The organism is Burkholderia stagnalis (genome assembly GCF_039848545.1).
Taxonomy (GTDB): Bacteria; Pseudomonadota; Gammaproteobacteria; order Burkholderiales; family Burkholderiaceae; genus Burkholderia; species Burkholderia stagnalis.
This window is the reverse complement of the sequence record NZ_CP156685.1, coordinates 1573602-1688944: the sequence shown is the minus strand read 5'-3', so window position 1 is coordinate 1688944 and position 115343 is coordinate 1573602. Positions and strand designations below refer to the sequence as shown.

Below are 115343 nucleotides of genomic sequence, written 5' to 3'. Positions count from 1 at the left end.
CGATCGCGGCGGCATGCGCGGGGGCCCGCGCATGCCGCGCTGCGCGCCTACGGCTCCAGATGCAGTTCCTGGATCTTGCGCGTGATCGTGTTGCGGCCGATGCCGAGCCGCTCGGCCGCCTCGACCTTGCGGCCGCGCGTGAAGTCGAGCGCCTCGCGGATCACCGCGGCCTCGAAGCGGCGCGCGAGCTCGTCCATCACGTCGGCCGAGTTCTCGCGCAGCAGGCGCGCGACTTCGGTGCGCAGCCCGTGCTCCCACATCGGATAGCCGGCTGGCGCGCTGTTCGGCGCAGCGACGACAGGCGCGCCCGTCAGGCCGGCGGCCGGCGACAACGCGGGGGCGTCGCCGCCCGCCGCGTGCGCCTCGGCGCCGTCGGCCGCCACGGCGACGGCCGCGCCGGACGGCACGAGATCGGGCGGCAGATCCTTGATCTCGACCGTCTGCGCGGGCGCCATCACGGTCAGCCAGTTCGCGAGGTTCTCGAGCTGCCGCACGTTGCCGGGGAACGGCAGCGACGTCAGGTACGCGAGCGCCTCGTCGGACACGCGCTTCGGCTCGACGCCGAGATCGCGCGCGCTCTTCTGCAGGAAGTGGCGCGTGAGCAGCGGGATGTCTTCGCTGCGTTCGCGCAGCGGCGGCAGGCGCAGCCGGATCACGTTGAGGCGGTGATACAAGTCCTCGCGGAACAGCCCCTGGCGCACGCGCGACTCGAGGTTCTGGTGCGTCGCCGCGATCACGCGCACGTTCGCGCGCAGCGGGCTGTGGCCGCCGACGCGGTAGAACTGGCCGTCCGACAGCACGCGCAGCAGGCGCGTCTGCAGGTCGAACGGCATGTCGCCGATTTCGTCGAGGAACAGCGTGCCGTTCTCGGCCTGCTCGAAGCGGCCCTGGCGCGTGGTCTGCGCGCCGGTGAACGCGCCGCGCTCGTGGCCGAACAGCTCGGATTCGAGCAGGTCCTTCGGGATCGCCGCGGTGTTCAGCGCGATGAACGGCCCGTTCGCGCGCGGGCTGTGACGGTGCAGCGCGCGGGCGACGAGCTCCTTGCCGGTGCCCGACTCGCCGGTGATCAGCACGGTCGCGGCCGAATGCGACAGGCGGCCGATCGCGCGGAACATGTCCTGCATCGCCGGCGCCTGGCCGAGCATCTCGGGCGCCTCGGCCACGCGATCGTCCTCGGGCACGCCGCCGCGCAGGCTCTCCTCCACCGCGCGACGGATCAGCTCGACGGCCTTGTCGACGTCGAACGGCTTCGCGAGATATTCGAACGCGCCGCCCTGGAACGCCGCGACGGCGCTGTCCAGATCCGAGAACGCGGTCATGATGATCACGGGCAGGCCCGGCATCCGGTCGTGCATCGCCTGCAGCAGCTCGAGGCCCGAGCCGCCCGGCATCCGGATGTCGGACACCAGCACCTGCGGCGTCTCGTGATCGAGCGCGCCGAGCGCGTCGCGCACGTTGGCGAAACTCTTCGTCGCGAAGCTGTCGCGGGCGAGCGCCTTTTCGAGCACCCAGCGGATCGATTGGTCGTCGTCTACTATCCAGATCGGCTTCATAGGTCGGTCAGATATCTCGGTGAATCGCGGTGTCGCCGCTCAATGATCGAGCGGCAGCAAAATCTGAAATTCGGTACGACCGGGCCGGCTTTCGACCTCGATCATCCCGTCGTGCTGCTGCACGAACGTCTGCGCGAGCGTGAGGCCGAGGCCGCTGCCGTCCTCGCGCCCCGATACGAGCGGATAGAAGATCCGGTCGCGGATCTCGTCCGGAATGCCGGGCCCGTTGTCGATCACATGCAAGTCCAGTGCCAGCTTGCACAGGCGCTTCGCGATCGTGATCTTGCGCGCGACCCGCGTGCGCAATTCGATGCGCGCGTCGCCCTGCGCGATCCGCTCGCGCAGCGCCTGCGCCGCATTGCGCACGATGTTCAGCAGCGCCTGGATCAGTTGCTCCTTGTCGCCGCGCAGGTCCGGCACGCTGACGTCGTAGTCGCGCTCGATCGACAGCCCGCGCGGGAATTCGGCCAGCATCACGGCGCGCACGCGCTCGCACACTTCGTGGATGTTCACGTCGCCGACGATGTGCGGATGCCGGTGCGGCTCGAGCAATCGATCGACGAGCGTCTGCAGGCGGTCGGATTCCTTGATGATCACCTGCGTGTATTCGCGCAGCTCGCCGCGCTCGCGCTCGCCCAGCTCGAATTCGAGCAGTTGCGCGGCGCCGCGGATCCCGCCGAGCGGGTTCTTGATCTCGTGCGCGAGGTTGCGGATCAGCTGCTTGTTGACCGCGGTGAGGTCGTGGATGCGCTCCTCGCGGTCGGTGCGCGACTGGCGCTCGTTCTCGAACAGCTCGACGAGCACGAAATCCTGCGCGCTCTCGAGAAAGCCGACGATCGCGTGCACGTGCAGCGGCTCGCGGCCGGGCCGGTCGAGCACGGTGTCGAGGTGCGTCGCGTGAAAGCGCTCCTCGCCGATCGCGGTGATCGTCGACGCGAGCTCGTTCGCGTTCGGGAAGATCTCGCCCCACGGCCGCTGCGCGAGCTGCCGGCGCGAGATGTCGAGCATCGCCTCCGCGGACGGATTCGCGAACGCGATCTTCAGCGTCTTGCGGTCGAGCACCAGCACGACCGTCGGCAACGCCTCGAGGCCGGCGAGCAGCCCCGAGCGCGCGAGCCGCTCGTCATCCGTCAGACGCTCAGGCTGCCCCGTCTTCGCCTTGATCAGATTCTTCAGAACCATCGTGCGTGGGTGTCGTGCAGAAAGTGTGAAATGCGCGGAACAAAAAGGGGACGGCTGGGCGCCGTCCCCTTTTCAGAATCCGCTGCCTGCGCCGGGAGTTGCGCGGCGCAGGCAAACCGGTGTGCGGCGCTTCGCCCGCTGAAGCGTCGAAGCGCCATCGCCGCTTACAGCGAGTAGTACATCTCGAACTCGATCGGATGCGTCGTCATGCGGAACTTCGCCAGTTCCTGTTCCTTCAGCGCGAGGTACGCATCGATCATGCCGTCCGTGAACACGCCGCCGCGCGTCAGGAACTCGCGATCCTTGTCGAGCGCTTCGAGCGCCTGGTCGAGGCCCGCGCAGACGGTCGGGATCTTTGCATCCTCTTCCGGCGGCAGGTCGTACAGGTTCTTGTCGGCGGCTTCGCCCGGATGGATCTTGTTCTGGATCCCGTCGAGGCCGGCCATCATCAGCGCCGTGAAGCACAGGTACGGGTTCGCCATCGGGTCCGGGAAGCGCGTTTCGATGCGGCGGCCCTTCGGGTTCGACACGTGCGGAATGCGGATCGATGCCGAACGGTTGCGTGCCGAGTAGGCGAGCTTGACCGGTGCCTCGAAGTGCGGAACCAGGCGCTTGTACGAGTTCGTCGTGGGGTTCGTGATCGCGTTCAGCGCGCGAGCGTGCTTGATGATGCCGCCGATGTAGAACAGCGCCAGTTCCGACAGGCCGGCATAGCCGTTGCCCGCGAACAGGTTCTGGCCGTCCTTCCAGATCGACTGGTGAACGTGCATGCCCGAACCGTTGTCGCCGACGACCGGCTTCGGCATGAACGTCGCCGTCTTGCCGTACGAGTGCGCGACGTTGTGGATGATGTACTTCGACCACTGCGTCCAGTCGGCGCGCTGCACGAGCGTCGAGAACTTCGTGCCGATTTCGTTCTGGCCCTGGCCCGCCACTTCGTGGTGGTGCACTTCGACCGGGATGCCGAGCTGTTCGAGCAGCAGGCACATTTCCGAACGCATGTCCTGGAACGTGTCGACCGGCGCGACCGGGAAGTAGCCGCCCTTCGTGCCCGGACGGTGGCCCGTGTTGCCGCCTTCGAATTCCTTGCCGGCCGACCACGGCGCTTCTTCCGAGTTGATCTTCACGAAGCAGCCCGACATGTCCGTGTTCCACTGGACCGAGTCGAAAATGAAGAATTCCGGCTCCGGACCGAAGTACGCGGTGTCGCCGATGCCCGTGCTCTTCAGGTACGCTTCGCCGCGCTTCGCGAGCGAACGCGGATCGCGCTCGTAGCCCTTGCCGTCGGCCGGCTCGACCACGTCGCAGGTCAGCACCAGCGTCGATTCTTCGTAGAACGGGTCGACGAACGCAGCGCTCGGATCCGGCATGAGCAGCATGTCCGACGCCTCGATGCCCTTCCAGCCCGCGATCGACGAACCGTCGAATGCATGGCCGCTTTCGAACTTGTCTTCGTCAAACGCCGAAACCGGCACCGACACGTGCTGTTCCTTGCCGCGCGTATCCGTGAAGCGGAAATCGACAAACTTGACGTCCTCGTCCTTCACGAGCTGCATGACGTCGGCGACGGTTTTACTCATAACCTCTTCTCCTGATTGAACAATTCCGGCGGACTGGGAACCGCCTCGTTTATCGAGCTGCTCGGGGTCAGGCTTTGGCGCAGCGCGCCCCGATTCGACCGAATTCTATATAGCAGCTTCCGTGCCATGTTCGCGCAAGACGGGCGCAATTCGCGCCGGGCTCGCCACGACGGGGCTTCGCCGCGCGATTTCGGGGCTTCGCGCGGCGCGGCCGATTCGCCGAAAGCACCTCGATGGTGCAATTCCCGTCGTCAGGCATTTGGAAGGAACCACACTGGTGCATCTGCGTCATTCTGCACCTTTTTGGTGAGCGCGTGCGCGGTGCATGCACGGCACGGCGCCCGGCCGTCGCGCGGCACACGGCGCGCTAGAATGTTCGTTTGATCGATACGGAGACCTCCTGCCATGAGTACGCTCGAACAGCTTCACGCGAAGGCCGACGAACGCCGCGCGCAAGGCTCGCTGACCTACGCCGGCGCGCTGCTGCCGGCCGAAGCATTCGAACTGCTGCAGCTCGACCCGTCGGCGCGTCTCGTGGACGTGCGCACCCGCGCCGAACTGGACTGGGTCGGCCGCCCGCTGGTCGGCGACGGCCAGTACCTGCATCTCGAATGGACTCGCTACCCCGGCGGCGTGCCGAACGCCGAATTCGTCAGCGAGCTGAAAGCGGCGATCGAACCCGGCGCGCCGGTGCTGTTCCTCTGCCGCAGCGCTGCACGCTCGAAGCTCGCCGCGGTCGCCGCCGCGCAGGCCGGTTTCACGAAGGCGTTCGACCTGCTCGAAGGCTTCGAGGGCGCGAAGGACGCCGAGGGCCACCGCAAGACGGTCGACGGCTGGTGCTTCCGCAAGCTGCCGTGGATCGGCGCGTAACGGCGCCCATGCGCCGCCGCCCGCCCCGCCTGCGTCATCGTCGAGCCGGGCGATGACACCCCGATGACGGGCCGCCTTGCGCGGCCCGTTGCTTTTCCGGCGGCCGGCGCTCAGGCGCGCGACGCGTCGGGCTCGACGATGTCGCCGCCGAGCAGATGCACGCCTTCGCGCAGCTTCACGAACGCGGCCGCGACCGCCTCCGGCTCGCCCTTCACGCCGAGGTCGATGTGGCGGCGCGCGTAGATCCCGCCCCGCTCCGCATCGCCGACGCTCGGCAGGCTGAACACCCGCACGCCCGGGAAGTCGCGCTCGATCTTCTCCATCAGCGGCGTGAGCGTCGATTCCGGCAGCTCGAACACGTACAGCGAGCGCTCCGCGTGCGGCGTCGCGTGGTGCAGGTGCGCGTAGCGCGTGTCGAGCACCCATTCGATCATCGGCCACGCCATCACCGGAAAGCCCGGCACGAAGTGGAGGTCGCCGACGGAGAAGCCCGGAATCCGGTTGTAGCCGTTCGGAATGATCGTCGCGCCGCGCGGGAACACGCCCATGTTGAGCCGGTGCTGGTTCTCGGGCGAATCGAAGTCGACCGGCCGGTCGGGGTCGGTGTGCGTCTCGCGGATCCGCTCCTGGATCAGCAGCTTCGCGTCCGGATGCAGCTCGAGCGGCACGCCGAGCGCCGCGGCCGCGCATTGCCGCGTATGGTCGTCAGGCGTCGCGCCGATGCCGCCCGTCGAGAACACGATGTCGCCCGACGCGTGCGCGCGCGCGAGCGTCGCGGTGATCCGCGCGGGATCGTCGCCGACGTACTCGGCCCAGTCGAGCGCGAGGCCGCGCGCGCCGAGCAGCGCGATGACCTTCGTCAGATGCTTGTCCTGCCGGCGGCCCGAAAGGATTTCGTCGCCGATGATGATGATGCCGATACTCATGCCTGCCCCATGTCGATTGTGGTGGCGCGCGGCGTCGCGCGCAGGGTTTCGAGCGCGCGCAGGCAGTAATGGCCGAACCACAGCGCCGAAAACACCAGAATGAATGCATAAACCCAGATCATCGCCGCCGCGACGAACGGAAACAGCACCATCATCCAGACCGACGACACCCAGATGAAGGTGGGCACCGTGCCGAGCAGCCCGGTGGCGATGCCGATGCCGATCAGCGGCCAGCGATGCTGCCGCACGAGCGCCCGGCGTTCGTCGCGGCTCGCATGCAGCGCGAGCGCGTCGTAGGTCATCATCCGGTACGTGAGCCAGCCGAAGATCACCGGCGGCAGCAGCCCGAAGAACGGCGGGATCAGCCACAGCGGCAGCGTGACGACGAGCACCACGATACTGGCGAACGACGCCCACAGCGAATTGAGCATGCTGCCGACGAACGTACCGCCCCGCTTCATCTCGAGCGCGGCGAACTGGCGGTTCGACAGGTGCTTGACCACGACCGGCATCGAAATCGTCGCGATCAGCAGCAGCACGGTCAGCACGATCAGCGGAATCGCCAGCGCCACGACGACGAACGGCGCGACGACCGCGTGCAGCTGCGACATGCCGATCACGTCGAACACCCGGTACAGCGCCGACGTCAGCGCGAAGCCGTCGAGCGCGCCGCGCGCGGCGTCGATCAGCGTCTGCCACGAGAACCACAGCAGGATGCCCCAGAACGCGGCGGAGACGACGAACGGCATCAGGGTGAGCCAGAGCATGCGCGGGTGCAGCGCGCCCGCGAATGCCCGGACGAAGGAACGCAGCAAGTCGTTCATGCGGGCCTGTGTCGACGGAGAAAAACGGGGAAAGGATAAACCACGCGGCCCGCATGCGCCAAAGCGCATGCGGGCCGCGGATCGGATCGGTTCAAGCCGGGGTCGGTCAGGCGGACGCCGCCGTGCCGCGCTTGGCCGGGAACAGGCGGCGGAAGATCCGCACGAACGCGAGGCCGTGCTGCGCCCAGAAGCCTTCGCCGTAGTTCACGCCCTCCACCTGCTCGCGGATGCCGGTCGGCTCGACCGTGCGGTTCCACGACGCGGTGCCGAACATCATGTCCCACCACGGGAACAGCACGCCGAAGTTGCAGCCGTACTTCGTGCCTTCGTGGCCGTAGCCGACCGCGTGGTGGCGCCGGTGGAAGATCGGGCTGACGAGCAGGCGCTCGCCGAGCCAGCCGTACGACAGCCGCGCATTCGTATGCTGGATGCTCTGCAAGAAGTTCGTGACCGCGGTCAGCACGACGAACTGCGACGGCGTCACGCCGATCACGAGCGCGATCGCCGCGAAGAAGCACGACTGGATCACGTCGTCGAGCAGGTGGTTGCGGTCGTCGCACCACAGCGACATCTGCCGCTGGCTGTGATGCACCGCGTGCAGTTCCCACCAGATGCCGAACTTGTGCTGCCAGCGGTGATACCAGTAGCCGGCGAAGTCGAGCACGACGAGGTAGATCGCGAACGCGACGATCGGCTGCGAGCTCACGCCCGGCCACAGATAGTCGAGGTTGACGTTCGCAACGCCGTGCAGGCGCAGCCACGCCTGGAAGTTGTCGAACACCGGCTGCAGCGCGAAGAAGAAGAACAGCGTGTAGATGCCGAGCTTCGAGATCGCCGTATAGATCACGTCGACCCGCACCGCGCGGCGGTTCTTCCAGCGCTCGACGGGCGCAAGCGCCTCGAGCGGGCGCAGCAGCGCGAACATCAACACCATCTGCAGCGCGCCGACGATCACCCAGTAGAGCGCGTCGTAGGTGTCCTCGTCATAGTCCATCATGTTGAACTTGAAGAGGAGCGGCTGCACGACGTCGACGTACAGCCAGGTCTGGATGTCCGACACGAACGCGTCGATCAGGTGCAGCATCGTTCGCCCCCGCCCGTCACGCGCCGTTCGCCGCCTTCCACGGCGCACGGTCGTAGAAATAGATCCCGTGCGGCGAGCGGCCGACGGCGATCGTCTGCACCAGCTTGCGCGATGCAAGATCGATGATCCCGACCTTCTTCGCGAAGCGGAACGTCACCCACAGCGTCTTCTTGTCGGCCGACAGCTCCATGTCGTCCGGGCCCGGCAGCAGGCCCGTGATGTCGCCGACGTTGGTGAGCGTGTTCTCGTCGATGATGCTGATCGTGTTCGCGACCCGGTTCGTGATCGCGACGTGCGTGCCGTCCGCGAGCGAGCGGAAGTTGTGCGCGCCCTTGCCGGTCTGGATCGTCTTCACGACCTTCTGGTTGCGCCAGTCGACGACCGCGACGTAGTCGGCGCCCGTCATGCCGACGAGCAGGTACTTGTCGTCCGGCGTGAGCCACAGGCCCGCCGGCACCTTGCCGACCGGCATCTTCCACTTGACCGTCTGCGTCGCGAGGTCGATCGCCGCGATTTCGCCGGACACCTGCAGCGACACGAGCACCGTCTTGCTGTCCTTGGTGAACGCGAGGTGGCTCGGCATCACCGCGAGCGGCACGCGCTTCGCGATCTTCACGTCGCGGCCGTCGTAGCTGTAGATGTCGAGGCGATCGAGGCGCAGCCCGGTCGACACGAACCACTTGTGATCGGGCGAGAAGCCGAGCTGGTAAGGATCCTCGATTCCTTCGACCGTGCGTTGCAGCTTGCCCGTCTTGGGATCGACGAACATCAGGCTGTTCGAGACCGAATTCGCGACGATCAGCGACCCGTTGTCGGGCGTCGCCATCAGGTGATGCGGCTCCTTGCCCGTCGGCATCGTGCCGACGACCTGGCGGCTCTGCTGGTCGATCAGGGACAGGGTGGCTTCCGCGGAATTGAGAACGATGACGTTATTCGCGTGGGCGGCGGGCGCCAGCACGGCTGCGGCCAGCGCGAGCGTGCGGCCGAGGGAAAGGAAAGTGCGCATGAAGACTCACGTCGTAGAACAACCGTCATTGTAGAACGGACGAACCGCCCCGCCGGTTGACGGGAACGCGGATTGCGCCACTTCGACGCATGGCCGGCACGATCCGTTCCCGGCGTTTGTCTCAAAATTTGCGCACCGCCTAGCGCTGCATCGACTCCCAGACCTTATACAGCCGCTTGACCGACACCGGCATCGGCGTGCGCAACTCCTGCGCGAACAGCGAGATCCGCAATTCCTCGAGCAGCCAGCGGAATTCGGCGAGGCGCGCATCGGCGACGCCGCCGCGCTGCGACACCGCACGCTGGTACTGCTGCACGAGCGGCAGCAGCTCGGCCTGCTGCTTCGCATCGCGGGCCGGGTCGGCCTTGAGCTTGTCGATGCGCAGCGCGATGCCCTTCAGGTAGCGCGGGAAATGCGCAAGCTGAACGTAAGGCGTGTCGATCACGAAGCGCTTGCCCACCAGCGCCGACAGCTGCTGCTGCAGGTCGGCGTGCACGGCCGCGAACGGCTTCGCCTGCGCGAGCTTCTTCGCGAGCCCCGCGTATTCGGCGAGGATCTGCCCGACGAGCCGCGCGATCTCCTGCGCGAGCAGGTTCAGGCGGCTCCTGCCCTCGTCGCGGCGCGCGTGGAAGCTCGCGTCGTCGTCGGGCAGCGGCTCCTGCAGGCACGCGCGGTCGAGCGCCGTGTCGATCAGCTGGTCGCGCAGCTCGTCCTGCGTGCCGAGCGACATGTATTGCATCGCCATCTCGCGCAGGCCCGGCAGGTTCTTCTCCAGGAACTTGATCGGCTCCTTCAGCTGCAGCGCGAACAGACGGCGCAGCCCCGCGCGATGGATGCGCGCGGCCTCCTCCGGCGAATCGAACACCTCGACGTCGCAATGCGTGGCGCGGTCGACGAGCGCCGGGTAGCCGTACAGCGTCTGCCCGCGCCGGCGGATCTCCAGCAGCTCGGGCAGCTTGCCGAAGTTCCACGTCGTCAGGTTCTCGTACAGCGCGGTCGCGCCCGTATCCGCCGGCGTGGCGGTATGCGGCGGCGCGCCCTTCGCGCCCTTGCCGGCGCCCTGCGCCTGCGCAACGGAAAGTGCGCCGGACGTGGCCGCCTCGGCGTCGCCGCCGGCCGCGATCGTCGACGCCGCGGCGATCTTCTGGAACTGCTGCTGCGCCTGCGCGCCGAGCTCCTGGCGAAGCTGGGCGAGATTGCGCCCCATCGCGAGCTGGCGGCCGTGCTCGTCGATCACCTTGAAGTTCATGAAAAGGTGTGCAGCCAGCGTCTCGAGCTTGAAGTCGCTCGTCTTCATCATCACCTGCGTCTGCGCGCGCACGTCGGCGATCAGCGCCTCGACGAGCCCGCCCGCACCGAAGCGTTCGCGCCCCATGCGTTCGACGAAGCCCGCCGCATACTCGGGCAGCGGCACGCAATGGCGGCGCAGCTTCTGCGGCAGCGATTTCAACAGCAGCTGCACCTTCTCCTTCAGCATCCCCGGCACGAGCCACTCGCAGCGGCGCGCGTCGACCTGGTTCAGCGCATAGAGCGGCACCGCGAGCGTCACGCCGTCGCGCGGCGCGCCGGGCTCGAAGTGGTACGTGAGCGCCATCTCGACGCCCGCCATCGTCGCGCGCTTCGGGAACAGCTCGGTCGTCACGCCCGCCGCCTCGTGGCGCATCAGGTCGTCGCGCGACAGGTACAGCAGGCGCAGCTTGTCCTCCGGCTGGCCGCTCTTTTTCACCTCGTCGCGATACCAGCGCTCGAACGCGGCGCCCGTGTGGATCCCGTCCGGAATCGCCTGGTCGTAGAACGCGTGGATCAGCTCGTCGTCGACCAGCACGTCCTGCCGGCGCGACTTGTGCTCGAGCTGCTCGATGTCGGCGAGCAGCTTGCGGTTGTGCGCGAAGAACGCGAGCTTCGTGTCGAACTCGCCGTCCACCAGCGCGCCGCGGATGAACAGCTCGCGCGCGCGCGCCGGATCCTGTTTGCCGAACGCGACGCGCCGCCGGTGGTACACCGGCAGCCCGTACAGCGTCGCGCGCTCGAACGCGCTCACCTGCGCCGGGCGCTTCTCCCAGTGCGGCTCGGACAGCGATTTCTTCAGCAGGTGCGCGCCGACCTTCTCGATCCACTCGGGTTCGATCTTCGCGAGGCAGCGCGCATACAGCCGGCTCGTCTCGACCAGCTCGGCCGCCATTACCCAGCGCCCCGCCTTCTTCGCGAGCACCGAGCCCGGCCACAGGAAGAACTTGATCCCGCGCGCGCCGAGGTAATGCGGCTCGTCGTCGGCCTTCAGCCCGAGGTTGCCGAGCAGGCCCGTCATCAGGGCCAGATGCACCTGTTCGTAGGTCGCCTCGACCTCGTTCAGCCGCCAGCCGTGCTCGCGCACGACGGTCAGCAGCTGCGAATGGACGTCGCGCCATTCGCGCAGGCGCAGGTGCGACAGGAAGTTCTGCCGGCATGCGTCGATGAGTTGGCGGTTCGACTTCTTGTGCGCGACCGCTTCCTCGAACCACGCCCAGATCTTCAGCCACTGCAGGAATTCCGAGCGCTCGTCGGCGAACCGGCGATGCGCCTGGTCGGCCTGCTCCTGCGCTTCGCTCGGCCGGTCGCGCGGGTCCTGCACGGACAGCGCGCTCGCGATGATCAGCACCTCGCGCAGCGACTGCTGGTCGCGCGCGCCGAGGATCATCCGGCCGACCCGCGGATCGAGCGGCAGGCGCGCGAGCTCGCGGCCGAGCGGCGTCAGCGCGTTGTCGTCGTCGACCGCGCCGAGCTCGTTCAGCAGTTGATAGCCGTCCGCGATCGCGCGGCCCGGCGGCGGCTCGAGGAACGGAAACGATTCGATCGCCGTCAGGTGCAGCGACTTCATCCGCAGGATCACCGACGCAAGCGACGCGCGCAGGATCTCCGGATCGGTGAAGCGCGCCCGCGCCTGATAGTCGGTTTCCTCGTACAGGCGGATGCAGATGCCGTCCGCGACCCGGCCGCAGCGGCCCGCGCGCTGGTTCGCGGCGGCCTGCGAGATCGACTCGACCTGCAGCTGCTCGACCTTGTTCCGGTACGAATAGCGCTTCACGCGCGCGAGGCCCGTGTCGACCACGTAGCGGATGCCGGGCACCGTCAGCGAGGTTTCGGCGACGTTCGTCGCGAGCACGATGCGGCGCGCGTTCGACGCCTTGAACACCTTGTCCTGCTCGGCCGCGGACAGGCGCGCGAACAGCGGCAGGATCTCCGTGTGCGGCGGGTGATGCTTGCGCAGCGCCTCGGCCGCGTCGCGAATCTCGCGCTCGCCGGGCAGGAACACCAGCACGTCGCCGGGGCCTTCGCGGCACAGCTCGTCGACCGCGTCGACGATCGCGTCCATCAGGTCGCGCTCGGCCTCGCGCGCGGTCTTCACGCGGTCGCGGCTCGCCGTGCCCTCGGCGTTCTTCACGGCCGGGCGGTCCTCGGCCACCGGGCGGTAGCGCATCTCGACCGGATACAGGCGGCCGCTCACCTCGATCACCGGCGCGGGCCGTTCGTCGCTGCCGAAATGGCGCGCGAAGCGGTCGGCGTCGATCGTCGCGGACGTGACGATCAGCTTCAGGTCCGGCCGCTTCGGCAGGATCTGCTTCAGGTAGCCGAGCAGGAAGTCGATGTTCAGGCTGCGCTCGTGCGCCTCGTCGATGATCAGCGTGTCGTACGCCTTCAGCAGCGGGTCGGTCTGCGTCTCGGCGAGCAGGATGCCGTCCGTCATCAGCTTGACGGACGCGCCCGGCGCGAGATTGTCGGTGAAGCGCACCTTGTAGCCGACCACTTCGCCGAACGGCGTGCCGAGCTCCTCGGCGATGCGGCGGCCGGTGGACGACGCGGCGAGCCGGCGCGGCTGCGTGTGGCCGATCAGGCCCGTGCCGCCCGCGCCGAGGCCGCGGCCGAGTTCGAGGCAGATTTTCGGCAGCTGGGTGGTCTTGCCCGAGCCCGTCTCGCCGCAGACGATGACAACCTGGTGACCGGCGATCGCGCGCGCGATTTCGTCGCGCTTGCCCGACACCGGCAGGCTTTCCGGGAACGTGATCGGCGGGACGGGATTCGGCGGGACGGCCGCGCGCGGCCCGCGCTCGCGGCGCGGTGCGCGCGCGTCCGGCGCGGCATTCTGCGCGGCGTGCTGGCGCGGCTCGTTGCGCCGTTCGTCGCCGCGCGGCGCGCGCGGCGGCTTGCCCTGCTGCTGGCGCGGCGGTTGGTCCGCTTGCTGGCCCGGTCGCTCGCCCGCTTGCTGGCCGGCTTGCTTGCCCGCTTGCTGGCCGGGTCGCTCGCCCGCTCGCTCGCCCGATTGCTGGCCGGGCTGCCGGCCCGCTTGCTGGCGCGCGCCGGCCGCCCCATCCGGGTGCGGGCCCGACGGCGCGTTGGCCCGCGTCGGCGCGGGACTTTTAGGTACATTCGACATGGGGGCGCATTATAATCCCGCCCATGAATTCCCAAACCGACCTCCCCCCCGCCCAGTCCGGCGCCGTGGCCCCCGCGGCATCCGACGATACGGCCGCCAGCCACGCCCAGTTCGTCGACTGGATGCGGTCCGTCGCGCCCTATATTCACAAGTTCCGCAACAGCACGTTCGTCGTCGGTTTCGGCGGCGAGGTCGTGCATCAGGGGCTCCTCAGCGCGCTCGTGTCAGACATCGCACTGCTGCAGGCGATGGGCATCCAGATCGTGCTGGTGCACGGCTCGCGGCCGCAGGTCGAGGAGCAGCTCAGCCTGCATGGTGTCGAATCCGAGTTTTCGCACGGGCTGCGCATCACCGATGCGCGCGCGCTCGAATCCGCGAAGGAAGCGGCCGGCGAAGTGCGCCTCGACATCGAGGCCGCGATCAGCCAGGGCCTGCCGAACTCGCCGATGGCGCACGCGCACATCAGCGTGGTGTCGGGCAACTTCGTGACGGCGCGGCCGGTCGGGATTCTCGACGGGGTCGATTTCGCGCACACGGGCGTCGTGCGCAAGATCGACGCCGAGTCGATCCGCCATTCGCTCGCGAGCCGCAAGCTCGTGCTGTTGTCGCCGCTCGGCTTCTCGCCCACCGGCGAGGCGTTCAACCTGTCGATGGAGGATGTCGCGTCCGCGGCCGCGATCGCGCTGCGCGCCGACAAGATCATCTTCCTGACCGAAGCGCCCGGCATCGTCGACGACGAAGGCGAGCTGATCCGCGAAATGTCGCTCGACGCGGCCGCCGAGCTGCTCGATTCGGGCAACGTCCAGGGCGACGACGCGTTCTTCCTGAAGCACTCGATCCGCGCGTGCCGCGGCGGCGTGACCCGTGCGCACCTGATCCCGCAGACGCTCGACGGCAGCGTGCTGCTCGAGCTGTTCCTGCACGACGGCGTCGGCACGATGATCTCGTACGAGAACCTCGAGAGCCTGCGCGAGGCGACGCCGGACGACGTCGGCGGCATCCTGTCGCTGATCGAGCCGCTCGAGACGGACGGCACGCTGGTGCGGCGCGGGCGCCACCAGATCGAACGCGACATCGACCACTTCTCGGTGATCGAGCACGATGGCGTGCTGTTCGGCTGCGCGGCGCTGTATCCGTACCAGCAGGAAAAGATCGGCGAGATGGCGTGCCTCACCGTCGCGCCCGAGGCGCAAGGCTCCGGCGACGGCGAACGCCTGCTCAAGCGCATCGAACAGCGCGCGCGGGCGCGCGGCCTCACGCACATCTTCGTGCTGACGACGCGCACCGAGCACTGGTTCCTCAAGCGCGGCTTCGTGAAGGTGAGCGTCGACGACCTGCCGGAAGACCGCCGCAAACTCTATAACTGGCAGCGCAAGTCGCTCGTGCTGATGAAGCAGCTCTGAGCGAGCGCCGCCCTCCCCCAGTCCGCTTACAGGAAGGAGAAGTACACGATGGCTCGAATGGTTCAATGCGCGAAGCTCGGCAAGGAAGCCGAAGGGCTCGATTTCCCGCCGCTGCCGGGCGAACTCGGCAAGCGCATCTACGAAAGCGTCTCGAAAGAGGCGTGGCAAGGCTGGCTCAAGCAGCAGACGATGCTGATCAACGAAAACCGCCTGAACATGGCCGACCCGCGTGCGCGCCAGTACCTGATGAAGCAGACCGAAAAGTACTTCTTCGGCGAAGGCGCGGACCAGGCGTCCGGCTACGTGCCGCCGACGCAAGGCTGACGCGGTTTCCGCCGCCGGCCGGCTGGCCGGAAAATCGCGGCAAGGAAGAAACGGCATCGTGCGGCGCACGATGCCGTTTTCGTTTGTGCGACCCCGGGCTGCATGCCGCTCACACCGGTTTCAGCGTGCCGCCCTCGCCCTCATCGCTCTCCTGCTTCGGTTCGCGCGCCGCATCGTCGGCGCTCCACTGTGCCGCGTCGCTGCGTTCGGCCGTCGACAGCTCGTCCGCGCGGCTGCCGGTTCGCGTCAGCAGCGCCAGCATGCAGACGAGCGACACGCACGCATAGAGCCCCGACGCGATCGCGACGCCGACGATGCTGCCCGTCGCATTGAGGATCGCCTGCGCGAGCACCGGCGTGCCGCCGCCGACGACGAGCGCGCTCAGCTGGTACGCGAGCGACAGCCCCGTATAGCGGACGTTCGCCGGAAACACGCGCGCGAGCATGCCGCCCACCGCGCCGTAGAACATCGCCGACGGAATCGTCGACACGCACATGCCGGCGACGGCGATCCAGTACGAGCGGGTCGCGAGCGCATGGAACATCACCGGCATCAGCACGATCTCCGGGATCAGGATCCAGCACATCGCGCGCCGCATGTCGATCTTCGACACGAACCATGCGCCGACCGGCTGCATGATGAACTGCACGACGAGCGAGATCGACAGGATCCCGAGGAAGGTGCCCTGCGCATAGCCGAGTTCCTTGGTCGCCCACGACAGCGCGAACGTGCTGCGGAAATACGTGACGTTGATCACCGGCAGCGTGCCGGCCGCGAGCAGCACGATCAGCCAGTGGTCGCGCACGACGTCGCGCAGCGGCAGCTTCACCGTGCGCTTGCGCTGCAGCACGCGCTGCATGTCGGCGGATTCCTCGAGCTTCAGGCGAATCACCATCCCGACGACCACCAGCACCGCCGACAGCAGGAACGGGATGCGCCAGCCCCACATCAGGAAGTCGGGCGTCGGCAGCGCGCTCAACGCGAAGAACGCGCCGGTGGCGAGCAGGTTGCCGGTGGGCGAGCCCTGCTGCGCGAACGCCGCGTACAGGATGCTCTTGTGCTTCGGCGCGTTCTCGCTCGCGATCAGCACCGCGCCGCCCCACTCGCCGCCGACCGCGATGCCCTGCAGCACGCGCAGCACGACGAGCCCGGCCGGCGCCCAGACGCCGATCTGCGCGTAGGTCGGCAGCAGGCCGATGCCGGTCGTTGCGAGCCCCATCATCACGAGCGTGATCACGAGCGCGGTCTTGCGGCCGACGCGGTCGCCGAGATGGCCGAACACGATGCCGCCGAGCGGCCGCGCGGCGAAGCCGGCCCAGAACGTGACGAACGCGAGCAGCGTCGCGACGCCGGGGTCCATCTGCGCGGAAAAGAACACCTTGCCGAACACGAGCGCGGCGGCCGTGCCGTAGAGGTAGAAGTCGTACCACTCGATCGTCGTGCCGACGAACGCGGCAAGCGCGGCGCGGCCCGGCCGCGGGTTCGCGGCGGGTTGGGAATGCGGACGGGTCATCGATGTCTCCATGTCGGTGGTCGGTGGCGCGACTGCGCGCGCCTTGTCCGGTTGGCCGGCCTCGCGCCGCCGGCCGGCGGCGTCGCGTCAGCCGGGCGCCTTCAGCACGCCCGCGTCGAGCAGTTGCTGCTGCAGCGCCGGATCGACGCCGAGGCGGTCGAGCACCGCGCGCGTGTCGCCGCCCAGCGCGGGCGGCGGCGTGCGGTAGGTCGCCGGCGTGCGCGACAGCCTGATCGGCGACGCGGTGCCGCGATACCGGCCGAGCTCGACGAGCAGGTTCCGGTGCAGCGTATGCGGGTCGCGCGCGACGTCGGCGACCGTCTGCACCGGGCCGCACGGCACGCCGGCCGCCATCAGCTCGCGCGCGAGCGGTTCGCACGCATGCTGCGCGAGCCGTGCCTCCAGCGCGGCCTTCAGTTCCGCGCGGTGCGCGCAGCGGCTGCGGTTGTCGACGAAGCGCGGGTCGCTCGCCAGCTCCGGCGCGCCGAGATGCGCGGTGAGCCGGGCGAACTGCCGGTCGTTGCCGACCGCGAGAAAGATCGGCGCGGTGGCCGTGCGGTAGCTGTCGTACGGCGCGATGTTCGGGTGCGCGTTGCCGCTGCGCTCCGGCACGCGGCCCGAGCCGAAGAAGTTCGGCAGGTGCGGATGCAGCAGCGACACGCCGCAGTCGAACAGCGCGATGTCGATCGACTGGCCGAGCCCGCTCTTTTCCCGCTCGGCCAGCGCGAGCAGGATCCCCGCGAGCGCGTTGAGCCCCGTCACCATGTCGACGACCGGCAGGCCGATGCGGGTCGCGTCGCCGTCGCGCTCGCCGTTGACGCTCATCAGCCCGGCCATCGCCTGGATCACCGCGTCGTAGCCCGGCAGGCCGCCGAGCGGGCCGTCGGCGCCGAAGCCCGTCACCGCGCAGTGGATCAGCCACGGGAAACGCGGCCGCAGGTCGCGTTCGTAATCCATGCCCCAGCGCGCGAGCGTGCCCGGCTTGAAGTTCTCGACCAGCACGTCCGCGTCGTCGAGCAGGCGCCACAGGATCGCGCGCCCTTCGTCGCGCGACAGGTCGAGCGCGAGCCCTTCCTTGTTGCGGTTCACGCCGAGGAAATACCACGCGGTGTCGTCGACGAACGGCGGCCCCCAGCCGCGCGTTTCGTCGCCCGCCGGCGGCTCGACCTTGATCACCTGCGCGCCGTGGTCGGCCAGCGCCTGCGTGCAATACGGGCCGCCGAGCACGCGGCTCAGGTCGACGACCTTCACGCCATCGAGGGCGCCACGCGGTGCGTTCATCGCGCGACCTCCGGCAGCAGGTCGAGCGCGGCGTCGAGCGACACCGGCGCGCCGCGCAGCAGCGCATCGCAGATCTCCGCATCGTCGCCGTGCGGCGACGGCAGCGCGAGCGGATCGGCCGGCATCAGTTTGTAGCGCACGATCAGGTGCGCGAGCGCGAGGCGGCGATGGTCCGGCGCGGTGCGCACGCCCTCGCACGCCATCAGGATCGCTGCAGTCGCGTAGTACAGCGTCGACGCCGCCTGGCGCACGTTCGCATCGTCGCCGCTCGCGGCGACCTGCGCGAGCGCGTCGCATGCGCGCGCAAGCACGCGCCGCAATGCGGTGCGGCTCGCGTCCGGCAGCGGCGCCTGGCCGAGCCGGTCGGACAGGAACGTGCGCAGCGCGTCGAGCGCCTGCTCGCGCTGCGCGGCGCGCGCGACGTCGAGCGCGACGATGTTGCTCGTGCCTTCCCAGATCGAGCCGAGATGCGCGTCGCGCACGAGCCGCGCGTCGCTCCATTCCTCGATGTAGCCGACGCCGCCGCGCACTTCCATCGCGTCGCCCGTCACGCGCCGCGCATCGCGGCACGCGCGGAATTTGATCAGCGGCGTCAGGATGCGCACGCAGCGCGCGGCCGCATCGTCGCCCGCGTCGGCCTGTTGCAGCAACAGCGCGATCCGAATGAACATCGTGCGCGCCGCCTCGGTCGGCAGCAGCATCTTCATCAACTGGCGTTGCATCAGCGGCATGTCGATCAGCTTGCGGCCGAACGCCTCGCGATGCGCGGCGACATGCAGCGCCTCGTTCATCGCGCGCCGCATCAGCCCGGCCGCGCGCACGCCGTTCGACAGCCGCGACATGTTGATCATGTCCGCCATCTGGTGGAAACCGCGGCCGAGCTCGCCGATCAGGTAAGCCCGCGCACCGTCGAGCGTGATCTCGCCGCTCGCCATCGAGCGGCTGCCGAGCTTGTCCTTCAGCCGCACGATCCGGTAGCGGTTGCGCGTGCCGTCCGGCAGCGTCTTCGGCAGCAGGAACAGCGCGAGCCCCTTGATGCCGTCCGGCGCGCCGTCGGGCCGCGCGAGCACCATCGCGAGATCGGCGTCGGCGTTCGAGCAGAACCACTTGTCGCCGTGCAGGCGCCACCGGGTCTTGCCCTGCGCGTCCGTCTCGCGCGCCGCGCGCGTCGCGATGCGGCCGACGTCGGAACCCGCGGCCTGCTCGGTCATGAACATCGCGCCCTGGTACAGCGTGTCGAAATCGCGCGACGCAAGCATCGGCAGGTAATGCGCGACGAGGTCGGGCTCGCCGAAGCGGCGCAGCGTGCGCGTCAGCGAGTCGGTCATGCTGACCGGGCAGCACAGCCCGAATTCCGCCTGCACGAACAGGAAGGTCAGCGCGTACTTGACGAGCGGCACCTCCGGCACGCGCTGGTGGCTGAGCGACGCGAGCCCGAGTTCGGCATATGCGACGCGCTCGAGCGCGACATACGCGGGATGTTTGTCGATGTGCTGCAGCGGCTCGCCGCGCCGGTTGCGGTGCTGGAGCTCGGGCGGATGCTTGTCCGCGCACGACGCCCACTCGTCGAGCTCGCCGCTGACGCGCGCGCCGAGTGCGTGCAGCCGCGGTTCGAGCTCGGCGTAGCTCGCCTCCCCGAGGTGCAGCCGCAGCAGCACGCCCAGGTCCGGATCGGCGGTGAAGAAATTGATGCCGCGGGTGTCGGGGATCGGGTTGGACGCGCCGGCATCCGGCGCGCGATCGGTGTCGTTCATGTGTGCGTCTCCTTGACCGGTCCGATCAGCGTAGGCGTGGGATCGATAAGCGTCCAATACAGGATTTATTCGGTACGATAGACGGCACTTATCGATGCCGAAGCCGGGAGGAGACCCGATGGAACTGAAGCAGCTTCGCTATTTCGTCGCGGTTGCCGAGGAGCTGCATTTCGGGCGCGCGGCCAAGCGGCTGTTCATCTCGCAGCCGGCGCTGAGCTTCGACATCCGCAAGTTCGAAGAGGCGCTCGGCGTGCAGCTGTTCGCCCGTACCAGCAAGTCGGTCGCGCTGACCAACGCGGGCGAGGTGCTGCTCGGCGAGGCGCGCCGTCTGCTGCTGCAGGCGGCCGAGGCCGAGCGCCTGACGATCCGCTCGGCGTCCGGCTTCGCGGGCCGGCTGCGGATCGGCTTCGTCCATTCGATGCTGTATCGCGGGCTGCCCGATGCGGTGCGGCGCTTCGAGGCCGACCATCCGGGCGTGGAGATCGTGCTGTCGGAGATGAACACGCAGGCGCAGGTGCAGGCGGTGCAGCGCGGCCAGATCGACCTCGGCTACGCGCACTGGGGCCGCTTCCCGCCCGAAGTCGACTCGGCGCCGATCTACGCGGAGCCGTTCGTCTGCTGCATGCCGGCCGCGCACCCGCTCGCGCGGCGCAAGCAGATCGCGCTCGCCGCGCTGGCCGACGAACCGTTCATCCTGTTTCCGCGCGACGCGGCCCCGCACTATCACGACCTGATCATCGCGCAGTGCGTGAACGCGGGCTTCAGCCCGCTGATCCGCCACGAGGCGCGGCTGTGGCAGACCATCCTGTCGATGATCGAGTTCGGGATGGGCGTCGCGCTCGTGCCGCGCGTGCTGCAGCAGGCGAAGAGCGACCGGCTCGCGTTCCGGCCGCTGAAGGATGCGTCGCTCGAATCGCGCACGCTCGAGCTGAAGCGCAGCGGCACGGCCGAGCCGGTCGCGCTGCGCTTCGCCGAGTATCTGCGCGCGTCGCTCGACGCGCTGCCCGCGCTCGCGGGCTGAGCGCGCGCGGGCGCCGCGCCGGTTACTCGGCGCCCGGCTGCAGCGCCGGCTGCGCGCGCCGGTACCACACGCCGTACACGACGGACAGCACGGCGAGGAACGGGATGCCGAAGATCAGCGTCATGTGGAATTCCGGCGTGAAGTACGTGGTCGCCATCACCGCGAGCATCAGCCCGGCGCCGAGCAGCGTCAGCAGCGGAAAGCCGCGCATCCGGAACGCGGCCGGCGGCAGCCCGCTTGCCGCGCGGCGGCGCCGGAAGCAGTAGTGCGTGACGAAGATCATCATCCACGTGAACAGCGCGCCGAACATCGACACCGACATCATGATCGTGAACGACGCGTCCGGATACAGCACGCTCAGCACCGTCGCGAGCGCGATACCGAGCGTCGACAGCAGCAGCGCGCCGAGCGGCACGCCGCGCGCGTTCACTTCGCCCAGCGCCTTCGGCGCATGCCCCGCGCGCGACAGGCTGAACAGCATCCGCGTCGTGATGTAGAGCTGGCTGTTCATCGCGGACAACGCGGCGACCAGCACGACGAAGTTGATCAGCCCCGCCGCGCCCGGCAGGCGGATCGCCTCCATCACCTTGACGAACGGGCTTTCGTCGCGGCCGGCGGCCGTCCACGGCACGATCGCGAGCATCAGTGCGAGCGTGACGAGATAGAACAGCACGAGCCGCACGATCGTCGAGCGGAACGCGCGCGTCACCGCGCGCTCGGGGTCCTGCGCCTCGCCGGCGGCCACCGCGATCATCTCGATGCTCAGGTAGCTGAAGATCGACACGATCACGGCCACCCACGTCCCCCACGCGCCTTTCGGGAAGAAGCCGCCGTGCGCGACGTAATGATGGAAGCCCGCGCGCGCCGCGCCGCCGCCGACCAGCGCCGGATCGCCGAACACGACGTACGCGCCGAGCACGATGAAGCCGACGATCGCCGCGATCTTCACGACCGAGAATGCGTATTCGACCGAGCCGAACACGTCGACGCTGCGCGCGTTGACGAACACCAGCAGCGCGGAGAAGCCGACGATCCACAGCCAGCCCGGCACGCCCGGGAACCAGTACTTCATGTACAGCGCGATCGCGGTGACTTCGGTGCCGACCGCGAGCACGATGCACGCCCAGTACGCGTAGCGCACGAGAAAGCCGGCCCACGGGCTCACGTAATGCTCGGCGTACGCGCCGAACGAACCGGACGTCGGGTGCGCGACCGTCATTTCCGCGAGACAGCCCATCAGCAGCAGCGAGATGAATGCACCGATCGCGTAGCTGACGAGCACGCTCGGGCCGGCGAAGCCGATCGCGAAACCGCTGCCGAGAAAGAGCCCGGTGCCGATCGCGCCGCCGATCGCGATCATCGCCATCTGCCGCGCGGAAAGGGTGCGGCGCAGGCCCTGCTCGCGCGCCGCGATGTGCTGGAATTGCCCTTGGGATTCTGATTGCATCGAGTGACCTCGTTCGATATCGATTGTCGTGGCGAAACCGCGAACGGCGCGCGGCGGCGTTGCGGCCGCCGCGCGCCGTTCACCCGGCTCAGAACATGTGGCGCAGCCCCGCCGCGACGCCGGTCTGGTTGCCGCGGCCCGGCAGTTCGGTGAACGCGCCGCCCGATACCTTGTTGTAGTCGACCGTCGCGTAGAGCTGCGTCGCCTTCGACAACGCATACTCGGCTTCCAGCACACCCGTGTAGCGCTTGCCGCGATTGCCGGCCACGCCGTTCACGTTCCGGATGTCGTCGTAGTAGGCCACGCCCGTCACCGACACGGCCGGCGTGAAGCGGTAGCTCGCGCCCGCGTAGAAGATCGCATCCCGGCGCGGATTGTCGGCGAACGCGCCATAGGTCACCGTGCGGCCCGGCGCGTTCAGCAGCGCCTGATCGAGCACGCCCGAGCGGTCGATGCCGCCGAGATAGCCCGCGTACAGCGTCGCCGCGCCGAACGCGTAGCGCGCCCCCGCGCCCCACGCCTGCTGCGCGCGGCCGTTCAGGTCGCGCACCTGCTGGTAGGTCGCGCCGGCCATCAGCCCGCCTTGCGTATATGCGGCGCGCACGCCCCAATAGGCGTTCGCGCTCATGCTGCCGGCCACGCCGCCGAAGCCGTAGCTCGCGCCGACGTTCAGCCCGCCGAACGTGCCGTCGTAGCTGACGGCGTTGCTCGCGCGGCCCTGCGTGAGGAAATACGGCCACATGTTCGCCGTGTAGTTGCCGACGGTCAGCGGATCGAGATCGCCGAACAGGTTGAACGCCTCGGTCGCCTGCCGGCCGAGCCTGACCGTGCCCCAGTCGCCCGCCAGGCCGACGTACGCATAGCGGCCGAACAGCGCGCCGTCGAGCTGGCCGTTCTGCGGCTCGAACCCGCTTTCGAGCCGGAAGATCGCCTTCAGCCCGCCGCCGAGCGCTTCGTCGCCCTTCATCCCCCAGCGGCTGTTCGTGATCGCGCCGTTGGTCAGTTGCACGCTCGCGCCGTTCGCCGCGTCCGCGTGCGTCGTGTAGCGGATGCTCTGGTCGACGATGCCGTACAGCGTGACGCTGCTTTGCGCCATCGCGCCGCCCGATACGAGCAGCCCCGCCATCATTCGCAGTACCAATCGATGATGCTTCTCCATCTTCTCCTCCAAACCTCGTTGTGGTGGTGTGTGTTGCTGTGTTGCTGTGTTGAGGTGCGCGCTAAGCGCCAGAAGCCGGCGGCAATGCGACGTACGCGACGAGTTCGACGCGCATTGCCGGATGCGCGAAGCCCTGCACGCCGACGCAGGTCCGGTTCGGATACGGCGCGCGGAAGTGCCGCCGGTACTCGGCGTCGAATTCGGGCATGTCCTTCACGTCGGACAGGTAGACGAGCACCTGCGCGACGTCGTCGAGCGTGGCCCCCGCGGCGGCCACGGCCTTCGCGAGATTCGACAGCGTGAGGCACGCCTGTTCGGTCATCGTGTCGCCGGCGATCGCGCCGGCCGCGTCGACCGGCCCGTGCCCGGTAAACATCAGCCCGCCCGCGCGGGTCGCCCACGAGAACGGCTGGCCGAGTTGCGGCAGGTCGACCGGGATCTGTTCTGGCATCGTCTGCTCCTTTGCCGGTTGGGTGCGGGCCGTCAGGCCGCTTGGCGCGCGGCGCCGAGCACGTCGGCGATCGCGGCCGCGACGTGATCGACGTTCGCATCGTTCAGGCCCGCGATGCACATGCGGCCCGAGCGCAGCAGATAGACACCGTGCAATGCGCGCAGGCGATCGACGTCGGCCGCGCCGATGCCCGTGTAGCCGAACATCCCGCGCTGCGCGACGAGCGCATCGAACGACCGCTCCGGCAGCCGTGCATCGAGCCGCTCCTTCAGCGCGCCGCGCATGCGCTTGATGCGCGTGCGCACGCCCGCGACCTCGTCTTCCCAGCGCGCGCGCAGCAGGTCGTCGTTCAGCACCGTCGCGACGAGCTGCGCGCCGAACAGCGGCGGGCTCGAATAGGTGCGGCGCACGCCGGCCTGCAGCTGGCTCAGCACGGTCGCGGCTTCGCCCGCGTTCGCGCAGACGATCGACAGGCCGCCGACACGCTCGCCGTACAGCGAGAAGTTCTTCGAGAACGAATTGCCGACGATCACCGGCAGGCCGGCATCGGTCATCGCGCGCACGGCCCACGCGTCGTCCGCGAGGCCGTCGCCGAAGCCCTGGTATGCCATGTCGAGGAACGGAACCAGCCCGCGCCGCGCGAGCACGTCGATCACTGCGCGCCACGCGTCGCGGCTCGGATCGAGGCCCGTCGGATTGTGGCAGCACGGCTGCAGCAGCACGACGCTGCGCGGCTGCAGCGCGTCGAGCGCCGCGAGCATCGCGTCGATGCGCAAGCCGTTGCGCTGCGCGTCGTAGTACGGATAAGTCTGCACGTCGAGGCCCGCCGCCGCGAAGATCACGCGGTGGTTGTCCCAGGTCGGATCGCTGATCCAGATCGCGCTGTCCGGGAAGTAGCGCTTGATGAACTCCGCACCGAGCCGGATCGCGCCCGAGCCGCCGAGCGTCTGCAACGTCGCGACGCGCCCTTCCGCGATCGCCGCGCACTCGGCGCCGAACACGAGCCGCTGCACGGCCTGCCGGTAGCCGGCCAGCCCTTCCATCGGCAGATACGTATGCGGTGCGTGCGCTTCGCGCAGCCGCTCGGCCGCGATCCGCGTGCTCTCGAGCACGGGAATCCGGCCCGCGTCGTCGTAATAGAGACCGATGCTGAGATTGGCCTTGCGCGGATGCGCATCCTGCTGGAATGCCTGGAACAGCGACAGGATCGGGTCGCCCGGATAGGCGGGAATGTGATCGAACATGACGAAGTGACGGTTGGGATTGAACGGCGGCGCCGCACGGATCGACGCGTGCGGCCGGTGCGGGCGGCAGTGCGGTGGCGCCCGCCGGCCCGGTCAACGTATGGCTCGCATGTTATCGAGGACGAAATAGAATGAGCTTCAAACTTCGCTGACGATTCGCATGATTTGCAGTAGAGTCTGCGACATCTTCCCCAAGATTCAGTGGAACCTGCGAAATGAACCTCGACCGAACCGACATGCGGATCCTCCGGCACCTCGAGCGCGACGGCCGGATCAGCAACCAGGACCTCGCGAACGCGGTCGCGCTGTCGCCGTCCGCGTGTTTGCGGCGCGTGAAGCTGCTCGAGGAGCGCGGCGTGATTGCCGGCTATCGCTGCGCGATCGAGCCGAAGCAGGTCGGCGTCGCGTTCGAGGCCCTCGTGCACGTGACGATGCGGCCCGACGAGCCCGAGTGGCACGACCGCTTCGTCGAAGCGCTCCGGCAGTGGCCGGAAGTCGTGTCGGCGCAGATCGTTACCGGTGGGGCTAATTACGTGCTGACGGTGCGCGCACGCGACCTCGACCACTACTCCGACTTCGTGATCAACACGCTGTACCGCGCGACGGGCGTGATGTCGATCAACTCGAGCATCGTGCTCGCGACGCTCAAGCGCGACGGCTCGATCCTCGATCTGGTCGAGCCGTCGGCGGCCGGCTGACCGACTTGTGCGAGAGTCCGCGAAAAAATTTGCAGAAAGTGCTTTACGAAGCCGAAAAGCTCTGACATAATTTCATCTTCTTTGGGCGGTTAGCTCAGCGGTAGAGCACTGCCTTCACACGGCAGGGGTCACTGGTTCGATCCCAGTACCGCCCACCAAAGAATTCGCCGCTTGTGGCGACGCGTCAAACGCTGGATCGAGCAGTTCTCTCCGGCGCCAGCGCAAAGCCACTAGGCAAAGAAAAAGCCCTGCATTCGCAGGGCTTTTTTTTGACCTTTCCCCGAACAGTATCAAACCCCAAAAGCTCTACACTACCAAGGCTACTCACGGCTGGATCCGGGTGCACGGAAAGAAATAAATTCTATTCGTCACACGACAATACTCTCCAGCGAGTGTTCGGCTAGGCATGCCGGATCCATTTCACATCCGTCAGCAACCCCTCTCACTTGCATACGGCGGACTTCCGTGCCGCGCCCCAAGAGGCTACCTCCCGACTCTCTTTGCAAGAGAGTTAAGACGTTTGACCAATAAATGCACACTCGTAGATGGCCTAGCATCCGCAGGATGCGTGCCATCTCCCGTGAGGTTTTTATACAATTTCTCAGAATTTTTTATTGCATAGTCCTGAAAAGGTAACAATGCCTCATAAATACCAGGATCGTTCTTTTTATACTCCCTCTTCAACAACTCACCCAACCTCCTGCAATAATCTTTTCTCGTTATCTGGGTATCCAAATAACAAAAATGCAAAACGAACCAAAGCTCAAATGATTCGTTAGAAAATGCACACTTGAACCCAAGCGCATTTGCCCTCTTGAAGGCAGCGACAATATTTTTCCTAGGGAACGAATCGTGGTCAAAAACACACCAAACCTCCCCATAATTCCCGCTTTCCTTAATTTTTTTCGCCTCATTAATTAGCGACAGCGTGTTAGCCCCTATCCCCTTTATCTCACAAACTTCCTTATCGACGCGAAAACTATTAAAGTACCCAGGCTCCGTCTTCTCACCTTCGCATACGATCAAAATTTTTTGACGAGTGCTACGCCGCCCTTCATTGCGCCCCTTAATATTCAACGCCATGATTTAAGCCTCACAGCCATCTTTTTTGGTAGACGAGCGCGCGACACCGAAAATGCGTCGAATATCACCCACTATCGGAATAGCACCATACTTTCCAACAATGTAGTCTTTTTCATACGAAGCATCATTTCTCACCTTATACTCCACAAGCGAAGTCAAATGAGACGCCCCACAATAGTCACGCTCAACAAACCAAATTTGATCTCGTCGCAACAGATCTCGATCTAACAAATTCGTATCATGCGTCGCTACCAACAATTGAGCATTCTTTGAATTTACAGAGCTAGAATTGAATAAACGAACGATGTTTCTACTGATTATCGGATGAAGACGCGCATCAAATTCATCGATCATCAACACGTAAGACGAATCAAGCGTATCGATCAGCGGGCCGGAAAGCGCAACCAGTTTTTTCGTACCCTCAGATTCATCCCTACTCAAATCAAATGATACTTCTTTTATCAACTTACCCCGATCGTCCAGCATCTTGTGAATGCTATTGATCTTGTTCATTGGAGCCACCTTCACCTTCTTCATAGCCGCCGCAAGCTCGCGCAATTCTTCTGGAGCATCTGCATCAAGCTTGATTTCAGGGAATTCCTCGGCAGCACCGAATTCAAGCCCATCAATTCCCAGATCAAAGTCCTTGATCAGCGCCTGAATTTTCGATTTCCACGTTGAATCCTTCAACTTCTCCGTCGTGAATTCAAGGTAACCCACATCTGTAAGCCCACTAATTATACGAAGACGCCTAAACCAACCAATTACGCTTTTCGATATTTCCCCATTAAAGTTTGCGCAGACGGAAAGGAATAGCGCATTTTTTCTGGTTTTCCTTTGGAGCCCCTCCCCCTCAGCAAACTTCTTCGCATCCAAATCTATCTCATTGCCCGACCTAGAGAAAAGAACGATTTCCCGAGAAGACTTAAACCCCTTCCGAGTCAATTTCTCCTCTTTAATCTCCACTGCATCTGCAGAAAACTCATACTGATAGATATAAGAATCCGCGACAAATATCACCTCAAATCGAGACGGCTGAGCCTCACTCTCAAGATCAAGCCTAAATGGCTCTACTTTAATTGCGTCTTCCGCCTGAGATTCCTTAGATGAGTCATTTACAAAGCGCTTCATAAATTTGAGCGCAGTGAAAAGATTGCTTTTCCCGCTACCATTGGCCCCGTAGACGGCCGCGCACTTTAGCAACTTCAAATCTGGGGTCGCATCAAAAACAGCCCCCTCGTCCAAGCCCTTATCTTTGGAGCGACGCTTCGAAGCCAACATCGACAATGTCGCCGGCTCCTTGAAGGACAGGAAGTTCTCGACCGTGAACTGAACAAGCATGGTGCTCTCACTTAGACAAAACACTAGGAGGATACACCGCAAACGATCAAAATTTGTGATTTTTCCACAAATTCTTGAAAATTCACCGTCCCTCAAGAGGATCCGACGTCCTCGTCACACAACCGTGACACAATTTGGGGACGATACGTTGGGAAAGCTATCGGCGTGCAGTCGTTGCACCGCTGCACGCCCTAGATGTGGTGCCAGGTGAGCGTACCGCTCCGTCACAGTGATAGACGAGTGTCCGAGCAAGTCCTTAACGACATATAGAGATACGCCCGCCATGACAAGCCAAGACGCAAACGTGTGACGTAAGTCATGCACCCTGAAGTCCTCAATCCCCGCGCGAGCACACGCGGCGCGAAACCCCTTCTGGATCGTGGTCATGCGATCGCCTGATGCCACCGCGAACACCCACGGCGAACGAGGCACCGTCACCCGCACCCATTCGCGCTGATCCCTCAAAGCCGCCATCGCCTCATCGTTCAGCGGCACAACGCGGCGCTTGCCGTTCTTCGTATCGCCCGGTTCCAGCGACAAAACCGCTCGCTCGAAATCCACTCGCGACCATTCGAGCTTCAACAGTTCGTTTTTGCGGCAACCGGTATGCAACGCGAGTCGAATAAAGTTTGGCAAATGCGGCCGACGTGCGAAGCGTGAAGCACATAACACCAGCGCATCGGCGTCTTGCCGACTAATCCAACGAACCCGAGCCGCCCCGGACGACATAGCAAGCCTAACGACGGGATTCGGCAAATCCGGCCGGTCGTACTCCAATCGCACAAAATTGATAGCCGTAGAAAAGACACGCAATTCGCGCTGTATTGTCGATTCAAGAACACCGTCCGCCTGCCTAACAGCAATGTACCGCCTCACGTCGATCCGCTTCAGCGCGCACAAATCTCTGTCTGCAAAGTACGGCCGGAGCCGCTTCAACGCGTACAGATCGCGTTGCCTGCTCCGATTATTTTTCGACGCGAGGTATACGTCTATTACTTCCTCGAATGTCATTCACCAGCCCTCTCACGCCGTTGAACTCCAATAATATCGACGTTTAACCTTGCAACGCGAATCAATAATTACTTGACAATATTGATTCTAATTTTCTCGCGTCGATAACCAGAACACCCCTAACTCTTGCCGTCAAAATGCCTGACAACGGTCTAATGTCGCACCTGCGCGCAATGCCGCGTTAAATGCGACCTTCAATGCCTCGGCGGGATCATTCGCCGTAATGTGGTCAATCGGCATGACTTCCGGGACGACGACGCCGCGGCTCGTCCAGTACCGCTTTTCGTTCAACGCGTGCTCCGCGAAATCCTTCGTGATGTACTTCGCCAGGTAGGCCGCGAGCTTGTGTCGCAGCCCCTTTTCCTTGAACGGGTTCCGAACGTTGATCTGGCCATTCCCGACGCCCACGATGCTTTACCAGATCGACCGCAGCACTCGATAGTTCTGACGGCCCTTGACCGCCACGTGGAGGTGCCACGCGCCCCGCTTCTGGCGCTCAGGCGTAGCGACATACAGGAAGGTCGACAGCTTCGCGAGACGGCGGCGCAGCGCATCGAAGTCGCGCTTCAGGCGGGCTTTGTCCTGCATGTTCTCCCGGTACGTCAACGTGATCATTCGGTCCGCCCCAATCGCCTTGCACCGTAGCCGCACCTGCTGCTTTGCGCGTTTCGCTGCATCGAGCAGGTTCGATTCGCTATTCTCAGACTCGCCGCGCTTCGCCTTCGGCTTCGCATTCAACGACAACGCGCCCATGTATCGTGAACCGCACCGGGAATCGTGGAGGCTGGTTGGTTTAAGTTAATGCGGACACGTCAGCGGCATTTCTGAGTTGCCTGTAGTAGTTTGCCTCAGCTTCAGCAGGCGGGATATAGCCGAGCGGTTCCATCAGCCGATGATGGTTGTACCAGGCGACCCATTCCAGCGTTGCCAGTTCGACGGATTCCCTCGTTTTCCAAGGGGCGCGCCGATGAATCAGTTCCGTCTTGTACAGGCCGTTGATCGTTTCGGCCAGCGCATTGTCGTAGCTGTCGCCCCGGTTGCCGACCGACGGCTCGATGCCGGCCTCAGCCAGCCGTTCGCTGTAGCGGATGCTGACGTATTGAGACCCTCTGTCGGAATGATGAATCAAAGTCCCGTCCTCACCCGGTTGGCGGGCGTACAGCGCTTGTTCAAGTGCATCCAGAACGAAGTCCGTGGTCATCGACGAGCTGACGCGCCAGCCAACAATACGGCGGGCAAACACGTCGATCACGAATGCCACGTACAGCCAGCCTTGCCATGTCGAGACATACGTAAAATCCGACACCCAGAGCTGATTCGGTCGGTCAGCCTTGAACTGCCGGTTGACTCGGTCCAGCGGGCGCGGCGCGGTCACCTCGGGAATCGTCGTGCGAACACGCTTACCGCGAACTGCGCCACGCAAGCCCTGCAGCTTCATCAACCGTCCGACCGTGCAGCGTGCCACTGCAATGCCTTCCCGGTTCATCTGCTTCCAGACCTTCGGCACGCCGTAGACCTGCATGTTGGCCTGCCAGACACGCTTGATCTCCGGTTGCAAAAGCTCATCGCGTTTCGCGCGGGCGCAGCGTTTCGACGGATCGCGAAGTTGTGCTGCATGGCGTCGGTAGCCCGACGGGGCAATCCGCAAGACCTTGCAGATCGGCTCGACCCCGAAGGTGTCGCGATGCTGATCGACGAAGGCCTTCAGGACTTGAAACGGCGGTCGAGCTCCGCCTGGGCGAAAAACGCGCTCGCCAGTTTGAGAATCTCATTGGTCCGGCGCAGTTCCTTGACCTCGCGCTCCAAGGCCTTGATGCGTTCAGGCTCGGCCGTACTCACGCCATCGCGCTCTCCACGGTCGACCTCGTCGCGCTTAACCCAATCCAACAGCGTCTGCGGCGTGCAGCCGATCATCGGCGCAATCGATTCGACTGCCGCCCACATCGACGGGTGCTCGCTACGCTGCTCGCGTACCAGGCGCACTGCGCGCTCTCGGACTTCCGGGGAAAACTTGCTTGGCTTCTTGTTCATGGCTCCATTCTCTCAAGAGTTGGAGCCTCCACAAAACTCGGGGCGGTTCACAATGTAGTTGTGATGCACCACCATCTCTCTCGTTCCGGATACGCGCCCCGCTCGGTACAGTCTCGGGCGAACCCTCAGCCCCTCGACCTTTTCACGAATCATTTGCACCAGGGCTAATGCGGCGTCCGGATCGTCTTCCCCGATAAACTCCAAGATACACAAAAGGTCTTCCTCGGCCAACGGCCGCCATTTAAGTCTTAGCACGCTTCCCCTTTCGCATCGCTTCGACGCGGGCCAAAGCCTTATTCATTACGTCCTCATGCTCGATACTCGGGCGCGGGTCGTCGATCGACTCCCGCACCTGCTCGCGCAACCATTTGTCATAGGCCGCCGCATTCGCGTGTGTCTGCTTCATCGCCGCCGCACGATCCGGACGGCTTGAGCGCTCGATCTCAACTTCATCGGGTCGCCATGCTTCGAGCGAGAAACGCCCCGACTGCAGCCCAAGCTCGCGAATCACCTCTAGCGCCTTGACGGGGTTCCGAAACGCACGCGGCCGGCGATTGTTCGACGTGACCAGCACGGCCGTTCCAGCCGTCCGCGTTTCCAGCTCGACGTAAAATGAACCGCCCTCAGCCTTGAGAACAGCCGATAGGACACCACCCGCATGCGCGGCGGCAGCAGCCTGAGACACATCTAACGTTTTCATGGCACAACCTTCAGTAGATAACGGCACGATCTATAATACATCGTGCCACAGGCAATAGCATTCCGCCCCCTTTATTTGACGTAAAACCCCTCCAGTTGCCAGCGTCTCGTGCCCAAGCACCCAGAGTCTGCGACGCCACACGCCCCGTACGGATACCGCTCTGTCACAAAGGCACTGGTTCACTCCAGTACCGCCCACCAAAGAATTCAAGGCCCTGCGTCTCACGACGCAGGGCCTTTTCGTTTTTCCCGCGCGAATTCGCGATCCGACCGTCTGTCGACGATCGCCACTGCCCCGCTATCCGCCCGCCGTCCGCAGCGCGAGCACCGCATCGACGGCCTGCCGCTCGTCGGCCGCGGCCTCGATGACGGCGATCGCGTCCTCGCATCCCGCCTGCCGGAGATGCGCCCGCCAGTCTCCCGGCCAGCCGTCGAGGTCGCACATGCGCAATGCGATCGAGCCACCCAGCTCCGCGTGCCCGCCGCCGATCGATTCCTCGAAGATGAACGACCGGACGCTGGATGCGTCGACGGCAAACACGTAGACGTGGTGAGTCGGATGCTGCGCGCTGGGCGCGACGTTTTTCATGCCTATCGTGATCATCGGTTCCTCGAGCGGGGCGCGCGGCTGGCGCTATCTGAACATGACGCCGACATGCAAGCATTCATTGCACACGGCGTCACATTTCACCAACACGAAATGCCGGCTTGTTTTGTAACGTTAGGTAACTGTTATGTAACATTTCGTCGAAAGCGGCTGACTAGAATCGGCTGACAATAACGGCGATTAACTGCGCCGAGTTCCCAATCAATACACTTGGACGAAGCCGGGTCACGATCCGCCGTGACCTGCCCGAGTCCGGTCAGACGCACTCATGACATTGTCCTCTACCCATACGTTGTGGCTCACCGGCCTGAGCGGCGCCGGCAAGTCCACGCTGGCACAGGAAATCGCTTCACGCCTGCGCGCACGAGGCCTCCCGGTCTGCATCCTCGACGGCGACGAACTGCGCGCCGGCGTGTCGCCGGATCTCGGCTTCAAGCGTGAAGACCGTGCCGAAAACTGCCGCCGCACGGCCGAAATCGCGAAGCTGCTCAACAGCCAGGGCATCTCGGTCGTCGTCGCGCTGATCTCGCCTTACGAAGCCGACCGGCAACGCGCGCGGCAGATCATCGGAGACGAACGCTTCGTCGAGATCTACCTGAAGACCGACATCGCGACCTGCTCGGCGCGCGACCCCAAACGCCTCTACGCAAAAGCGATCACCGGGCAGACGCGCCAATTCACCGGCATCTCCGACCCATACGAGCCGCCCGAGCATCCCGACCTCGTCATCGAAACCGGACAGATGGACATCGCGACCTCGGTCGAACGCATCATGGCATTCGATCGGCAGCGCTTCGCGCCGGCATGACCCCGGCGCGCGCGGCACGTCGCCGCGCGCGTCATCCCCTCACCCGCTCCGCCGTCGCATCGAACGCCCGCTTCGCCTTGTCGACGATCTCGTCGACCTCGGCCTCGCCGATCACGAGCGGCGGCGACAGCAGCATCCGGTCGCCGGTCGCGCGCATGATCAGGTTGCCGCCGAAGCAGAAGTCGCGGCAGATCGTGCCGACCTCCCCGCCATTGTCGAAGCGCACGCGCCGCGCCGGATCGCGCGCGAGCTGCACGCCCGCGACGAGCCCCGCGCCGGCAATCTCACCGACGAGCGGATGGCCGCCGAGCGCGTCGCGCAACCGGCGCTGGAAATACGGCCCGATGTCGCGCTTCACGCGCGCGACGATGCCGCCGTCGCGCAGCAGCGTCAGGTTCGCGATCGCGACCGCCGCCGCGACCGGATGCCCCGAATACGTCATCCCGTGGTTGAATTCGCCGTGCTCGATCAGCGCCTGCGCGACGCGGTCGTGCAGCGCCACCGCGCCCATCGGCACATAACCGCTCGTCAGGCCCTTCGCGAGCGTCATCAGGTCCGGCGCGAAGCCGAAGTGCTGGTGCGCGAACCACTCGCCGGTGCGGCCAAAGCCGCCGATCACTTCGTCCGCGACGAGCAGGATGTCGTACTTGCGGCAGATCCGCTGGATTTCCGGCCAGTACGTCGATGGCGGGAAGATCACACCGCCCGCGCCCTGGAACGGCTCGCCGATGAATGCGGCGACGTTCTCCGCGCCGAGCTCGAGGATCTTCGCTTCGAGCTGCTGCGCGCGCGCGAGGCCGAATGCCTCGGGCGTTTCGCCGGCGGCCGCTTCGCCGAAGAAATACGGCTGGTCGATATGCACGACATGCTCGACCTTCGACGCCATCTGCTCGTGCATGTAGCCCATCCCGCCGAGCGTCGCGCCCGCGATCGTCGAGCCGTGATAGCCGTTCCAGCGCGAGATCACGTATTTCCTGCGCGGCCGGCCCTGCACGCGCCAGTATTGATGCACGACGCGCAGCACGGTGTCGTTGCCTTCCGAGCCGCTGTTGCAATAGAAGAAGTGGTTGAAGCCCGGCGGCGTGACTTCGGCGAGCAGTGCCGACAGTTCGATCACCGGCGGATGCGTGGTCTTGAAGAACGTGTTGTAGAACGGCAGTTCGCGCATCTGCCGCTGCGCGGCGTCGATCAGTTCCGCGCGCCCGTAGCCGACGTTCACGCACCACAGCCCCGCCATCCCGTCGATGATCTTGTTGCCGTCGGAATCCCACAGATAGACGCCGTCGGCCTTCACGATCACGCGGCTGCCCGCGCGATTGAGCGCACCCATGTCGGAGAACGGGTGGATGTGATGCGCGGCGTCGAGCGCACGATACTGCGCGGTCGTGCGCGGCATGGCGGGCGGCGCTGCACCGCGGTCGGAACGGTCGGTCATGCTGCCCTCCTGAACGATGCCGGACGCGCGGCGGGTCACACGTGCAGCAGCAGGTGCCGGCGTTCCCACGAGCTGATCACGCGGAAGTACGCCTCGTACTCGGTTTCCTTCAGCGCGAGATACGCCTTCACGAACTTCTCGCCGAGGATGTCGGCCAGCGGCGCGCACGCCGCCATCAGCGTAATGCCCTCTTCGAGATTGCGCGGCAGCTGGTACGGCAGGTCGTAGCCGTCGGACGCGAGCGGCTCGCTCGGCTCGAGGCGCTGCGTGATGCCGAGATAGCCGGCCGCAAGCGTCGCCGCGATCACGAGGTACGGGTTGCAGTCGACGCCCGGGATGCGGTTCTCGATGCGCCGCGCGACCGGGCTCGACTGCGGAATGCGGAAGCCGACCGTGCGGTTGTCGTAGCCCCACTGCACGTTGATCGGCGCGGCCATGAAGCGCGACAGCCGCCGATACGAGTTGATGTACGGCGCGAAGATCGGCATCAGCGCGGGCGTGTATTTCTGCAGCCCGGCAAGATAGCCGCGGAACAGCGGCGTCACGTCGCCGTTCGCGTCGGTGAACAGGTTGCGGCCGGTCTGCGGATCGGCGAGGCTCTGGTGGATATGCATCGCCGAGCCCGGTTCGTTTTCCATCGGCTTGGCCATGAAGGTCGCGTACATGTTGTGGCGCAGCGCGGCCTCGCGCACCGTGCGCTTGAACAGGAACACCTGGTCGGCGAGCGACAGCGCGTCGCCGTGCATGAAGTTGATCTCCATCTGCGCGGCGCCGACCTCGTGGATCAGCGTCTCGATGTCGAGCCCCTGCATGTCGCAGTACTCGTAGATGTCCTCGAACAGCGGATCGAACTCGTTGACGGCCTCGATCGAATACGACTGCCGCCCCGTCTCCGCGCGCCCGGTGCGGCCGACCGGCGGACGCAGCGGCAGGTCCGGGTCCTTGTTCATGTCGACCAGGTAGAACTCGAGCTCGGGCGCGACCACCGGCTTCCAGCCCTTCTCGCGATACAGCTCGAGCACGCGCCGCAGCACGTAGCGCGGCGAGATCTCGACCGGCGAGCCGTCGAAATGCACGCAGTCGTGGATCACCTGTGCGGTCGGGTCGACCGCCCACGGAATCAGGCAGATCGTCGACGGGTCGGGCACGCACACCATGTCGGGGTCGGTGACGCCGGTCAGCGAGCCGTCTTCCGGATAGTCGCCGGTGACGGTCTGCACCATCACGGCCTGCGGCAGGCGCATCGATTCGCCGGACTCGAACTTGTTGCGCGGAATGATCTTGCCGCGCGCGATGCCGGCCATGTCGGGAATGATCGCCTCGACTTCGGTGATGCGATGCTGCCTGAGGAATTCGTCCAGTGCGGGTTGCATGATCGGCCTCGTTCAGTCGACGTCATGTGCGGCCGGCGGCGCCACTTCGCCGTCGGCGGCCGCACGGATGCGATGCGTCATGCGCGCGCGGCACGCCGCGCCGAATGCCGCGAAGATGTCGCGCGACAGCGGCTGCTCCGCGAAGCGCCATTCGGGATGCCACTGCACGCCGAGCGCGAACGCGCGCGCGCCGCGCACGCTGACGGCCTCGACCAGCCCGTCGGGCGCGCTCGCCTCGACGGCCAGGCCCGCGCCGAGCCGCGCGATGCCCTGGTCGTGCAGCGAATTGACCGTCGCTTCGCACGCGCCGCGCGCGATCCGCTGCAGCAGGCCGCCCGGCGTGAAGCGCACGACGTGCGCGGGCCCGTATTGCGATTCGAGCGGCTCGGACGGCGTCTCGCGATGGTCGGCGAAGCCCGCAGTCGCATGCAGCCGCTGGTGCAGCGTGCCGCCGTACACGACGTTCATTTCCTGCATGCCGCGGCAGATCGCGAGCACCGGCACGCCCGCGTCGATCGCCGCGCGCATCAGCGGCAGCGCGGTCGCGTCGCGCGCGGGATCGTGCAGCGTGCCGGGCGCGCTCGCGGGTCCGCCGTAATGGTGCGGCTCGACGTTCGAGTAGCTGCCGGTAAACAGCAGGCCGTCGATCGCGGCAAGCAGCGCGTCGACCGGCTGGCGCACGCCGAGCGCGGGCAGCACGAGCGCGAGCACGCCCGCGCCGTCGACCAGCGCGGCGAGGTACTTCTCGCCCGCCGCGTGCGACGGATGCGCGCCGCGCATCGTGCGATCGGCGGTCACGGCTACGAGCGGGCGCGGTCGCATGGCGGCACCTCCGATGAAATCCGCGCGGACAGGCATGCGCATCGTCGCGCTCGCGCGCGGCATGCATGGGTGCGCGCGCTCGTGTGTCCATGCGGCGCGGCACGCACGACGCGGCCGGCTCGCAATGCGCGAACACGCAGCGGCCCGCCGCAGGCAACACACTGCGGAACACGGCACGCCCCGGGGCGGATGACGCAATCGACGCTAGGGCAACAGCGACGCGCTGCCGTCGCACTGCACCGCGCTGAAGATGCGCGCGGTCACGAGATTGAAGCGGCGCAGGCCGCGATGGGACAAGGCGATGAGGCGAGGTTCGCGGGATGAGGCGGAACGCTTGCCGCGATCAGCATGCCGGTGCGGACCGGCACGTTGCGGCGCGCCCGCCGACGGACTTCGCGTCCGGCGGATCGAAGGGCTTGCAGCTTTCACGATCGTACTCGACTGACGGTTTGACGTAGGGCGCGTGATGGCTCCCTGTCATTCAGCTTATATCACCGAAAAATTGCGTCAAATTTCAGCCGCTACGGTCGGTATTAACCCTGACAAAAACACGGGCGGCATCGATTGCCGGAATCGATGCCGCCCGTTGCGACGCCGCGCCCTTCTCCGCCGCGGCGTCGTTTTCCCCGCCATCGCGTTCAGCGATACGCGAGCGCCGTCTCGACGAGCGTCTGCAGCAGCGGCGAAACCCGCGCGGCGCGCGTCTCGTCGTAGGCATACGGACGCGTTTCATCCATGTAGGTGATCTGCGCGAGTTCAAGCTGCACGGCCTGCACGCCCGTATCGGGCACGCCGTACTGACGCGTGATGTAGCCGCCCTTGAAGCGGCCGTTCGCAACCGCCGTGAAGCCGCCGTGCGCGGTCACGCAGGCGGCCAGCGCTTCCGCGAGACCCGGTGCGGCGCTCGCGCCGTTCGCGGTGCCGAAGTTGAAATCCGGCAGCCGCCCGTCGAAAAAGCGCGGCACGTGCGAGCGGATCGAATGCGCTTCCCACACCAGCGCGCGGCCGTGCTCGCGCTTCAGGCGCGCGATCTCGCCCTGCAGCGCGTCGTGATACGGCCGCCAGTAGCGGTCGCGGCGACGCAGGATCTCGTCGTTGTCCGGCAATGCGCCCGCCGGATACAGCGGCGCCTTGTCGAAGGTATCGACCGGCACGAGGCCGGTCGTGTCCTGCCCCGGATACAGGTTCTCGTTGTCGGGCGGCCGGTTCAGGTCGACGACGTAGCGCGCATGCGACGGCACCAGCACCGATGCGCCGAGCGCGACGGCGAAGCCGTACAGGCGTTCGAGATGCCAGTCGCAATCGTCGACGAAGCGCGCGTCGGGCGTCATCGTCGCTGCCAGGTCGTCGGGAATGTAGGTGCCCGCGTGCGGAATCGAGATCAGCAGCGGCAGCGTGCCCTGCTTCAGCGTGAATACAGCCGGTTGTTGGCTCATGTCGGTCTCACCGTGGTCGGTCGGACGGCGCGTGCGTTGCCGCACGCGCCGAAGCGCTGCAGCGATCAGCGCAGCAGTTGCGCCAGCGCGGCGCGGTAATCGGCATACGCGGCGTCTTCGTCGCGATGGCGGCGCGCGCGCACGACGCATGCGCCGCCCGTGTAGACGTCGCGCACCGGCGTGTCGCCGTGCTCGGCGAACACCGCGCCGGACAGCCACGCCGCGCTGTCGTGCTCGGCGATCGCCGGATGGTCGGGGTCGAGCACCAGCCAGTCGGCGCGGCAGCCTGCGCGCAGCGCGCCGATCGGCCGCCCGCTCGCCTGCGCGCCGCCCGCAAGCGATGCGTCGAACAGGCGATCCGCGACCACCGGCTGCGTATCGCTTGCCAGCACGTTGCGCGCGCGATGCACGAGCCGCTGCCCGTATTCGAGCAGGCGCAGCTCGGCGCGCCAGTCGACCGACGCATGGCTGTCCGAGCCGATGCCGATCACGCCGCCGTGCGCGAGATAGTCGACGGCCGGGAACACGCCGTCGCCGAGGTTCGCTTCCGTCGTCAGGCACAGGCCGGCCACCGCGCGGCGCTTCGCGAGCGCCTCGGTCTCGGCCGCGTCGAGATGCGTCGCGTGCACGAGGCACCAGCGCGGGCCGACGTCGAAGCGGTCGAGCAGCCACTGCACGGGCCGCGCGCCGTAGGTGCGCACGCAGTCGTCGACCTCGGCCGTCTGTTCGGCGATGTGGATGTGCACGGGCGCATCGTCGGGCAGGCCGTCAAGCAGCGTGCGCAGCCCGGCTTCCGACACCGCGCGCAGCGAGTGCGGCGCGACGCCGTAGCGCAGCGTGCCGTCCTCCGGCGCGACGCCGCGCATCGCGTCGAGCAGTTCGAGCAGGCCGTCCGGGGTATTGATGAAGCGGCGCTGGTCGTCGCGCGGCGGCTTGTCGCCGAAGCCTGCGAACTGGTACGACACGGGCAGCATCGTGATGCCGATGCCGGCCGCGCGCGCCGCGCCGATCACGCGCGCGCCGAGCTCGGCGAGCTGCGGATAGCGCGTGCCGTCCTGCGCGTGATGCACGTAATGGAATTCGCACACCGACGTATAGCCGCACTTCAGCATCTCGACGTACAGCCAGCGCGCGATCGCCGCGAGCGCGTCGGGCGTGATCTTCAGCGCGAAGCGGTACATCAGGTCGCGCCAGCTCCAGAAGCTGTCGGACGGGTTCGCGCGGTATTCGGTGAGCCCCGCCATCGCGCGCTGGAACGCGTGCGAGTGCAGGTTCGGCATGCCGGGCACCACCGGGCCCGCCGCGCGCGCGACGCCCGCCGGCGCATCGGTGTCGGGCGTCACCTCGGTCAGCGTGCCGGCCGCATCCCAGCGCAGCAGCACGTTGCGGCGCCAGCCGTCCGGCAGGTACGCGTGTGCGGCGAACAACGTCGTGTCGGTCATCGTGAGTCCCATCATCCGTTCGTGCGGCGAAACACGGTCGTCCCGCCGCGCACGACCTGCTCGCACAGCGGGCGGCCGATCCAGTAAGCGAGTTCCGCGAGCGAGCCGACCGACCATACCGCGAAATCGGCCTGGCGGCCGACCTCGAGCGCGCCGTGGCGATCCGCGCGGCCGAGCGCCGCGGCCGCGTGGCGCGTGACGCCCTGCAGCACTTCGGGCACCGTCATGCGGAACAGCGTGCAGCCGAGGTTCAGCGTCAGCAGCAGCGATTCGAGCGGCGACGTGCCCGGGTTGTGATCGGTTGCGAGCGCGATCGGCACCTGGTGCTTGCGCAGCAGGTCGAGCGGCGGCAATTGCGTCTCGCGAATGAAGTAGTACGCGCCGGGCAGCAGCACGGCGACCGTGCCGGCCGCCTTCATCGCCTCGATGCCGGCTTCGTCGAGAAACTCGAGGTGATCGGCGGACAGCGCGCGATAGCGCGCGGCGAGCGCGGTGCCGCCCGCGTTCGACAGCTGTTCCGCGTGCAGCTTGACCGGCAGCCCGCGCCGCGTCGCGGCCTCGAACACGCGCTCGGTCTGCGCGAGCGAAAAGCCGATCCGCTCGCAGAACACGTCGACCGCGTCGACGAGCCCTTCGTCGGCGAGCGCCGGCAGCATCCGTTCGCACACCTCGTCGATGTACGCATCCGCGCGGCCCGCGTATTCGGGCGGCAGCGCATGCGCGCCGAGGAAGGTCGTATAGACCGACACCGGGAAGCGCTCGCCGAGCTGCCGCGCGACGCGCAGCATCTTGCGCTCGCTCGCGAGGTCGAGCCCGTAGCCCGACTTGATCTCGATCGCGGTCACGCCTTCGGCGAGCAGCGGCTGCAGGCGTGCTGCGGCCTGCACGAACAGCGTCGCCTCGTCGGCGTCGCGCGTCGCGCGCACCGTCGACACGATCCCGCCGCCCCGCCGCGCGATTTCCTCGTAGCTGACGCCGGCCAGGCGCTGCGCGAATTCGTCCGCGCGCGTGCCGCCGTACACGAGGTGCGTGTGGCAGTCGACGAGGCCCGGCGTCACCCACGCGCCGTGCAGGTCTTCACGCGCCCAGTGCGCGTAGTCGTGCGGCAGCGCGGAGCACGCGCCGAGCCAGACGATCGCGCCGGTTTCGTCGACGGCGATCGCCGCATCGTCGATCGTCTCGTCGGGGTGGCCGTGCGGACACAGCCTCAGGTGATGCCAGACAGTCGGTTTCATGCGTTCAGTTCGTATCGGTGGCGTCGAGCGACACGGCGAGCAGCGCGCCGTCGCCGCTCACCGCGACGTCAAACGCACGCTGTGGCCCATCGAGCCGCAGCGTGTCCAGTTCTTCCAGCGTGCAGGCCGTGCCGTCGAGCTCGACGTGCACCGGGCCCGCCGCGCAGAACAGCAGCACGGTATCCGCGCGCGCGACGCGATGCGTGCCGGCGCGCCAGGCGGCGACCGTCCCGCGCGTGGTCGCGCGGCGCGTCATCAGGTTGAAGTCGCGCGTCGGGCCGTCGTGCAGCGTCGCGTCGATCGCCGTCTCGCCCGCGAAATCCGCGCGCGCGAGCGGCGCATCGAGCACGTGGCACGCGCCGTCATCGGCCGCGAGCGTCATGCCCGCGCCGGACAGCAGCACCAGCGTGCGGTCGATTCCTTCGAAGCGCGAGAACGGCCCGGCCGCGCCGACGTCCGCGACGCTCACGCGCCACGCAAACGTGTCGAGCGCGGCGCCGGGCGGATGCGCGGCGATCTCGCGCGTCACGCCGCCGCCGTTCTTCCACGGCGACGCGACGAGATCCGCCGCGCGGATCAGCGCGGCGGCCAGCACGTCATGTCGTGCCGTCATCGCTCAGCGGCCGAGCATCGGCAGCTTCAGGCCGGCTTCGCGGGCCGTCTGCTGCGCGAGTTCGTAGCCGGCATCCGCATGGCGCATCACGCCCGTCGCCGGGTCGTTCAGCAGCACGCGGCCGAGGCGCTCGTGCGCTTCAGCGGTGCCGTCGGCGACGATCACGACGCCCGAGTGCTGCGAGAAGCCCATGCCCACGCCGCCGCCGTGGTGCAGCGACACCCACGATGCGCCGCCTGCCGTGTTCAGCAGCGCGTTCAGCAGCGGCCAGTCGCTCACGGCGTCCGAACCGTCCTTCATCGATTCCGTCTCGCGGTTCGGGCTCGCGACCGAACCCGTGTCGAGGTGATCGCGGCCGATCACGATCGGCGCCTTCAGCTCGCCGTTCTTCACCATCTCGTTGAACGCCTGGCCGAGGCGATAGCGATCCTTCACGCCCACCCAGCAGATCCGCGCCGGCAGGCCCTGGAACGCGATGCGTTCGCGCGCCATGTCGAGCCAGTTGTGCAGGTGCGGATCGTCGGGGATCAGCTCCTTCACCTTCTGGTCGGTCTTGTAGATGTCCTCCGGATCGCCGGACAGCGCGACCCAGCGGAACGGGCCCTTGCCTTCGCAGAACAGCGGGCGGATGTACGCCGGCACGAAGCCCGGGAAGTCGAACGCGTTCTCGACGCCCATTTCCAGCGCCATCTGGCGGATGTTGTTGCCGTAGTCGAGCGTCGCCGCGCCGCGCTGCTGCAGCGCCAGCATCGCGCGCACCTGCACCGCCATCGACTGCTTCGCGACCTTCACGATGCTCTGCGGATCGACCTTCTGCGCCTCGCGCCATTGCGCGACGGTCCAGCCCTGCGGCAGGTAGCCGTTGATCGGGTCGTGCGCGCTCGTCTGGTCGGTCACGCAGTCCGGCGTGATGCCGCGCGTGACGAGTTCCGCGAACACGTCGGCCGCGTTGCCGAGCAGGCCGACCGACACCGGCTTGCCGGTGCGCTTCGCTTCCTCGATCATGCCGAGCGCTTCGTCGAGCGTCGTCGCCTTCTTGTCGACGTAGCGTGTCTTCAGGCGGAAGTCGATGCGCGTCTCGTCGCATTCGACCGCGATCATCGAGAAGCCGGCCATCGTCGCCGCGAGCGGCTGCGCGCCGCCCATCCCGCCCAGGCCGCCCGTCAGGATCCAGCGGCCCGACGGATCGCCGTTGAAGTGCTGGTTCGCGACCGAGAAGAAGGTTTCGTAGGTGCCCTGCACGATGCCCTGGCTGCCGATGTAGATCCAGCTGCCGGCCGTCATCTGGCCGTACATCATCAGGCCCTTGCGATCGAGCTCGTGGAAGTGGTCCCAGGTTGCCCAGTGCGGCACCAGGTTCGAGTTCGCGAGCAGCACGCGCGGCGCGTCCTTGTGCGTGCGGAACACGCCGACCGGCTTGCCCGACTGCACGAGCAGCGTCTCATCCTCGTTCAGATCCTTCAGCGACGCGAGAATCTGGTCGTAGCACGCCCAGTTGCGCGCCGCGCGGCCGATGCCGCCGTACACGACGAGCGCATGCGGGTGCTCGGCGACTTCCGGATCCAGGTTGTTCTGGATCATCCGGTAGGCCGCTTCCGCGAGCCAGGTCTTGCAGGTCTTTTCGCTGCCGCGCGGTGCGCGGATCGTGCGCGTCGGGTCGAGGCGGGGATCGATGTGATTCGGATGGTTCATGACGACTGCTCCCGAAGGAAATGAAAAATCAACAGATTCAGAAATGCCCGGTGAAGCGATAACGGCTGCCGGGATGCCAAAGATTCGCCACCGAGGCGACGACGCCCTGCGACCAGGTGCGCCGATGTAAAACCAGACACGGTTCGACGTCGTCCATCCGAAGCTGCGCGCGCCTTTCCGGCGCGGGTGCGGCCGCTTCGATCCGGTACTCGACGCGCTGCAGCGGGGCCGCGCGCATCAGGTACTGGTTCGGCGTCGTGTTCGTGAAATCCTGCCCGGCGTAATCCGGCGCGACCGCCGGATTCACCCATCGTTCCTCGAGCTGCACCGGCTCGTCGTTCTCGAAATGCAGCACCAGCGAGTGGAACAGCTTTGCGCGCACCGCCACCTGCATCTCGTCCGCCAGCGCGTCGTCGGCCTTGACCGTCGCGAGGCCGAGCACGCTCGCGTGATACGCATGCCCGCGCGCCGCGACTTCCTCCGAGATGCTGCGGATCGCCACCAGGGTCGACTCGTACTTCGGCCGCGCGACGAAGGTGCCCGCACCCTGCACGCGCGTGATCACCTGCTCGGCCGTCAACTCGCGCAGCGCGCGGTTGACGGTCATGCGCGCGACCTTGAAGTCGCGGGCCAGCTCGTTCTCGGACGGCACCTGATGGCCCTCCGCCCACTCGCCGGCATGAATGCGAGCCAGGATGAAATCCTTGATCTCCTGGTAGACCGGTGCGCTCATCGCGTTACTGTTCCGAGGCGAACGAGAACGGGCTGACCTTCGCGAACGCACGCTCGCCGACCAGCTTCGCGATCACCGCGATGTCCGGCGCGAAGTAGTGGTCGAGCTCGTAGTGCGCGACCTTGCCGCGAATCGTTTCCATCACGGGCGCGAGCTTCGGGCTCGTGTGATACGGCGCGCGCAGGTCGACACCCTGGGCGGCGGCCAGCAGTTCGATCGCGAGGATGTGCTTCGTGTTGTCGGCGATGTCGGCGAGCTTGCGCGCGGCGAACGTCGCCATCGACACGTGGTCTTCCTGGTTCGCGGAAGTCGGCAGCGAGTCGACCGACGCCGGGTGCGCAAGCGTCTTGTTTTCCGATGCCAGTGCGGCAGCCGTCACGTGCGCGATCATGAAGCCCGAATTCACGCCGCCGTCCCGCACGAGGAACGGGGGCAGGCCCGACAGCGTCGCGTCGATCAGCAGCGCGATGCGGCGCTCGGCCAGCGCGCCGATTTCCGATGCGGCCAGCGCGAGGTTGTCGGCTGCGAACGCGACCGGCTCGGCGTGGAAGTTGCCGCCCGACAGCACTTCGCCGGTATCCGGGAAGATCAGCGGGTTGTCCGACACGGCGTTCGCTTCGACGAGCAGCACGTCGGCCGCGTGGCGCATCTGGTCGAGACACGCGCCCATCACCTGCGGCTGGCAGCGCAGGCTGTACGGATCCTGCACCTTGTCGCAGTCGCGGTGCGACTGGTTGATCGGCGAGCCTTCGAGCAGGTCGCGGTAAGCCGCGGCCGCGTCGATCTGGCCTTGATGGCCGCGCAGCTCATGGATGCGCGCGTCGAACGGCTTCACCGAGCCGGCCGCCGCGTCCACCGACAGCGCGCCCGCGACGAGCGCGGTGCGGTACAGGTCTTCGATCGCGAACATGTTGTCGAGCGCCAGCGCGGTCGACGCCTGCGTGCCGTTCAGCAGCGCGAGGCCTTCCTTCGCCTGCAGCGTGAGCGGCGCGAGGCCCGCGACGCGCAGGCCGTCGAGCGCGCTCGCGCGCTCGCCGCGGATGAACACTTCACCGACGCCGAGCAGCACCGCCGACATGTGCGCGAGCGGCGCGAGGTCGCCCGATGCGCCGACCGAGCCCTTCACCGGGATCAGCGGCAGAACGTCGGCGTTGTACAGCTTGATCAGCGCATCCATCACTTCGCGGCGGATGCCCGAGTGGCCGCGGCCGAGGCTCGACAGCTTCAGCGCCATCAGCAAGCGCACCGACGAGCGCGCCATCGGCTCGCCGACGCCGACCGCGTGCGACAGCACCAGGTTCTTCTGCAGCAGTTCGAGCTGGTCGTGCGGGATGTGCGTGCTGGCCAGGCGGCCGAAGCCCGTGTTGATGCCGTAGGCCGGCTCGCCCTTCGCGGCGATGTCGGCAACGGCCTTCGCGCCCGCGTCGATCTTCGCGAAGCTGGCCGGGTCCAGCGCGAGCGGCACGGATTCGCGCGCGATCTGGCGCAGTTGCGGGAGAGTCAGGTGGCCGGGGGTGAGCGTAATCATGTGAGCAATCCTGTCTAGACAAGTTCGGGATGGATTGCAGTGTAGTGATCCAAACTTGTATAGACAAGTGGTTTTTCGCCCATTTCGACTCGGGAGTTTCCCTGATGCCCGGCGCCCCCCGCCGGCCCGTCCGGTGGGGGCCGCTAGTTATCGTATGTTGTCGTTATTATGAATTTTGCAACATGCGGATCATTGCAGTCGCCACGCGCCGGCCGTCGTGTCTGCCCCGTCATGATTCCCCGCCCTGCTTGCCCGCGGCACGCTCGCGAAGATCCGGAAAGGCAAGGTGATGGGTTTTGGGCAGGACTGGTGTGCCTGCTTGATCGCTACGGTCAAGGCGCGCTAAGCGGTGCCGAACGATGCGCCGCTCGAATGAGCGGGCCGGCGCCCGCATGAACGGAGACTACGCGCGCGTCCACGCGACGCACGCCGCGTAGCCGGGCGCCGCGTCGAGCCACGCGGCGTCGAACGCGGCCACGCCGGCCGCGGGCGCGGCAGGCGCGACGACCTCCACCGCGGGCGTCGCCGCGTCGCGCGGCGGCACCACCGCGAACGCCTTCAGCCCGCCGGCGATGCCGGTGCCGAGCGCCTTCAGCAGCGCCTCCTTCGCGGCCCAGACGCGCATGAACGCGTCCGCGCGCGCCGCGTCCGGCTGATCGTCCAGATAGGTAGCCTCGCCGGGCGCGCAGACCTCGCGCGACAGCCCGCGCCAGTCGATCGCACGGTCGGCGCGCTCGATGTCGATGCCGACCCGGCAGGCAGCCGACCATGCGATCAGCGCATGGTCGCCGGCATGCGACACGTTGAAGTCGAGCGATGCCCGGTGCACGGGATCGAGCGCGGGACGGCCGGCCTCGCCGACCGCGATCACGACGTCCCGCGGCGCGATGCCGAGCCGCGCGCCGAGCACGTCGCGCAGCGCGATGCGCGTGCCGGCGCTGCGCACCGCGTCTTCCCGGCGCAGGAAGCGCGCCGCACGCGCCTGTTCTGCGTCGCTCAGCCCCGCATAGGCGGGCGACGCGAGCGGCACATGCCAGTCGAAATCGACGCGCACGACCTGCACGCCCGCGCGGCGCGCGGCCGGCGGCACGTCGATCGGATGCGCGCGATAGGCGCGAGGTGCGTCGGTGGACGAGCCGGTAACGGGAGAGCTGGACATCGATGCGTGGCCTGCGGGGCGAAACGTCCGATGTTAATCGATCGTCGCGCGTTCGGGCGGGCCGCCCGGCCGTTCAGCAGTTCAGCCGTTCAGCCGTTCAGCCGTTCAGCCGTTCAGCCGTTCAGCCATTCAGTCGTTCAGCCCGTTCAACAGTTCAGCCGTTCGCCGCGACGCCGGCCGGCGCATGCCGCGCACGCGCGGCCGCGTGGCGCGCATGGACCGTGCCCGGCGCATCGGCCGGCAGTGCGCCGTGCCGCAGCCAGTGCAGCGCGAGCGGCCACAGCGTATCGGCGAACCGGCTGTGGAAGAACGCGAAGTGCCCGATCGCGTCGACGCCGATGTCGCGCGGCGCGATCCGCAGGTGCGTGACGTCGCTGCCCGTGTAGTAGCCGAGCAGCCGCTCGATCGCGGCGACGGTGCCGAACGCGTCGTCGTCGAACCCGATCGCGAGCATCGGCGCGGTGAGCGCCGCGAAGCGCGCGGGCAGCGCGGCGCGGCACGCGACGCTTTGCGCATGCCGGCCGCGCGCGTAGACGTCCTCGAAGCGCGGCCGCGAGCGCGCCCACGACAGCGCGACGCCGCGCGGCGTATCCTCCATCCAGCCGAGGCGCCTGGCCGGCACGTAGCCGCACAGCGCTGCGAGCGCCGGCATCGCGACGTGCCACTTCCACCACATGCGCCGCCGCTCGGCCGGCAGGTAGTCGCGCCAGTACGCATACTGCGCACCGACCGTCAGCACGCGCCGCACCTGCGCGTTCGACGGCGCGAGCCCGAGCACGAAACCGCCGATGCTGTGCGCGACGACGTCGAGCGGCTGGCCGGGGAACGCGTCGAGCGCGTGGCGCAGCGCGGCCTCGCAGTCGAGCCGCCCCCAGTCGAGCCAGTTCGCGCGCAGGCTCGCGAGTCGCGCCGGGCGCGAGCCGCCGATGCCGCGATAGTCGTAGACCAGCACGTCGCGCCCGTGCGCGAACAGCCATGCGGCAAAGCGGAAGTAATAGTCGCAGCGCACCGACGTCGCGCAGTTCACCACCGTGACCGGCCGGCCGGGCGCGCCGCCGTGGTGCCGCCACACCTGGCCGTGCAGCACGTAGCCGTCCGCCGTGCGCAGCGTCACCGGTTCCGGCGGCAGCGCATCGGGCGCCGCGTTCGCATTCGTCATCGTGTCTCCTCGCATCGGCCGCGCTCGGGCCGGCCACCCTCGAACTTGACGCATTGCACAAACTCGACCACGCTGGCGGCTTCGTTCGCATGAGCTCAACGCATGTCAACGCCTCTCGCCCGTCTCCCGTCGCTGGACCTCGTGCGCGGCTTCGTCGCCGTCGGCCGCCGCATGAGCATCACGCTCGCCGCGCAGGATCTGTACGTCACCCAATCGGCAGTCAGCCGCCAGGTGCACGCGCTCGAGGCGCATCTCGGCGTCGCGCTGCTGCAGCGCGGCTACCGCAGGATCGCGTTCACGCCGGAAGGGGAACGCCTGTTCCACGTTGCCGACGCCGCGCTGCGCAGCCTGCAGGACACCATCGGCACGCTCACCGCCGTGCGCGAGCGGCAGCCGGTCACGATCACTGCGAGCATCGGCGTGACCGCGCTGTGGCTGCTGCCGCGGCTCGGCCAGCTGCAGGCGCGGCATCCGGAGATCGACCTGCGCGTCGCCGCGAACGACAAGGTACTCGATTTGCGCGCGGAAGGCATCGACCTCGGAATCCGCTACAGCCCCCGCGACCGCGCGCCGGCCGGCGCGCTGCACCTGTTCGACGAGACGGTGGTGCCGGTCGCGCACCCGGCGCTTGCCGCGCGGCCGATCGCGGACGCCGACGCGCTCGCGGGCCATGTGCTGCTCGAATTCGACGGGCCGCCGCAGACGCAGCTGCAATGGCGCGAGCACCTGCACGCGGCCGGCCTCGGCGACGCGCGCCCGAAGGGCGTGCTGCGCTTCAACCAGTACGATCAGGTGATCCAGGCCGCGCTCGCGGGCCAGGGCATCGCGCTCGGCCGTCTCGCGCTCGTCGCGCCGATGCTCGCGGACGGCCGGCTGATGGTGCTCGGGCCGCACGGGCGCGCGCCGCAGAACGGCTACGGCTACTGGCTGTTCCAGCGCGACCCGGCGCCGCGGCGCGAAGTCGCCGAGGTGCGCGACTGGATCCGCGCGGAAGCCGACGCATGTGCGGCCGAGATGCGCGCGCTCGCTGCCGTGCGCGACTAGATCACCTGCCCTTCGGCAACGTCCCCAGCGCATCGAGCGCGCGACGCCGCGCCGCGTCGTGATCGACGAGCGGCGCCGGATAGTCGGTGCCGAGCCGAACCCCGGCCGCCGCGAGCTGCACCGGCGACGCGGCCCACGGCGCATGGATCGCCGCGTCGTCGAGCCCCGCGAGTTCCGGCACCCAGCGCCGCACGTACGCACCGCGCGGATCGAACTTGCGGCCCTGCAGCACCGGATTGAAGATGCGGAAATACGGCGCGGCGTCCGCGCCGCAGCCGGCCACCCACTGCCAGTTCGCGGCGTTGTTCGCCGGATCGGCATCGACGAGCGTGTCCCAGAACCACGCCTCGCCCGCGCGCCAGTCGATCAGCAGGTGCTTGACGAGGAACGACGCGACGACCATCCGCACGCGGTTGTGCATCCAGCCGGTCGCCCACAGCTCGCGCATCCCGGCGTCGACGAGCGGATAGCCGGTCAGGCCGCGCTGCCACGCGCGCAGCGCGCCGGGATCGCTGCGCCACGGCATCGCGTCGAACTGCGCGCGGTGGTTCGCGCTCGCGAGCGCCGGAAAGTGATACAGCAACTGATGATTGAATTCGCGCCAGCCGAGTTCGCCGAGGAACTTGTCGGCGCCGGCCGCACATGCGGCGCCGCCCGCCTGCGCGTGCAGCCGGGCCGCATGCCAGACCTGTCGCGGCGACACGTTGCCGAAGCGCAGGTACGGCGACAGGCGGCTCGTCGCGGGCAGGTCGGGACGATCGCGCGCGTCCGCATACGCGGCCAGCGACGACGACACGAAGGCGTCGAGCTGCCGGTGCGCGCCCGCTTCGTCCGGCGCGGGCCACGCGGCGCGCAGGCCGCCGGCCCAGTCCGGCGCGTGCGGCAGCAGCGCCAGCGCATCGAGCGCGAGCGCGCGCTCGCGCACCACGTCCGGCCACGGCCGGAACGCGATCCGCTCCGGCTCGGGCAGCGGCGCGGCCACCTCGCGATCGCGGCGCGCCGCGCGCCAGTAGGCCGTGTACACCTGGAACGGCGTGCCTGATGCAGTCAGCACGTCCCACGGTTCGTTCAGCAGGCTGCCGTTGCTGCTGTCGACCGTGAGCCCGCGCGCCTTCAGCGCCGCCTTGAGCGCGGCATCGGCATCGCGCTGCGGCTGCCCGTAACGGCGATTCCAGTAGACGGCCGCCGCGCCCGTGTCGTGCACGACGCGCGCGATCTCGCGTTGCGCATCGCCGCTCAGCAGCAGCAGGCGGCCGCCGTGCCGCGCGAGCGCGGCGTCGAGCGCGCGCAGCGACCCGTGCAGCCACCAGTTCGCCGCGCCGCCGGGCGGCCTGCCCGCATCGGCGCCCGTGTCGTGCACGTACACGCATACGAGCGGGCGGCCCGACTGCACCGCGCGCGTCAGCGCGGGATGATCGGTGAGACGCAGATCGTCGCGAAACCAGACGATCGCGGGCGCAACGGACGGCACGGCGGACACGCACACCTCGACTCGGAAACCGGAACGTGACGCGTATTGTCGCGGGTGCGGCGCGCGGTGTCGATGGAGGTCCCCGGTGAAACGCCTTAGCCCGTTCCGACGATTTGTCGGCGCGCGCGAACGCCTGCGCTCGACGTCGGGTGGTGCGCGTCCATGTCGGCGCATACGGTCCCCGCCGCTTCCATCACGCCCATGACCAAAGCCGCCAACCTCGTCACCTCGATCACCGTCGCCATCGACGCGCCCGCGTCGGTCGTCCGGTGCGTGGGCACCGCGCGGCTCCAACCAGTGCGCGCGCGACGTGAAGCGCGTCAATCGAGCCGGAACGCCGCCTCGAAGCGTGCAGCGAACGCGTCGAATTCCGCTTCCGGCAGGTGATTGATGCCGCCCGCGCGTTTGCGCCCGCCGCCCGTCGCAAAGCCGCGGCAGAAATCGTCCGCGCCGAGCGGCCGGCCGTCGGGCACGCGCACGCTGACGACGAGCCCGCCGCCCGTGCGCGGCGACAGCACCGCGAGCGCGGCGCCGGGCGCGTTGCGCATCCGCTCGTTGGCGAGCATGCCGGTCGCGCGCCGCGCCCATGCGTGGTCGGGCATCCGGACCAGCGTCGCGCCCGGCACTTCGCGCAGCGGCGCGAGCGCGCATGCGCGCGCCATGTCGTCGCGATAGCCGTCGCGCAGCGCCGCGAACACCGGCGTGCCGCGCACGAAATCGCGCGGGTCGACGCACGGCAGCATCGCGTCGGCGAGCGCGGCCGGATCGAAATGCAGATCGTCGACGCAATCGCCGTACGCGTTGTAGTTCAGGTAGAGGCCGAGTTCCGCGAGCATCCCGCGCTCGGCCGCGTCGATTCCATGTTCGCGCGCCAGCGCATCGCCGAGCGCCGGCAGCTCGTCGCCGAACGCCGCGGCGATCGCCCAGCGCACGTGCAGGCCGCCGAGATAGCGGTTCACGAGCGCGCTCGTGCACACGTCCGCCGCCGTGTCGATATGCGCGTCGAAACGCGCATCGTCGGGCAGCGCGCCCGCGAAGTGGTGGTCGAAATAGCGGACCGCCGCACCGTCGCGCAGCAGCCGCGCGCACGCGTCGCGGTTCTGGTCGTGCGATACGTCGAGCACGGTGACGCGGTCGCCCGCGCGCGCGTCGATCCGCTCGAGCAGCCGGATGTCGCGCTTCACGCCCGTCACGAGCGTGCCGCGCGCGCCCTCCGCGAGCCGCAATTGCTGAAGCGCGCACAGGCCGTCCGCGTCGCCGTTGAACGCGAACACGTGCTGCCCGCTGTCGTTGTCCCGCATGTTCCGTTGCTCCATCTTCAAGGCGTGAAATCGCCGCCGTTCGCGTCGAGCGTCGCGCCCGTCACCGCGTTCGCGTAATCGGACGCGAGAAACAGCGCGGCGCGCGCGCAGTCGTCGTCGGTCGGCAGCCGCACGAGCACGAGGTTCGACGCGATCGACGCGATGATCTGCGCCTCCGGCACGCCGTGTTCGGTCGCGGCCTGCCGGAAATACCCCTGCGTCGGCACGCCCCACCTCCACCCCATGTGGATGCTGTTCGCGCGGATGCCGTGCACGCCGAGCTCGCGCGCCAGGTATTTTGCCGCAACCGCGAGCGCCCCCTTCGATACAGCGTAGCCGGCTTCCCCTGCAAACGGCTTGCGGGTCGCCTGCGTGTTGATCATCACGATCTTGCCGCTGCCGCTTCATGTACGGCACGATTTCCTGCGTGAGCGCCATCGTGCCGAACACGTTGGTGTCGAACACCGCGCGCCCGCCGTCGAGGTCCGCCGTATCGACCGGCTCCGGGAACGCGCCGTGCGCGAACGCGCTGTTCACGAGCGCGTCGATCCGGCCGAAGCGCGCGATCGACGCGTCGGCGGGCTGCCGGCTGATGCGTCGTCTTCAAGATGTCATACGTCATCAGACATTAAATCCGTTCATCGCTGCCCTCCGACCTGGGCAAGCATCGGGAAAATCGTTCATTCCCGGGTATACCCGCGAGCCAGCCTAACGCATCGCAGCGTAACATGTCATACGACGACATACTACTTAGAACGCATCGGCACCCCAACCGCCTGCCGCATCCCGACCGGAGACACCCTTGACCACGCCCTCGCCTGCCCCGGCCGGCCGCGACCCGCTCGCGTCCGCCGTCTCGAAAGTGAAATGGCACGTGCTGCCGCTCGTGCTGATCATGTTCATCGCCAACTACATCGACCGCGTGAACGTCGGCTTCGTCGACCGGCACCTCGAAGCGTCGATCGGCATCGGCGCCGCCGCCTACGGGCTCGGCGCGGGGCTGTTCTTCGTCGGCTACGCGCTGTTCGAGGTGCCGTCCAACCTGCTGATGCAGCGCTACGGCGCGCGCGTGTGGCTCGCGCGCATCATGGCGACCTGGGGCCTCGTCGCGGCCGCGATGGCGTTCGTGTGGAACGACACGTCGTTCTACGTGCTGCGCTTCCTGCTCGGCGCGGCCGAGGCCGGCTTCTTCCCCGGCGTCGTGCTGTACCTGTCGCAATGGCTGCCGCCGCAGGCGCGCGGCAAGGCGATGGCGATCTTCCTCGGCGGCTCCGCGTTCGCGTCGGTGCTGTCGGGCCCGGTGACGGGCGCGCTGCTGTCGATTCACGGCTTCGGGCTGCAGGGCTGGCAGTGGATGTTCCTGATCGAAGGCCTGTTCTCGGTCGCGCTGTGCGGCGCGAGCTGGCTGCTGCTGAAATCGCACATCCGCGACGCGACGTGGCTCACCGCCGACGAGCGCGCGGCGCTCGAACGCGCGCTCGACGACGAGCGGGCGAAGCGCGACGTGCATACGCACGCGCACGCGCCGCGCTTCGCGCTGCTCAAGGATCCGCAGATCGCGCTGTTCTGCTTCCTGTATTTCTCGATCCAGCTGACGATCTACGCGGCGACCTTCTGGCTGCCGACGATCATCCGCAGGATGGGCGGCCTCACAGATTTCCAGGTCGGGCTCTACAACACGATTCCGTGGATGATCGCGATCGGCGCGATGTACGGCTTCGCGGTGCTGTCGTCGAAATGGAAGCATCCGCAGCGCTGGCTCGCGTGCGCGCTCGTGCTCGCCGCATGCGGGCTGTTCGCGTCGACGTCGCGCGATCCGGTCTGGTCGTTCGCGTCGATCTGCTTCGCCGCGCTCGGCTTCAAGGCTGCGTCGTCGCTGTTCTGGCCGATTCCGCAGGGCTACCTCGACACGCGCGTCGCCGCGGCCGTGATCGCGCTGATCAACTCGGTCGGCAACCTCGGCGGCTTCGTCGCGCCGACGGCCTTCGGCTATCTGAAGCAACATACGGGTTCGATCACGGGCGGCCTGTACGCGCTCGCGATCGCATCCCTCGTCGCCGCGGCCGCCGCGCTGTTCGCCCGCACGCACCGGCGCAGCGATCCGCCGCGCGGCACGCCGGCCGACGAGCCCTTCACGCCTTCCCCGCTGCTGCGCCATGCCGAACACTGATCGCCGCCTGACCGTCATCGTCTCGAACGCCGCCGACGGCACCCTCGCCACGTACTCGCTCGACGCCGACGGCAACCTCGCGCCGCTCGGCCTGCATCCGGCCGGCGACGCCGTGATGCCGCTCGCGCGCCCGGCCGACGGCACGCGGCTGTATGCGGCGACGCGCGGCGCGCGGCCGGCGATCGTCGCGTTCGACGTCGCGCCGCGCACCGGCGCGCTCGCCCGCGTCGCGTCGGCCGCGATCGACGCGAGCCTCGCGTACCTGACGCTCGACGGCAGCGGGCGCTGGCTGCTCGGCGCGTCGTACGGCGGCCATGCGCTGAGCGTGTACGACGCCGCGCGCGTGCGCGCCGGCGACGGCGTGCCGCTGCAGGTGATCGGCGGAATCCCGAACGCGCATGCGGTGATCGTGTCGCCGGACGACCGCTACGCGTACGTGAGCTCGCTCGGCTCCGACCGGATTTTCTGCTTCGAACTCGTGCACGACATGCGCGGGATCCGCGCGGTCGAGCATGGCGAGGCGCGCGTCGAACGCGGCTTCGGGCCGCGCCACCTGCGGTTGACGCGCGACGGCCGCACGCTCGTCGCGGTCGGCGAATTCGAGGCGCGGCTCGCGGTGTTCGCGCGCGACCCCGACAGCGGCCGGCTCGGCGACGCGCACATCACGCCGCGCCCGGCCGCGCTCGCGTCGCTCGCGGCGGGCCATGCGCGGCCGCCCGCGCCGGCGCAGCCGGCCGTGTGGGCGGCCGACCTGCAGCTCACGCCGGACGAGCGCTTCGCGTACGTGTCGGAGCGCACCACGAGCCAGCTCGTCTGCTACCGCCGTCACTCGGACGGCACGTTCGCCGCCGTGCATGCGACGGCGACCGAGGCGCAGCCGCGCGGCTTCGCGATCGATCCGTCGGGACGGTTTCTCGTCGCGTGCGGCGAGCAGTCGGAAACCGTGTCGGTGTATGCGATCGCGCCGGACGACGGCGCGCTGACGCCGCGCGCGCGCGCGAGCGGCGGGCGCGGCGCGAACTGGATCGAAATCGTGTAAGGGAACGCGGCCAGCGAGGCGGCGTGCGTTCGCGCCGCCCTCCCCGCTCAGCGCCGCTCGCTCGGCGCCATGCCGGTCCAGCGCTTGAACGCGCGCGTGAAATTCGCGCGATCCGTATAACCGACCCGCGCCGCGATCTCGTCGACCGGCAGGCGGGTGCCTTCGAGCAATCGCAACGCGTCGCGCAGGCGGATCTCGTCGAGCAGCGCCGAGTAGGTCGCGCCGTATTCCGCCAGCTTGCGCTTCAGCGTGCGCGCCGACACATGCAGCTCGCGCGCGACGTCGTCGACCGACGGATAGCCGTGCGCGCCGCAGATCAGCAGGTTGCGCACCCGCTCGACGACGCTTTCCGTGTAGCCGAGCCGCGCGAGTTCGGCCTCGCACTGCTGGACGATCATCTGCGCGGTCTGCGCGTTGGCGGTGCCGATCGGCTCGTCGAGCAGCGCGGCGTCGCAGCGGATCCGGTTCGCGCTCGCACCGAAGTGGCAGCGCGGCAGCCGCGCACGATACGCGTCGAACCACGCCGGCTCGGGCCATTCGAAATGCAGCTCGGCGCGCGACTTCAGCGTGCGCCCGAGCGCCGGCTCGAGCAGCGAGTTGAACAGGATCGCCGTCTCCACCAGGAAATTCTCCACCGCGAACCGGCGCAGCCGGCCGAGCGGAAACGCTTCGCGCACGTCGATCTGCGCGGTGCCGTCGAACTGCGTGAGGCGCACCGAGAAGAACGGCACGCGGGTGGGCAGGTAGCGGATGCCGAGCTGGATCGCCTCGCCGAGCGTCGCGCAGCTCATCAGCCCGAAACCGATCAGCCCCGATTTCGTCAGGCTGCTGCGCAGGCCGATCTCGATCGCGATCGATGGGTCATCGGTCGCGTCGAGCAGGTTGAATACGATCGCCGCCTGTTGCAGCGGCGTGATCCGCGCATGCGGCTGCGCGAGCCGCTCGCGCGCGACGCCCGAGCCGGACAGGATGCGGCCCGCGTCGATCCCGCGCTCCTCGGCCAGCATCAACATGAACAGCGCATACGCGGACGACACCGTCGCCTTGTTCAGCTGGCGCGCGGCATCCGGGGCAGGCAGGGCCATGCGGCGACTCCGGAACGGGTTTCGCGGATTGTAGCGGCCGCTGGCCCGGGATGACACATGGGCGGGCCTCTACACGATGGCCCGAAATGACACCGCCATTGGCACCGGCGGCCCTCGCACGCGGCACGGCGCGCACCTATGCTTGACGCATCGGCATAGCGCCCCACTCTTTCGCAGGAAAACCGGTCGATGAGCCAGCCAGCCCGTGTCACCTTCCGCAACGACGCGGAGAAAGTCGCCTATGTGCGCCGCGAGGTCAACGCGGCGAGCGACGCGATCCGCGCGCGCTATCCGCTGCTCGACCGCCAGAACCTCGTCGGCGCGAGCGTGATGGCCACCAGCATGGCCGCGATGCTCGCGATCGCGTGGCTGTACGCGCGCGGCACGCTCGCGTGGTACGTCGCGCTGCCGCTCGCCGCGTTTGCCACGTCGTTGATCCACGAGCTCGAGCACGACCTGATCCACCTGATGTATTTCAAGAAGACGCCGTGGGCTTACCACCTGATGATGGCGCTGTGCTGGCTCACGCGGCCCGGCACGATCAACCCGTGGACGCGGCGGCGCATGCATCTGCATCACCACAAGGTGTCGGGCGGCGAATCGGATCTCGAGGAATTCGGCATCACCAACGGCGAGCGCTGGGGCGTGAAGCGCTTGCTGATGCTCGCCGACGGGATGCTCGCGGTCGTGCTGCGCCCGGCCGCGATGCGCCGCAAGGTGAAGCAGTACGTCGCCGCGCAGCCCGTGCAGGACGCGGCCGAGCGCGCGCAGCTGCGTGTCGAGCAGGTGTCGTCGTACATGCCGGTCGGGCACCTGTACTACGCGCTGTGGCATGCGTTCATCGTCTACCACGCCGGCCTGTTCGCGCTGCATGCGTTCGGCTATGCGCTCGCCGTGCCGGCTGCCGTCGAACGCGCGATGCAGGCCGTCGATTTCCTTGCGGTGGTGTGGCTCGGGCCGAACTTCGTGCGCAGCTTCTGCATCAATTTCGTCAGCTCGAACATGCACTACTTCGGCGACATCGACTCGCGCAACGTGATTCAGCAGACGCAGGTGCTCAACGCGTGGTGGATGCTGCCGTTCCAGTTGTTCTGCTTCAACTTCGGCAGCACGCACGCGATTCACCATTTCGTGGTGCGCGACCCTTTCTATATCCGCCAGCTCACCGCGAAAACCGCGCATGCGGCGCTGCGCGAAGCCGGCGTGCGCTTCAACGACATCGGCACGTTCGCGCGCGCGAATCGCTGGGGGCCGTATCGCGCGCGACCCGGCACGCAAGCCGACTTGTAACAGAAACCGTAACGAGCGGTAATCCTTTCCTGTTCACGCAATACCTGAAGCATGCCGCGCGATGCACCGGCACCGCGCGGCATCGCGCATTTCCCCGCCCATTCGTCTGCGCTTACGTGCAGTTACGCGATACACATCTCGTTACCTGTGCAAAAACCCCGCTCGGTTAAAGTCGGGCTCCAATTGATTTAAATCATCAGATTTAAGTGTTGATTGGTCTTATTAATAACAACATTGCTCTCTCCAACAGCCCGGCGCGCGGCGAATGTGTGCGACGGCGGAGAGTTGGCGGCGTCCAAAGCCGCCACGCGTTCGGCTCTGCCGGTGCTCCGGCAGGCCCGTCGAACGTCGCTTGTTGAATCCCTTGATTGCAGCTCCGGACACCCCAGGGCGCGGCCTCGACGCGCGCATCGGTTCGTTGCGGCGTTGTGTCGGGGGGGTGCCGCCGGTTGCCGCGCAACCGCCAATCGAATCTCTGAACAGGAACCAATCCGATGCGAAGAATCGCCCCGCTAGCCCTTTCCCTGATCCTCCCCGCGATGCTTGCCGCCTGTGGCGGCGACGACGGCGGCAGCCAATCCGCAAGCGCCTTGAAGTGGAACAGCGGCGGCTGGAGCCGTAACGGCTCGGGCACGACGTCGGGCACGACCTCCGGCTCCACGTCCGGCACGACCTCGGGTACCACCTCGGGTACCACCTCGGGCACGACGTCGGGCACGACCTCCGGCACCACCACCGGCACGACCTCGGGTACGACCACCGGCACCACCACCGGCACGACCGCGACGAACGGCCCCGGCTTCCCGGTGGCTGGCCCGTGGATGACGTACTACGGCGAAGCGTCGGGCCTCGACCTGAACCGCGCCGCGACGACCTACCGCATCATGGACATCGACCTCGATCCGGGCACCGGCAACTTCACGGCCGCCCAGGTCAAGACGCTGAAGAACAACGGCCAGAACAAGGTGCTGAGCTACCTGAACCTCGGTTCGTGCGAACACTGGCGCGACTACTGGAACACCGCCCCGAGCGGCTTCGTGTCGTGCGGCGCGAACAAGGCCGCGCAGGCCGGTTCGTACCAGGGCTACTCGGACGAGACGTGGATGAACCTCGGCAACGCCGACTACCAGAACCTGATCGTCAACTACGTCGCGCCGCGCCTCGTCGCGCAGGGCGCCGACGGCTTCTACCTCGACAACCTCGAGATGGTCGAGCACGGCACGTCGACGTCGAACGGCCCGTGCGATGCCGCATGCAGCCAGGGCGGCCTCGACCTCGTGCGCAAGATCCGCGAGAAGTACCCGAACCTGCTGATCGTGATGCAGAACGCGACCAGCAACGTGACGCGCAACGGCACGACCGGCGGCGTCAAGTACGCGAGCCTGCTCGACGGTATCGCGCATGAAGAGGTGTACAAGCCGAGCTACGACCAGGGCGCGGAGCAGGAACTGCTGAACTGGAAGGGCATGAACCTCGCGCCGGGCGGCAAGCCGTTCTGGATCGCGACGGTCGACTACGTCGGCTCGTGCACGAACACCACCGACGCATCGAGCGCGTACAACTCGGCCCGCTCGCACGGCTTCTCGCCGTACGTGTCGGACGCGAGCGCCGGCCAGGGCACGGTCTGCTACTGGGGCCTCTGATCCCCCGCCGCGCGTCGCGCGCCCCGTGCGCGTGACGCGCCGGAGGCCGGGCGCATCGCCCGCCTCCCGTGCCAGGCCTTCACGCGGCGCCCGCCCGGGCGCCGCTCGTCCGCCGGGCACCCCCTGCCGCCCGGCCCCGACGCCTGACCCTGCGCGCCGTGATGCGACACGTGTCGTGTCGCGGCCGCGCCATCGCCGTCGGTGCCATCCCGGTTGCCACGCAACCCGAAGAACCTGACCAGGAATACCCCGATGCGCAACATTGCCCCGTTGGCCCTTTCCCTGCTCGTCCCCGTGATGCTCGCCGCCTGTGGCGGCGACGGCGGCGGCGGCCAGTCCGCGACGACGCTGAACAGCAAGACCGGTACGACGACGTCGACCACCGGCACGGCCGCCACGCCCGCGGGCACGACGTCCACCCCGACGTCGACCACGCCGGCCACGTCGCCGGCCAACCCCACCACGAACACGAACACGACCGCGACGAGCGGCCCCGGCTTCCCGGTGGCAGCCCCGTGGATGACGTACTACGGCCCCGCGTCGAGCCTCGACCTGAACCGCGCCGCGACCACCTATCGCGTGATGGACATCGACCTCGATCCGGGCACCGGCAACTTCACGGCCGCGAACGTCGCGACGCTGAAGAACAACGGCCAGAACAAGGTGCTGAGCTACCTGAACCTCGGTTCGTGCGAACACTGGCGCAGCTACTGGAGCAGCGTGCCGAGCGGTTTCGTGTCCTGCAGCGCGAACACCGCCGCGCAGGCCGGTGCGTACCAGGGCTACTCGGACGAGACGTGGATGAACGTCGGCAACGCCGACTACCAGAACCTGATCCTGAACTACGTCGTGCCGCGCCTCGTCGCGCAGGGCGCCGACGGCTTCTATCTCGACAACCTCGAGATCGTCGAGCACGGCACGTCGACCACCAACGGCCCGTGCGACGCCGCATGCAGCCAGGGCGGCCTCGACCTCGTGCGCAAGATCCGCGAGAAGTACCCGAACCTGCTGATCGTGATGCAGAACGCAACGAGCGACGTGACGCGCCTCGGCACGACCGGCGGCGTGAAATACGCGAGCCTGCTCGACGGCGTCGCGCACGAAGAGGTGTACAAGCCGAGCTACGACCAGGGCGTCGAGCAGGAACTGCTGAACTGGAAGGGCATGAATCTTGCGCCGGGCGGCCGCCCGTTCTGGATCGCGACGGTCGACTACGTCGGCTCGTGCACGAACACCGCCGACGCATCGAGCGCGTACAACTCGGCCCGCTCGCACGGCTTCTCGCCGTACGTGTCGGACGCGAGCGCCGGCCAGGGCACGGTCTGCTACTGGGGGCTCTGATCCCCGTCATGCGTCGCGCGCGAGCGGCGCGACGCACGTGACGGCCGGCGGCCGGGCATCCTGCCCGCCGCCGCCGTGACGCCACGCAACGCAACGCGACGCGGCGCCCCTCCGGGCGCCGCGCGCACGTTACGAACGCGCGCGCTTGTCGCCGCTCCCGACGACCGGCGCCAGCAGCTGGCGCACCAGCCCCTGCGCGACGCTCGTCGCCGCATCGCGGCTCCAGCCCGTGCGGCTCGCGGTGCCGCTCCACACCACCGCGCCGGTGCGCAGGTCGATGATCTGCAGCGCGATGCCGATCGCCGGCTCGCCGTCGACCCCGACCTTGTAGCGCCACTCGTTCACCGCGCCCGTCAGCCCGTAGCGCAGATGGTTGTCGGCCGCCCACTTCTTCGCCTTGCCCATGTCCGTTCCGGTCCAGTCGACGAACATCCCGTCGTCGCCCGGCGTACGGTACTCGCGCACGTCCGTGTAGCCCTGCGCGCGCAGGAAGCCCGCGACGATCGACGCGGCGCGCTGCCCGGCGTTCGCGGTCTCGGTGTTGTTCTCGATCGGCAGCACGGCCCAGCCGGTGTTCGCCATCCGCAGGTCGCTGTAGCCGCCGCTCGCCTCGAACGGCGAAACGGGCCCGCTGTCGACCTGCGCGCAGCCGGCGAGCAGCGCGCTCGCCGCGGCCAGCGCCACGCACCAGCGGCGGGCGGTCCATCCGTGCCGCGCCGGCTTGCCAGCCACCTGCGGCGATGCGCTCTGTTTCATTTCGCTCTCCTTGATTACCGGGTCAATACATCCAGCGATAGCGAATCCCGACTTCGGTCACGGGCGTCGAATGGTTCGACGACGCGCTGGCATGGGTGATGTAGAGGCCGAGCTGGTCGCCGCCGAACACGCTGCCGACGACGCCCGCCGTCACGCGCTCGCCCCACTTCGCGTGCGAGTCGTACAGCGGGCCGACCTCCAGGAACGGCCGCCAGCGACGCGAATAGCCGTCGAGCAGCCCGTTGCCGAAACCGCCGAGCAGCGCGATCTGCGTGAACGTGCGCGGCACGAACAGCGGCGCGGTCAGCGGCGTGCCGTTCGGCGTCATCTGCTGCAGCAGCGAGCCCGGCGTGCCGTTCGCGGTGTACTCGCCGTGCGTGACGGCAACCCGCACCGTGAAATCCGGATACGTGATGCGCAGCTTGTAGCCGCCGTCCGCGGTGATCAGCGTGCCGTGCCCGAGGTACGAGCGGTCCTGTCCGTAGAAGCGCGCATATTCGACGCGCGCCCGCGTGAAGATGTGCAGGTCCGGCTGGAACGACACCGCGGCGGCCACGTTGTCCTTCATGCCGCCCACCTGCAGCTGCGCGGATTCCGTCGCTTCCTGGTTGCGCCCGACCGACCACGTGAAGCTCAGCGGCCGCCCCTCGAACAGCGCGCCTTCGGCGCGCACCGTCGTGAACGCGCGCAATGCGTCGCGGCGGCCGAGCACCAGCGCCTCGCGGCTGAAGGCGCCGTAATGGCGCAGCACCGCCTCGAAGTTGCGATCCTTGCCGGGCACGCCGGGCAGCGAATCGTTGCCGTGCTGCGCGCGGTCGACGTAGCGGAACGCGAACGCGATGGTCGGCGTGATGCGCACGCCCGCGCCGATGCTGGTCTCGTAGAACAGCAGCGGCCCCGTGTGCACGTAGCGGAAGCCCGGCGCGACCGCCTGCGCGGTCGGCATCACCGCGTCGACGTAGGTCGCGTGCATCGCGTCGCTGTCGGGCAGCAGGTTCTGCGCCTGCGCGGCGTCCTGCTGCGCGGCTTCGATGCGGCCCGCGCGCTGCTCGGCGGCGATCTTCGTCGCGCTCGGCATCGGGTCGGCCGGATCGTCGAGCATCTGCGTCAGCTTCGCCGGGTTGTCGTCCGCGAGCGCGAGCGCCGCATTCGCATACGACGGCTGCGACAGGCGCTCGGTGTAGTGCCATGCGAGCCAGTCGCGCTCGAAGTCGTACGCGTCGTGCGACTGGCTCCACGCGAGCATCGCCTCGCGCGCGACCGCCGACGTGTGCTCGTTGCGGCGCGTCAGCCCTTGCGCGGCGGCCGGCGGCAGCATCGACAGGTCGCCGAGATCGGTCGCCGCCTTCGACGCCGGCGCGGCGTTCGCCTGCGCGTCCCGGCGCAGCAGCTCGATCAGCAGCCGCTTCGACGCGTCGCCGCCCGCGAAGCGGTCGGTGAGCGCGATGAAGCGCACGCGCGCCATGTCGTATTCGTCGGGCGTCATCTGCTGCGGCCGGCGCTGGTCGATGCGTTCGCGGTGCAGCTTCTTCCATGCGGTGCGGCGGATCTGCCACGCCTCTTCGGTCTGGCCGTCGAGTTCGAGCGCGTCGGCCACCGTCAGCCGCCACAGCACGTCGTCCCGATGCGAAGGCAGGTTCAGGCGCAGGAAGTGCAACGCGGCGCGCGCGTCGCCGAGCCGCAGGTAGGCGGCCGCATACGCGGCCGTGAGCGGCGTGTCGCCGGTCGCGCGCGAGCGGTACGTGCGCAGCGCGGTGCGCAGCGCCGCATCGGTGCCCGAATCGTTCAGCAGCCAGATCAGCGCGACCTGCGCCTTCGCGTTGTCGGGCTCGATGCGCAGCACCGCGCGCACGTCGTCGACCGCCCGCGCCGGCTCGCCGACGAGCCGCCAGTATTGCGAGCGCGCCATCAGGTATTCGGGGTCGCGCTCGGCAGCGGCCGCCTGCGCGGGCGTCAGCGCATTCAGCAGCGTCGCGATGCGCTCGTACGCGCGGGCGCGCGAGTAGTAGTACACCGCGCGCCGCAGGTCGCGCAGCTCGCCCGTGCGGCGGTACGCGTATTCGGCGACGCGGCCCGCGTCGAGCGGCTGCGCGTCGAGCGCATCGATCATCTGCTCGAGGTCGCTCGGCGTCTCGTGGCCGCTCTTCAGCAGGTGCCGCGAGCCTTCGACGACGACGTCGGGCCTGCCGGCAAGCTTGCCGAGCGTCGCATACAGCCGCCAGTATGCGTCGGCGTTCTGCGCCGCCTGCGCCGCCGGCTTCGCCTTCTCCAGCGCGGCCAGCCCCTCCGCGTAGCGGTGCTGGCCGTAGAGCGCGACCGCGATCTTCGTCGCATACGCCTGGTTCGGGCCGTAGTCGTGCTCGAGCGTCTGCCACGTGCGCAGCGCCAGCGCGTCGTCGCCGGTGCGCTCCGCGAGCGCCGCGGTGCGCTCCAGCACCGGCTGGCGCAGCGCGCCGTGCGCCTGCATCGCGAGGAAGCGGAGCGCCGCGCCCGGCGCGGCGCGCCCTTCCTGGATCGCGACATACGCGTCGATCCATTCGAGCTGCTTGCGGCGATCGACCTGCCCGCCGCCCCGCGCGAGTTCGTGCTGCATCGCGTCGAGCAGCGCGCGATCGTCGCGCAGCGCGGGCGCGAGCCGCAGCACCTGCTGCCACGACGCTTCGTCGTTGCGCGTCTTCGCGAGCCACAGGTACGCGTCGAGCGCGACGCGCGGCCGGTTGTTCCAGGTCGCGACCTGCGCGAGCCGCTCGTGCCACGCGACCGACTCCGGATCGCGCGCAAGCGCACGGCGCGCGACGTCCTCCGCCTCGCGCAGCTTGCTGTTCTGCAGGTAGACCTTGAACGCGAGTTCCTCGTCGGACGGCGCGGCCGCCGCGCCGGGCGCATTGCCGGCCGCCGGCAGCGCGGCATCGTCGGCTGCGTCGTCCGGCTCCTTCGGCGCTTTCGCCGCCGGTGCCGCCTGCGCAACCCGCACGACATGCGGCCGGTCGCTCCAGCGCCATACCGCGAGCATGATGCGCGGCGCATCGGCCGCGTCGCGCGGCGCCGCCGCCGGCTTCGCGTCCGCATGCTTCGACCCGCTGCGCAGGTTCATCAACTGGTTCGTGTAATCGGACGCGAGATCGGGGCGGCCCGCCGACATCGACAGCGAGATCAGGAAGCGCAGCGTGCGCGCGTCGGTCGCGAGTTCGCCCACGTGCTCGCGCGCGGCGAGCATCGCCTCGCCGAGCAGGTTGCCGCCCTGCAGCGCACGCAGCCCCGCGAAGAAGAACGTGCGCCGCTCCGTCTTCGACGTCGCGTGCGCGAGCGCCGCGAACGACGCGCTCGCCGCCTCGCGGTAATGCCCGCTCGCGAGCTGCGTGGCCGATTCCTTGCCGAGCCAGTACGTCGCGCGCGCCGGCTCGCGCGCCGCGAGGCGATGGTAGTAGCGCGCGGCGAGCCCGCCGTCGTTCAGCGCGATCGCCTTGACCGCGAGCACCTGCATCTGCGCCGGCGACAGCGGCGCGTCGAGCGCGTTGTTCAGCAGCGTATCGAGCCGCGCGATGCGCGCGATGCGCTCCGGCGCGCCTTCCGGCAACGCATACAGCCGCTGTTCGGCCAGGCCGATGTCGGACAGCAGCGCGCGCAGCCTGACATCAGCGTCGGGCGACGTGCGCAGTTGCGCGATGAGCCGTTCCGCGTCGTCGTAGCGGCCTTCGCCGACGTATTCGCGCGCGAGATGCTCGACGGCGCCTGCGTTGTTCGGGTCGGCGCGCAGCCATGCGCGCAGATAGGCGACGGTGAGGGAATCGGTCTCATGGCTGTCGAGCAGCGCGCGTTCGAGCGTGCCGCGCGGAAACACGGCGGCGAGCGACAGCGCGACGGCCGCGCCGAAGCCGGCGATGCCGAGAGGCGAAACGAGTCGTTTGCGGTCAGATTGCACGGTCGGCTTCCACGTGGACGAATTGCACAGGACCGGCCGCGTGCGCGCCCGACCACCCTTGCGCGTCGCGCAGCACCTGCGCGCCCTGCGCCGAGCGCGAACCGTCGCGGCGTTCCGCGCGCGCCGGCGCGCGCACGCGCTCGGCGAGCGCGCCGATGCCGACGACGTCGAGCGCCGGGCCCGTCACGTACGGAATCACGCCGGCCGCGCGGATTCGCGCGGCGGTATCGCGCGCGCACACGTCGTCGGCCGGCGGGCAGTAGTCGATCGACACGACCGGCAGGCCATACGCCTTCGCGGCGTCCACCTGCAGCATCAGCCATGCGCGATCGGCCGGCGTCACTTCGGTGTAGCGCTGCTGCGCCTGGTTCCAGCCGCGATAGAGCGACTCGAACGCGACCGCATACACGCTCGCATGCACGCGCGGCAACAGCTCGAAGCCGCGGTTGAGCATCAGCCGCGCGGACGGGAAGCGCGCCTTGATCGCGTCGATCACCGCGACGATGCCCGCCTGCTGGCGCGCGCGCTCGGCGTCGGTCTTCGCGACGATCTGATAGGAGTCCAGCGTATCGAGGAAGAAGCCGCGAAAGCCGCGCGCCCACAGCGGTGCGATCACATGTTCGACATAGAACGCGGGCCATTTCGGCGCGGCCTGGTCGACCACCGCCGAACCCCACGCGCGATTCTCGCCGTGCAGCCACGCTTTCGGGATGTCCTTGTAATACGCGCGCGCGGTGGTCACCTCGCCGACGCTCACATACGCGAGCCACGCGGTGTGCGGCGTGTCGGCCGCGCGCGGGTCGAAATCGCTGTCGGGTTCGACGACGACGCTGTCGAACGTCGACAGCGCGGCAACCGGCACGTGCGCGCCGTAGAAGAACGCGAAGGCCGGCTGCGGCGCGACGGCTGCAACCGCGGCAGCAGCCGCGCTCGCGCGTGGCTCGCCCGCGCGCGCCTGGCCCGCGTCGTCCGCGGCACGCGGCGCCGCGATCGCGGTGGCGGAATCGGCCGGAAGCGGAACCGTGTCGAGAGAGGCAGCCTGCGCCGACGCCGACAGCGGCGCGAGGCACGCGACGAGCGCGCGCACGCCGACCAGGCGACGCCGAATCCTCCCCAACATGGCCATGCCCCCCGGGCCCAACGGCTGTTGGCTCTGCACAGCAAACCCCCGTGTTGTCTTTCTTGCGTCGCGGCGTGCCATCCCTGGTTTCGTGTCACGACTGCACACGAACGCGCCGCGCTATCGAATCGGTCGCGCGTGACTGCGTGAATGCGCGATGCCTTGGATGAAGAAATAGACCAAGACATTTCGAAGTTCAAGGCGATGAACCCTGCAGGACGGCGAAACGTCGGGCGGTATTTTCCCGTAGTGCCGGCGCGTGCGCGGCGCGCCGTTGCACATCTGTTACGCGCCGCTGCAACCTTGCCCGCGCAACCGATGACGGCCGCCGCAGGCGATTCGTCGCGGGGCCGTTGCACACGCATGCGGTGGATGCCGCCCCACATGCGCGCGCGAGAATGCGCCGGGCGCCCACGCGCCGAATCCGGTTCCGATGTATCAGCGATGAAACAAAACCCGCGCGATTCGGCGCACGCCAACCCGCTGCGCGCCGTGTGGCCGCCCTGCGCAAGGAGGCCCGATCATTGGTACGTTACTTGCGTCACGGCGAGGGGCAGCATCGACGGCGCATCCGTGCCCGGCGCCTCGACAACGCGGAGCATCGATCATGATTTCCGGAATCTCTGGCCTTCCGGGCCGCAGAGCCGTCGCCGCGTGCGGCGTCGCGCTCGCGCTCGCCGTCGGCCCGGCCTGCGCCGTCGCGCAATCCACCCAGTCGCCGCCGAACGGCGACAAGAACGCGGCGCCGCCGCTCGTCTTCAAGATCAAGCGCCAGGCCCAGCGCGGCCCGGCCCAGCCGCCGTCCTACCCGACGCAGCCGCAGCAGGAAGTCCGCAAGCTCCGGTAACGAACCGGATCGCATAACTCACTACATTGCCATCGCATACGAGCCACGTTTCCGATCGCCCGGTCGAGGGGAACATCATGCATCCGAACCCGGCTTCCCGCTTGTGCCAGTCATGCGCGGCCGCCACCCGCCGCCTCGTGCGCGCACGCGCGGCCGCCTCGCGCGCCGCTGCCGCACTGGCGCTCGCGATGCTCGTCGCACTTGGCGCGCTGCCGTTGCGCGCCGTCGCCGAAACGCCCGTATCCATTGCAATGAAGCTGCTCGTCGTATCCGCCAACGGCACCGAGCCGAGCTTCGCCGCGATCACGTCGGTGCTCAAGCAGGTCGGCGTGCCGTACGACACGCTGATCGCGACCCAGACGCCGCTCACCGCCGGCATGCTGTCCGACGGCCTCGGCAACGGCCGCTACCAGGGCGTGCTGCTGAGCACCGGCAACCTCGGCTACCTCAACCCGGCGACCGGCAACTACGAGAGCGCGTTCAGCGCCGCGCAATGGCAGGCGCTGTGGAACTACGAACAATCGTTCCGCGTGCGGCAGGCGACGCTGTATACGTATCCGTCGGGTTTCCCCGACAACTACGGCCTGACGCTGATCACCTACGCGAACACCACCGCCACGCCGCTGCAGGCATCGCTGACGGCGGCCGGCAAGGGCATCTTCAATTACGTGAACGGCGCGAACCCGATCACGATCACCAACGCGTGGACCTACCTCGCGACGCCGGCCGGCAGCAACGTCGTGCCGCTGCTGTCGACGTCGAACGGCTATGCGATCGCGTCGATCTACACGTCGGCCGACGGCCGCCAGAACCTGACGATCACCGCCGACGAGAATCCCGACCTGCGCCACACGCTGCAGCTCGCATACGGCGTGATCAACTGGGTGTCGAAGGGCGTGTTCCTCGGCCAGCGCCATGTCTACATGAGCCCGCAGCCCGACGACATCCTGATCGACGACGACATCTGGGATACGCGCTCGCTGAGCGACACCACGGGCCTCACGTACCGGATGACGGGCACCGACTTCCTGAATGCCGCCGCGTGGCAGGGCAACCTGAACCGGAACGTGCCGAACGCCGCGAACGTCAAGATCGAATGGCCGTTCGTCGGCCAGGGCGCGACGGGCATCTACCTGCTCGATACGCTGACGCCGGTCGTCGCGCTCAACCAGGGCGCGTTCCGCTGGATCAGCCACACGTACACGCATGCGAACCTCGACGCGATCAGCTCGGCCGCCGCGACCACCGAGCTGCAGAAGAACGTGCAGATCGCGCGGCAGCTCGGCCTGCGGCTGTTCACGGCGGACAGCATGGTGCAGCCGGACGTGTCGGGGCTCGGCAACCCGAACTTCCTGAGCGCCGCGAACACGTTCGGGATCCGCTACCTGGTCTCCGACACGTCGCAGCCGGCCTGGAACAACCCGAGCCCGAACACCGGCTTCACCAGCCAGTACCAGCCGTCGATGCTGATCATCCCGCGCCACCCGACCAACCTGTACTACAACGTGACCACGCCGGCGCAGTGGGTGTCGGAATACAACCACTTCTATGCGCCGGGCGGCCTCTTCCCGACCTGGGACCATCCGCTCAGCTACAGCGAGATCCTCGACAAGGAATCGGAGATCTGGCTGCGCTACATGCTGAAGTACGACATCGATCCGATCATGTTCCACCAGCCGAATCTCGCGCAGTACGGATTACTGAGCACGTCGACGCTGCTCGGCGACCTGATGGGCGCGACGCTGAACAAGTACAACGCGCTGTTCGCGCTGCCGGTGCTCAGCCTCGCGGAGCACGACATCGGCGCCGCGATGGCCGCGCGGATGGCGTACAACGCATCCGGCGCCGGCGGCACACTGCTGCTCGGCGCGACCGGCAACAGCATCCGGCTCGCGACGACGAAGGCCGTCACCGTGCCCGTCACGGGCATCAGCTACGGCACGAGCGTCGAGACCTACGGCGGCCAGCCGATTTCCAGCATCGCGCTGCCCGCGGGCGGCACGCTCACCGTTCCCGGCCCGGCATGGTGACACGCAGATGAACTCCAGGGCGCGGCCGCCGCCCCCGCGGCGGCCGCAACATACGACAACAATCGGGATGCGCGAGGTTTTCGATGGCCATTGATTCCAAATCGACGCGATTCGATGCGGGGATCGACGCGCAAGGCGACACGCCACCCCGCGCCCAGCATCCGAGCCTGCGCGCACGCATCCTGCATCGCACGTCGGCCGCGCGCTTCGCGTCGCTGCTGCCGCGCGACCACACCGCCACCTACGTCGCGCTCGAGACGCTCGTGCTGTCGGTGCTCGTCTTCGCGCTGTGCCGCGTGCTCTCCCCGGCCGATCCGCTGCTGCTCGGCAAGGCATTTCCGTGGATGTGGCTGCTGCCGCTGTTCGTCGCGCTGCGCTACGGCACCGTCGCCGGCCTGGGCGGCGCACTTCTGCTGGTCGGCGCATGGGGCGTGTTCTATGCGCGCCTGCCGCTCGCCGACGTGTTTCCGCGCGACTTCTTCGTCGGCGGCTTCATCACGATGCTGGTCGCGGGCCAGTTCAGCGACACGTGGGCGACGCGGCTGTCGCAGGCGCGCACGTCGAACGCGTACCTGAGCGAGCGCCTGTCGGTGCTGACCAACAACCAGTTCCTGCTGCGGCTGTCGCATGACCAGCTCGAACAGGATCTGCTCGTGCGGCCCGCGACGCTGCGCGACGCGCTCGCGCGGCTGCGCGACATGATGCTGGAAGACAGCGTGTCGACGCCGGACGCGCCGCTGCCCGGCGCGCAGCGCTTCCTCGAAACCGTCACGCAGGCGTGCCAGATCGAAGCCGCGCAGATCCACGCGGTGCGCGACGGCCAGCTGGTCGCCGCGCCGGTTGCCGGCATCGGCACGCCGTTCGAGTTCGACGCGTACGATCCGCTCGTGATCGCCGCGCTCGACGAGCTGTCGCTCGCGCATCTCCAGTCGCTCGACGCGCGCGACCGCGCACGGACCCGCTACGTCGCATGCGCGCCGCTGATCGGCGCCGGCGAAGACGTGGTCGGCATGCTCGTCGTATCGCAGCTGCCGTTCCTCGCGCTGACCACCGACAACCTGCAGCTGCTGATCGTGATGAGCAGCTACTACGCGAACGGCGTGCGGCACGCGGCGCTCACGCACGACCTGCTGCAGGCGTTCCCCGACTGCCCGTACGACTTCGCGCTCGAATACGCGCGGCTTGCCGACCTGCGGCGCACGAACGGTGTCGCGTCGTCGGTGGTGATGCTGCAGTTCGACGCGAGCCGGCAGGCGCAGGCGATCTTCGAGCACGTCGAGCGCGCGAACCTCGACTTCCACGTGCAGTGGGCCTTGCATGCCGGCGGCAAGTGCGCGCTGGTCTTCATCATGCCGCTGTGCGACGAAGTGGCGGTCGAGGCGCAGCTGCAACGCATCGAGACCGACGTGCGCGACCAGTACGGCATCGGCTTCGCGGAAGCGCGCATCGTCGCGCGCTGGTCGCCCCTCGACGGCACGCCGTCCGACGGCGCGCTGCGCCAACTGCTGGCCGCCTGCGATGAAACCCGTTGAATCCGCCCGCCCATCGCGTCATGCCCGCGCACGTGGCGGCCACCTCGCGCCGCCCGGGTCGCCCGGGCTGTCTCAGCGGCCGTCGGGCTGGCCCGGCGCGCGCGCGCTGCACGCGACGCGCGGCGCCGGCCGCAACGCCGCCGACGCGATCGCGCGCCTCGCGAGCCGCCTGCGCGCGTTCGCGTTCCCGCGCCTCGACGAAGGCGTGCTGATCGTGCTCGTGCGCGAGCCGCAGTTCACGCCGCACCTGCTCGCGACGCTGTCCTACGCGCAGGAGCACCAGGTCAAGGAAGGCCTGCTGAACCGGCGCACCGCGGTCGGCCACCGCGTGACCGCGCTCGTCGCGATGCGCACGATGCCGGTGCGCGCCGCGAGCCCGATCCTGCACGCGCTGCTGAACGATCCGGCCGACGACGTGCGCCTGCTCGCGTACGGGATGCTCGACAAGAGCGAGAAGCGCGTCACGCAGCAGATCGTCGTCGAGCGCGCGAAACTCGCGCGGCGCATCAGCGACGACGAGCGCTACCGCATCGACAAGACGCTCGCCGAGCTGCACGGCGAGCTGGTCTACGCGCGCCTCGTCGAAGGCGACGTGTATCGCAACGCGCTCGAACAGGCCGACGCGCATGCGTTGCGCGCGCTCCACCATCAGCCGCAGGACGGTGCGCTGTGGCGGCTGCGCGGCCGCCTCGCGTTCGAGACCGGCCGCCTCGACGACGCCGAGGCGATGCTCGTGAAAGCGATCGCGTGCGGCTTTCCGCGCATGCGGGTGCTGCCCTATCTCGCCGAGATCGCCTACCGCCGGCGCGACTACGCAGCCGTGCGGCGCTACCTCGGCGACCTGCCGCCGGTGCCGCCGCACCTGCTCGCGCCGATTGCCGACTACTGGAAAACGTGACGAGGACGTTCATCATGATGCGCGACCCAGGTCTCGCTGCGCACTCCGGCCGCCGGCCGGCCACCGTCACCGACGCGCTCGGCAACGTGCTGCCGCGCGCGTTGACCGCCGACATCGGGCTGCTGCTCGAGGGCACCTATCCGTACGTGAGCGGCGGCGTGTCGTCGTGGGTGCACGACATCGTCCGCGCGTTCCCCGAGTACACGTTCGGCCTGTGCTTTCTCGGCAGCAAGCCGGACGACTATCCGAAGATGGCCTACCCGCTGCCGACGAACGTCGTCCACCTCGAGAACCACTACCTGTACGACGCCGGCCCGCCGCCCGCGCAGGTGCAGGGCGTGCGCGGCAACCGCGACGCGTTCGAGCGGATCGCGGCGCTGCACGAGCAGCTGCGCCGGCCCGCCGATGCGCCGCTCGACAACAAGCTCGTGCGCCGCGTCGTCGACGACCTGACCGAGGAGCACCGTCTCGACGAGGCGCAGTTCCTGTACAGCCAGGAGGCATGGACGTTCCTGACCGACCAGTATCGCGCGCACTGCAGCGACCCGTCGTTCTCCGACTACTTCTGGTCCGTGCGCCTGATGCACCGGCCGCTGTGGCAGCTCGCGGGGATCGCCGAGCGGCTGATCCCGATGCGCATGTATCACGCGGTGTCGACCGGCTACGCGGGCTTTCTCGGCGCGCTGCTGCGGCACCGCCAGGGGCGGCCGCTGCTGATCTCCGAGCACGGGATCTACACGAAGGAACGCAAGATCGAGCTGTTCCAGAGCCAGTGGATCCGCGACAACCGCAACCTGATCGAATACGACGCGTCGCATATCGGCTACTTCCACGAGATGTGGGCGCGCTTCTTCGAGTCGCTCGGCCGGATGACCTACGCGGCCGCCGACGACATCGTCGCGCTGTACGAAGGCAACCGGCGCCGTCAGATCGTCGACGGCGCGCCGCCGTCGAAGACGCGCACGATCCCGAACGGCGTCGACCTGCGGCGCCTCGCGCCGCTGCGCATGCAGCGGCCCGCCGACGCACCGAAAGTGGTGTGCCTGATCGGGCGCGTCGTGCCGATCAAGGACGTGAAGACCTTCATCCGCGCGATGCTGACCGTCGTGCGGACGATGCCGGACGCCGAGGCCTGGATCGCCGGCCCGGAAAACGAGGATCCCGCCTACGCGGCCGAATGCCGCGAACTGATCGACCGCCTCGGCCTCGCCGGCAAGGTGACGCTGCTCGGCATGCAGCGCATCGACGAGCTGCTGCCGAAGATCGGCGTGCTGGTGCTCAGCTCGATCTCGGAAGCGCTGCCGCTCGTGATCCTCGAAGCGTTCGCCGCGGGCGTGCCGGTCGTGACGACCGACGTCGGCGCGTGCGCCGAGCTGATCCACGGCGCCGATGCCGACGACGCCGCGCTCGGCAGCGCGGGCCGGATCGTGCCGATCGCCGATCCGGTCGCGCTCGCCCGCGAGGCCGTCGCGCTGCTGGCCGACGGCCACGCATGGCACGCCGCGCAGGCGGCCGGCATCGCGCGCGTCGAGCGCTTCTATTCGCAGGAGCGCATGGTCGGCGCGTACCGCGCGCTGTATGCGACGCTGGCCGGCGCGCCGGACCGGCACATGCCGGACCCGGGGCGCGTGGTCAGCACCGCGTCGTGTCCGTACGCGGCGCGCGGCTAGCGGCGCCACGGCAACCGGCCCTCGACGAAGGAGCGATCGATGTCCGCCATCGGAATCAAGCTGCGCCGGCTCGCGCGGCACAATTCGCTGCTCGGCATCATGCGCGCGTATGCGTATGCGGGGCTGGTCGGCGCCGGGCCGTGGATCTGGTCGATCGTCGGCATCCTGCTCGTCGGGCTGCTCGGCGCGTCGCCGCTGCTGCCGAACGCGATCGTGTCGGACTTCCAGGTGTCCGCGACCTACCTGATCGCGGCGAGCCTGATCGTCACCGGCCCGATGCAGCTCACGCTCACCCGCTTCACGAGCGACCGCCTGTTCGACAAGCAGCTCGACGCGATCGTGCCGAACTTCACCGGCGCGCTGCTCGCGGTCACGGCCGGCGCGATCGTGCTCGGCCTGCTCGCCGCCGGCTTCGTGTTCGATGCGCAACGCGGGCTGTATCGCGCGCTGATGGTCACCGGCTTCGTGCTGTTGTGCGACATCTGGATCGCGAGTGTCTTCCTCGCGGGGCTCAAGCAATACAGCGGGATCCTGCGCGCGTTCTTCGTCGGCTACGCGGTGACGACCGTCGCGGCCGTCGCGCTCAAGCACTTCGGCCTCGAGGGGCTGCTGTACGGCTTCGTGCTCGGCCAGACGCTGCTGCTGCTGTTGCTGCTGACCCGTGTCTACGGCGGCTTCCCGGCGACGCGCGTGATCTCGTTCGACCTGTTCCGGCGCGTGCACCGCTATCCGACGCTGATACTGATCGGGCTGCTGTACAACGTCGGCATCTGGATCGACAAGATCATGTTCTGGTATTCGCCGGGCACCGGGCAGGCGGTGGTCGGGCCGCTGCACGCGTCGGTGATCTACGACATTCCGATCTTCCTCGCGTACCTCGCGATCACGCCGGGGATGGCGGTGTTCCTGCTGCGCGTCGAAACCGAGTTCGCGCGGCACTACGGCGCGTTCAACACCGCGATCCGCGAAGGCGGCTCGCTGCAGCAGATCGAATACGCGCACGACGCGATGGCGCAGTCGCTGCGCAGCGCGCTGTTCGACATCGTCAAGGTGCAGACGCTGACCGTGCTCGTCGTGCTCGCGACCGGCCCGCTGCTGCTCGACGCGATGGGCATCTCGCGGCTCTACATGCCGCTGCTGTCGGTGCAGGTGATCGCGACCAGCCTGCAGATGGTGTTCCTCGCGATCATGAACAGCTTCATCTATCTCGACCGGCGGCGCCCGGCGCTCGTGCTGATCGCGGCGTTCTGCGTGCTGAACGGGTGCCTGACCGCGGCGACGCTCGCCGCCGGCCCGGTGTTCTACGGCTACGGCTTCGCGATTTCGCTGCTCGTGGTGGTGCTCGTCGGGCTCGGCTGGCTGGACCGCAAGCTCGACACGCTCGAATACGAGATCTTCATGCTGCAGTGAGCGGCGCGCCGTTCGCGCGCCATGCGTCGTGCATCACGCACACGCATCACGCATCGATCGGCGGCATCGGCCCCTGCCCGCGAATCCACGCCCAGTTCGCGCGTTCGGCCATTTCCTTGTCGCCGCGGCTGTCGCCATACGCGAACAGCTTCTGCGGCGGGTGCTGGCCCCACCATGCGCCCAGCCGCACGACCTTCTGCGGCCCCCAGCAATTCTCGCCGTCCAGCCGGCCGGCGAACGCGCCGCGCTCGAACGCCAGCTGCGTGGCGAGCACCGCGTCGAAACCGGCCGCCTGCGCCCACTTTTCCAGGTACAGCGACGGCGACGCGCTCACCAGCACCAGCTCGTGGCCCAGCGCGCGATGCGCGCGAACCCGCTCGAGCATCTCCGGGCGCACGAGCCGCGGCAGGTCCGCGTCGACGAAACGGCGCGCGAGCGCGTCGAGCGCGTCCTCGCGGATCGGCCCGAACGCGAACCACGCGAACTTCGCCTTCGCGTCGCCGCGCGAGATCCACCCCGCCTTCATCGCGACGATCCACGGCAGCGCGCGCAGCCCCGCCCATGCGAAGCGCGGCGTGCCGATCGCATGGCGGACGAAATGGCGGAAGCTGTCGGACGTGGTGATGGTGCCGTCGAAATCGAATGCGGCGACGATGCGGTCGGTCATGGAGAATCGGTCGGAATGCAATGGAATGCCCGGGAAGATAGCAGACTCGCGGCGGCGCGCCCATGTGCGACGCGACGGCTGGCGAGCCGACGCCCGCCCATCGCCCGCTCCGCTCAGCCCTGCAGGCGCGCGGCGGCCGCGGCGGGCAGCACCACGTTCATCAGGTGATCGGCGCGCGACAGCAGGTCGGTCACGCGCTCGTCGAGCCTGCGCAGTTGCGCCGGCTGCATGCGGATCTGCTGCACCGCCTGCCCGACGATGTTGCGGCGGTCGAACAGCATGCGCTCGAGCCCCGCGTCGTCGGGCGCGCGCACCACGTCGGCGACCGCGCTCAACGCCGCGAGCACCACGACGAGGCTTTCTTCCGCGTGCCGGAGCTTTGCGGCCAGCTCCCCGGTCCGGCCCGGGAAGAAGCCGAGCGACTGCTTGAGCGCGCCGAGCGCCGCGCGGTAGTCGAGCTGCCCGGACGACGGCCGGAGCCAGCGTTCGAGCATGCCGGCCCTGCGCGTGGCCTGCGCGAGCATGCCCGCCATCAGGTCGGCCGCGTCGAGTTCGTTGAATTCGCGCGTCGTCGCCGCGACGGCCTCGACGAGATTGCCGGCGCTTTCGAGCGCGCCGTCGCCGATCGTCGCCACGCTCGCGAGCCTGAGCGGCACCAGTTGCCGGATATGCCGCTCGATGCGCGGCGCGTAGTCGGGATAGAGATTCGGGAAAGCGCGCTGCGCGGCGTCGAAGCACTGTTCGAGCAGCGGATGGTTCGCTTCGCCGAACAGCGCCTTGCCGGCCGCGGCGGCCGGCAGCGCGCGCGTGTCCCGCGCGGGGGCGGGACCGAAATCGAGCGCCTTCGGCTCGGGCCGATCGGCCGGCGGCGCATCGAACACGAGACGGCCCGGCACGCGCGCGGGCGCGCCGTCGTCGAAGTCGAGCGCCTTCGGCTCGTCAGGCGGGCCGGTCATCGCCGCGTCCTGTCCGGCGCACCGGGCCGCGGCCCGTCAGACCACGCCGCCATAGGCCCGGACGAAATCGCCGAGGCCGCGGTTGTAGCCCGCGCCGACCGCCTTGAACATGAAGTGGCCGTCGCGCCGGTAGAAGCTGCCGACCTGCACCGACGTCTCCATCGAGAAATCCTCTTCGAGCGCGTACTGCGCGATCGCCGCGCCCGTCACCTCGTCGGCGATCCGGATGTAGCTGTTGCGAACCTGCCCGAAGTTCTGGCGCCGCACGTCGGCCTGGTCGATCGTGACGACCACCGAGATTTCCTCGATGTCCGTCGCGAGCTTCGTCGCGTCGATGAAGATCACCTCGTCGTCGCCGCCGCCGCTGCCGGTGCGGTTGTCGCCGCTATGGACGACACCCAGGCACGTCGACGACGGCATCCCGCGCTTCGGGAAATCGTGGCCGGGCTGGATGAAGGTGTCGCTGCGGTCCATCGTGCGCACTTCGCTGTTATAGAACACGAAGTGCTGATCCGAGATCAGCTTCGGATTGTTCTGCGCGTCGTACTTGCAGAGGAACACCGACACGTCGAGATCGAAATCCGTGCCCGTATCCGTCGCGTTCGCATCCCAGCCGAGGCCGATGCGGAATTTCTGCGTGCCGGGCGCCTCCTTCGACAGGTTGACGCGGCCGCCCTTCGACAAATTGATCATCTGAACCTCTCCTGCTGCAACCCGCCGGTCGCCGGCGGCCAAGCCGGGCTGCGTCCGGCAGCCCGTCGTCGCGATATCCGCGCAGCGGCGTTACTTGCCGGCCGCCTCGGCCCGCTCTTCCTTGCGCTGCGCGACGATCGACGACCACACCGCCGCGCCGATCATCGCCGCGCCGATCAGGCCCGTGATGACCTCCGGCACCTCGAGCTTGACGCCGAGGAACATGATGGCCGCCAGCGCGCCGATCGCCCAGAACGCGCCGTGCTCGAGATAGCGGTACTGCGCGAGCGTGCCCTTCTTCAGCAGCACGAGCGTCATCTCCCGGATATAGGCCGCGCCGACGCCCAGGCCGAGCGCGATCAGGAAGATGTTGTTCGACAGGGCGAACGCGCCGATCACGCCGTCGAAGCTGAACGACGAATCGAGCACTTCGAGATACATGAAGCCCGCGACGCCTTCACGCACCACGCGCGTGCCGGTGTCCTCGCCGCCGATCAGGTCGCCGATGCCGTGCGCGATCACGAAGCTGATCACGCCGAACGCGCCCGCGAGCAGGAAGCTCACCTGCTCGGCCGACGGCACGTACAGCGACGCGATGATGACGATCGCGAGCGTGAGCGCGACCTCGAGCGCCGTGATCCGGCCAAGATGGCTCATCGGGCCTTCGAGGAAGCCGATCCAGTGCTCGTCCTTCCCGGTGTCGAGCATGAACTTGAAGAACACCATCAGCAGGAACGCGCCGCCGAACGCGGACACCTGGTGATGCGCGGAGGTGAGGATCGCCGCGTACTTTTCCGGTGCGTCGATCGCGAGCGTGAGCGCCTCCCACATGCCGATGTGGCCGATCACCGCGACGATCAGCAGCGGGAACACGAGCCGCATGCCGAACACCGCGACCGGCAGGCCGAACACCATGAAGCGGTTGCGCCACTTTTCCGACCAGTTCTTGAGCACGGACGCGTTGACCACCGCGTTGTCGAGCGACAGCGAAATCTCGAGCACGCACAGGACGGCGACGATCAGCATATCCTTGAAGCCGCCGAGCAGGTACGCCGCAACGAGCGCGAGTGCCGTCAGTGACAGCGGAATCTTGAAGTCTTTCAGCATGATGGGATGTGACTCGGTTTGAAAAAAAAGAGGCTGTGCGGGCCCGCGCTCACTTCGCGCGCACCCAGTCGCAGAATTCCTGCGTGATCAGCTGTTCGTAGATCTGCTCGTCGGTCACGTCGAGCGATTCGAGATGCAGGAAGCCGACGTTCGGCATCGCGCCGGCCGTTTCGGCGAGGAAGTCGAATTCGCGCGGATCGCCGACGCCGACCAGCGACCAGTACAGCGGGTAGTGCTGCGACTCCGTCAGCAGCTGGCGCACGCGCTTGCGATCGTGCTTCGGGTTCTGGCCGTCGGTGACGAACAGCACCCAGGCCGGCAGGTGGCCGTTGGCCGGGGCCGGTGCGCTCGCCGGGGCAGGCGCGTCGCCGGCGCTGCCCGCGCTGCCGAACAGCCGGCTCAGGAAGCCGCGTTTCGCTTCGCGCTTCGGCTCCGGCGCGCGGAAGAAGAAGTCGACGATGTCGTTCATCACCGGCGCGTACTGCGTGCCGCCCCACTTCGTGATGTTGCCGTTCAGCACGTAGTCGGTGATGTAGGCGCCGTAGTTGTCCGGCGTCGCGGTCGGCAGCCGGTCGTAGCCCTCGGTGAAGGTCCACGTGTCGACTTCGCCGTTGTCGTCGAACTTCAGCGCGATGCCGAGGATCCGGTCGTGGGTTTCCTGGATCACGCCCGACTGGTAGAGCGCCTTCGCCGAGCCGGAGATGTCGAGCGCCGCGCCGACGCGCACGACGGGCGGCTTCAGCATCCGGCGTTTTTCGAGGACGATCGCGACCTTCGCCGCGCGTTTCTCAAGCGTAATCATGCGGTGTCCTTCAATGGTGCTTCGGAGCGAAACGTGTGATCAGGTCCTGTTCGAGCTGGCGCAGGCGCGGCGCGTCCTGGTCGCGCTGGCGCTTGCCTTCGGCGATGATCCTCGTGACGTCGTCGAACGCGCCGAACAGCTGCTGCTGCGCGTATTCGAACGTGTCGGCCGAGATCACCGGGCGCTGGCCGAGCTTCGCGACTTCCTGCGCGTTCGCGCGGTTCAGGTCCGCCTGCGCACGGATCGCCTCGTCGGCCGCGTCGTACGTCGCGTTCGCGAGCGCCGCCGCGCGCTTCGTGCCGAGCTGCTCGAGGTAGAGCGCGAATGCGTTGGTCCATGCGGGGATCAGCACCGTTCTGATCGTCATGAACTTCGACGTCAGCGTGCGCTTCTGGTCCTGCTCCATCCGGATCTGCGGCGCGAGCTGCTTCGACATCAGCATCGCGCGGTCGAGATCGTCGAGCTTGCTGTCGAGCGCGTCGGCCGTGCGCTGCACGTCGAGCAGCCGCTGCGCGGCGAACGCGTCGTCGGCCTGCTGCCGGCCGGCCGCGAGGCTCGCGCGCAGCGCGGCGAGCGCGGCTTCGCCGCGTGCCTTCGCCTGCGCGAGTTCCTGGTGCAGCGCGTAGTTGTCGTTGTACATCTGCTCGAGCGCGTCGATGCCGGCCTTCTGGCGCTGCGCGTGCTGTTCGAGCTCGGTGACGAGCGTGTCGATCCGCTTGCTGACCGATTCGTATTGCGACAGCAGCTTTTCCTTCGTCGAACGGAACAGCCGCGTGACCTGCGTGAGCAGCCCGCCCTTGTCGGCACTGCGCGGGTCGAGGCCCTTGGCCGTTGCGATCAGTTCGTTGAGCTTGTCGCCGAACTGGTCCGCGTCGGACGCGCGCATGCTCGCGAGTATCTGCTGGGAGAACGCGGCGATGCGGGTGCCCTGCGCCGCGCCGAGCTGGTCGATTTCGTCGAGGGTGATCGGGTGCGTGGTGTCGGCCGCGAGCGGCATGACGACGTGAGACGAAGACGGGCCGGAAGGACGATCGCTGACCGCGTCGGATTTCTTGTCATCGAACAGCGGCTTCATGTGGCTACCACGTTTCCTTTTCTGCTTCTGCTGCGGGTTGTCGTGCCCCAATGACAGGCATCCGCGATTTCCGGCCGTGCTCTCTCACGACGGCGGCAGACGGACAATAAATGGGGTGAATGCTCTGCGTCAAGAGAATGCTTTCAATTTGCATTCGTTGGCGAAGTGGAACGTCGGGAACTGTGAAAGGCGTGGAAAATTCTTCCTATTGGGGGCAGACCTGTTGGGCTTGTGACAAGGGCGTGACGGTTGGTTGCGGCTTGCATGAATGAAAAGATATTGAAAGATGCGTGGGGGATGCGCTTCGATCCCACATTACGGATCGCTGACCGCGCGACGAGGCGTAACCGGGGGGCCGGCGCACCTATTCCGAGTAACCCTGCGCCGCCGGCCGCGCATCGTGGCGACGCCCCCACCACGGCAGATAGGCGTTGTTCTCGCCGCGTGCGCGGAACCGGTCCTTGTCGGGGTCGATCGGGGTGAGTTTCGATGGCGGGACGATCACGACGGCAGTCGGATGATCCACGTCGGTCGTGCCGGCCACCAATACGCTCCCGCCCAGATGGTTCGCACGGCCGATCGCCAGCGCGACGTTCGTCAGCGCCGTGCCTGCGCCCATGTCACCGAGCAGCGCCGGGGTGTTGAAGCCTTCCCTCTCGGTGCCGTCGTCCGACGGCAATGCGTCGACCGCCTGAGACAGGACATCCACGCGCGCGGGCGCCTCGTCGCTTTGCCTGCCTGCGTCGTAGATCACATAGCTCACTGATGAAACGGCTACGCCGGCATTGCGTGCGGCGGCTTCGATGGCCGCCGTCCAGGCCTGCTTGCGGCGGCTTGCGCCGGGCTTCTCGGTGAAGGCGTCGGCGGCGCTTCGCGCCGTCTTGCCGATCCACGCCAGCGGTTCCCGGTCGGTCTTCAGGTTGGGGCCCGCGAGGAACAGCAGCGCCAGATTTTCGTTGGTCTGCTCGTCGTTCGGCGGGAAGCTCGGGGCGTCCCAGTTCATTACCCAGACGCTTTCCTGAGGATGTGCCTGCAGATAATCAAGCGCGGCATTCAACGACGCGAATCCGGCATTCGCTCCGCCGACATGCGCGCGAACGTCCGCTGGAACATTTCTGCTCCAAAGCTCCTTAGCGTCTTCATTCCCGATTTCGAAATAGCCCTTTATCTGATCGGCCAAATATCCGCTTGCCTCGCCAGCATCAAGTCGATTAGGGATGGCAAGCTCAACGCGAATACCGGCGAGCTCCCTCCACTTACCCACATTATCGGGAGATACGGTATATAAATAATATGGATTTAAAACATATTTTTCAGCAAACAAACCCAACAATTTTTTTACATATTTCTTATAAAACCCGCGAAAAGTCTCTTTCCCCCTGCTCCCATCCACAACAATAGAAATGGGTTGGGGCGAACTAAATTTCTGACGATATTTCCTTACCATGTCATCATTTTTGTTCGGCTGAACGAGCCCCATCGTCCACGGTAGCTGCCATTCGGTCGGGTAATCACGACGCTGTAGCGGATTAAGCCATTCAAGGCCGACTACTTGGGCAACAAAGGGCTTGGAAGATGTATCCGGGACTGGTTTTGCCGGCGTGGCGCTCACTTCGGCACGTGCTACCGAGCCCGACCAGATTGCCGTCAAGATGATTGCTGCGATCCCGATGCGCTTGGGGAAAATGAAGCGATGCATGGATGTTCGAGGTTGAACAGAGGGCAGCGGGTACCGTGCTAGCCGCATTGTCCCGTTGCCCTGTTGTCGGCGGAACCACATCGCACTATGCGCGGTGGAGTTCCTGACGGCGGTAATTCGGGTGCTTACTCCCGCCCGGAAGACGGCACACTCGAAATCAGCGTCGCCCCGCAGGAAGTCTTGTGGCCGTCGAACGCGGCAGGCTTCCCGTCGACGATGACTTGCGGGTCGCCTTCGGCAATGAAGCACGCCTGGTGGCCGGAGATCGGGCAGACACACATGTCGCCGAGCCGGGCGACCGGCCTGCCCATTACTTCGCTGACGGCACTGCCCGTCACGACCTTGCCGCCGTGGCTCGTCGCATCTCCAACTCGAATGATTCCGCGCATAGGGCCAACGCTTATTCAGAGTAGCCCTGGGACCCCGGCCGCGCGTCGTGGCGACGGCCCCACCACGGCAGATACGCGTTGTTCTCGCCGCGCGCACGGAACCAGTCCTTGTCGGGATCGATCGGCGTGAGCTTCGAAGGCGCTACAACCACGACCGCCGTCGGATGATCTGAATCAGCCGTGCCCGCGACAAGCACATTTCCGCCCAAGTGATTGGCACGTCCAATCGCAAGCACAACATTGGTCAGCGCCGTACCGGCGCCCATGTCACCGAGCAGCGCGGAGGTATTGAACATCTGCTTGCTGAAATCGTATTCCGGGAGCACTTCGGTCAGAGACTGTGACAGAGAACCGATACGCGCAGATGCCGCGTCGCTTCCTTTGCCTGCGTCATGAACGATGTAGTTCAGTGACGGGACAGTTACCCCGGCATTGTGTGCAGCCGTGTCGATCGTCGCCTTCCAGGCTTGTACTGCACGGCTCGCGCCCTGCTTGGCGTCGAAGTCTTTGACGTTGCTTTTCGCGGCCTTGCCAATCCATGCGAGCGGCTCGCGCCCGGTCTTGAGATTCGGGCCTGCCAGAATCAGCAGCGCCAGATTCTCGTTGAGTTGCTCGTCGCTCGGCGGAAAGCTCGGTGCGTCCCAGTTCATCACCCAGACACTCTTGTCGGGGTGCGCCTGCAGATAGTCGAGTGCGGCATCGAGCGACGTGAAACCGGCGTTCTCTCGGCCAGACGTGACGTGCACATCTGGTGGCGTATCACGACTCCATAGATCCTTCGCGGACGGGTTTCCGATTTCAAAGAAATCGACCATCCGATCACTGAGGTGAGATTTGGCCAGTGCCGGATCAAGGCGACCAGCAGGAATCGCCAGTTCAACGTGAACACCCGCCAATTCGCGCCACTTGCTCCTATCACTCGGATTTACCGTATAAAAATAACCTCCATCCGTTACATACCGAGTCCGAAAAACCAACAAAGTCTTATCGATATATTTTTTGTAGAACCCTTTGAATGACTCACCACCCCACTGACCATCCGCCACAATCGATATAGGCTGTAGCGTCGAGTATTTTTTGGGGTTCGTACGAACCATATCATCATTTTTGTTAGGCTTTGCCAGGCCGAGAGTCCATAGCAACTGCCATTCCGTCGGATAATCCCGGCGTTGCAGCGGGTTCAACCATTCGAGGCCAACGACCTGCGCTACGAACGGCTTAGATGACTCAGTCGCGGTCGCCGGCACTCCCGAATCACGTGACGGAGCTGCCACTGCCCGTGGCGTTGCAATCACCGTCGTAAATGCAAACACCACAACTGCCAAGAGTCCAGGCACCAATGCCAATCGCTTCATCAATGCTCCCGTGCTTAACAAATCAAACGCTGTTCCATCAGACGAGGCCATCATCGTCAAGGATATTCCCGAGGCCAATATCATCACAACACAGGCCAACGCCGCTCGGCGCTGCCAAGTGGCGATGCTCGCCCTCATACATAGCTCCCGATTTTCATAAAGAACCCTCCATCACGCTCATCATGTATCTTCGCGGGCATTTTTGCATCACCGTCTTTTGCAATCCATTCATGCAGGAACATCGTCTTATATTTTCCACTCAAAATATAGTCGCCAAATGCATTATTGGGATTATCTTCGCCCAACCCGCCGACAAATCTCCAGTCAGCCTCAATTCTGAGCTTGAGAAATTCACCCTCCGTCAGATAACACAGTCCAATCGCAATATCATAAGCCAAGGCATATTGCGCATGATCCGAATTAGTCATGATCGTCGAATGATTCGTTGGGTTGTTCTTATCTCCGTTATTCAGAATATCGAATATTTTCTTATCGCGCCACTTCGCATAATCCGCACTTGCTTGAGCAGGATCGTCCTCCCCAGCCACTTTTCCGTCCGCGCCAACCCAATCGGCATTTTTTGCCCGTCTCGCCTCCATACGCAGAATCGCATGGTCCTCGTATCGCTGCGCTGCTTCAGTCTGCACGTTGCCCTGCGCCGTCAGTTCTTTCGCGTTAGCCGGAAATTTCTCCGATTTACTGTCGAAATTATCGTACGGATCATCGGTATTCCTCTCCTTCTTTCCGGCGTCCCGCGCAGCCGAGGGAGGATCGTAACCTTCATTGAAGGCGCCCTCTTTTTCATTGGCTCCCGACGACTGGTCATAGCGCGTCGCCCTTGGCTTGAATCGTGTCTCCTTGTCGAGCATCGGCGCCGTAATCGGGATCTCCCATTTTTCCGGCGGATCGGCATTGACCTTCACACTTGTCAGATTGAACAAATAGAGCGCCGGACTCGATACAACCGTAAAAAATTTTGCAAGCCAATTCTGATTGGAATGCAATGCACGCCCAAGTGCGAATCGGGCATCCGGCGATTTCGGATACCAGAATCCCTCCTCCTTGTTTGTCTCATGACGCCAGTCATCCTCCCAATACCGATAAAGCTTGCCTTCTCCACCAACCTCGAAACCCGATGCAAAAACCCGCTGCGAGAACACGCCCCATCCATTGGTCGCATTGATTTCTTCGATATTCATGCCACGCCAGCCGATTCCTTGCACCGTCGTCGCGGATATGACCTGATCATGCGGGCAGCAGTACAGCGTCACACGCCCGTAAGTTTTCTCCCCATACAACCCATGTGCCGCCCGATCCTTGGCCGCACTATACGGTTTTCCGCCGTTCTGCGACGGCCGTGAGTTTTCCATCGCTCGATCGAGATCCTCCACCGGCATCTCGAGATCCGCTCGTGCACGGAGGATATCGAAGTACTCTCTCAGCGTTTCCTTGCGGGCGACATAGGTTTCCCGCCCTGCGCGCCCGTCCTTGTCCCGCATCCCGCGCTGCGCCCAGGTGTCGGTCCCGATTCCCTCCACGAGACTGTACGGAGGATTCGCGAGGACGTACGTGTCGGCAACGCAACGTCCACTCTTGCCCCATTGATCCTTGACTTCAGGCAGGCGATCGCCCAGAAACGCCGCCGAGATGCCAACCATGTTCCCCTGGCTGTGGCAGACGACCGTTATCGGCACGTCGGCCTGCTTCTTGCGGATCGACTCGATCAGGCGCGCAAGCCGCAGCGCGGCCAGTACGCCGTAGGTGCGAGACGGCGTCGAGTAGACCTGACGATTGCCTACGGAATTCAAGTGCTGAACCGTGATCCAGAGGAACAATCGGTCGTTCAGCCCTTCATTCCACAAATCGGGCAGACTTGAGCAGCCACCCGCGAACGGTCCGCCTCCCCAGTAGTTCTTCTCATTGAGCATGATCTTGTCGCCATACTCTTTCAATTCGGTCGAGTTCGCGGAGTACCCCCATCGAAAATGAATGACGGGGGAAAAAGACGGGTCCGGCTTGATGTACGTCTTCGAAGACATCTCCGGGTTCAGAAACCCGTCTGGAGTCAGGCTTTCGATGTAACTGACAGGTGACATTTGCCCTGCAGAGGGCCCTTGTTGGAACAACTGGTCGCTGTAACGGCCCATGCGCCGATTCAGGCCGGCACACAGCCCCTTCTCCGCCTCCTTGAACCACTCCCCTTCGGAGTTCACACCGTGCACGAAGATGACGACGCCCGGAAGCGGCATCTGCATCACGCATTCCAGTTGGTTCTTGTGGTCGGGCAGCACCGTGCCCAGTCCGTTGCCAACCGTAATCTGGGATGGATCGGAGGCAGATGGCTGCGCTGTCGCCCTGTTCGAAAAATCTACGCTACGGCTCGACATGTTATCGTTCTCAATCACTCAGGTTCGCGGCTTGAAAAACCGCACGGCCAGTTGTTCGAATTGATCGCTGCTGACGGGCGACAACGTTCCTGCAGCGTCGGTCTTACCCTTGATCACCTCTCCCGAAGCCTTCCGCACTTCGGCCTCCATCCCCTCCACCGGCTGCCCATCCGTCGCCCTCACCAACTTCGGCACCCGCCCCAACGGCGCATGCTCGAACTTCGGAAAATCCGTGCTCATATTCGCCGGCCCGGCCCACGTATGCGCGGCCGATTTCACGGTAAAACTCCCCGGACACCCGAGCTCGATATCCCCGCCCTGCAGCTTCAGATACGCGCCGCCCGACGTGACGAACACCACCTGCTCGCTCGCCATCCCCGCCAACTTCCCGCCCGCCGCCGTCATCTGGATGTTCTTCGCCGAATCGATCTGCGTGTCGTCGTTCTGGCTCTGCAGCCGCACCTTCCCCTGATTGGCGATCGCGGACACCCCTTCGCTGTGCGCGAACATCTGCACGCCATGCCCCGCCTGCAGGTTGATCCGCTGCCCGCTCGTGTATTGCAGATGGTTCTGCGCGACGGTATCGACGTTGCCGCCGGCATGGGTGGTGACGGTCTTCGGCGTCGCGACGCTGATCCCCGCCGGCGCCGTGATGCCGATCGCGGCCTGCTCGCCGCCCGATGCGCCGTCGCCTCCTGAAGCCTCGCCATTCGGCCAGCCCCGCACTGTCGTCATCAGCGCATCGTGCGGCTGCGTGTCCATCGCGACGCCCTGATGCTGCGCGGCGTAATCGCCGAGGCTCTTGAACAGTTCCACGCACTCCTGCATCAGCTGCAGATACTCGTCGCGCGCGAGATGTCCGTCGCTCGCGCGCAGCCGCTGCCATGCCGAGATCAGCATCGCCTTGCCGCTGCGGATCGCGACATGCGCGTCGCTGCGCAGTTCGGCGCCTTCGCCGCGCGCCGCGCCCTGGCCGTTCTCGCGCGGCTGCGTCAGAAACCCGAGATTCAGCTGGCTGTGCGCATGCTCGCTCGCGAGCTGGCTGCTGATCTGCCCGGGCGTGTCGTCGAAGCGGATCTGGTTGTAGCGCTGCCCCTTGATCTCCTTCGTCTTCGTACCCGACAGGTAGCGGTTCCCCGGCAGCGCGCCCGTATGGCTGAAGGTCGCCGGCATGTTCGGCCCGTTCGCCAGCACGCCCAGCACGACGAGCCGGTCCGGATCGCCGCCGATATGCCCGATCAGCACTTCCATGCCCACCCGCGGCAGCGTATTCGCGCCGAAGGTCGGCCCCGCGAGCGCGCAGGCCACGCGCACGGGTGCGCTGTCGGCCGGTGCGCCGCTGGTGCCCGCGCCTTGCGCGTGCGCGTGGTCGTCCGCGCTGAGCCCCTGGATCTGCACGCGGATGCGCCCCATCTCGTCGCAGAACACCTCCTCGCCTTCCGGGCCGACGACGACCGCCGTCATCGGATGCACCGCCGGCAAGTCGACGCCCGGGTCGTACGCGGGCGTCAGCGGCACGCCGCGCCGCACGCACGAGAAGGTGTTCTCGTAGCGCGTATCGTCGTCGCCGGCCGGCTTCCCGCCGGTGTCGGGCGGCGCCGCATCGAACAGCGCGCGGCTCGCCGCGAACAGCGATTGCGCGCGCGCGTTGAGCGCCTTCGGCAGGTTGTTCTGCGCACGGTGGTGCAGCGACGTGACGATGAACTGGCGCTGCTCGACCGGCAGCGTGTCGAGTTGCGGATGCTCGGCGAGCGTGAACCAGTGGCCGACCGCCAGATCCCGCACGCCGCCCGCGCCGTCGACGGATTCCGCGCGCAGCTCGTGCGCGAGCATCCGATCCTTGCCGATCCGGTCGAGGTCGGACGACGAATCGCCCGCGTGCGGAATATCGATCACCGCGTCGGCGAGCAGATGCGCGATGTCGTTGCCGGCCTCGCCCTGGTCGACGATCGTCGCCTGCTCGGTCTGCGACATCCGGCCGTTCTTGTAATCCCACGTCGGCCGGGCGACGCTGCCCGGAATCAGACTGCGGCGCGTCGCCCACAGCGTGATCGAGTCGCGCTCCTCGGTCGCCGCGTCGCGGTGGTAGCGCACCGTGCCCGCTTCGGTCTCGGGCAGCTTCATCGGATCGTCGGTGAAGACGAGCGCATGGATCGGCGTGTCGGCCGACGCGCCATCGTTCCTGTCGCCGGATTTGCCGGCCTTCGCGAACACCGTCGCGCCGTCGCGCCGCAGCAGCCGCCGGATGAAATGCGCATCGGATTCGTTCACCTGCCGCGTAAGCTCGCGCGCCGGATAGCGTTCGCGCCGCAGCCCCGACAGGTCGAACTCGAACGCCCGCGCGAGTGCCGGGCTGCGCTGGCGCCATTCGTGCAGCAGCACGTCGAGAATGTCGGGCAGGCTCTTGGAGCGGAAAATCCGCGAATTGGTCCGCCGCTCCATCACGGACAGCACGTCGCGGATCGTCAGCTGGTAGCACGCGAGCGATCCGTCCGATTGCCCGGCGCGGACGTCGGTCACGATCCCGTTGATCGCATGCAGACGCCCGCGATCGGTCGTCATCTGAACGGAAACCGGCAGCCCGATCAGGCTGCGGATCGGCAGGTCGGCCCGTGCGGACACGCACGTCAGGTGACCGGCGATCCCCGTCATCAGCCCTTCCCGTATGTCCGCGTACTGGAGCGCCAGGACCTGCTCCAGCGTACGCTGGGCCTGCCCCCAGTTCAGGCGGATGGGTCGATTGTTCTGGTCGACTACCCCGGATGCAAATGCGCGCAGCAAATCGGCTGTATTCACAGCGTCACTCTCAGGTTCTTGTTTTACTTCGTTATTCACCGGGCATGCGCGCCTGCGATGTAACCTTGGGCGCCGCCCATCTCGTTTTGGCGGAGCATAGCAAATTTGTCAAAAATATGAACCTGTTCTGACAGTATTTAGAATAACCAATTGAGCGCGACGGGTTTCTGCTTTAGAAATTCACTTTCTTTCACTGAGATCGCAGTGCGGGATCGGTAATTTTCACGCATTGCCGCCGCAACTCGTGCATTTGCGCACTCGCCAATCGGTAAAAATCACAGACGCGACTCGTGTATCCGCGACAATCATTCGGACAGGACAAAAATGAATAGTTGGGTCATTGCCGCGCTTGCGGGCGTCGCCCTTTACCTGGTCGCACGCGTGCTCAAACGGGCGACGGCACGGCCAGCAACGGCAACGTCATTTCCCGACGCCGGCGACACCGCGGCAGCGCCCGAGCCGCACCCCCCATCGGTGCCGGCGGCCGCACCGGAATGGAAACTCGCCGACCAGCCGGAGCTTGCGTCGATCGATCGCGTCGAACTCATGGCGACGGTCAGCATCCCCGCGCGACAGCACGACATGACCGCCATGCTCGTGGAGCGCGGCGCACTCGACCGCCACGTTCGCGACGCCAACGAGCGCCTTCTGCCGGAGTCCACGAATCTCGTCATCAGCGTACCGCTGCGCAAGATCCCGATCGACCTGATCCCCGCGCTTGCAGAGAACCCGGTCGACAACCTGCAGATCTCCGCTTATGTCTCATGGGGCGAGCGCGGCTACATTCATGGCGCGTACGGGAACATCGCCCATCTCGAACAAACCTTCGCCGCATGGCTCGACGCGCCGCCGGGGTGGCAAGGCGTGGCCCAGGAGCGCGGCGCTTTCATCGAAGGGACGTTCTTCACCGGCGACGTCCTGCTGCATGTCGAGCGCGGGTACATGGACAGTTCCGTGTCTGTCGACGTCGTGTCTCGCGAGGCGTTGCGGCGGGATGTTCGCCGGCAACTCACCGAATTGCGCGCGCACCTGCAGGCAAGTCTCTCGCGCGAGACGGACGGCTGACGCCGACAGCATGAAGGGGCGCTGCTACGCGCGATCGGACGATGCAACGCGTGCCATCTTCAGTCGTGAAAAAACGAACGGCAGCGACCAGTCGCGTATCGTGAATTCCCAGCGCCCTTCGACGTCCACGAACGTCGCCGCAAAGCGGCGCTCGTCCGTCCACGTCACATCGTCGAGCCAGTACGAGCCGTACATCGCCCCCACCGTCCGTTGCGCCAGCACCTTGCCGAGATCCTTCGAGAGCAGCGAAAACGTGACGGCCTCCTCGAACGGGCAGTCGTAATCGGTCACCAGCAGATAGCCGGCCCGGGTTTCGAATTGCCGCAGCAGCGTGTAGCCCGACACCGTGACATCGGCAGGCCTGCCGCCGACGAGGACGCGCGATCGCCTCGGCCAGGATTCATACGGCCCCGCGTGCGTTTCGATTGCAAACCGGTCGACCGGATTCATGCTTCCCGTTTCTCCCGCGACTCGTCTTTGGCCAGCGCTGGCTCTATTGCTTCAAGTCTCAGCATTCCGTTTGAACCACGGACCGAATCTCTCCGGATCGTCGCTCAGCATCCCGGCCTTTCTCAACGGCTTCTGCAGATATTTCACAAACACTATGAACAGAGCGATAAATAACGGCAAGCCTATCAGCAACATCGATTCGTTATCGCCAAGGTCGAATGCTATGCGGCAAAGTCCGGCGACAACAAAAGCCCAACATCCGGCTCCACCTATGGCAACCCCACCTACAACGCTACATATTTGTACGGTTGCATACAGTCTTCGCCAGTTCATTTTCTATCTCCCGTTTGTCGAACATCATTGACGACGGTTGCTCCCTTCGAACCAACGCCATAGAGCAAGAATCCCTGCGTCGCGCCATACGGCCAAGGCTGCTTAATAAAAGGGAACAGATTCACATTATCGATGCGCGGCACAGTCACACCGAACATCGAAACAGGACGATTCAAACCATCCGCAACGCCAACATTCAACGGAACCTGAACTCTCATGGCCGCAATGGAGAATGCAAAATTGATCCCATCGTATACGGCATTACCCCACGTCGGATTTAATTTATTAAACCCCAATCTCAGCGGATTCACCCCATCCGCAGAAATCCCGTCATAGCGGTTCATTAATGCTGTCGAACCCTCAATCATATCGCTCGTCCCAAATGCAAACATCCAGGAGCCAACAGTGCATCCCAAGCCACTCCCACAAAGCGCTCCTCCTGTCTTGGCCGTCACGAAACCCAGTCCGACTTTCACCGCGTCCTTCGCCACCCCAATCGGATCGTTCATCAGCGCATCGCCAACCTTCTGCAATGGCGTGTAGACGAACAGCCCCGCTTCCTTCTGCCTCTTCACCCAATCCAGCTCCGGCTGCAATGTGGCAATTTCCGCTTCGCTCACGAAGTTCTTGTTCCGCTCCTCGCTTCCCACAGGATAGTCCGCCCAGCACTTCACCTCATAGCACGCCGCGCGCGTCAGCCTCGCGCGCGCGGCATCGCTCTTACCTGCCTCCGCTATCGCTTTCTTTTCCTTGTCATGCAACTGCCGGTTGTACAGATCACTGCTCAACGCGCCCCCCGCGCCGCCGAGCGCACCGGATGCGCCCCCCAGCGCACCACCGGCCACTGCCCCCGCCGCACCTGCCGCAGCATTCGAGATCACCGACCCGCCGAGCGTATCGCCCGTAATCTGCGCCACTGCCGTTCCGACAAAATCGCCGGCGATCGTCCCGCCTACCGCACCCGCCACGTTACCGCCACCCAACGCGGCGGCGACACCTGCCACTGCCGCGTGTCCACCGACGCGCCCCGCGCCGTCGTCACGCCACATCGCAACCTGCCGATCAGCCGCATCGAGATCAGCCTGCGCCCTCGCAATCGTTTCCGGATCCTGTGATTTCTTGGCGTCGTCCAACGCCGCCTTTGCCTTGCCCTGAGCAATTGCAGCCTTGTCCCGAAGATACGTCGCCACGGTGCCCACCAACTGCATCCCGACCTGCCCGACCGACTGCTGCACCGCCAGATCGTTCTGCACTTTCCGGACATCGAACGTATTCTTCACCGCGCCGTTCGCGATGGACGCATCGCGATTCAGGCCCGTCGTGCTGTCGCGCCCCGTACCTGCATCGCCGCGGACCGTGATCGCCCCCGGAGTCACCGTTGCATAGGTCGTGCCGCTCGCCTCGTGGCCCGTCCCGGCCGCAGAGAATCCCGTCGGCCCGAGCCCCTGCGAATTCAGCGGCCCCGACGTGTTGCCCGCCGTCTGCTTCGCTGGCGTGTTGAAGCTCACGCCCTCTGGCGTGCTCTTGCCAAAGCCTCCGCTCGCAGCGAACCCGATCGTTTCACCCGAATAACTCGCGTGATTTTCCAGGTTCGTATGGCCGAAGGTCTGCGTCGACAGACTGTCCTTCTCCGCGCCGGCCGTGCTCGCGATCGCGCCGCCATCCAACTGCGTATGCTTGCCGACGTTGACGTGATAACCGCCATCGCCCGCATAGATCCCGCTTTGCTGATTCACCGACTGGAACGTCGCCGTGATGTTCTGTTGGCTCGCGCTGGCGCTGCCGCTCACGGTCGTGCCATAGCAGAACGGCGGGACGCACACGCTCGCCTGGAATCCGCCGCTCGTCTGTCTTCCGTAATACGTCGCGGTATCCTGCTGGCTCTGAATGTTCAGGTCGCGACCGACGTCCGCGTTGACCGTCTTGCCCGACACCTCCGCACCGCGCAAATTCGTATCTCGGCCGCTCGTGAGCGACAGCGTATCGGCCGCCGTAATCGTCGAATCGCGGTTCGCGACGCTCTCGCCATTCGCATGGCCGCGCGCCACGCTTCCGCCCAGTTCCAGCGTAAAGCCGTTCTGCTGGCCACCGAACGAGGCGCCGACCCCGATGCTGCCGCCGCTGCTGCGGTTGCTGCTCGACATCTGGGTCGTATCTTTCGCGCTTTGCAGATTGATGTCTCGCGCCGCATCGAGCGAAACGTTCTTGCCCGAGATCAGCGTACCTCTCGCATTGATGTCGCCGTCCGTCGCGAGGCCGTGCTCGTCCTTTGCCCCGCTGCCGGTCGCAATCAGCTTGACGCTCTCGCCTGCCTTGAGCGAACTGCCGGCATTCTCGAGCGAGCTGTCATGCGACTCGCTCGAGCTGGTGCCGCCGCCAATGCTGACCGTCGCCTTCACGACCGCTTGCTGGCTCTTGCCGGTCGCTACGAATGCCGACGTGACCTGATACGCGTTGTAGACCGACAGTGCGGCCTGCGTCTTGTCCAGTGCCCCAAGACGCGCGTCGCCACCGCGCGCGGGATGACCCAGGCTCTGGTTCACCGCGGCTACCGCATTGCCGATCGCGCCGCCGAGCGCCAGGCTCACGCCAAACTGGCTCGAATGCTGGCTCATGCTGCTCTGCGTCGTATCCGTGCCCGGGTCGAGGTTCAGGTTCTTCCCGGTCAGCGCCAAATCTTTGCCCGCCATCAGATCCGAACCCGCGACCGTCACGTCCTGCTTGGCATCGAGCGTCACATTGCCGCCGCTCACGATCTGGCTGCGCACCTTGCTTTGCGTCTGGCTTGCGGTGTCCTGCACGGTATGGCTGCTCGCCACACCGACGCTGAAGCCGGTCGCCGTGCCGTTGCTCCCCAGATTGCCGATCTGCCGGCTGCTCGACTCCTGGTGACTCTTGCTCGTTTCCAGCCCCGCGAGAACGTTGATCGCACCTTGCTTCGCCGTCACGTTCACGCCCTGTGTGCCGCTGATGCCTGAGCCGATCACGTTCACATCGCCCGTTTCACTACGCACCGTGACGGTGTTGCCCGACACGGTGGACGGGGTCTGCTGCGTCACGGACATCGAGCCGTTCGAGCTTGCGCGGCTTGCGTTGTAGGGCGACGGGCCGACACCGTCGTTATTCGCCGTTCCGCCAATCCAGCGCCCCAGGTTGCCCAGGCTCGGCGATGACAACAACGCAATCCCCGTGCTGGAACTGCTCGACGCACTCGTCTGCTGGTACTGGTCGGTCGATGCCGCGAGCGTCACGTGCCGGTTCGCGTCGAGCAGCGTCGCGCCCCCCGCGCTGATGGCCGAGCCGATCACCACAATATCGCCGTCCGTTGCCCGCCCCTGCGCGTCCTTCGCCGCGCCCCCGGTGGCGATCACCGAGACGTTGCCAGCTCCGCGTATGGCGCTGCCGGTGTTCGTCAACTGCGCAGTGTCGAGCGAGCTCTTGCTCTCGTTATGGCCATAAGTGACCGAGATCGACGGCATATCGAACATGCTCGCGCCTGCCTCGTTCACAACGCCTTGCGCACGCTGGAATCCATTGCCGCGCGATGCGTTGTCGCGAAGATTGCGAACCGAATCGAATAGCGTGCCGGTGACGGCAAACGTCAGACCGCTCGACTTCGATTCCTGCTGATCATGGGTGCGGGTGTCGTCACGCCCCGGATCGATCGTCACGTTCTGGCCTGTCAGCGCAATATTGCCGGTTGCATTCTTCGTATCGCCCGACGCCTTGCCGGCCGTGAGGTCGCTGCCGCCGATGTGCAGGTCCGCGCCGGCCTTGACCGTAAGGTTGCCCTCGACGCTGCCGACCGTACTGCGCGATTGGCTCTGCAGCACGGCCTGGCTGTCGGATCGTGCTTTCTGTTCGCTCGAGCCGATGGTGAAGCCAAGTCCACCCGAACTCATCAGCCCCGACTTCTTGTGCCGGTAGTAGTTCGATTCCTGGGAGGCGTCGTAGGTCGCGGAAATATCGACGTTGTGCTTCGCGGACAGCTCGACATCATGTTGACCGACGACGCTGCTGCCGTGCACGACGAGATCGTTCCCGGCACTCGCCTTCACCGAATCGCCGGACACCAGCGAGCCATTCGAGTTGTCGCCCGCATAGATGCGCGACCGGTCGGTCGACGAACTCGACAGGAATCCGCTCGATTCGGTATGCCCGGCCGCGTCGCCACTGGCGCGCGTGCGCGTTTCGCCAATCCTGATGTCCGCCGACGCGCCGAGGTCAATCGTGCCGTGCCCTTGGCCGTTGGTGCCCGCCACGATGGTCGATCCGAGCACCGACAGATTCTTGCCCGGCGTACCCTGGCCCGCCACGACGGTCACCCCGCCACCTGCCGACAACTGGCTCGCGACGCTCGTTTCGAGCATGCCCTTGTCGTAGGACCAGTTATCGTCGCGTGCCGCCGTCAGATCGATCGTCGACCGGTTCGTCGCGCCCTGAATCGTCACGTCGCCGGCTCCGATCAGCGCCATATCGCCGCCGGACTTGAGCGTGCTGCCCTTTACGCCGATCTCGCCGCCGCTCAGCATGCCCAGATGCTGTCCGGCCTGCAGCGTGCTGCCGACCTGATTCGTGTTCGTCCAGTGGCTCGCATTGCGCTCGTCGTTGCGCGTATCGATATCTGACCCGGTTGTCACCGTGTCGACGTTGATCGTGCGCCCCGCCGACACGCCGAGATCGCTATTCGCCGAAACCTGCGCCCCCTGGATCGTCAAGTCGCGCCCGGCCTGCATCGTCAGGTTGCCCGACGACTTGATCGTCGCGGGCGCACCGATCGACGTATGCGTGGACGTTCCCGTCACGAAGCGGGCCGATTCCGTATTCGTCAGCGATCGATTGACGATGTCGTTGCCGGCCACCATTGCCAGATTGCCGGCATCGATTGCACCGCCGAGATTCTGGATATCGTTGCTGGCGACGATCACCGCGTTTTGCTTCGACGACAACGTACCGCCTTCGTTGACGACATTTTTACCGGCGATCCCCAGCGTATCGCCCGCGATCAACGCGCCCGTCGGCGTCAGGTCGACATTGTTCGACTTTGCCAGGTACACCCGCGGCACCAGCACGGTCTGCTGACTGCCATCTGGCAGCGTGACCGTCTGGTTGACGAGCCACACGATATCGGTCGTGAGCGCCGCCATTTGCGCGTCGGTCAGCGTCACGCCGGGCACCACGCCGAACTGCTTCCCGAAGACAGCGCCATTCGACATCAATTGACGATACTCGTCGTCATTGCTGGTGTACCCGGTCAGGAAGCGCTTGCCCGTCAGGTTCGTGACCTGCTCCATGACAAGCCGCGACTCGTAATAGCCGTCGCCCAGGCGTTTCGCGACGCTGCCTGGATCGAGGCCGAGCTGACCCAGCATGTAGTCACTCGACGTGAACTTCGTGTAGCTCGTGAAACGCGGATCGGTGACGACGAGGTACGGCTGGTTCGGCGCTGCCTGGATCGAGAACAGGCCGCTTGCCGGCAGCGTCAGGCTCGGGACCACGGTCCGTGCCCCCGACACGGTCTTGACCACGCCGGGCACGCCGGAAACATGGCCTTTCGTTCCCGTATTAGCCGCAGCGCCCCCCGTGACGCTCAAACTGCCGGTTGCCTGCCCCGTCACGCCGAGCGAACCCGATTCCGCACCGGTTCCCAGATTCGCTGCGGTCAAGCCCAGTGAGGCGGCGCTCACGCCCATCGGACCGGTGGTCGCCTGAACGCTCGTATTGCGAATATCGCCACCGCCGATGGCAACGGCCCGATTGCTGGTGATCGTACCGCCCGCGACGCCCGTCGGCATCGTGATCGACGGATTGGTCCACGTGATCCACTCCGCCGGCGCACTCGGATAGGGATCGTCCGGGCTGTTGTAGCCCGACCGGTTCACGAACGAGTAGGTCGTCGAAAGCTGCGTGGACCGGTTCTCGATCGCCGCATTGCTGCCGCCGTTCGGCACGTTCTGACCATTCACGGTCAAATCGCCGCCGGCTGCAATCGTGCCGTTGTCGTTCAACAGCCGTTGGCCGATCGACACATTCATAGCGCCGCCGGACGTAAGCACGGCAGGCGCGCCGCTACCCGCACGCAGCGTGGTCGACGTGACTGTCTGCGTCGCGATCCGCTGAGTCTCCAGCGGCAAGCCTCCCTCCCGACGCCGCTCCGTTCCCTTGAGCATCTGCGTGTTCGGATCGGTGAAGTCCGGGTAGGTCTCGATACGCACGCAATTCGTCGTGCAGTTGCCGTACTGGTTCGAGTACGTCACATGACCAAGCTGGTTTTCTACAACGGTGTTGGCGTAATTCCTTGCTGCCCAAGCAGTGCCGCCTGCCTGGTCGGGGTTCGGCTGGTCCGTCATGACGTTGTACGCGTACAGTACGACCTGCCCGGTGCCAGGCGTCAGGCGCAGATCCTGCTGATACAGGACCTGCGATCCGCCATTGGGCCGCGAGTACGTCAACCCGCTCTGCTTCCATTGAAACACCGATGCATTCGCCGGCAGGTTCACGACCAGCTTCGTTGCCGTATTGCCGTCCGGCGTCACGATCATCTCGGATGACACAACATCCGCCGGATTCACGTAATACGCGTTGGCGATAACCGTATTGGCGTCCTCGAATGGCGCGACGGTGCCAGGCCAGCGGGTTTTCCACCACGGCAATGCCTTCATGGTGTACGACGTGGTCGTCGTGGACGTATCGGTCACCACGTTCTGTCGGACATTGTTCAGCTGATCGGCCGCGATATTGAGCTGGCCTTCCGCCTCGATCGACGACGACAGGTTGTTGACCACGCTCGTCCGGTTCACCAGTTTGCCGTCGGCATCCCGCTGGCCATTCATCGCGACGTTGACATCGCCCAGGCTGATGATCGATGCCCCGGCGCGGTTCGTCATCTCGTCGGAAGCGAACAGATTCACGCCCTGCGTACCCGCCATCACGGCCCGGCTTCCATCGTTGACGATGGTTCGGGCCGCATGCGACAGCGTGCCGCCGATGATCGCCCCGGTGTTCGTCAGATGCTGGCTCGCGGTGCTGATTGCATTACCTTCGATCCGGCCGCTGTTCGAGATGTCGCCTGCGCCCGCGTCGAGTGTCGTCGCGCCCGTGCCATCTACGCCCGGGGTGCCCGACACCATGAAACCGCTGTTCACGAGGCCGTTCGAGTGCGTCGCGAGGTTGCCGACTGCCGAGAGCGTGCCGATGTTTGTCAGTTGCCCTGTCGTCGAAAGCGACAGGTTGCGGTTCGCGGTGATCTGGTTGTTCGCGCCGTTCGTATAGTCGCCCTGCAACGACACGGAGCCGTCGCGGCCGGCGAAGATCCTGCCATCGCCAACGAGCGAAGTCGCGCTTATTGTCACGTCCTGAGTACTTGCGATGCTCCCGCCTCCATTGGTCAACGTGCCGGTCCGAATTGCAATATTGCCGACGCTGCCGGCCGGGTTTGCAATCTGGCCATGGGTATTGTCCAGGCTGGCCACAGTGAGCTCGACGTTGGCCGCACTGATCGCGCCATTGGCATTCGATACCGCTGCGGCCGGACCATTGACCGTCAGCGCGCCGCGCGCCGTCAGTTGACCGGCGTTGGCGAGCTGGTTCATGTTCACGAAATCCAGATTCCCGCCCGAGAGGATCTGACTGTTCGCGCTGTTCTGGACATTGGCGCTGTCGATCACGACATTGCCGTTGCCGCCCAGCATACCCGTGCCAGGCTGGCCGCCAGTATTCGCGTTCGTGATCGAACCGGCCGCGATGCGTGTCGCACTCGTTCCTGCATTCACCACGCGGCCGCCGGTGTTGTCGAGACTCTGGCCGGACAGCGTGAGCGCGCTGGACTGTCCGAGACTTTCGAGTTTGCCGCCGCGGTTCGAGATCGCCCGTGCCGCTATCGCGGCAAGGCCGGCCTGGCCTTGCACGATGCCCCCGTCATTGATCAACGTCGACGCCGACGACAGCGATACTGCGCCACCTTTCGCGCCTAGCATTCCTGTCGTGTTGTCGATCGATTGTGCGGCCACACTCAGCGTGCCGGCCGAGCCGATCGAACCGCCGCGGTTCGACAGCATCCCGCCGTCCGTGACGCTCAGGCCCCCATTGCCGCCGTGATAGATCGTCCCGCCGTCGTTCGACAGGCCAGCGGATCGCACGTCTAGGTTCGCGCCGTTGCTCCGAATCGTGCCCAATGCATTGTCGAGCGCGTGCGTGGCGGCAATCGTCGTATTGCCCGCACCCTTCTGCACGATGCGCCCGCCGCGATTGGTCAGCGTATCGGTCACGATGCCCAGTTGCGTCGCGCTCAGCGAGCCACTGCTGTTGTCGAATGACTGCCCGGACATCGTGAGCGCATTCTGCGCGGAGATGCTGCCGCTGTTCGTGAGGGTTGCGGCTTTCAATGTCGCATTGCCGTTGCCGCCAATGACCCCGCCTTGATCACCCGCGGCAGTCGTGCCTCCGGCGTTGATCAGCTTTCCAGTCGCGGTCACTTTCAGCTCGTCGCCGCTCAGCGACACGATGCGGCCCGCCGTGTTGTCCAGCGAGCTGCCGTCGACCGTCAGCGCTCCACCGCTCTGCACGGTTCCCTGCTGGTTCGTCAGCGCACCGGCCTTCAACGTGGCAGCACCGAGCGATTCGATCCAACCGCCCTGGTTCGACAGCGAACCGGATGTGGTCAGTTCGACCGCCCGAGCGGCCAGCGTGCCGTGATCGTTGGTGATTGCCTGCCCGCTCACGCGTAGCGCATTCTTGGCCGTGATGCTTCCGCTATTCACGAGTGCGGCGGCACTCACGACCATGCTGCCGTTCCCGCCGATAACCCCGCCTTGATCGCCATTTGCCGCCACACCGGCGGCATTCGTCAATTGCCCCGTGACAGTGACGGTCATGTCGTCGCCATTCAGCGATACGATGCGCCCGGCCGTATTGTCGAGTGAACGGCCGTCGATCGTCAGTGCGCCGCCGCCCTGCACGGTTCCCTGATGGTTCGTCAGCGTGCCGGCCTTCAGCACGGCCGCACCTTGCGACTCGATCGAACCTCGCTGGTTCGACAGCGTGCCTGCCGTCGTCAATTCGATCGTCTGTCCGGCCAGCGTGCCGCGGTCGTTGTTGATTGCCTGCCCGCTCACGCGTAGCGCATTCTTGGCCGTGATGCTGCCGCTATTCACGAGTGCGTCGGCATTGACCGTCACGTTGCCGTTCCCGCCGATGACGCCGCCTTTATCACCCGCGGCGGTCGTCCCTCGTGCGTTCGCGAACTGCCCCTTCGTGGTCAGTTTCAACTCGTCGCCGTTCAGCGACACGATGCGGCCCGCCGTGTTGTCGAGCGAGCTGCCGTCGATCGTCAGCGCACCACTGCTCTGCACGGTTCCCTGCTGGTTCGTCAGCGCGCCGGCCTTCAATGTGGCCGCACCAAGCGACTCGATCCAACCGCCCTGGTTCGACAACGCGCCAGACGTGGCCAGATCGGCCGTCTTGCCGATCAGCGTGCCGTGGTCGTTGTTGATTGCCTGCCCACGTGCGCTCAACGCATTCTTGGCCGTGATGCTGCCGCTATTCACGAGTGCGTCGGCATTGACCGTCACGTTGCCGTTCCCGCCGATGACCCCACCTTGATCGCCCGCGGCAGTCGCTCCCTTTACGTTTGTGAGCTGTCCCGTCGTAGTCAGTTTCAACTCATCGCCATTCAACGACACGATGCGCCCGGCCGTGTTGTCCAGCGAACTGCCGTCGATCGTCAGCGCCCCCGTGCTTTGAATCGTGCCTCGAATGTTCGCGAGTGCGCCGGCCTGAACCTGCGTCGTTGATTGCGACACCCATTCCCCACCCTGATTCGACACGCTGCCGGCATTCACGACGAGCGACTGCGCGTTCAGGCTGCCGCCGTCGCTTGCAAATGCGCCCGTCGCTTTCACCGTCAGGGCCCCCGGCGTCGTCATGGTGCCCGCCCGGGCCGACACGCTGCCCGCCGACATCTCGACGCCCAACTGGCTCGACAGCGTACCGCGATCGTTGTTCAGGGCCCCGGTGGCCTTGGCGGTCAGCTTGCCTTGCGCGCTCGTGGTCGCGCCTGACAGATTCAGGTCACCCGCCTTGGCTTCGAGCGTCAGGGTGCCGTTCGCACCTGTCCGGCTGCCGGACACATCGATGCCGCTGCCTGTCAGCGAAGCGTTTCCGCCCGAGACGGTGTGCCCCGTTGCCGTCAATTGCCCGGAGGTCGCCACGACCAAATCGCCGCTGTTGGCAATCGTGCCGTCGGCGTTCACGCCTGCGCCCAATGTGCCGCTCGACTCCACGCTCCCCGCGTTCACCGTCAGATTTTGCTGCGCGGTCATCGACCCGCTGTTCGACATCTGCCCCGACGTCGATACCGACACGCCCTGCCGGCCGCCGGTCGTGCCGCTATTATCGATGCCGTCTTGCCCAGCGAGCAGCAGGTTGCCGGTTGCGCTGGTCTTGCCCGTCAGCACCAGCTTGCCTTGCGAGGTGAGCGTCAGATCGCCCGCCTGCGCGGCCAGCACGCCTGCGTTGTTCACGCCCACGCCGTTCTCGGTGCCGACGAGGACAATCCTGTTCGCATACATGCCGCCCAGTTGGCTGACGTCGATCGAGACCCCCGGCGCCGGTCCATCGCCGGCGATCGGCGTGGTGGACAAGCTATCGCGGTTCACCTGATTGGCGCCGGTGATCACGTTCAGGTTCTTGGCGTGGATCGCCGCATTCGCCTGCACGGTACGCGCAATCAGGTCGACCTGATCGACGTTCGTCGCATTGAGGCCAGCCCCTTGGACTGTCACGAGCCCGCGGTTCACCGTATATCCGGCGAGCGAACCGTCCGCGCCGTAATAGGGTCGCCCCGTCGTCAAGGTAGCGCGGCTCGTATTGATGAAGCCCCCGCCGTCGACCACGATGCCGGCCGGATTCGCCAGCACCACTTCCGCGCGATTACCCGCGACTTCGACGTAACCCCGCAACTGGGACGGATTCGCGCTGTTGACCTGGTTGACGATAATGCGCGCGGATTGCCCCGGACCGAAATTCGGGTTCCCGTTGATGTAGCCGGCTTGCTGTGTGCTGACGATCGTCGGCGAGTTGTTCAGGATCGCGCCATTTTTCTGAACGTCGAACTGGTTGTAGGTATTGACCGATACCCCGGCGCCCGATGGTGCCGCAATGTTGACTTGCGGCAAGCCGTTTTGCGTCTGTATGACGTGCGTGCTCGCGCCCGGCGTCGGCGCGATCTGCGCCGATACGATGGCTGGCGAAACTGCGAGTAATGCCGCCGCAATCAGATGACCCGAGCCACCCAATGTAGAACGACCGGCACGACTTTCGCCAGATGCCGATTTCCCCGCTGCAGTGGCCGTTTCCTCGACTGCCACCACATCCCCGTGAAGTCTGGAATACACCAGACGGTAGGCCTTCTTATTCATTGCTTATTTATTAGTACTTTTTCGACTGATGCTCGATAACCAGCACGCTGCAGGACGAGCGTCAACAACCGCCCCCCCAGCGATTCGCACGAGTATTTACTTTTCGGATTCGTCCGATCGCAATTATCAACGAAATTCGATTTGAATGTTGCGAGAACGCTTCGCATCGATCACTTGATCGGATGCAGAGTCATCCGACGACGAATCGTGAGCGGCTGCAATGCTACATCGCCACTGCCACGGTCCGATTTCGCGTTGACGGCACGTCGATACCTGCAATATGGATCGGCAAAAATTTGTCGTCGGATTTCTACGCCGGGCTACAAGCGGTCCTCGCTGCGCCCGAGCGTAAGCCGGTAGCGGAACCGGCCGGTCATGCGGCCGTCCGTGCAGCCCACGCCCGTTGGTCATCGTCGGAATGCGTCACATTCGTGTCGGTCGAAGATGATGCTCAGACTTTTGCGCGCCGCCAGCACACAACCGTCACATTGCGCAGGACTAGCGCCCACGCTCGATCAGCTCGGCACACCTGGGGACCTCGCGGATCAGCCCGACAACCCGTCTGGCTCAAACGAGCCAATCGGCCACTTCGCCGCTTTCGAGCGACGCATCTAGATCGGTGAAGAATTCCCAATGTCAAACGACCTCATCGCCGCCGGACAACCAGCTCGCATCGAGCCTCCGCAAGAAATCGCTCCCGCAGGAATCAATTGCCCCGCTCCCAATGCGAACCTCAAGACCATTTGACGAACTTTGAACAACAACATCCGTCAGCAATGCAAAAGAAGGAATCACCCTTGGATTATTAACCGCAATCTCGTATAACGAGCAGTACTTGCTCTCGACACTCTGGTCGTCATATTTCGCGAACAGCCAGCCGGAATCCGCATCGTTCGTCGACTCTCGACTCATGCTGAATTCGAGACCTGACAGAAAGGCCTGCGATGCAAAGCCTGACTGCAAGAGCGACGGAAAGTCTGCCTCGGCACCAATCTGCGCGCAGACCTCTTTCTGTATGAAAATGCCACATCGTTCTATTCAGACTGAAAACCCTCTCGATCGACATCGATTGAAAATCGGGCTGCCAAAGCTCAAGGCCTCCCTGCCGGTTCGCCTTGAACATCAAAATCATACAGCCAACTTGCACTGTCTGTCCCGCGCCAAATCTTGCGCCGCGCCGAACCTCGCTCGCGAGATACTCGAACAGGAAATTCACGTCCATATCCAAATCATCATTGATCGCAACAATTAATTCGGGGTGGCGATATTTTCCACCGAAATCTGACCGATAAATTTTCACGACTCGCCCCATTAACGCATTTGTTTCGTTAATAACGCAACTCTTTGTCGTCTCGCATCCGATGTGCTCTGCCGCGCATACGCCTGATTCAGCGGCTACTCCTTATACGCGGCTCATTCCCCCGGAATTTTGATCCCTTTGGCCGAGCCGAATGTCATCCGAAGCCCTTGCGCATTGATCGGACCAGTCAAATTCAAGTCCAATCTCCCCTGGCAGACCTAGATTTGCCGCAGCAGCGCTGGCAATTCATTGACATCCAAGCGCGCATAATTCTGCTTCTTGTATGAAACGAGGATGTCGCCGAGCAGGATATTGGCAGCGTGGTTACGGGTGGCCAAACCGTTGGCGACGGCGACCACCACCCCACCACCCCGTCATTCCAGATTGCAACGAACTCCCAGAGTCCTATGGACGAAAAAAAACCCGTGACACCTTGCGTGCACGGGCTTCCTGTCATGCTTCCGAACGCCGTCGAACCGGCTCGGAATAAAATCTGGCGGAGAGAGGGGGATTCGAACCCCCGATAGGCTTTCACCTATACACGCTTTCCAGGCGTGCGACTTAAACCACTCATCCATCTCTCCGGAAGAGCGAGAGTATAGCAAACTCTTGCGCCGCCCCGCCACTCCCTCTTCACCCCGCCGTCACGGATGACGAATGTAGTCGACCAGCGCACGCGTGTAGTCGTCCGGCCGGCGGTCGAGCAGGCTGACGACGATCGCCACGGCAAACCCCGCCGGCACGCCGAACACGCCGGAGCTGATCGGTTCGATCCCGAACCACATCGGCCCGGCAAAACCGGTCAGCTGCGCGAAGAACGGATACGTCGACACGATGTAGTACACGCACACCGCGAGCCCCGTCACCATGCCCGCGATCGCGCCGCGCGTCGTCGTGCGCTTCCAGAACACGCCCAGCACGAGCACCGGGAAGAAGCTCGACGCCGCCAGCGAAAACGCCGCGCCCACCAGGAACAGGATCTTTCCCGTGTTCAGCGACGCCACATACGATGCGAACAGCGCGACCCCGAGCAGCAGCACCTTCGAGATCGTCACGCGCCGCTGGCTGGTCGCGTCGGGCGCGACCATGTGGTAGTACACGTCGTGCGACAACGCGTTCGCGATCGTCAGCAGCAGCCCGTCCGCGGTCGACAGCGCGGCCGCGAGCGCGCCCGCGGCGATCAGCCCCGACACCACGTACGGCAGCCCGGCGATCTCGGGCGCGGCCAGCACGACCATGTCCGGCTGCATCTGGATCTCGGACCAGTGCACGATCCCGTCGCGCACCTCGTCGACGACGCTGATCAGATCCGGCTCGAAGTGATGCCACTGCGTGACCCACGCCGGCAGCTCCGCGAACGGCCGCCCGACCAGGTTCGCGAGGATCTCGTACTTGATCATCACCGCGAGCACCGGCACGCTCAGATAGAACAGCGCGATGAAGAACAGCGTCCACCCGACCGAGCGCCGCGCGGACGCGACCGACGTCGTCGTGTTGTAGCGCGTCAGGATATGCGGCAAGCTCGCGGTGCCGAGCGACAGGCACAGCAGCAGCGCGAGGAAATTCCGCTCGCGCGGCTTGCGCTCGTCCTCGCTCGCGGCGGGAAACGGTTCGTGCATCGGCACCGGCGGCTCCGCGCGCGCGAGCAGCTCGTCGCGGGCCTGCGTCCACACCACCCGCGCCGCCGCGGGATCGCGCGGGAAGTCGGCGAGCTCCCGCTCGCGCTGGTTGATCTCGCGCAGCGGCCCGTTGTGGCGCCGCAGCTCGGCGAGCTGCTCGACGAGCTGCCGGCGCGCGTCCGCATAGGAAGCCGGCAACCGGTCGAGCTGCGTCTGGATGTATCCGGCCCGCCGGCGATACGCGTCGCGCACCTGCTGTTCGTCGCGCGCATCGCGCACCTGCGCTTCGAGCGCGGCCACGCGTTCCATCAGCTGTCCGTAATTGAACTGCGGCACCGGCCCGAGCCCGTTCTTCACCGCGATCAGCGACACGGGAATCAGGATCGCGCTGATCAGGATGATGTACTGCGCGACCTGCGTCCACGTGACCGCGCGCATCCCGCCGAGGAACGAGCACACGAGAATGCCCGCGAGCCCGCAGAAGATGCCGATCGCGAAATCGACGCCGATGAAGCGCGTCGCGATCAGCCCGATCCCCTGGATCTGCGCGACCAGGTAGACGAACGAGCACAGGATCGCCGCGCCGGCCGCGAGCGCGCGCACCGCGGTGCTCGAGAAGCGCGTGCCGAGGAAATCGGGAATCGTGTAGCGGGCGAGCTTGCGCACGTACGGCGCCAGCAGGAACGCGACGAGGCAGAAGCCGCCGGTCCAGCCCATCAGGTAGGCGAGCGCATCGTAGCCGGTCGCGTACAGCGACCCGGCGAGGCCGATGAACGACGCGGCCGACAGCCAGTCGGCGGCGGTCGCCATCCCGTTGAACGCGGACGGCACGCGCCGCCCGGCGACGTAATACTCGACGAGGTCGGACGTGCGCGACAGCAGCCCGATCACCGCATAGACGGCGATCGGCACGAACAGGAACACGTAGCCGATCCACACGCCGGAACCGGCCGCGCGCTCGATCCGCCACAGCAGCAGCACGAAGCCGAGGAAGCCGAGTGTATACAGCGCATACGCGCGGATCAGGCGACGCGTCAGCATGCGTCAGCGCCCGGTGCGTGCGGCGGCGGCTTGCGCCGCGTAGTCGTCGTATGCGCGGCGCAGGATGCGGTCCGCGCGCTGCATCAGCCCGATGTAGACGACGATCAGCACGAGGTAGACGAGGATCGCGCCTTGCGCGCCGACATAGAACGGCAGGCTGAATCCGGCAAAGCGCACGCCCGCGAGCGCGGGCGCGAAGAACGGCACGACGAACGACACCGAGAAGCCGGTCGCCATCAGCACGGCGATCAGCACGACGTTGAAGCGCCAGTAGCGCGCATGCGCGCGCGCGAGCGGCGCGGGCACGGGCGGCGGCGCAGCAGGTGCGGGACGGGACGGAGCGGTCATGCGCAGGTGTGGCAGCGAAGCCCCTGCGCGGGCAATCGGGATTGCCGCGCAGGGGTGCATGCCGCGACGCGCGAACTCAGCGCGCTTCGGCGAGCTGGTCGAGGATCGCCGGGTTCTCGAGCGTGGACGTGTCCTGCGTGATCGCCTCGCCCTTCGCGAGCGAACGCAGCAGGCGTCGCATGATCTTCCCGGAACGCGTCTTCGGCAGGTTGTCGCCGAAGCGGATGTCCTTCGGCTTCGCGATCGGCCCGATCTGCTTGCCGACCCAGTCGCGCAGTTCCTTCGCGAGCTTCGCGGCCTCTTCGCCTTCCGGGCGCGCACGCTTGAGCACGACGAACGCCACGACGGCCTCGCCGGTCGTCTCGTCCGGCCGGCCGACCACGGCCGCCTCGGCCACGAGCTCGTGCGCGACCAGCGCCGACTCGATCTCCATCGTGCCGAGCCGGTGGCCCGACACGTTCAGCACGTCGTCGATCCGGCCCATGATCGTGAAGTAGCCGGTCTCCTTGTCGCGCACGGTGCCGTCGCCGGCGAGGTACAGCCGGCCGCCGAGTTCGTCGGGGTAGTAGCTCTTCTTGAAGCGCTCCGGGTCGCCCCAGATCGTGCGGATCATCGACGGCCACGGACGCTTGACGACCAGGATCCCGCCCTGCCCGTCCGGCACGTCCTGGCCGGTCTCGTCGACGACGGCCGCCATGATGCCCGGCAGCGGCAGCGTGCACGAACCGGGCACGGTCGGCGTCGCGCCCGGCAGCGGCGAGATCATGTGGCCGCCGGTTTCGGTCTGCCACCACGTATCGACGATCGGGCAGCGCTCCTGGCCGACGTGCTTGTGGTACCACATCCACGCTTCGGGGTTGATCGGCTCGCCGACGGTGCCGATGATGCGCAGGCTCGACAGGTCGTAGCTCTTCGGATGGACCTTGTCGTCGGCCTCGGCCGCCTTGATCAGCGAGCGGATCGCGGTCGGCGCGGTATAGAACACGCTGACCTTGTGATCCGCGATCATCTTCCAGAAGCGCCCGGCGTCCGGATAGGTCGGCACGCCTTCGAACACGATCTGCGTCGCGCCGCACGCGAGCGGGCCGTACGTGATGTACGTGTGGCCGGTGATCCAGCCGATGTCCGCGGTACACCAGAACACGTCTTCCGGCTTCCAGTCGAACGCCCACTTCATCGTCTGCGCGGCCCACAGCAGATAGCCGCCGGTGCTGTGCTGCACGCCCTTCGGCTTGCCGGTCGAGCCCGACGTATACAGGATGAACAGCGGATGCTCGGCGCCGACCCATTCCGGCGCGCAGGTATCGGCTTCACCCGCCGTCAGTTCGTGCATCCACAGGTCGCGATCCGCGTGCCAGTCGATCTTGCCGCCGGTGCGGCGATAGACGATCACGCTCTTCACGGCGTCGCACCCGCCCATCGCGAGCGCCTCGTCGGCGATGCTCTTGAGCGGCAGCGTCTTGCCGCCGCGCAATTGCTCGTCGGCGGTGACGAGCGCGCTCGCGCCGACGTCGACGAGCCGTTCGTTCAGCGACTTCGCCGAGAAACCGCCGAACACCACCGAGTGCGTCGCGCCGATGCGCGCGCAGGCCTGCATCGCGACGATCGCCTCGACCGACATCGGCATGTAGATCACGACGCGATCGCCCTTGGCGATGCCGCGCTTCTTCAGCGCGTTCGCGAAGCGCGCGACGCGCGCGAGCAAGTCGGCGTAGGTGACGCGGGTGACGGTGCCGTCGTCCGCTTCGAAGATCACCGCGACGCGCTCGCCGTTGCCGGCGGCGACGTGGCGATCGAGGCAGTTGTAGGACGCGTTGAGCTCGCCGTCTTCGAACCACTTGTAGAACGGCGCATCGGACTCGTCGAGCACCTTCGTGAACGGCTTGTGCCACGCGAGCGTCTCGCGGGCATGGCGCCCCCAGAATCCTTCGTAATCACGCTCGGCCTCGTCGGCAAGCGCACGATAGGCTTGCATGCCGGAAATGGCCGCCGCCTTCACGAGCGCCTCGGGCGGCGCAAACTGGCGGCTTTCGTGAAGAACCGATTCAATCGCAGACATCGACTACCCCTTGGTGAACATGAATCCTCTGATTGCCGGCGCGTGTCGTGCACGCCGCGTCTTGGCCGGCGCATGCGCGCCGCTGTCTCCTACCACCCGCACACACCCACCGGGGGCCGCATGCGATGTTGCACCGCACCACGCCGCACGACGGCGGCGGCATGATCCGACAGCTTCCACGATAAGCGCCTGAACTTACCCGTCACTTACGCGGCGCCGCCGGCGGCACACCGGGCGGCTCGCTTTGCGCTGTTTCGACCGCGACCCTACAATCCTAACTGACTTCGCCTTCCGGATTCCAGCTTGAATCGCTACGCACTTTTCCTCATCGCGTCGATGCTGCTCGTCGGCAGCAACGTCGGCATCGGCAAATCGATCGTCGCGTTCGTCCCCGTCGCCATTCTCGCCACGCTGCGCTTCGTGATCGCGATCGCCGTGCTGTGGCCGCTGTTCCGTCCGGTCAAGATGCGCGCGGTCAAGCGCGCCGAATGGCTGAACCTGTTCCTGCAGGCATTCTTCGGCACCTTCATGTTTACGCTGCTGATGCTGAACGGCGTGCAGCGCACGAGCGCGGTCGCGGCCGGCGTCATCACGAGCACGATCCCCGCCGTCGTCGCGCTGTTCGCGTGGCTGTTCCTGCGCGAAAAACCGAACGGCCGTGCGCTCGTGTCGATCGCGCTCGCGATCGTCGGCGTCGTGACGATCAACGTCGCGAACGGCAGCGCGATGGCCGCGGACGCATCGGCCGGTTCGCTGACGGGCAACCTGCTGATACTCGGCGCGGTGTGCTGCGAATCGATCTACGTGATCCTGTCGCGCCGCCTCACGCAGACGCTCGCGCCGATCGACATCTGCGCGTACACGCACCTGTTCGGCCTGCTGCTGATGCTGCCGCTCGGCGCCGGCGCGATGTGGCATTTCGATTACGCGAGCGTGCCGTCGAACATCTGGGCGCTCGTCGTCTGGTATGGCCTGTCGGCCAGCATCTTCTCGTTCTGGATGTGGATGAAGGGCATCCGGCACGTGCCGGGCAGCCTCGCCGGCGTGTTCAGCGCGGTACTGCCGGTCGCCGCGGCCGTCTACGGGATCGCGTTCCTCGGCGAGCGCCCGACGCTCGCGCACGGCGTCGCGCTCGCGTGCGTCGTCACGGGCATCGTGCTTGCGAGCCTGCGCGTGAAGCACACGCCGCCCGTCGCGCCCTGATCCGTCCCCGGCGCCCCGTCCGGCCGCGGGGCGCATCGCTGCAGCCATGCGGGCCGACGCGCTACAATAGCGCGCTTTTCCAAGATTACTGCCCCCGATACCCGCGCCCGTTCCACCATGTCAGCCTCGCCGACCGACCCGCATTCGTCTGGCCGTCGCGCCGCCCGCCCGTTGCGCCCGCTGCCCGCCCTGATCTTCATGAGCCGCTGGCTCCAGGTGCCGCTGTATCTCGGCCTGATCGTCGCGCAAGGCGTCTACGCGTTCCTGTTCCTGCACGAGGTCTGGCACCTGCTGTCGCACGCGGCCAGCCTCGACGAGATCGGCGTGATGCTCGCGGTGCTCGGCCTGATCGACGTGGTGATGATCTCGAACCTGCTGATCATGGTGATCATCGGCGGCTACGAGACATTCGTGTCGCGGCTCGGCATCGAGGGCCACCCGGACGAGCCCGAATGGCTCGACCACGTCAACGCGGGCGTGCTGAAGGTCAAGCTGTCGATGGCGCTGATCAGCATTTCGTCGATCCACCTGCTGAAGACCTTCATCAACCCCGACCAGCACAGCACGCACGCGATCATGTGGCAGGTGCTGATCCACGTGTCGTTCCTCGTGTCGGCGCTCGTGATGGCGTGGGTCGACCGCCTGACGACCCACACGCACCCGGCCCATTTCCACGAGACGCATGCGCCCGCGCCGGCCGCGTCCCGCAAATCGGTCGAACCCGCCGTCAACGCATAACCGTATTCCCCACAGTCCCCACAGAGTCTCAGCCATGACCGTCATCAAACAGGAAGACCTGATCCAGAGCATCGCGGATTCGCTGCAGTACATCAGCTACTACCACCCGCTCGACTACATCCAGGCCCTCGGCCGCGCGTACGAGCTGGAAGAGAGCCCGGCCGCGAAGGACGCGATCGCACAGATCCTCACGAACAGCCGCATGTGCGCGGAAGGTAAGCGCCCGATCTGCCAGGACACGGGGATCGTCACGGTGTTCGTGAAGGTCGGCATGGACGTGCGCTGGGACGGCGCGACGATGGGCCTCACCGACATGATCAACGAAGGCGTGCGCCGCGGCTACACGCATCCGGACAACGTGCTGCGCGCGTCGATCGTGAACCCGCCCGAAGGCGGCCGCAAGAACACGAAGGACAACACGCCGGCGGTGATCCACTACGAGATCGTGCCGGGCGACAAGGTCGACGTGCAGGTCGCGGCGAAGGGCGGCGGCTCGGAGAACAAGTCGAAGTTCGTGATGCTGAACCCGTCGGATTCGATCGTCGACTGGGTGCTGAAGACCGTGCCGACGATGGGTGCGGGCTGGTGCCCGCCGGGCATGCTCGGCATCGGCATCGGCGGCACCGCCGAGAAGGCGATGGTGATGGCGAAGGAATCGCTGATGGAGCCGATCGACATCCAGGAGATCATCGCGCGCGGCCCGAAGGACTGGGTCGAGGAACTGCGCGTCGAGCTGCACGAGAAGGTCAACGCGCTGGGCATCGGCGCACAGGGCCTCGGCGGCCTCGCGACCGTGCTCGACGTGAAGATCATGGCCGCGCCGACGCATGCGGCATCGAAGCCGGTCGCGATGATCCCGAACTGCGCGGCCACCCGCCACGCGCACTTCGTGCTCGACGGCTCGGGCCCGGCGAAGCTCGAGGCGCCGTCGCTCGACGCATGGCCGAAGGTCAACTGGGAGCCGAACACGGAAACCAGCAAGCGCGTCGACCTGAACACGCTGACGCCGGAAGAAGTCGCAAGCTGGACGCCGGGCCAGACGCTGCTGCTGTCGGGCAAGATGCTCACGGGCCGCGACGCCGCGCACAAGCGCATCGCCGACATGCTCGCGAAGGGCGAGAAGCTGCCGGTCGACTTCACGAACCGCGTGATCTACTACGTCGGCCCGGTCGACCCGGTGCGTGACGAAGTCGTCGGCCCGGCCGGCCCGACGACGGCCACCCGCATGGACAAGTTCACCGAGACGATGCTCGCGCAAACGGGCCTCATCTCGATGGTCGGCAAGGCCGAGCGCGGCCCCGTCGCGATCGAGGCGATCAAGAAGCACAAGGCGGCCTACCTGATGGCGGTCGGCGGCGCGGCGTACCTCGTGTCGAAGGCGATCCGCGGCGCGAAGGTGCTGGCGTTCGAAGACCTCGGCATGGAAGCGATCTACGAGTTCGACGTGCAGGACATGCCGGTAACGGTTGCTGTCGATTCGTCGGGCACGTCGGTTCACCAGACCGGTCCGAAGGAGTGGCAGGCGAAGATCGGCAAGATCCCGGTCGCCGCAGCGTAAGCGCGAGTGCTCGAAAGGCCGGACACCTGTCCGGCCTTTTTGCTTCTCATTCTCATCCCGCTGCGTTGGCCGTTCGGACGAGCGCGGGAAACTTGGCATTTCGCTTTCGAGCGATTATCGTTCGGGATCTGAAGCCCCACCATCAAGAAGGAAACAAGCCATGCAAGGCGACAAGAAAGTCATCGAATACCTGAACGCCCAGTTGAAGAACGAGCTGACGGCGATCAACCAGTACTTCCTGCATGCGCGCATGTACAAGCACTGGGGCCTCGAGAAGCTCGGCAAGCACGAATACGACGAGTCGATCGGCGAGATGAAGCATGCGGACTGGCTCATCGAGCGCGTGTTCATGCTCGACGGCCTGCCGAACCTGCAGGATCTGCACAAGCTGCTCGTTGGCGAGGAGACCGAAGAGATCCTGAAGTGCGACCTGAAGCTCGAGCAGATCTCCCAGGCGACCTGCAAGGAAGCGATCGCGTATTGCGAGTCGGTTCGCGACTACGTGTCGCGCGAGATCTTCGAGAAGATCCTCGACGACACCGAAGAACACATCGACTGGCTGGAAACGCAGATCGACCTGATCGGCAAGGTCGGCATCCAGAACTACCACCAGACGATGATGGGCTCGCCCGAGTAAGCCTGGGTCGATCCGCTCCCGCCCTTCCCCGCTATCGCACGCCGCCCGATCATGTCGACGCCTTCCGTTATCTCCACGACGGCCGTTGCGGCCGCACCCATCGGCATCTTCGATTCCGGGCTGGGCGGACTGTCGGTGCTGCGCGCCGTGCGCGCGCAGTTGCCCGACGAATCATTCGTCTACGTCGCCGATTCGCACCATGCGCCGTATGGCCCGCGCGACGAGGCGTTCATTACCGAGCGCACGCTGGCAATTGGCGAATGGCTCGCGCGCGAGGGCGCGAAAGCGCTCGTCGTCGCATGCAACACCGCCACGGCGCGCGCGATCGCGGCCATCCGCGAACGCCTGCCGATGCCGCTCGTCGGCGTCGAGCCGGGCATCAAGCCGGCTGTTGCCGTGTCCGCGAGCGGCATCGCGGGCGTCCTCGCCACGCAATCGACGCTGAACAGCCCGCGCTTCCAGGCGCTGCTCGATCGCTATGGCGCCGGCCGCCGCTTCATCTGCCAACCGGGCCACGGGCTCGTCGAGGCGATCGAACGCGGCGACACGAATTCGCCCGCGCTGCGCGCGCTGCTCGACAGCTACCTGCAGCCGATGCTCGATGACGGCGCCGATACGCTGGTGCTCGGCTGCACGCACTACCCGTTCTTCATCGAAACGATTCGTGACCTTGTTGGCGACCGCCTGACGATCGTCGACACGAGCGACGCCATCGCCCGCCAGCTCGCCCGGGTGCTCGACGAACGCGGCCTGCGCGCGCCGGCCGGCACGCGTGCCGCGCCGCCGCGCTTCTGCTCGACGAGCGACGGCCACCAGCTGCGCGCGCTCGCGGCGACCCTGCTCGGTCTCGATGTGCCGGTCGAATCCGTCACCATTTCCTCGCCGAACGCGCACGCACGCGCGGCCGCCTGACACCGGCCGCCAGCCGCCCAGCCGCGCAGTAACCCCTCTAAGGGTCTGGTTTTGTTACAAAAAAGCCGGAATCAGGCTTGTCAACGTCCGCGAATTTAATGATAATAATTCGCATTAACGTTAGCTATCGCACTCATCATGATCGTCTGCGTGTGCAAGTCTGTTTCCGATCGCACGATTCGCGCGTCCCTCGCGGAAGGCGTGGATACGTTCGATGAACTCCAGTTCGAACTCGGCGTGGCCACCTGCTGCGGCAAGTGCGAGGAGTCCGTGCGCGACCTCATGGCGGAGCAAGGCGTCTGCGCGAGCCGGTGCGGCGTCGAGCACCACGCGCATCCGGTTCCCGTGTCGTTCTACGAGCGCAAGGCGGCCTGACCGGCGTCGAGTGTGCGTGCGGCCCAGGCCGCATTTTTTGTTTTTCGCCCGTCAGCAAGCCCAGCATCAGCGCGAGCCAACGGCTTACCTGCCCAGGAGCCTGTCATGGAATTGCTGATCGGATTCGTTACCACCGTGTGCATCTCGTTGTTGATCTTCCGCAAGTGATGGCACGTCACCCCGCTGCCCTCCGCGGGCAGCGCCGTTCTTTCTAGCTAACATGCAGGCTTCGCATTCCGCTCCAGCCGGCGCCTGGCCGGCTGCCCCCCGTATGAATCCCCGAGTCATCGCTGCCGCGGTCGGCGTGGTCGCCGTGCACGCGGTCCTGCTGACGGCGGCCTGGCTCCATCGCAACGCGCTGCCCGAGAAATCCGTCGAGGTCCAGTCGATCACCGCGCAGCTGATCACGCCCGCGCCGATCGCGCAGCAGGTCGCCGCCGAGTCGATCCCGCAGCCGGCCCCGCCGAAGCCCACGCCGCGCGTGAAGCCGAAGGTCGAGCCGAAGCCGGTGCAGAAGGTGTCGAAACCCACGCCGCAGCCGGTCGCGCCTTCGCCGGTGCCGTCGCCGACGCCCGCCCCCGCGGCCGAGCCGACGCCAACGGCAGCCGCCGCGCCGGCTGCAGCCGCGCCGTCGGCCGCGGCCGGGCCCGCGCGCGAGACGATGGAAGTCAGCGCGCCGAAGAATGTCCCGACACTGCAATGCGCGTTCGTGAAACCCGACTATCCGTCGATGTCGCGCCGCCGCGGCGAATCGGGCACCGCCTACGTGCATTTCGTCGTCGGCGTGACGGGCAAGATCGAAAGCATCGACCTGCAGAAGAGCAGCGGCTATCCGCGCCTCGACGAGGCTGCGCTTGCCGCGATGCGCGCCACGACGTGCCGTCCTTACATCGAGAACGGGCAGGCGATCCGCGCCGCCCGTACCCAGCCCTACAACTTCGGGCTCACCGACTAACACTGCCTCATCCGGAATATCCAAAAGGAAGAAAAATGCAAAGCTACGGTATCGCGCACGTCTGGGCGCAAGGTGATTTCGTCACGCGCGCCATTGCGATCGCGCTCCTCGTGATGTCGATCCTGTCGTGGATGGTGATCGTCATCAAGGGCTGGAACGTGATCCGCCTGAACCGTCTCACTAAGAACGCGGAACAGGCGTTCTGGCATTCGGACGATTTCGACGACGGCATCAAGAAGCTCGGCCTCGCGGCATCGACGCCGGCCGACAACCCGTTCCTCGCGCTCGCGCTCTCCGGCAAGGAAGCCGCCGACCATCATCATCAGACGCAACCGCACCTGCACGACCGGATGGACGTGTCCGACTGGGTCACGCGCTGCCTGAAGGACACGATGGACGAAGGCATCTCGCGCATGCAGAGCGGCCTCGCGATCCTCGCGTCGATCGGCAGCACCGCGCCGTTCGTCGGCCTGTTCGGCACGGTCTGGGGCATCTACCACGCGCTGCTCGTGATCGGCGCAACCGGCCAGACGTCGATCGACCAGGTCGCGGGCCCGGTCGGCGAATCGCTGATCATGACGGCCTTCGGCCTGTTCGTCGCGATTCCCGCGGTGCTCGGCTACAACGCGCTCACGCGTGCGAACAAGGGCGTCGTCAGCAAGCTGCGCCGCTTCGCGCACGGCCTGCACGCCTACTTCGTGACGGGCGCGCGCCTCGCATCGTCGTCGACCCGCGACGGCCTGCGTCTCGCGGCCCGCGCTAGCTGAAGCGGGGTGAACGATGGCAATGAACACCGGTTTCAGCGACGATGACGACGATGGCGTGATGAGCGAGATCAACATGACGCCGCTCGTCGACGTCATGCTCGTACTCCTGATTATTTTCCTGGTGACGATCCCG

The 115343-nt window shown here is 66.5% G+C and carries 90 protein-coding genes, 2 tRNA genes, 3 pseudogenes and 1 other annotated feature (1 of these 96 only partly in view); of the genes and pseudogenes, 30 read left to right on the top strand and 65 right to left on the bottom strand.

Features of this window, described 5'->3' with window-relative positions; translation table 11 throughout:
- Positions 1-47 precede the first annotated feature (47 nt).
- The 3 genes from ntrC to glnA form a co-directional block, all read right to left on the bottom strand.
- Positions 48-1553 (bottom strand): nitrogen regulation protein NR(I), encoded by a 1506-nt coding sequence (ntrC, locus tag ABFO07_RS07960; protein WP_059878961.1) that lies wholly within the window; start codon positions 1551-1553, stop codon positions 48-50.
- A 39-nt stretch (positions 1554-1592) separates the two neighbouring features.
- Positions 1593-2735: a nitrogen regulation protein NR(II) gene (glnL, locus tag ABFO07_RS07955; protein ID WP_059567560.1), complete on the bottom strand. Its 1143-nt coding sequence runs from the start codon at positions 2733-2735 to the stop codon at positions 1593-1595.
- Positions 2736-2899: 164 nt separating this feature from the next.
- Entirely contained in the window at positions 2900-4315 is a 1416-nt protein-coding gene (glnA, locus tag ABFO07_RS07950; RefSeq protein ID WP_017331833.1) for a type I glutamate--ammonia ligase, read from the bottom strand.
- Between the two features lie 405 nt (positions 4316-4720).
- On the opposite strand from glnA, the gene ABFO07_RS07945 reads away from it, so the two are divergent.
- Positions 4721-5185: a rhodanese-like domain-containing protein gene (locus ABFO07_RS07945; protein ID WP_059567562.1), complete on the top strand. Its 465-nt coding sequence runs from the start codon at positions 4721-4723 to the stop codon at positions 5183-5185.
- Positions 5186-5295: 110 nt separating this feature from the next.
- Here the strand turns inward: ABFO07_RS07945 and ABFO07_RS07940 are convergent, their stop codons facing one another.
- From ABFO07_RS07940 to hrpA, 5 genes are all read right to left on the bottom strand, one after another.
- Positions 5296-6111, bottom strand: coding sequence for a competence/damage-inducible protein A (locus ABFO07_RS07940; protein ID WP_059809729.1), 816 nt, complete (start codon positions 6109-6111; stop codon positions 5296-5298).
- The gene (locus tag ABFO07_RS07935) at positions 6108-6935 is read right to left on the bottom strand and encodes an EI24 domain-containing protein (protein ID WP_059567566.1); all 828 of its coding nucleotides are present in this window, start codon (positions 6933-6935) and stop codon (positions 6108-6110) included. Before ABFO07_RS07935 ends, ABFO07_RS07940 begins: the two co-directional genes overlap by 4 nt.
- Before the next feature lie 106 nt (positions 6936-7041).
- Entirely contained in the window at positions 7042-8019 is a 978-nt protein-coding gene (locus ABFO07_RS07930; RefSeq protein WP_059809731.1) for a sterol desaturase family protein, read from the bottom strand.
- A 16-nt stretch (positions 8020-8035) separates the two neighbouring features.
- Entirely contained in the window at positions 8036-9025 is a 990-nt protein-coding gene (locus ABFO07_RS07925; RefSeq protein ID WP_059878951.1) for a beta-propeller fold lactonase family protein, read from the bottom strand.
- Positions 9026-9164: 139 nt separating this feature from the next.
- Entirely contained in the window at positions 9165-13436 is a 4272-nt protein-coding gene (hrpA, locus tag ABFO07_RS07920; RefSeq protein ID WP_124491702.1) for an ATP-dependent RNA helicase HrpA, read from the bottom strand.
- A 23-nt stretch (positions 13437-13459) separates the two neighbouring features.
- Here hrpA and argA point away from each other — a divergent pair, with 23 nt between their 5' ends.
- Positions 13460-14839 carry an amino-acid N-acetyltransferase gene (argA, locus tag ABFO07_RS07915; protein ID WP_059567573.1) on the top strand — a complete coding sequence of 460 codons (1380 nt, stop codon included), beginning with the start codon at positions 13460-13462 and terminating at the stop codon, positions 14837-14839.
- Positions 14840-14887: 48 nt separating this feature from the next.
- Entirely contained in the window at positions 14888-15163 is a 276-nt protein-coding gene (locus tag ABFO07_RS07910; RefSeq protein ID WP_026044614.1) for an oxidative damage protection protein, read from the top strand.
- 109 nt (positions 15164-15272) lie between these two features.
- On the opposite strand, the gene ABFO07_RS07905 is transcribed toward ABFO07_RS07910, so the two are convergent.
- The 3 genes from ABFO07_RS07905 to ABFO07_RS07895 form a co-directional block, all read right to left on the bottom strand.
- Positions 15273-16676: an MFS transporter gene (locus ABFO07_RS07905; protein ID WP_059879052.1), complete on the bottom strand. Its 1404-nt coding sequence runs from the start codon at positions 16674-16676 to the stop codon at positions 15273-15275.
- Between the two features lie 87 nt (positions 16677-16763).
- Positions 16764-17957 carry a CaiB/BaiF CoA transferase family protein gene (locus tag ABFO07_RS07900; protein ID WP_060157900.1) on the bottom strand — a complete coding sequence of 398 codons (1194 nt, stop codon included), beginning with the start codon at positions 17955-17957 and terminating at the stop codon, positions 16764-16766.
- Entirely contained in the window at positions 17954-19711 is a 1758-nt protein-coding gene (locus ABFO07_RS07895) for an acyl-CoA dehydrogenase family protein (protein ID WP_347468611.1), read from the bottom strand. The genes ABFO07_RS07900 and ABFO07_RS07895 overlap by 4 nt, the downstream gene beginning before the upstream one ends.
- A gap of 118 nt (positions 19712-19829) precedes the next feature.
- On the opposite strand from ABFO07_RS07895, the gene ABFO07_RS07890 reads away from it, so the two are divergent.
- A complete protein-coding gene (locus ABFO07_RS07890; RefSeq protein ID WP_059908670.1) occupies positions 19830-20732 on the top strand; it encodes a LysR family transcriptional regulator in 903 nt (300 codons plus the stop codon).
- 22 nt (positions 20733-20754) lie between these two features.
- Here the strand turns inward: ABFO07_RS07890 and ABFO07_RS07885 are convergent, their stop codons facing one another.
- From ABFO07_RS07885 to ABFO07_RS07870, 4 genes are all read right to left on the bottom strand, one after another.
- On the bottom strand, positions 20755-22179 hold the full coding sequence (locus ABFO07_RS07885; RefSeq protein WP_059567580.1) for an amino acid permease: 1425 nt from the start codon (positions 22177-22179) through the stop codon (positions 20755-20757).
- A gap of 88 nt (positions 22180-22267) precedes the next feature.
- On the bottom strand, positions 22268-23338 hold the full coding sequence (locus ABFO07_RS07880) for a porin (RefSeq protein WP_059922894.1): 1071 nt from the start codon (positions 23336-23338) through the stop codon (positions 22268-22270).
- A gap of 61 nt (positions 23339-23399) precedes the next feature.
- On the bottom strand, positions 23400-23789 hold the full coding sequence (locus ABFO07_RS07875; protein ID WP_060028690.1) for a RidA family protein: 390 nt from the start codon (positions 23787-23789) through the stop codon (positions 23400-23402).
- Positions 23790-23821: 32 nt separating this feature from the next.
- A complete protein-coding gene (locus ABFO07_RS07870) occupies positions 23822-25033 on the bottom strand; it encodes an amino acid aminotransferase (RefSeq protein ID WP_347468610.1) in 1212 nt (403 codons plus the stop codon).
- Positions 25034-25248: 215 nt separating this feature from the next.
- On the opposite strand from ABFO07_RS07870, the gene ABFO07_RS07865 reads away from it, so the two are divergent.
- A complete protein-coding gene (locus ABFO07_RS07865) occupies positions 25249-25731 on the top strand; it encodes an Lrp/AsnC family transcriptional regulator (protein WP_059567587.1) in 483 nt (160 codons plus the stop codon).
- An 83-nt stretch (positions 25732-25814) separates the two neighbouring features.
- Positions 25815-25889 (top strand) — tRNA-Val (locus ABFO07_RS07860).
- 325 nt (positions 25890-26214) lie between these two features.
- Here the strand turns inward: ABFO07_RS07860 and ABFO07_RS07855 are convergent.
- From ABFO07_RS07855 to ABFO07_RS07820, 9 genes and pseudogenes are all read right to left on the bottom strand, one after another.
- On the bottom strand, positions 26215-26814 hold the full coding sequence (locus ABFO07_RS07855) for an RloB family protein (protein ID WP_347468609.1): 600 nt from the start codon (positions 26812-26814) through the stop codon (positions 26215-26217).
- A gap of 3 nt (positions 26815-26817) precedes the next feature.
- A complete protein-coding gene (locus ABFO07_RS07850) occupies positions 26818-28155 on the bottom strand; it encodes an AAA family ATPase (protein WP_347468608.1) in 1338 nt (445 codons plus the stop codon).
- A 114-nt stretch (positions 28156-28269) separates the two neighbouring features.
- Entirely contained in the window at positions 28270-29166 is an 897-nt protein-coding gene (locus ABFO07_RS07845; RefSeq protein WP_347468606.1) for a tyrosine-type recombinase/integrase, read from the bottom strand.
- Between the two features lie 132 nt (positions 29167-29298).
- Entirely contained in the window at positions 29299-29574 is a 276-nt protein-coding gene (locus tag ABFO07_RS34695) for a hypothetical protein (protein ID WP_430733055.1), read from the bottom strand.
- A gap of 6 nt (positions 29575-29580) precedes the next feature.
- Positions 29581-29919 carry a rolling circle replication-associated protein gene (locus ABFO07_RS34690; RefSeq protein ID WP_430733054.1) on the bottom strand — a complete coding sequence of 113 codons (339 nt, stop codon included), beginning with the start codon at positions 29917-29919 and terminating at the stop codon, positions 29581-29583.
- Between the two features lie 40 nt (positions 29920-29959).
- Positions 29960-31197 (bottom strand): IS3 family transposase gene (locus tag ABFO07_RS07835; RefSeq protein WP_347468605.1). Its coding sequence is split into 2 segments (ribosomal slippage): positions 29960-30906 and positions 30906-31197, totalling 1239 coding nucleotides; the frame shifts between segments, so codons are not numbered across the junction.
- Positions 30800-30916, bottom strand: a sequence feature (AL1L pseudoknot). It overlaps the preceding gene by 117 nt.
- A gap of 48 nt (positions 31198-31245) precedes the next feature.
- A pseudogene (locus tag ABFO07_RS07830) lies at positions 31246-31428 on the bottom strand (type II toxin-antitoxin system RelE/ParE family toxin); the annotation flags it as partial.
- A gap of 10 nt (positions 31429-31438) precedes the next feature.
- On the bottom strand, positions 31439-31897 hold the full coding sequence (locus ABFO07_RS07825; RefSeq protein ID WP_060289358.1) for a hypothetical protein: 459 nt from the start codon (positions 31895-31897) through the stop codon (positions 31439-31441).
- Between the two features lie 297 nt (positions 31898-32194).
- Positions 32195-32485, bottom strand: a complete 291-nt coding sequence (locus ABFO07_RS07820; RefSeq protein WP_347468604.1) for a hypothetical protein — start codon at positions 32483-32485, stop codon at positions 32195-32197.
- Between the two features lie 286 nt (positions 32486-32771).
- Here ABFO07_RS07820 and cysC point away from each other — a divergent pair, with 286 nt between their 5' ends.
- Positions 32772-33311: an adenylyl-sulfate kinase gene (gene cysC / locus ABFO07_RS07815; protein ID WP_059878921.1), complete on the top strand. Its 540-nt coding sequence runs from the start codon at positions 32772-32774 to the stop codon at positions 33309-33311.
- Positions 33312-33342: 31 nt separating this feature from the next.
- Here the strand turns inward: cysC and ABFO07_RS07810 are convergent, their stop codons facing one another.
- The 13 genes from ABFO07_RS07810 to ABFO07_RS07750 form a co-directional block, all read right to left on the bottom strand.
- Positions 33343-34746 (bottom strand): aspartate aminotransferase family protein, encoded by a 1404-nt coding sequence (locus ABFO07_RS07810; RefSeq protein ID WP_347468603.1) that lies wholly within the window; start codon positions 34744-34746, stop codon positions 33343-33345.
- A gap of 35 nt (positions 34747-34781) precedes the next feature.
- The gene (locus ABFO07_RS07805) at positions 34782-36119 is read right to left on the bottom strand and encodes a glutamine synthetase family protein (protein WP_059908684.1); all 1338 of its coding nucleotides are present in this window, start codon (positions 36117-36119) and stop codon (positions 34782-34784) included.
- Positions 36120-36131: 12 nt separating this feature from the next.
- The gene (locus tag ABFO07_RS07800) at positions 36132-36941 is read right to left on the bottom strand and encodes a gamma-glutamyl-gamma-aminobutyrate hydrolase family protein (protein WP_059984772.1); all 810 of its coding nucleotides are present in this window, start codon (positions 36939-36941) and stop codon (positions 36132-36134) included.
- A 204-nt stretch (positions 36942-37145) separates the two neighbouring features.
- Positions 37146-37370 (bottom strand): hypothetical protein, encoded by a 225-nt coding sequence (locus ABFO07_RS07795; protein ID WP_059809753.1) that lies wholly within the window; start codon positions 37368-37370, stop codon positions 37146-37148.
- Positions 37371-37579: 209 nt separating this feature from the next.
- Positions 37580-38377 carry an N-formylglutamate deformylase gene (hutG, locus tag ABFO07_RS07790; protein WP_059809855.1) on the bottom strand — a complete coding sequence of 266 codons (798 nt, stop codon included), beginning with the start codon at positions 38375-38377 and terminating at the stop codon, positions 37580-37582.
- A 65-nt stretch (positions 38378-38442) separates the two neighbouring features.
- Complete coding sequence (locus tag ABFO07_RS07785) at positions 38443-39819, bottom strand: formimidoylglutamate deiminase (protein ID WP_347468648.1); 1377 nt, start codon at positions 39817-39819, stop codon at positions 38443-38445.
- Positions 39820-39830: 11 nt separating this feature from the next.
- The gene (hutI, locus tag ABFO07_RS07780) at positions 39831-41054 is read right to left on the bottom strand and encodes an imidazolonepropionase (RefSeq protein WP_059567603.1); all 1224 of its coding nucleotides are present in this window, start codon (positions 41052-41054) and stop codon (positions 39831-39833) included.
- A 4-nt stretch (positions 41055-41058) separates the two neighbouring features.
- Positions 41059-41667 (bottom strand): HutD/Ves family protein, encoded by a 609-nt coding sequence (locus ABFO07_RS07775; RefSeq protein WP_060028685.1) that lies wholly within the window; start codon positions 41665-41667, stop codon positions 41059-41061.
- A gap of 3 nt (positions 41668-41670) precedes the next feature.
- Positions 41671-43359, bottom strand: coding sequence for a urocanate hydratase (gene hutU, locus ABFO07_RS07770; protein WP_059567607.1), 1689 nt, complete (start codon positions 43357-43359; stop codon positions 41671-41673).
- A 37-nt stretch (positions 43360-43396) separates the two neighbouring features.
- On the bottom strand, positions 43397-44092 hold the full coding sequence (gene hutC / locus ABFO07_RS07765; protein ID WP_017331862.1) for a histidine utilization repressor: 696 nt from the start codon (positions 44090-44092) through the stop codon (positions 43397-43399).
- 4 nt (positions 44093-44096) lie between these two features.
- Positions 44097-45620 carry a histidine ammonia-lyase gene (gene hutH / locus ABFO07_RS07760; RefSeq protein ID WP_059567609.1) on the bottom strand — a complete coding sequence of 508 codons (1524 nt, stop codon included), beginning with the start codon at positions 45618-45620 and terminating at the stop codon, positions 44097-44099.
- Positions 45621-46023: 403 nt separating this feature from the next.
- Positions 46024-46779, bottom strand: a complete 756-nt coding sequence (locus tag ABFO07_RS07755) for a 4'-phosphopantetheinyl transferase family protein (protein ID WP_322230685.1) — start codon at positions 46777-46779, stop codon at positions 46024-46026.
- A 154-nt stretch (positions 46780-46933) separates the two neighbouring features.
- Complete coding sequence (locus ABFO07_RS07750; protein WP_230952966.1) at positions 46934-47938, bottom strand: alpha/beta hydrolase family protein; 1005 nt, start codon at positions 47936-47938, stop codon at positions 46934-46936.
- 102 nt (positions 47939-48040) lie between these two features.
- Here ABFO07_RS07750 and ABFO07_RS07745 point away from each other — a divergent pair, with 102 nt between their 5' ends.
- Complete coding sequence (locus ABFO07_RS07745) at positions 48041-48982, top strand: LysR substrate-binding domain-containing protein (RefSeq protein ID WP_347468602.1); 942 nt, start codon at positions 48041-48043, stop codon at positions 48980-48982.
- Between the two features lies 1 nt (position 48983).
- Here ABFO07_RS07745 and ABFO07_RS07740 read toward each other — a convergent pair whose 3' ends face one another.
- From ABFO07_RS07740 to ABFO07_RS07725, 4 genes and pseudogenes are all read right to left on the bottom strand, one after another.
- Complete coding sequence (locus ABFO07_RS07740; protein WP_347468601.1) at positions 48984-50462, bottom strand: cryptochrome/photolyase family protein; 1479 nt, start codon at positions 50460-50462, stop codon at positions 48984-48986.
- A gap of 86 nt (positions 50463-50548) precedes the next feature.
- A complete protein-coding gene (locus ABFO07_RS07735; RefSeq protein ID WP_155712452.1) occupies positions 50549-50698 on the bottom strand; it encodes a hypothetical protein in 150 nt (49 codons plus the stop codon).
- A 75-nt stretch (positions 50699-50773) separates the two neighbouring features.
- Positions 50774-51754 (bottom strand): hypothetical protein, encoded by a 981-nt coding sequence (locus ABFO07_RS07730; protein ID WP_060271279.1) that lies wholly within the window; start codon positions 51752-51754, stop codon positions 50774-50776.
- Between the two features lie 17 nt (positions 51755-51771).
- Positions 51772-52291, bottom strand: a pseudogene (locus ABFO07_RS07725) (SDR family oxidoreductase).
- Between ABFO07_RS07725 and ABFO07_RS07720 the strand changes: the two are divergent.
- The 3 genes from ABFO07_RS07720 to ABFO07_RS07710 all read left to right on the top strand — a co-directional run bounded on the left by ABFO07_RS07720 (position 52182) and on the right by ABFO07_RS07710 (position 54963).
- Positions 52182-52466 (top strand): hypothetical protein, encoded by a 285-nt coding sequence (locus tag ABFO07_RS07720; protein ID WP_347468673.1) that lies wholly within the window; start codon positions 52182-52184, stop codon positions 52464-52466. The pseudogene ABFO07_RS07725 and the gene ABFO07_RS07720 overlap by 110 nt on opposite strands.
- 90 nt (positions 52467-52556) lie before the next feature.
- Positions 52557-53924 carry an MFS transporter gene (locus tag ABFO07_RS07715; protein ID WP_059922884.1) on the top strand — a complete coding sequence of 456 codons (1368 nt, stop codon included), beginning with the start codon at positions 52557-52559 and terminating at the stop codon, positions 53922-53924.
- A complete protein-coding gene (locus ABFO07_RS07710; RefSeq protein WP_124491822.1) occupies positions 53911-54963 on the top strand; it encodes a lactonase family protein in 1053 nt (350 codons plus the stop codon). Before ABFO07_RS07715 ends, ABFO07_RS07710 begins: the two co-directional genes overlap by 14 nt.
- A 47-nt stretch (positions 54964-55010) precedes the next feature.
- On the opposite strand, the gene ABFO07_RS07705 is transcribed toward ABFO07_RS07710, so the two are convergent.
- Positions 55011-56048 (bottom strand): AraC family transcriptional regulator, encoded by a 1038-nt coding sequence (locus ABFO07_RS07705; protein ID WP_347468600.1) that lies wholly within the window; start codon positions 56046-56048, stop codon positions 55011-55013.
- A gap of 189 nt (positions 56049-56237) precedes the next feature.
- Between ABFO07_RS07705 and ABFO07_RS07700 the strand changes: the two genes are divergently transcribed.
- The 3 genes from ABFO07_RS07700 to ABFO07_RS07690 all read left to right on the top strand — a co-directional run bounded on the left by ABFO07_RS07700 (position 56238) and on the right by ABFO07_RS07690 (position 60322).
- Complete coding sequence (locus ABFO07_RS07700; RefSeq protein WP_347468599.1) at positions 56238-57338, top strand: fatty acid desaturase; 1101 nt, start codon at positions 56238-56240, stop codon at positions 57336-57338.
- A gap of 494 nt (positions 57339-57832) precedes the next feature.
- Positions 57833-58981 (top strand): endo alpha-1,4 polygalactosaminidase, encoded by a 1149-nt coding sequence (locus ABFO07_RS07695; protein WP_347468598.1) that lies wholly within the window; start codon positions 57833-57835, stop codon positions 58979-58981.
- Between the two features lie 252 nt (positions 58982-59233).
- Positions 59234-60322, top strand: a complete 1089-nt coding sequence (locus ABFO07_RS07690; RefSeq protein ID WP_230952964.1) for an endo alpha-1,4 polygalactosaminidase — start codon at positions 59234-59236, stop codon at positions 60320-60322.
- Between the two features lie 129 nt (positions 60323-60451).
- On the opposite strand, the gene ABFO07_RS07685 is transcribed toward ABFO07_RS07690, so the two are convergent.
- The 3 genes and pseudogenes from ABFO07_RS07685 to ABFO07_RS07675 all read right to left on the bottom strand — a co-directional run.
- Complete coding sequence (locus ABFO07_RS07685) at positions 60452-61078, bottom strand: DUF4136 domain-containing protein (protein WP_059567630.1); 627 nt, start codon at positions 61076-61078, stop codon at positions 60452-60454.
- A 22-nt stretch (positions 61079-61100) separates the two neighbouring features.
- Positions 61101-65000, bottom strand: coding sequence for a tetratricopeptide repeat protein (locus ABFO07_RS07680; protein WP_347468597.1), 3900 nt, complete (start codon positions 64998-65000; stop codon positions 61101-61103).
- A 145-nt stretch (positions 65001-65145) separates the two neighbouring features.
- Positions 65146-65991 (bottom strand): annotated as a pseudogene (locus ABFO07_RS07675) (endo alpha-1,4 polygalactosaminidase); the annotation flags it as partial.
- Between the two features lie 736 nt (positions 65992-66727).
- Between ABFO07_RS07675 and ABFO07_RS07670 the strand changes: the two are divergent.
- The 6 genes from ABFO07_RS07670 to pelG all read left to right on the top strand — a co-directional run bounded on the left by ABFO07_RS07670 (position 66728) and on the right by pelG (position 74507).
- On the top strand, positions 66728-66967 hold the full coding sequence (locus tag ABFO07_RS07670) for a hypothetical protein (protein WP_059909003.1): 240 nt from the start codon (positions 66728-66730) through the stop codon (positions 66965-66967).
- Between the two features lie 77 nt (positions 66968-67044).
- Positions 67045-68997, top strand: a complete 1953-nt coding sequence (locus tag ABFO07_RS07665) for a hypothetical protein (protein WP_059890415.1) — start codon at positions 67045-67047, stop codon at positions 68995-68997.
- A gap of 83 nt (positions 68998-69080) precedes the next feature.
- Complete coding sequence (locus ABFO07_RS07660; protein WP_059567637.1) at positions 69081-70529, top strand: PelD GGDEF domain-containing protein; 1449 nt, start codon at positions 69081-69083, stop codon at positions 70527-70529.
- On the top strand, positions 70516-71427 hold the full coding sequence (locus tag ABFO07_RS07655; protein WP_059878860.1) for a hypothetical protein: 912 nt from the start codon (positions 70516-70518) through the stop codon (positions 71425-71427). Before ABFO07_RS07660 ends, ABFO07_RS07655 begins: the two co-directional genes overlap by 14 nt.
- Positions 71428-71441: 14 nt before the next feature.
- The gene (pelF, locus tag ABFO07_RS07650; RefSeq protein WP_260427126.1) at positions 71442-73097 is read left to right on the top strand and encodes a GT4 family glycosyltransferase PelF; all 1656 of its coding nucleotides are present in this window, start codon (positions 71442-71444) and stop codon (positions 73095-73097) included.
- A 39-nt stretch (positions 73098-73136) separates the two neighbouring features.
- Positions 73137-74507, top strand: a complete 1371-nt coding sequence (gene pelG / locus ABFO07_RS07645) for an exopolysaccharide Pel transporter PelG (protein ID WP_059567641.1) — start codon at positions 73137-73139, stop codon at positions 74505-74507.
- Positions 74508-74553: 46 nt separating this feature from the next.
- Here pelG and ABFO07_RS07640 read toward each other — a convergent pair whose 3' ends face one another.
- The 11 genes from ABFO07_RS07640 to ABFO07_RS07590 all read right to left on the bottom strand — a co-directional run bounded on the left by ABFO07_RS07640 (position 74554) and on the right by ABFO07_RS07590 (position 88433).
- Positions 74554-75174: an HAD family hydrolase gene (locus ABFO07_RS07640; RefSeq protein ID WP_059878854.1), complete on the bottom strand. Its 621-nt coding sequence runs from the start codon at positions 75172-75174 to the stop codon at positions 74554-74556.
- A gap of 113 nt (positions 75175-75287) precedes the next feature.
- On the bottom strand, positions 75288-76130 hold the full coding sequence (locus ABFO07_RS07635) for a hypothetical protein (RefSeq protein ID WP_322230662.1): 843 nt from the start codon (positions 76128-76130) through the stop codon (positions 75288-75290).
- A 36-nt stretch (positions 76131-76166) separates the two neighbouring features.
- Entirely contained in the window at positions 76167-76823 is a 657-nt protein-coding gene (locus ABFO07_RS07630) for a TerD family protein (RefSeq protein ID WP_059567647.1), read from the bottom strand.
- A 90-nt stretch (positions 76824-76913) separates the two neighbouring features.
- Complete coding sequence (locus ABFO07_RS07625) at positions 76914-77930, bottom strand: DUF475 domain-containing protein (RefSeq protein ID WP_059809792.1); 1017 nt, start codon at positions 77928-77930, stop codon at positions 76914-76916.
- Positions 77931-77979: 49 nt separating this feature from the next.
- Positions 77980-78732, bottom strand: a complete 753-nt coding sequence (locus tag ABFO07_RS07620) for a VWA domain-containing protein (protein ID WP_059878848.1) — start codon at positions 78730-78732, stop codon at positions 77980-77982.
- Between the two features lie 10 nt (positions 78733-78742).
- Positions 78743-79807 carry a toxic anion resistance protein gene (locus ABFO07_RS07615; protein ID WP_347468596.1) on the bottom strand — a complete coding sequence of 355 codons (1065 nt, stop codon included), beginning with the start codon at positions 79805-79807 and terminating at the stop codon, positions 78743-78745.
- Positions 79808-80171: 364 nt separating this feature from the next.
- On the bottom strand, positions 80172-81506 hold the full coding sequence (locus tag ABFO07_RS07610; RefSeq protein ID WP_347468595.1) for a virulence factor: 1335 nt from the start codon (positions 81504-81506) through the stop codon (positions 80172-80174).
- A gap of 125 nt (positions 81507-81631) precedes the next feature.
- On the bottom strand, positions 81632-81895 hold the full coding sequence (locus ABFO07_RS07605; RefSeq protein WP_059878842.1) for a PAAR domain-containing protein: 264 nt from the start codon (positions 81893-81895) through the stop codon (positions 81632-81634).
- An 11-nt stretch (positions 81896-81906) separates the two neighbouring features.
- Entirely contained in the window at positions 81907-83388 is a 1482-nt protein-coding gene (locus ABFO07_RS07600) for a virulence factor (RefSeq protein ID WP_155633137.1), read from the bottom strand.
- Complete coding sequence (locus ABFO07_RS07595) at positions 83385-85637, bottom strand: T6SS effector phospholipase Tle3 domain-containing protein (protein ID WP_322230656.1); 2253 nt, start codon at positions 85635-85637, stop codon at positions 83385-83387. Before ABFO07_RS07595 ends, ABFO07_RS07600 begins: the two co-directional genes overlap by 4 nt.
- Before the next feature lie 18 nt (positions 85638-85655).
- Entirely contained in the window at positions 85656-88433 is a 2778-nt protein-coding gene (locus tag ABFO07_RS07590; RefSeq protein ID WP_347468594.1) for a type VI secretion system Vgr family protein, read from the bottom strand.
- 324 nt (positions 88434-88757) lie between these two features.
- Between ABFO07_RS07590 and ABFO07_RS07585 the strand changes: the two genes are divergently transcribed.
- The gene (locus ABFO07_RS07585; RefSeq protein ID WP_347468592.1) at positions 88758-89498 is read left to right on the top strand and encodes a hypothetical protein; all 741 of its coding nucleotides are present in this window, start codon (positions 88758-88760) and stop codon (positions 89496-89498) included.
- Positions 89499-89522: 24 nt separating this feature from the next.
- On the opposite strand, the gene ABFO07_RS07580 is transcribed toward ABFO07_RS07585, so the two are convergent.
- The 9 genes from ABFO07_RS07580 to acs all read right to left on the bottom strand — a co-directional run bounded on the left by ABFO07_RS07580 (position 89523) and on the right by acs (position 108065).
- A complete protein-coding gene (locus ABFO07_RS07580; protein WP_347468591.1) occupies positions 89523-89948 on the bottom strand; it encodes a hypothetical protein in 426 nt (141 codons plus the stop codon).
- A 51-nt stretch (positions 89949-89999) separates the two neighbouring features.
- On the bottom strand, positions 90000-90281 hold the full coding sequence (locus tag ABFO07_RS07575; protein WP_155631228.1) for a hypothetical protein: 282 nt from the start codon (positions 90279-90281) through the stop codon (positions 90000-90002).
- On the bottom strand, positions 90278-101698 hold the full coding sequence (locus tag ABFO07_RS07570; protein ID WP_347468590.1) for a hemagglutinin repeat-containing protein: 11421 nt from the start codon (positions 101696-101698) through the stop codon (positions 90278-90280). The genes ABFO07_RS07575 and ABFO07_RS07570 overlap by 4 nt, the downstream gene beginning before the upstream one ends.
- Before the next feature lie 636 nt (positions 101699-102334).
- A complete protein-coding gene (locus ABFO07_RS07565; RefSeq protein WP_347468589.1) occupies positions 102335-102610 on the bottom strand; it encodes a hypothetical protein in 276 nt (91 codons plus the stop codon).
- A 606-nt stretch (positions 102611-103216) separates the two neighbouring features.
- Complete coding sequence (locus tag ABFO07_RS07560; RefSeq protein WP_196486792.1) at positions 103217-103360, bottom strand: hypothetical protein; 144 nt, start codon at positions 103358-103360, stop codon at positions 103217-103219.
- Between the two features lie 132 nt (positions 103361-103492).
- A tRNA-Ser gene (locus ABFO07_RS07555) sits at positions 103493-103582 on the bottom strand.
- Between the two features lie 60 nt (positions 103583-103642).
- Positions 103643-105658 carry a sodium:solute symporter family protein gene (locus ABFO07_RS07550; protein WP_059878828.1) on the bottom strand — a complete coding sequence of 672 codons (2016 nt, stop codon included), beginning with the start codon at positions 105656-105658 and terminating at the stop codon, positions 103643-103645.
- A gap of 3 nt (positions 105659-105661) precedes the next feature.
- The gene (locus ABFO07_RS07545; RefSeq protein ID WP_059984406.1) at positions 105662-106006 is read right to left on the bottom strand and encodes a DUF4212 domain-containing protein; all 345 of its coding nucleotides are present in this window, start codon (positions 106004-106006) and stop codon (positions 105662-105664) included.
- A 76-nt stretch (positions 106007-106082) separates the two neighbouring features.
- The gene (gene acs / locus ABFO07_RS07540) at positions 106083-108065 is read right to left on the bottom strand and encodes an acetate--CoA ligase (protein WP_059567666.1); all 1983 of its coding nucleotides are present in this window, start codon (positions 108063-108065) and stop codon (positions 106083-106085) included.
- Positions 108066-108368: 303 nt separating this feature from the next.
- Between acs and ABFO07_RS07535 the strand changes: the two genes are divergently transcribed.
- The 9 genes from ABFO07_RS07535 to ABFO07_RS07495 all read left to right on the top strand — a co-directional run.
- The gene (locus ABFO07_RS07535) at positions 108369-109268 is read left to right on the top strand and encodes a DMT family transporter (RefSeq protein WP_059992949.1); all 900 of its coding nucleotides are present in this window, start codon (positions 108369-108371) and stop codon (positions 109266-109268) included.
- Between the two features lie 117 nt (positions 109269-109385).
- Entirely contained in the window at positions 109386-110006 is a 621-nt protein-coding gene (locus tag ABFO07_RS07530) for a TIGR00645 family protein (RefSeq protein ID WP_059567669.1), read from the top strand.
- Between the two features lie 34 nt (positions 110007-110040).
- On the top strand, positions 110041-111564 hold the full coding sequence (locus ABFO07_RS07525) for a fumarate hydratase (protein ID WP_059567671.1): 1524 nt from the start codon (positions 110041-110043) through the stop codon (positions 111562-111564).
- A gap of 160 nt (positions 111565-111724) precedes the next feature.
- Positions 111725-112201, top strand: coding sequence for a bacterioferritin (gene bfr, locus ABFO07_RS07520; protein ID WP_059567672.1), 477 nt, complete (start codon positions 111725-111727; stop codon positions 112199-112201).
- Positions 112202-112252: 51 nt separating this feature from the next.
- On the top strand, positions 112253-113113 hold the full coding sequence (murI, locus tag ABFO07_RS07515) for a glutamate racemase (protein ID WP_347468588.1): 861 nt from the start codon (positions 112253-112255) through the stop codon (positions 113111-113113).
- A gap of 138 nt (positions 113114-113251) precedes the next feature.
- Positions 113252-113488, top strand: coding sequence for a (2Fe-2S)-binding protein (locus tag ABFO07_RS07510; RefSeq protein ID WP_017331683.1), 237 nt, complete (start codon positions 113252-113254; stop codon positions 113486-113488).
- 220 nt (positions 113489-113708) lie between these two features.
- Complete coding sequence (locus ABFO07_RS07505) at positions 113709-114443, top strand: energy transducer TonB (protein WP_059567677.1); 735 nt, start codon at positions 113709-113711, stop codon at positions 114441-114443.
- 35 nt (positions 114444-114478) lie between these two features.
- Positions 114479-115210, top strand: coding sequence for a MotA/TolQ/ExbB proton channel family protein (locus ABFO07_RS07500; RefSeq protein ID WP_059567679.1), 732 nt, complete (start codon positions 114479-114481; stop codon positions 115208-115210).
- A 13-nt stretch (positions 115211-115223) separates the two neighbouring features.
- Positions 115224-115343, top strand: partial view of an ExbD/TolR family protein gene (locus ABFO07_RS07495; protein WP_059567681.1) — the 5' end (the start) only. Its footprint extends 309 nt past the window's final position; the window shows 120 of its 429 coding nt (coding positions 1-120); its start codon is at positions 115224-115226; its stop codon lies off the right edge, out of view.

What these genes read in the sequence shown, in the direction of transcription:
- ABFO07_RS07505 (WP_059567677.1), top strand. Translation starts at nt 113,709, where the DNA reads ATGCAGGCTTCGCATTCCGCTCCAGCCGGCGCCTGGCCGGCTGCCCCC.
- ABFO07_RS07525 (WP_059567671.1), top strand. Translation starts at nt 110,041, where the DNA reads ATGACCGTCATCAAACAGGAAGACCTGATCCAGAGCATCGCGGATTCG.
- ABFO07_RS07545 (WP_059984406.1), bottom strand. Translation starts at nt 106,006, where the DNA reads ATGACCGCTCCGTCCCGTCCCGCACCTGCTGCGCCGCCGCCCGTGCCC.
- ABFO07_RS07630 (WP_059567647.1), bottom strand. Translation starts at nt 76,823, where the DNA reads ATGATCAATTTGTCGAAGGGCGGCCGCGTCAACCTGTCGAAGGAGGCG.
- ABFO07_RS07595 (WP_322230656.1), bottom strand. Translation starts at nt 85,637, where the DNA reads ATGTCGAGCCGTAGCGTAGATTTTTCGAACAGGGCGACAGCGCAGCCA.
- hrpA (WP_124491702.1), bottom strand. Translation starts at nt 13,436, where the DNA reads ATGTCGAATGTACCTAAAAGTCCCGCGCCGACGCGGGCCAACGCGCCG.
- ABFO07_RS07820 (WP_347468604.1), bottom strand. Translation starts at nt 32,485, where the DNA reads ATGAAAAACGTCGCGCCCAGCGCGCAGCATCCGACTCACCACGTCTAC.
- ABFO07_RS07580 (WP_347468591.1), bottom strand. Translation starts at nt 89,948, where the DNA reads ATGAATCCGGTCGACCGGTTTGCAATCGAAACGCACGCGGGGCCGTAT.
- ABFO07_RS07500 (WP_059567679.1), top strand. Translation starts at nt 114,479, where the DNA reads ATGCAAAGCTACGGTATCGCGCACGTCTGGGCGCAAGGTGATTTCGTC.
- acs (WP_059567666.1), bottom strand. Translation starts at nt 108,065, where the DNA reads ATGTCTGCGATTGAATCGGTTCTTCACGAAAGCCGCCAGTTTGCGCCG.
- ABFO07_RS07805 (WP_059908684.1), bottom strand. Translation starts at nt 36,119, where the DNA reads ATGCAACCCGCACTGGACGAATTCCTCAGGCAGCATCGCATCACCGAA.
- ABFO07_RS07685 (WP_059567630.1), bottom strand. Translation starts at nt 61,078, where the DNA reads ATGAAACAGAGCGCATCGCCGCAGGTGGCTGGCAAGCCGGCGCGGCAC.
- ABFO07_RS07890 (WP_059908670.1), top strand. Translation starts at nt 19,830, where the DNA reads ATGGAACTGAAGCAGCTTCGCTATTTCGTCGCGGTTGCCGAGGAGCTG.
- ABFO07_RS07810 (WP_347468603.1), bottom strand. Translation starts at nt 34,746, where the DNA reads ATGACCGACCGTTCCGACCGCGGTGCAGCGCCGCCCGCCATGCCGCGC.
- ABFO07_RS07925 (WP_059878951.1), bottom strand. Translation starts at nt 9,025, where the DNA reads ATGCGCACTTTCCTTTCCCTCGGCCGCACGCTCGCGCTGGCCGCAGCC.
- ABFO07_RS07885 (WP_059567580.1), bottom strand. Translation starts at nt 22,179, where the DNA reads ATGCAATCAGAATCCCAAGGGCAATTCCAGCACATCGCGGCGCGCGAG.
- ABFO07_RS07620 (WP_059878848.1), bottom strand. Translation starts at nt 78,732, where the DNA reads ATGATTACGCTTGAGAAACGCGCGGCGAAGGTCGCGATCGTCCTCGAA.
- ABFO07_RS07855 (WP_347468609.1), bottom strand. Translation starts at nt 26,814, where the DNA reads ATGGCGTTGAATATTAAGGGGCGCAATGAAGGGCGGCGTAGCACTCGT.
- ABFO07_RS07585 (WP_347468592.1), top strand. Translation starts at nt 88,758, where the DNA reads ATGAATAGTTGGGTCATTGCCGCGCTTGCGGGCGTCGCCCTTTACCTG.
- ABFO07_RS34690 (WP_430733054.1), bottom strand. Translation starts at nt 29,919, where the DNA reads ATGGGCGCGTTGTCGTTGAATGCGAAGCCGAAGGCGAAGCGCGGCGAG.
- pelF (WP_260427126.1), top strand. Translation starts at nt 71,442, where the DNA reads ATGATGCGCGACCCAGGTCTCGCTGCGCACTCCGGCCGCCGGCCGGCC.
- hutC (WP_017331862.1), bottom strand. Translation starts at nt 44,092, where the DNA reads ATGAGCGCACCGGTCTACCAGGAGATCAAGGATTTCATCCTGGCTCGC.
- pelG (WP_059567641.1), top strand. Translation starts at nt 73,137, where the DNA reads ATGTCCGCCATCGGAATCAAGCTGCGCCGGCTCGCGCGGCACAATTCG.
- ABFO07_RS07695 (WP_347468598.1), top strand. Translation starts at nt 57,833, where the DNA reads ATGCGAAGAATCGCCCCGCTAGCCCTTTCCCTGATCCTCCCCGCGATG.
- ntrC (WP_059878961.1), bottom strand. Translation starts at nt 1,553, where the DNA reads ATGAAGCCGATCTGGATAGTAGACGACGACCAATCGATCCGCTGGGTG.
- ABFO07_RS07625 (WP_059809792.1), bottom strand. Translation starts at nt 77,930, where the DNA reads ATGCTGAAAGACTTCAAGATTCCGCTGTCACTGACGGCACTCGCGCTC.
- ABFO07_RS07800 (WP_059984772.1), bottom strand. Translation starts at nt 36,941, where the DNA reads ATGCGACCGCGCCCGCTCGTAGCCGTGACCGCCGATCGCACGATGCGC.
- ABFO07_RS07865 (WP_059567587.1), top strand. Translation starts at nt 25,249, where the DNA reads ATGAACCTCGACCGAACCGACATGCGGATCCTCCGGCACCTCGAGCGC.
- ABFO07_RS07655 (WP_059878860.1), top strand. Translation starts at nt 70,516, where the DNA reads ATGAAACCCGTTGAATCCGCCCGCCCATCGCGTCATGCCCGCGCACGT.
- ABFO07_RS07610 (WP_347468595.1), bottom strand. Translation starts at nt 81,506, where the DNA reads ATGCATCGCTTCATTTTCCCCAAGCGCATCGGGATCGCAGCAATCATC.
- hutG (WP_059809855.1), bottom strand. Translation starts at nt 38,377, where the DNA reads ATGAGCCAACAACCGGCTGTATTCACGCTGAAGCAGGGCACGCTGCCG.
- ABFO07_RS07945 (WP_059567562.1), top strand. Translation starts at nt 4,721, where the DNA reads ATGAGTACGCTCGAACAGCTTCACGCGAAGGCCGACGAACGCCGCGCG.
- ABFO07_RS07550 (WP_059878828.1), bottom strand. Translation starts at nt 105,658, where the DNA reads ATGCTGACGCGTCGCCTGATCCGCGCGTATGCGCTGTATACACTCGGC.
- ABFO07_RS07705 (WP_347468600.1), bottom strand. Translation starts at nt 56,048, where the DNA reads ATGGCCCTGCCTGCCCCGGATGCCGCGCGCCAGCTGAACAAGGCGACG.
- argA (WP_059567573.1), top strand. Translation starts at nt 13,460, where the DNA reads ATGAATTCCCAAACCGACCTCCCCCCCGCCCAGTCCGGCGCCGTGGCC.
- ABFO07_RS07870 (WP_347468610.1), bottom strand. Translation starts at nt 25,033, where the DNA reads ATGTTCGATCACATTCCCGCCTATCCGGGCGACCCGATCCTGTCGCTG.
- ABFO07_RS07665 (WP_059890415.1), top strand. Translation starts at nt 67,045, where the DNA reads ATGCATCCGAACCCGGCTTCCCGCTTGTGCCAGTCATGCGCGGCCGCC.
- ABFO07_RS07910 (WP_026044614.1), top strand. Translation starts at nt 14,888, where the DNA reads ATGGCTCGAATGGTTCAATGCGCGAAGCTCGGCAAGGAAGCCGAAGGG.
- bfr (WP_059567672.1), top strand. Translation starts at nt 111,725, where the DNA reads ATGCAAGGCGACAAGAAAGTCATCGAATACCTGAACGCCCAGTTGAAG.
- hutI (WP_059567603.1), bottom strand. Translation starts at nt 41,054, where the DNA reads ATGAAACCGACTGTCTGGCATCACCTGAGGCTGTGTCCGCACGGCCAC.
- hutU (WP_059567607.1), bottom strand. Translation starts at nt 43,359, where the DNA reads ATGAACCATCCGAATCACATCGATCCCCGCCTCGACCCGACGCGCACG.
- ABFO07_RS07570 (WP_347468590.1), bottom strand. Translation starts at nt 101,698, where the DNA reads ATGAATAAGAAGGCCTACCGTCTGGTGTATTCCAGACTTCACGGGGAT.
- ABFO07_RS07930 (WP_059809731.1), bottom strand. Translation starts at nt 8,019, where the DNA reads ATGCTGCACCTGATCGACGCGTTCGTGTCGGACATCCAGACCTGGCTG.
- ABFO07_RS07700 (WP_347468599.1), top strand. Translation starts at nt 56,238, where the DNA reads ATGAGCCAGCCAGCCCGTGTCACCTTCCGCAACGACGCGGAGAAAGTC.
- cysC (WP_059878921.1), top strand. Translation starts at nt 32,772, where the DNA reads ATGACATTGTCCTCTACCCATACGTTGTGGCTCACCGGCCTGAGCGGC.
- ABFO07_RS07670 (WP_059909003.1), top strand. Translation starts at nt 66,728, where the DNA reads ATGATTTCCGGAATCTCTGGCCTTCCGGGCCGCAGAGCCGTCGCCGCG.
- ABFO07_RS07935 (WP_059567566.1), bottom strand. Translation starts at nt 6,935, where the DNA reads ATGAACGACTTGCTGCGTTCCTTCGTCCGGGCATTCGCGGGCGCGCTG.
- ABFO07_RS07600 (WP_155633137.1), bottom strand. Translation starts at nt 83,388, where the DNA reads ATGAGGGCGAGCATCGCCACTTGGCAGCGCCGAGCGGCGTTGGCCTGT.
- ABFO07_RS07565 (WP_347468589.1), bottom strand. Translation starts at nt 102,610, where the DNA reads ATGAGTCGAGAGTCGACGAACGATGCGGATTCCGGCTGGCTGTTCGCG.
- ABFO07_RS07730 (WP_060271279.1), bottom strand. Translation starts at nt 51,754, where the DNA reads ATGCGGGACAACGACAGCGGGCAGCACGTGTTCGCGTTCAACGGCGAC.
- glnL (WP_059567560.1), bottom strand. Translation starts at nt 2,735, where the DNA reads ATGGTTCTGAAGAATCTGATCAAGGCGAAGACGGGGCAGCCTGAGCGT.
- ABFO07_RS07510 (WP_017331683.1), top strand. Translation starts at nt 113,252, where the DNA reads ATGATCGTCTGCGTGTGCAAGTCTGTTTCCGATCGCACGATTCGCGCG.
- ABFO07_RS07640 (WP_059878854.1), bottom strand. Translation starts at nt 75,174, where the DNA reads ATGACCGACCGCATCGTCGCCGCATTCGATTTCGACGGCACCATCACC.
- ABFO07_RS07660 (WP_059567637.1), top strand. Translation starts at nt 69,081, where the DNA reads ATGGCCATTGATTCCAAATCGACGCGATTCGATGCGGGGATCGACGCG.
- ABFO07_RS07785 (WP_347468648.1), bottom strand. Translation starts at nt 39,819, where the DNA reads ATGACCGACACGACGTTGTTCGCCGCACACGCGTACCTGCCGGACGGC.
- ABFO07_RS07605 (WP_059878842.1), bottom strand. Translation starts at nt 81,895, where the DNA reads ATGCGCGGAATCATTCGAGTTGGAGATGCGACGAGCCACGGCGGCAAG.
- ABFO07_RS07845 (WP_347468606.1), bottom strand. Translation starts at nt 29,166, where the DNA reads ATGACATTCGAGGAAGTAATAGACGTATACCTCGCGTCGAAAAATAAT.
- ABFO07_RS07755 (WP_322230685.1), bottom strand. Translation starts at nt 46,779, where the DNA reads ATGTCCAGCTCTCCCGTTACCGGCTCGTCCACCGACGCACCTCGCGCC.
- ABFO07_RS07940 (WP_059809729.1), bottom strand. Translation starts at nt 6,111, where the DNA reads ATGAGTATCGGCATCATCATCATCGGCGACGAAATCCTTTCGGGCCGC.
- ABFO07_RS07850 (WP_347468608.1), bottom strand. Translation starts at nt 28,155, where the DNA reads ATGCTTGTTCAGTTCACGGTCGAGAACTTCCTGTCCTTCAAGGAGCCG.
- ABFO07_RS07825 (WP_060289358.1), bottom strand. Translation starts at nt 31,897, where the DNA reads ATGAAAACGTTAGATGTGTCTCAGGCTGCTGCCGCCGCGCATGCGGGT.
- hutH (WP_059567609.1), bottom strand. Translation starts at nt 45,620, where the DNA reads ATGATTACGCTCACCCCCGGCCACCTGACTCTCCCGCAACTGCGCCAG.
- ABFO07_RS07575 (WP_155631228.1), bottom strand. Translation starts at nt 90,281, where the DNA reads ATGAACTGGCGAAGACTGTATGCAACCGTACAAATATGTAGCGTTGTA.
- ABFO07_RS07895 (WP_347468611.1), bottom strand. Translation starts at nt 19,711, where the DNA reads ATGAACGACACCGATCGCGCGCCGGATGCCGGCGCGTCCAACCCGATC.
- ABFO07_RS07875 (WP_060028690.1), bottom strand. Translation starts at nt 23,789, where the DNA reads ATGCCAGAACAGATCCCGGTCGACCTGCCGCAACTCGGCCAGCCGTTC.
- ABFO07_RS07710 (WP_124491822.1), top strand. Translation starts at nt 53,911, where the DNA reads ATGCCGAACACTGATCGCCGCCTGACCGTCATCGTCTCGAACGCCGCC.
- ABFO07_RS07775 (WP_060028685.1), bottom strand. Translation starts at nt 41,667, where the DNA reads ATGACGGCACGACATGACGTGCTGGCCGCCGCGCTGATCCGCGCGGCG.
- ABFO07_RS07880 (WP_059922894.1), bottom strand. Translation starts at nt 23,338, where the DNA reads ATGGAGAAGCATCATCGATTGGTACTGCGAATGATGGCGGGGCTGCTC.
- murI (WP_347468588.1), top strand. Translation starts at nt 112,253, where the DNA reads ATGTCGACGCCTTCCGTTATCTCCACGACGGCCGTTGCGGCCGCACCC.
- ABFO07_RS07690 (WP_230952964.1), top strand. Translation starts at nt 59,234, where the DNA reads ATGCGCAACATTGCCCCGTTGGCCCTTTCCCTGCTCGTCCCCGTGATG.
- ABFO07_RS07635 (WP_322230662.1), bottom strand. Translation starts at nt 76,130, where the DNA reads ATGACCGGCCCGCCTGACGAGCCGAAGGCGCTCGACTTCGACGACGGC.
- ABFO07_RS07905 (WP_059879052.1), bottom strand. Translation starts at nt 16,676, where the DNA reads ATGACCCGTCCGCATTCCCAACCCGCCGCGAACCCGCGGCCGGGCCGC.
- ABFO07_RS07735 (WP_155712452.1), bottom strand. Translation starts at nt 50,698, where the DNA reads ATGGCGACGGTGATCGAGGTGACGAGGTTGGCGGCTTTGGTCATGGGC.
- ABFO07_RS07900 (WP_060157900.1), bottom strand. Translation starts at nt 17,957, where the DNA reads ATGAACGCACCGCGTGGCGCCCTCGATGGCGTGAAGGTCGTCGACCTG.
- glnA (WP_017331833.1), bottom strand. Translation starts at nt 4,315, where the DNA reads ATGAGTAAAACCGTCGCCGACGTCATGCAGCTCGTGAAGGACGAGGAC.
- ABFO07_RS07745 (WP_347468602.1), top strand. Translation starts at nt 48,041, where the DNA reads ATGTCAACGCCTCTCGCCCGTCTCCCGTCGCTGGACCTCGTGCGCGGC.
- ABFO07_RS07750 (WP_230952966.1), bottom strand. Translation starts at nt 47,938, where the DNA reads ATGACGAATGCGAACGCGGCGCCCGATGCGCTGCCGCCGGAACCGGTG.
- ABFO07_RS07615 (WP_347468596.1), bottom strand. Translation starts at nt 79,807, where the DNA reads ATGAAGCCGCTGTTCGATGACAAGAAATCCGACGCGGTCAGCGATCGT.
- ABFO07_RS07530 (WP_059567669.1), top strand. Translation starts at nt 109,386, where the DNA reads ATGTCAGCCTCGCCGACCGACCCGCATTCGTCTGGCCGTCGCGCCGCC.